This is a genomic window from Enorma massiliensis phI (genome assembly GCF_000311845.1).
Lineage (GTDB): Bacteria > Actinomycetota > Coriobacteriia > Coriobacteriales > Coriobacteriaceae > Enorma > Enorma massiliensis.
This window is the reverse complement of record NZ_HE978574.1, coordinates 1,194,261-1,309,603: the sequence shown is the minus strand read 5'-3', so window position 1 is coordinate 1,309,603 and position 115,343 is coordinate 1,194,261. Positions and strand designations below refer to the sequence as shown.

The 115,343-nt window shown below is 60.5% G+C and carries 109 protein-coding genes, 5 tRNA genes and 1 pseudogene (1 of these 115 only partly in view); 102 read left to right on the top strand and 13 right to left on the bottom strand.

The annotated features are described in order from the left end of the window. Window position 1 precedes the first annotated feature (1 nt). The 7 genes from HGEM_RS05550 to HGEM_RS05520 all read left to right on the top strand — a co-directional run bounded on the left by HGEM_RS05550 (window position 2) and on the right by HGEM_RS05520 (window position 7,455). Window positions 2-907: a TrmH family RNA methyltransferase gene (locus tag HGEM_RS05550; protein WP_019128427.1), complete on the top strand. Its 906-nt coding sequence runs from the start codon at window positions 2-4 to the stop codon at window positions 905-907. A gap of 240 nt (window positions 908-1,147) precedes the next feature. Continuing rightward, window positions 1,148-3,052 carry an ATP-dependent zinc metalloprotease FtsH gene (ftsH, locus tag HGEM_RS05545; RefSeq protein WP_195891237.1) on the top strand — a complete coding sequence of 635 codons (1,905 nt, stop codon included), beginning with the start codon at window positions 1,148-1,150 and terminating at the stop codon, window positions 3,050-3,052. 285 nt (window positions 3,053-3,337) lie between these two features. Continuing rightward, window positions 3,338-3,868 (top strand): RNA polymerase sigma factor, encoded by a 531-nt coding sequence (locus tag HGEM_RS05540; RefSeq protein ID WP_087186953.1) that lies wholly within the window; start codon window positions 3,338-3,340, stop codon window positions 3,866-3,868. Further along, window positions 3,865-4,740 (top strand): hypothetical protein, encoded by an 876-nt coding sequence (locus tag HGEM_RS05535; protein WP_035100723.1) that lies wholly within the window; start codon window positions 3,865-3,867, stop codon window positions 4,738-4,740. Before HGEM_RS05540 ends, HGEM_RS05535 begins: the two co-directional genes overlap by 4 nt. Before the next feature lie 170 nt (window positions 4,741-4,910). Continuing rightward, entirely contained in the window at window positions 4,911-5,924 is a 1,014-nt protein-coding gene (locus tag HGEM_RS05530) for an NYN domain-containing protein (protein ID WP_019128423.1), read from the top strand. A gap of 167 nt (window positions 5,925-6,091) precedes the next feature. Continuing rightward, window positions 6,092-6,607 (top strand): zinc-ribbon domain-containing protein, encoded by a 516-nt coding sequence (locus HGEM_RS05525; protein ID WP_019128422.1) that lies wholly within the window; start codon window positions 6,092-6,094, stop codon window positions 6,605-6,607. Between the two features lie 257 nt (window positions 6,608-6,864). Then, window positions 6,865-7,455 carry a 2-thiouracil desulfurase family protein gene (locus HGEM_RS05520; protein ID WP_338081888.1) on the top strand — a complete coding sequence of 197 codons (591 nt, stop codon included), beginning with the start codon at window positions 6,865-6,867 and terminating at the stop codon, window positions 7,453-7,455. 81 nt (window positions 7,456-7,536) lie between these two features. Here the strand turns inward: HGEM_RS05520 and HGEM_RS05515 are convergent, their stop codons facing one another. Next, on the bottom strand, window positions 7,537-8,091 hold the full coding sequence (locus tag HGEM_RS05515; protein ID WP_019128420.1) for an NADPH-dependent FMN reductase: 555 nt from the start codon (window positions 8,089-8,091) through the stop codon (window positions 7,537-7,539). A gap of 129 nt (window positions 8,092-8,220) precedes the next feature. After that, window positions 8,221-9,555, bottom strand: coding sequence for a hypothetical protein (locus HGEM_RS09730; RefSeq protein ID WP_019128418.1), 1,335 nt, complete (start codon window positions 9,553-9,555; stop codon window positions 8,221-8,223). A 376-nt stretch (window positions 9,556-9,931) separates the two neighbouring features. On the opposite strand from HGEM_RS09730, the gene HGEM_RS05505 reads away from it, so the two are divergent. The 31 genes from HGEM_RS05505 (at window position 9,932) to HGEM_RS05355 (ending at window position 42,592) form a co-directional block, all read left to right on the top strand. After that, on the top strand, window positions 9,932-10,765 hold the full coding sequence (locus HGEM_RS05505) for a Cna B-type domain-containing protein (protein WP_019128416.1): 834 nt from the start codon (window positions 9,932-9,934) through the stop codon (window positions 10,763-10,765). Window positions 10,766-11,238: 473 nt separating this feature from the next. Continuing rightward, complete coding sequence (ileS, locus tag HGEM_RS05500; protein WP_019128415.1) at window positions 11,239-14,076, top strand: isoleucine--tRNA ligase; 2,838 nt, start codon at window positions 11,239-11,241, stop codon at window positions 14,074-14,076. A 125-nt stretch (window positions 14,077-14,201) separates the two neighbouring features. Beyond that, entirely contained in the window at window positions 14,202-14,807 is a 606-nt protein-coding gene (gene lspA / locus HGEM_RS05495) for a signal peptidase II (RefSeq protein WP_019128414.1), read from the top strand. Between the two features lie 2 nt (window positions 14,808-14,809). After that, window positions 14,810-15,829 carry an RluA family pseudouridine synthase gene (locus HGEM_RS05490; protein WP_019128413.1) on the top strand — a complete coding sequence of 340 codons (1,020 nt, stop codon included), beginning with the start codon at window positions 14,810-14,812 and terminating at the stop codon, window positions 15,827-15,829. A 230-nt stretch (window positions 15,830-16,059) separates the two neighbouring features. After that, window positions 16,060-17,301 carry a glycosyltransferase family 2 protein gene (locus HGEM_RS05485; RefSeq protein WP_035101392.1) on the top strand — a complete coding sequence of 414 codons (1,242 nt, stop codon included), beginning with the start codon at window positions 16,060-16,062 and terminating at the stop codon, window positions 17,299-17,301. Between the two features lie 116 nt (window positions 17,302-17,417). Further along, a complete protein-coding gene (locus HGEM_RS05480) occupies window positions 17,418-18,815 on the top strand; it encodes a hypothetical protein (RefSeq protein WP_019128411.1) in 1,398 nt (465 codons plus the stop codon). Then, window positions 18,812-19,249 (top strand): prepilin peptidase, encoded by a 438-nt coding sequence (locus tag HGEM_RS05475; RefSeq protein WP_019128410.1) that lies wholly within the window; start codon window positions 18,812-18,814, stop codon window positions 19,247-19,249. Before HGEM_RS05480 ends, HGEM_RS05475 begins: the two co-directional genes overlap by 4 nt. Before the next feature lie 78 nt (window positions 19,250-19,327). Beyond that, window positions 19,328-20,599, top strand: a complete 1,272-nt coding sequence (locus HGEM_RS05470; protein ID WP_019128409.1) for a deoxyguanosinetriphosphate triphosphohydrolase family protein — start codon at window positions 19,328-19,330, stop codon at window positions 20,597-20,599. Between the two features lie 10 nt (window positions 20,600-20,609). Then, window positions 20,610-21,959, top strand: coding sequence for a replication-associated recombination protein A (locus tag HGEM_RS05465; RefSeq protein WP_081580851.1), 1,350 nt, complete (start codon window positions 20,610-20,612; stop codon window positions 21,957-21,959). A gap of 102 nt (window positions 21,960-22,061) precedes the next feature. Continuing rightward, window positions 22,062-22,682 (top strand): hypothetical protein, encoded by a 621-nt coding sequence (locus tag HGEM_RS05460; protein ID WP_019128407.1) that lies wholly within the window; start codon window positions 22,062-22,064, stop codon window positions 22,680-22,682. Beyond that, window positions 22,675-23,058: an ATP-binding protein gene (locus tag HGEM_RS05455; RefSeq protein ID WP_019128406.1), complete on the top strand. Its 384-nt coding sequence runs from the start codon at window positions 22,675-22,677 to the stop codon at window positions 23,056-23,058. Before HGEM_RS05460 ends, HGEM_RS05455 begins: the two co-directional genes overlap by 8 nt. Window position 23,059: 1 nt before the next feature. After that, entirely contained in the window at window positions 23,060-23,851 is a 792-nt protein-coding gene (locus tag HGEM_RS05450) for an RNA polymerase sigma factor SigF (RefSeq protein ID WP_035100720.1), read from the top strand. After that, complete coding sequence (locus HGEM_RS05445; RefSeq protein ID WP_019128404.1) at window positions 23,848-25,179, top strand: AI-2E family transporter; 1,332 nt, start codon at window positions 23,848-23,850, stop codon at window positions 25,177-25,179. The genes HGEM_RS05450 and HGEM_RS05445 overlap by 4 nt, the downstream gene beginning before the upstream one ends. 334 nt (window positions 25,180-25,513) lie before the next feature. Beyond that, the gene (gene alaS / locus HGEM_RS05440) at window positions 25,514-28,171 is read left to right on the top strand and encodes an alanine--tRNA ligase (protein ID WP_019128403.1); all 2,658 of its coding nucleotides are present in this window, start codon (window positions 25,514-25,516) and stop codon (window positions 28,169-28,171) included. 3 nt (window positions 28,172-28,174) lie between these two features. Next, window positions 28,175-28,588, top strand: coding sequence for a Holliday junction resolvase RuvX (gene ruvX / locus HGEM_RS05435; protein WP_019128402.1), 414 nt, complete (start codon window positions 28,175-28,177; stop codon window positions 28,586-28,588). A 530-nt stretch (window positions 28,589-29,118) separates the two neighbouring features. Beyond that, on the top strand, window positions 29,119-30,111 hold the full coding sequence (locus HGEM_RS05430; protein WP_019128401.1) for a PTS sugar transporter subunit IIB: 993 nt from the start codon (window positions 29,119-29,121) through the stop codon (window positions 30,109-30,111). Between the two features lie 13 nt (window positions 30,112-30,124). Next, window positions 30,125-30,940, top strand: coding sequence for a PTS mannose/fructose/sorbose transporter subunit IIC (locus HGEM_RS05425; protein ID WP_019128400.1), 816 nt, complete (start codon window positions 30,125-30,127; stop codon window positions 30,938-30,940). 18 nt (window positions 30,941-30,958) lie between these two features. Next, window positions 30,959-31,903, top strand: coding sequence for a PTS system mannose/fructose/sorbose family transporter subunit IID (locus HGEM_RS05420; RefSeq protein ID WP_019128399.1), 945 nt, complete (start codon window positions 30,959-30,961; stop codon window positions 31,901-31,903). A gap of 118 nt (window positions 31,904-32,021) precedes the next feature. Beyond that, entirely contained in the window at window positions 32,022-32,396 is a 375-nt protein-coding gene (locus tag HGEM_RS05415; protein ID WP_019128398.1) for a DUF956 family protein, read from the top strand. Between the two features lie 116 nt (window positions 32,397-32,512). Then, window positions 32,513-33,796: an endolytic transglycosylase MltG gene (gene mltG / locus HGEM_RS05410; RefSeq protein WP_230197223.1), complete on the top strand. Its 1,284-nt coding sequence runs from the start codon at window positions 32,513-32,515 to the stop codon at window positions 33,794-33,796. Next, the gene (locus tag HGEM_RS05405) at window positions 33,793-34,290 is read left to right on the top strand and encodes a YqeG family HAD IIIA-type phosphatase (RefSeq protein WP_019128396.1); all 498 of its coding nucleotides are present in this window, start codon (window positions 33,793-33,795) and stop codon (window positions 34,288-34,290) included. The genes mltG and HGEM_RS05405 overlap by 4 nt, the downstream gene beginning before the upstream one ends. A gap of 6 nt (window positions 34,291-34,296) precedes the next feature. Beyond that, on the top strand, window positions 34,297-34,851 hold the full coding sequence (locus HGEM_RS05400; protein WP_019128395.1) for a shikimate kinase: 555 nt from the start codon (window positions 34,297-34,299) through the stop codon (window positions 34,849-34,851). Then, the gene (locus HGEM_RS05395) at window positions 34,848-35,948 is read left to right on the top strand and encodes a hypothetical protein (protein WP_019128394.1); all 1,101 of its coding nucleotides are present in this window, start codon (window positions 34,848-34,850) and stop codon (window positions 35,946-35,948) included. The genes HGEM_RS05400 and HGEM_RS05395 overlap by 4 nt, the downstream gene beginning before the upstream one ends. A gap of 187 nt (window positions 35,949-36,135) precedes the next feature. After that, complete coding sequence (locus HGEM_RS05390; RefSeq protein ID WP_019128393.1) at window positions 36,136-37,266, top strand: M24 family metallopeptidase; 1,131 nt, start codon at window positions 36,136-36,138, stop codon at window positions 37,264-37,266. Window positions 37,267-37,473: 207 nt separating this feature from the next. Further along, a complete protein-coding gene (efp, locus tag HGEM_RS05385) occupies window positions 37,474-38,037 on the top strand; it encodes an elongation factor P (RefSeq protein WP_019128392.1) in 564 nt (187 codons plus the stop codon). 33 nt (window positions 38,038-38,070) lie between these two features. After that, window positions 38,071-38,430 (top strand): Asp23/Gls24 family envelope stress response protein, encoded by a 360-nt coding sequence (locus tag HGEM_RS05380; RefSeq protein WP_019128391.1) that lies wholly within the window; start codon window positions 38,071-38,073, stop codon window positions 38,428-38,430. 2 nt (window positions 38,431-38,432) lie between these two features. Continuing rightward, entirely contained in the window at window positions 38,433-38,996 is a 564-nt protein-coding gene (gene nusB / locus HGEM_RS05375) for a transcription antitermination factor NusB (protein WP_019128390.1), read from the top strand. A 2-nt stretch (window positions 38,997-38,998) separates the two neighbouring features. After that, the gene (locus HGEM_RS05370; protein ID WP_019128389.1) at window positions 38,999-39,295 is read left to right on the top strand and encodes an exodeoxyribonuclease VII small subunit; all 297 of its coding nucleotides are present in this window, start codon (window positions 38,999-39,001) and stop codon (window positions 39,293-39,295) included. A 12-nt stretch (window positions 39,296-39,307) separates the two neighbouring features. After that, entirely contained in the window at window positions 39,308-40,111 is an 804-nt protein-coding gene (locus HGEM_RS05365) for a TlyA family RNA methyltransferase (protein ID WP_019128388.1), read from the top strand. Then, the gene (locus HGEM_RS05360) at window positions 40,108-40,968 is read left to right on the top strand and encodes an NAD(+)/NADH kinase (protein WP_019128387.1); all 861 of its coding nucleotides are present in this window, start codon (window positions 40,108-40,110) and stop codon (window positions 40,966-40,968) included. The genes HGEM_RS05365 and HGEM_RS05360 overlap by 4 nt, the downstream gene beginning before the upstream one ends. Beyond that, entirely contained in the window at window positions 40,958-42,592 is a 1,635-nt protein-coding gene (locus HGEM_RS05355) for a DNA repair protein RecN (protein WP_019128386.1), read from the top strand. Before HGEM_RS05360 ends, HGEM_RS05355 begins: the two co-directional genes overlap by 11 nt. 25 nt (window positions 42,593-42,617) lie before the next feature. Here the strand turns inward: HGEM_RS05355 and aroQ are convergent, their stop codons facing one another. The 8 genes from aroQ to aroF form a co-directional block, all read right to left on the bottom strand. Then, window positions 42,618-43,052: a type II 3-dehydroquinate dehydratase gene (gene aroQ, locus HGEM_RS05350; protein ID WP_019128385.1), complete on the bottom strand. Its 435-nt coding sequence runs from the start codon at window positions 43,050-43,052 to the stop codon at window positions 42,618-42,620. Window positions 43,053-43,095: 43 nt separating this feature from the next. Continuing rightward, window positions 43,096-44,361 (bottom strand): shikimate kinase, encoded by a 1,266-nt coding sequence (locus HGEM_RS05345; RefSeq protein WP_019128384.1) that lies wholly within the window; start codon window positions 44,359-44,361, stop codon window positions 43,096-43,098. Continuing rightward, entirely contained in the window at window positions 44,361-45,506 is a 1,146-nt protein-coding gene (pheA, locus tag HGEM_RS05340; protein ID WP_019128383.1) for a prephenate dehydratase, read from the bottom strand. The genes HGEM_RS05345 and pheA overlap by 1 nt, the downstream gene beginning before the upstream one ends. A gap of 26 nt (window positions 45,507-45,532) precedes the next feature. Next, window positions 45,533-46,636 carry a chorismate synthase gene (gene aroC / locus HGEM_RS05335; RefSeq protein WP_019128382.1) on the bottom strand — a complete coding sequence of 368 codons (1,104 nt, stop codon included), beginning with the start codon at window positions 46,634-46,636 and terminating at the stop codon, window positions 45,533-45,535. Window positions 46,637-46,640: 4 nt separating this feature from the next. Next, on the bottom strand, window positions 46,641-47,957 hold the full coding sequence (gene aroA / locus HGEM_RS05330; protein ID WP_019128381.1) for a 3-phosphoshikimate 1-carboxyvinyltransferase: 1,317 nt from the start codon (window positions 47,955-47,957) through the stop codon (window positions 46,641-46,643). Next, window positions 47,954-49,108, bottom strand: coding sequence for a 3-dehydroquinate synthase (gene aroB, locus HGEM_RS05325; RefSeq protein ID WP_051008442.1), 1,155 nt, complete (start codon window positions 49,106-49,108; stop codon window positions 47,954-47,956). Before aroB ends, aroA begins: the two co-directional genes overlap by 4 nt. 88 nt (window positions 49,109-49,196) lie before the next feature. Then, window positions 49,197-50,156, bottom strand: coding sequence for a prephenate dehydrogenase/arogenate dehydrogenase family protein (locus HGEM_RS05320; protein WP_019128379.1), 960 nt, complete (start codon window positions 50,154-50,156; stop codon window positions 49,197-49,199). 3 nt (window positions 50,157-50,159) lie between these two features. Continuing rightward, a complete protein-coding gene (gene aroF, locus HGEM_RS05315) occupies window positions 50,160-51,182 on the bottom strand; it encodes a 3-deoxy-7-phosphoheptulonate synthase (RefSeq protein ID WP_019128378.1) in 1,023 nt (340 codons plus the stop codon). A 398-nt stretch (window positions 51,183-51,580) separates the two neighbouring features. Between aroF and HGEM_RS05310 the strand changes: the two genes are divergently transcribed. The 46 genes and pseudogenes from HGEM_RS05310 to ispG all read left to right on the top strand — a co-directional run bounded on the left by HGEM_RS05310 (window position 51,581) and on the right by ispG (window position 101,556). Next, a tRNA-Arg gene (locus tag HGEM_RS05310) sits at window positions 51,581-51,657 on the top strand. A 244-nt stretch (window positions 51,658-51,901) separates the two neighbouring features. Beyond that, the gene (locus tag HGEM_RS05305; protein ID WP_420834427.1) at window positions 51,902-54,778 is read left to right on the top strand and encodes an HAD-IC family P-type ATPase; all 2,877 of its coding nucleotides are present in this window, start codon (window positions 51,902-51,904) and stop codon (window positions 54,776-54,778) included. A 10-nt stretch (window positions 54,779-54,788) separates the two neighbouring features. Next, window positions 54,789-57,464, top strand: a complete 2,676-nt coding sequence (gene acnA, locus HGEM_RS05300; RefSeq protein WP_019128375.1) for an aconitate hydratase AcnA — start codon at window positions 54,789-54,791, stop codon at window positions 57,462-57,464. A 44-nt stretch (window positions 57,465-57,508) separates the two neighbouring features. Beyond that, on the top strand, window positions 57,509-58,621 hold the full coding sequence (locus HGEM_RS05295; RefSeq protein ID WP_019128374.1) for a zinc ribbon domain-containing protein: 1,113 nt from the start codon (window positions 57,509-57,511) through the stop codon (window positions 58,619-58,621). A 162-nt stretch (window positions 58,622-58,783) separates the two neighbouring features. Then, entirely contained in the window at window positions 58,784-59,335 is a 552-nt protein-coding gene (locus HGEM_RS05290; protein ID WP_019128373.1) for a peptidylprolyl isomerase, read from the top strand. A gap of 27 nt (window positions 59,336-59,362) precedes the next feature. Next, window positions 59,363-60,760, top strand: coding sequence for a tetratricopeptide repeat protein (locus HGEM_RS05285; RefSeq protein ID WP_019128372.1), 1,398 nt, complete (start codon window positions 59,363-59,365; stop codon window positions 60,758-60,760). Window positions 60,761-60,897: 137 nt separating this feature from the next. Next, window positions 60,898-61,929, top strand: a complete 1,032-nt coding sequence (mreB, locus tag HGEM_RS05280) for a rod shape-determining protein (protein ID WP_019128371.1) — start codon at window positions 60,898-60,900, stop codon at window positions 61,927-61,929. A 15-nt stretch (window positions 61,930-61,944) separates the two neighbouring features. Continuing rightward, entirely contained in the window at window positions 61,945-62,967 is a 1,023-nt protein-coding gene (mreC, locus tag HGEM_RS05275; RefSeq protein WP_338081887.1) for a rod shape-determining protein MreC, read from the top strand. A 9-nt stretch (window positions 62,968-62,976) separates the two neighbouring features. Beyond that, window positions 62,977-63,555, top strand: a complete 579-nt coding sequence (locus HGEM_RS05270; protein ID WP_035101369.1) for a hypothetical protein — start codon at window positions 62,977-62,979, stop codon at window positions 63,553-63,555. A 12-nt stretch (window positions 63,556-63,567) separates the two neighbouring features. Further along, complete coding sequence (mrdA, locus tag HGEM_RS05265) at window positions 63,568-65,622, top strand: penicillin-binding protein 2 (protein ID WP_019128368.1); 2,055 nt, start codon at window positions 63,568-63,570, stop codon at window positions 65,620-65,622. 12 nt (window positions 65,623-65,634) lie between these two features. Continuing rightward, window positions 65,635-66,846 (top strand): FtsW/RodA/SpoVE family cell cycle protein, encoded by a 1,212-nt coding sequence (locus HGEM_RS05260; RefSeq protein ID WP_019128367.1) that lies wholly within the window; start codon window positions 65,635-65,637, stop codon window positions 66,844-66,846. 27 nt (window positions 66,847-66,873) lie between these two features. Further along, window positions 66,874-67,800 (top strand): YcjF family protein, encoded by a 927-nt coding sequence (locus HGEM_RS05255; protein WP_035100717.1) that lies wholly within the window; start codon window positions 66,874-66,876, stop codon window positions 67,798-67,800. 75 nt (window positions 67,801-67,875) lie between these two features. Next, a complete protein-coding gene (locus tag HGEM_RS05250; protein WP_019128365.1) occupies window positions 67,876-69,753 on the top strand; it encodes a TIGR03960 family B12-binding radical SAM protein in 1,878 nt (625 codons plus the stop codon). Next, window positions 69,750-70,505: a TIGR03936 family radical SAM-associated protein gene (locus HGEM_RS05245; protein WP_019128364.1), complete on the top strand. Its 756-nt coding sequence runs from the start codon at window positions 69,750-69,752 to the stop codon at window positions 70,503-70,505. The genes HGEM_RS05250 and HGEM_RS05245 overlap by 4 nt, the downstream gene beginning before the upstream one ends. Window positions 70,506-70,786: 281 nt before the next feature. Then, window positions 70,787-71,161 (top strand): 50S ribosomal protein L21, encoded by a 375-nt coding sequence (gene rplU, locus HGEM_RS05240; RefSeq protein ID WP_019128363.1) that lies wholly within the window; start codon window positions 70,787-70,789, stop codon window positions 71,159-71,161. 28 nt (window positions 71,162-71,189) lie between these two features. Continuing rightward, the gene (rpmA, locus tag HGEM_RS05235; protein ID WP_019128362.1) at window positions 71,190-71,447 is read left to right on the top strand and encodes a 50S ribosomal protein L27; all 258 of its coding nucleotides are present in this window, start codon (window positions 71,190-71,192) and stop codon (window positions 71,445-71,447) included. Between the two features lie 78 nt (window positions 71,448-71,525). Next, window positions 71,526-72,926, top strand: a complete 1,401-nt coding sequence (obgE, locus tag HGEM_RS05230) for a GTPase ObgE (RefSeq protein WP_019128361.1) — start codon at window positions 71,526-71,528, stop codon at window positions 72,924-72,926. A gap of 6 nt (window positions 72,927-72,932) precedes the next feature. Beyond that, window positions 72,933-73,613 carry a nicotinate-nucleotide adenylyltransferase gene (gene nadD / locus HGEM_RS05225; protein ID WP_035101364.1) on the top strand — a complete coding sequence of 227 codons (681 nt, stop codon included), beginning with the start codon at window positions 72,933-72,935 and terminating at the stop codon, window positions 73,611-73,613. Between the two features lie 2 nt (window positions 73,614-73,615). After that, entirely contained in the window at window positions 73,616-74,245 is a 630-nt protein-coding gene (yqeK, locus tag HGEM_RS05220) for a bis(5'-nucleosyl)-tetraphosphatase (symmetrical) YqeK (RefSeq protein WP_019128359.1), read from the top strand. A gap of 132 nt (window positions 74,246-74,377) precedes the next feature. Then, a complete protein-coding gene (gene rsfS / locus HGEM_RS05215; RefSeq protein WP_230197240.1) occupies window positions 74,378-74,794 on the top strand; it encodes a ribosome silencing factor in 417 nt (138 codons plus the stop codon). Between the two features lie 33 nt (window positions 74,795-74,827). Further along, the gene (gene dinB / locus HGEM_RS05210) at window positions 74,828-76,120 is read left to right on the top strand and encodes a DNA polymerase IV (RefSeq protein ID WP_035101362.1); all 1,293 of its coding nucleotides are present in this window, start codon (window positions 74,828-74,830) and stop codon (window positions 76,118-76,120) included. A gap of 179 nt (window positions 76,121-76,299) precedes the next feature. Further along, the gene (gene rpsP / locus HGEM_RS05205) at window positions 76,300-76,638 is read left to right on the top strand and encodes a 30S ribosomal protein S16 (RefSeq protein ID WP_019128356.1); all 339 of its coding nucleotides are present in this window, start codon (window positions 76,300-76,302) and stop codon (window positions 76,636-76,638) included. 5 nt (window positions 76,639-76,643) lie between these two features. Then, window positions 76,644-76,928, top strand: coding sequence for a KH domain-containing protein (locus HGEM_RS05200; RefSeq protein WP_019128355.1), 285 nt, complete (start codon window positions 76,644-76,646; stop codon window positions 76,926-76,928). A gap of 6 nt (window positions 76,929-76,934) precedes the next feature. Continuing rightward, window positions 76,935-77,531 carry a ribosome maturation factor RimM gene (locus tag HGEM_RS05195; protein WP_081580813.1) on the top strand — a complete coding sequence of 199 codons (597 nt, stop codon included), beginning with the start codon at window positions 76,935-76,937 and terminating at the stop codon, window positions 77,529-77,531. Next, window positions 77,531-78,295, top strand: a complete 765-nt coding sequence (gene trmD, locus HGEM_RS05190) for a tRNA (guanosine(37)-N1)-methyltransferase TrmD (RefSeq protein ID WP_035101360.1) — start codon at window positions 77,531-77,533, stop codon at window positions 78,293-78,295. Before HGEM_RS05195 ends, trmD begins: the two co-directional genes overlap by 1 nt. A 10-nt stretch (window positions 78,296-78,305) precedes the next feature. Further along, entirely contained in the window at window positions 78,306-78,866 is a 561-nt protein-coding gene (lepB, locus tag HGEM_RS05185) for a signal peptidase I (protein WP_019128352.1), read from the top strand. Window positions 78,867-78,943: 77 nt separating this feature from the next. Continuing rightward, a complete protein-coding gene (locus tag HGEM_RS05180; RefSeq protein ID WP_019128351.1) occupies window positions 78,944-79,858 on the top strand; it encodes a glycine--tRNA ligase subunit alpha in 915 nt (304 codons plus the stop codon). Then, window positions 79,859-81,956, top strand: a pseudogene (gene glyS / locus HGEM_RS05175) (glycine--tRNA ligase subunit beta). A 110-nt stretch (window positions 81,957-82,066) separates the two neighbouring features. After that, a complete protein-coding gene (locus tag HGEM_RS05170) occupies window positions 82,067-82,900 on the top strand; it encodes a pyruvate, water dikinase regulatory protein (protein WP_019128350.1) in 834 nt (277 codons plus the stop codon). Between the two features lie 240 nt (window positions 82,901-83,140). After that, window positions 83,141-85,882, top strand: coding sequence for a pyruvate, phosphate dikinase (gene ppdK / locus HGEM_RS05165; RefSeq protein WP_019128349.1), 2,742 nt, complete (start codon window positions 83,141-83,143; stop codon window positions 85,880-85,882). A 137-nt stretch (window positions 85,883-86,019) separates the two neighbouring features. Then, the gene (rplS, locus tag HGEM_RS05160) at window positions 86,020-86,361 is read left to right on the top strand and encodes a 50S ribosomal protein L19 (protein WP_019128348.1); all 342 of its coding nucleotides are present in this window, start codon (window positions 86,020-86,022) and stop codon (window positions 86,359-86,361) included. 171 nt (window positions 86,362-86,532) lie between these two features. Beyond that, a complete protein-coding gene (locus HGEM_RS05155) occupies window positions 86,533-87,321 on the top strand; it encodes a ribonuclease HII (RefSeq protein ID WP_035100714.1) in 789 nt (262 codons plus the stop codon). 165 nt (window positions 87,322-87,486) lie between these two features. Continuing rightward, a complete protein-coding gene (locus tag HGEM_RS05150; protein ID WP_019128346.1) occupies window positions 87,487-87,942 on the top strand; it encodes a YraN family protein in 456 nt (151 codons plus the stop codon). Then, on the top strand, window positions 87,939-89,447 hold the full coding sequence (locus HGEM_RS05145) for a YifB family Mg chelatase-like AAA ATPase (RefSeq protein ID WP_019128345.1): 1,509 nt from the start codon (window positions 87,939-87,941) through the stop codon (window positions 89,445-89,447). The genes HGEM_RS05150 and HGEM_RS05145 overlap by 4 nt, the downstream gene beginning before the upstream one ends. After that, window positions 89,444-90,397 carry a DNA-processing protein DprA gene (locus HGEM_RS05140; protein WP_019128344.1) on the top strand — a complete coding sequence of 318 codons (954 nt, stop codon included), beginning with the start codon at window positions 89,444-89,446 and terminating at the stop codon, window positions 90,395-90,397. The genes HGEM_RS05145 and HGEM_RS05140 overlap by 4 nt, the downstream gene beginning before the upstream one ends. A gap of 10 nt (window positions 90,398-90,407) precedes the next feature. Further along, window positions 90,408-91,751 carry a methylenetetrahydrofolate--tRNA-(uracil(54)-C(5))-methyltransferase (FADH(2)-oxidizing) TrmFO gene (gene trmFO / locus HGEM_RS05135; RefSeq protein ID WP_019128343.1) on the top strand — a complete coding sequence of 448 codons (1,344 nt, stop codon included), beginning with the start codon at window positions 90,408-90,410 and terminating at the stop codon, window positions 91,749-91,751. Then, a complete protein-coding gene (locus tag HGEM_RS05130) occupies window positions 91,748-92,719 on the top strand; it encodes a tyrosine recombinase XerC (RefSeq protein ID WP_019128342.1) in 972 nt (323 codons plus the stop codon). Before trmFO ends, HGEM_RS05130 begins: the two co-directional genes overlap by 4 nt. A 296-nt stretch (window positions 92,720-93,015) precedes the next feature. Next, window positions 93,016-93,804 carry a 30S ribosomal protein S2 gene (gene rpsB / locus HGEM_RS05125; protein ID WP_019128341.1) on the top strand — a complete coding sequence of 263 codons (789 nt, stop codon included), beginning with the start codon at window positions 93,016-93,018 and terminating at the stop codon, window positions 93,802-93,804. A gap of 96 nt (window positions 93,805-93,900) precedes the next feature. Beyond that, a complete protein-coding gene (gene tsf, locus HGEM_RS05120; protein ID WP_019128340.1) occupies window positions 93,901-94,773 on the top strand; it encodes a translation elongation factor Ts in 873 nt (290 codons plus the stop codon). 215 nt (window positions 94,774-94,988) lie between these two features. Next, the gene (pyrH, locus tag HGEM_RS05115) at window positions 94,989-95,711 is read left to right on the top strand and encodes a UMP kinase (protein WP_019128339.1); all 723 of its coding nucleotides are present in this window, start codon (window positions 94,989-94,991) and stop codon (window positions 95,709-95,711) included. A gap of 2 nt (window positions 95,712-95,713) precedes the next feature. Next, window positions 95,714-96,247, top strand: coding sequence for a ribosome recycling factor (gene frr, locus HGEM_RS05110; RefSeq protein ID WP_019128338.1), 534 nt, complete (start codon window positions 95,714-95,716; stop codon window positions 96,245-96,247). A 10-nt stretch (window positions 96,248-96,257) separates the two neighbouring features. Next, window positions 96,258-97,049 (top strand): isoprenyl transferase, encoded by a 792-nt coding sequence (locus tag HGEM_RS05105; protein WP_195891250.1) that lies wholly within the window; start codon window positions 96,258-96,260, stop codon window positions 97,047-97,049. 1 nt (window position 97,050) lies between these two features. Beyond that, window positions 97,051-97,917 (top strand): phosphatidate cytidylyltransferase, encoded by an 867-nt coding sequence (locus tag HGEM_RS05100; RefSeq protein ID WP_019128336.1) that lies wholly within the window; start codon window positions 97,051-97,053, stop codon window positions 97,915-97,917. Further along, window positions 97,917-99,095 (top strand): 1-deoxy-D-xylulose-5-phosphate reductoisomerase, encoded by a 1,179-nt coding sequence (dxr, locus tag HGEM_RS05095; RefSeq protein ID WP_019128335.1) that lies wholly within the window; start codon window positions 97,917-97,919, stop codon window positions 99,093-99,095. Before HGEM_RS05100 ends, dxr begins: the two co-directional genes overlap by 1 nt. Window positions 99,096-99,107: 12 nt before the next feature. After that, a complete protein-coding gene (locus HGEM_RS05090) occupies window positions 99,108-100,475 on the top strand; it encodes a M50 family metallopeptidase (RefSeq protein WP_019128334.1) in 1,368 nt (455 codons plus the stop codon). Between the two features lie 16 nt (window positions 100,476-100,491). Beyond that, window positions 100,492-101,556, top strand: a complete 1,065-nt coding sequence (gene ispG / locus HGEM_RS05085) for a flavodoxin-dependent (E)-4-hydroxy-3-methylbut-2-enyl-diphosphate synthase (protein ID WP_019128333.1) — start codon at window positions 100,492-100,494, stop codon at window positions 101,554-101,556. Window positions 101,557-101,642: 86 nt separating this feature from the next. On the opposite strand, the gene HGEM_RS09995 is transcribed toward ispG, so the two are convergent. Then, the gene (locus HGEM_RS09995) at window positions 101,643-101,843 is read right to left on the bottom strand and encodes a hypothetical protein (protein ID WP_476728938.1); all 201 of its coding nucleotides are present in this window, start codon (window positions 101,841-101,843) and stop codon (window positions 101,643-101,645) included. A gap of 397 nt (window positions 101,844-102,240) precedes the next feature. Between HGEM_RS09995 and HGEM_RS09990 the strand changes: the two genes are divergently transcribed. The 7 genes from HGEM_RS09990 to HGEM_RS05070 all read left to right on the top strand — a co-directional run bounded on the left by HGEM_RS09990 (window position 102,241) and on the right by HGEM_RS05070 (window position 106,447). Further along, window positions 102,241-102,426 (top strand): cysteine-rich KTR domain-containing protein, encoded by a 186-nt coding sequence (locus tag HGEM_RS09990; protein ID WP_003431289.1) that lies wholly within the window; start codon window positions 102,241-102,243, stop codon window positions 102,424-102,426. 16 nt (window positions 102,427-102,442) lie between these two features. Continuing rightward, a complete protein-coding gene (locus HGEM_RS10725) occupies window positions 102,443-102,604 on the top strand; it encodes a hypothetical protein (protein WP_431521713.1) in 162 nt (53 codons plus the stop codon). Beyond that, entirely contained in the window at window positions 102,595-103,017 is a 423-nt protein-coding gene (locus HGEM_RS10720; RefSeq protein ID WP_476728937.1) for a radical SAM protein, read from the top strand. Before HGEM_RS10725 ends, HGEM_RS10720 begins: the two co-directional genes overlap by 10 nt. Beyond that, window positions 102,987-103,427 (top strand): hypothetical protein, encoded by a 441-nt coding sequence (locus tag HGEM_RS10715; protein ID WP_438503341.1) that lies wholly within the window; start codon window positions 102,987-102,989, stop codon window positions 103,425-103,427. The genes HGEM_RS10720 and HGEM_RS10715 overlap by 31 nt, the downstream gene beginning before the upstream one ends. A gap of 469 nt (window positions 103,428-103,896) precedes the next feature. Beyond that, a complete protein-coding gene (locus HGEM_RS05080) occupies window positions 103,897-104,229 on the top strand; it encodes a hypothetical protein (RefSeq protein ID WP_019128331.1) in 333 nt (110 codons plus the stop codon). Between the two features lie 243 nt (window positions 104,230-104,472). Beyond that, entirely contained in the window at window positions 104,473-106,194 is a 1,722-nt protein-coding gene (locus HGEM_RS05075; RefSeq protein ID WP_019128330.1) for a proline--tRNA ligase, read from the top strand. A 177-nt stretch (window positions 106,195-106,371) separates the two neighbouring features. Next, a tRNA-Ala gene (locus HGEM_RS05070) sits at window positions 106,372-106,447 on the top strand. A 386-nt stretch (window positions 106,448-106,833) separates the two neighbouring features. Here HGEM_RS05070 and HGEM_RS05065 read toward each other — a convergent pair. Both HGEM_RS05065 and HGEM_RS05060 read right to left on the bottom strand, forming a co-directional pair. Further along, window positions 106,834-106,909 (bottom strand) — tRNA-Ile (locus tag HGEM_RS05065). 46 nt (window positions 106,910-106,955) lie between these two features. Continuing rightward, window positions 106,956-107,031, bottom strand: a tRNA-Ala gene (locus HGEM_RS05060). A gap of 172 nt (window positions 107,032-107,203) precedes the next feature. Here HGEM_RS05060 and HGEM_RS05055 point away from each other — a divergent pair. The 11 genes from HGEM_RS05055 to HGEM_RS05005 form a co-directional block, all read left to right on the top strand. Further along, window positions 107,204-107,278 (top strand) — tRNA-Val (locus tag HGEM_RS05055). A gap of 167 nt (window positions 107,279-107,445) precedes the next feature. After that, window positions 107,446-109,482, top strand: a complete 2,037-nt coding sequence (locus HGEM_RS05050; RefSeq protein WP_019128329.1) for an ABC-F family ATP-binding cassette domain-containing protein — start codon at window positions 107,446-107,448, stop codon at window positions 109,480-109,482. After that, window positions 109,469-109,765, top strand: a complete 297-nt coding sequence (locus tag HGEM_RS05045) for a hypothetical protein (RefSeq protein WP_019128328.1) — start codon at window positions 109,469-109,471, stop codon at window positions 109,763-109,765. Before HGEM_RS05050 ends, HGEM_RS05045 begins: the two co-directional genes overlap by 14 nt. 9 nt (window positions 109,766-109,774) lie before the next feature. After that, complete coding sequence (locus HGEM_RS05040; protein WP_019128327.1) at window positions 109,775-110,449, top strand: site-2 protease family protein; 675 nt, start codon at window positions 109,775-109,777, stop codon at window positions 110,447-110,449. Window positions 110,450-110,508: 59 nt separating this feature from the next. Beyond that, window positions 110,509-111,330: a segregation and condensation protein A gene (locus tag HGEM_RS05035; RefSeq protein ID WP_019128326.1), complete on the top strand. Its 822-nt coding sequence runs from the start codon at window positions 110,509-110,511 to the stop codon at window positions 111,328-111,330. 9 nt (window positions 111,331-111,339) lie between these two features. After that, window positions 111,340-112,050, top strand: a complete 711-nt coding sequence (gene scpB / locus HGEM_RS05030; RefSeq protein WP_019128325.1) for an SMC-Scp complex subunit ScpB — start codon at window positions 111,340-111,342, stop codon at window positions 112,048-112,050. Next, window positions 112,043-112,837, top strand: a complete 795-nt coding sequence (locus HGEM_RS05025; RefSeq protein ID WP_019128324.1) for a pseudouridine synthase — start codon at window positions 112,043-112,045, stop codon at window positions 112,835-112,837. Before scpB ends, HGEM_RS05025 begins: the two co-directional genes overlap by 8 nt. Window positions 112,838-112,867: 30 nt before the next feature. Then, a complete protein-coding gene (gene cmk, locus HGEM_RS05020; RefSeq protein WP_019128323.1) occupies window positions 112,868-113,551 on the top strand; it encodes a (d)CMP kinase in 684 nt (227 codons plus the stop codon). Continuing rightward, window positions 113,552-114,274, top strand: a complete 723-nt coding sequence (locus HGEM_RS05015) for a lysophospholipid acyltransferase family protein (protein ID WP_019128322.1) — start codon at window positions 113,552-113,554, stop codon at window positions 114,272-114,274. A 1-nt stretch (window position 114,275) separates the two neighbouring features. Then, window positions 114,276-115,127, top strand: a complete 852-nt coding sequence (locus tag HGEM_RS05010; RefSeq protein ID WP_019128321.1) for a 4-hydroxy-3-methylbut-2-enyl diphosphate reductase — start codon at window positions 114,276-114,278, stop codon at window positions 115,125-115,127. A gap of 11 nt (window positions 115,128-115,138) precedes the next feature. Next, on the top strand, window positions 115,139-115,343 hold the 5' portion of the coding sequence (locus tag HGEM_RS05005; protein ID WP_019128320.1) for a DUF512 domain-containing protein. It continues 1,223 nt past the right edge of the window; 205 of the gene's 1,428 nt are visible here — the first part of the coding sequence; the start codon lies at window positions 115,139-115,141; its stop codon lies off the right edge, out of view.

Genomic DNA, 115,343 nt, shown 5'->3' with positions numbered 1-115,343 from the left:
CATGGTCGAGGTTATCCGTATCGATACCCTTGCCGATCAGCGGCTCAATGCCTATACGCGCCTGACCGAGCGTCAGCTGAGGAGCGTGCTCGAGCCGGAGAAGGGGATCTTCATCGCAGAGAGCGCCAAGGTGATCGAGCGGGCGCTCGCAGCCGGACTGGAGCCGGTGAGCTTCCTCATGGGGGAGCGCTGGCTCGATCAGTTCGTCCCGCTCTTCGACGATCTTACTGCCGCGCGCCCGGAGCTCGATGTCCCTGCGTTCATCTCGCCGATGGACCTCATGGAGGAGCTCACCGGTTTCAACGTGACGCGCGGTGCCCTTGCGGCGTTCCGGCGCCCGCCCATGCTCGAAGCGGGGGCGTTCCTCGACCGCATCGTCAACCATGCGGAGGGCCGCCCGGTGCGCGTGTGCGTACTCGAGGGGATCGTGGACCATACAAACGTCGGGGCGATCTTCCGCAGTGCCGCGGCGCTCAACGTCGATGGCATCCTCGTGAGCCCGACCTGCTGCGATCCACTGTACCGGCGCGCTGTGCGCGTCTCCATGGGGACGGTCTTCCAGGTTCCGTGGACGAGGCTCGGGTCTGTGGCGCGCGCGTGGCCTGAGGACGGCCTCGCCACGCTCCATGATGCGGGCTTCGCCTGCGCCGCCATGGCGCTCTCCGACGACTCTCGCTCGCTCGATGACCCCTCTCTTGGCGAGATCGAGCGCTTGGCGCTCTTCATGGGTACCGAGGGCGACGGTCTCTCTGCCCGCACGATCGCTGGCGCCGACCTCACCGTTCGCATTCCCATGGCCCGTGGGGTGGATTCGCTCAACGTTGCCGCCGCCTCGGCCGTCGCCTTCTGGCAGCTCTGCCCCCATGCATCGAATAGCTATCACTACCAGCACGGTATATACGGCTGAGCTCGTCGGCGCGACGCGGTGCGGGCCAAGCGTTCTGTTTGGTATTCAGGCAAGGAATCGAAGAAAAGCGGGGCGCTAAATTGCCAATTCTGAGATTTCTTGCCTGAAAAACTCGGTGTCCGATATTTACCCGAAGGCATCCGCCGACTAGATTTCACCGAGCATCAAGCTCGTCCGTTTAGGGGTCCTCTGCAGGGGGTATCATGCACAGCATATGCCCCAAAGAAACGGAGTAGCCCTATGGAGATGGACGACCATAAGCGTAGACGGAATATGATCCTTTACGTGCTTATAGCCCTCGTCGTGTACCTTGTGCTCAACACCCTGCTGTTCCCTAACATGGCGAAGCAGGTTCAGATCAACGATGTGAGCTATAGCCAATTCATCGATGACCTCGAGGAAAAGAAGGTCGAATCGGTCCAATACACCGATGGCGATTACTCGGCGCTCTACACGCTCAAGGGCGGCGAGGACAACGTTGCCTATCAGTGTACCGTCATGCCGAACGACTCGGGCCTCACCGACCGTATCGTTGATGCTGGTGCAACGCTTGAAGTCATCATTCCCAATAACGACTCGAGCATCTGGACCTACTACCTCATGACGCTCGTGCTGCCGTTGCTCATCTTTGCCTTCATTGGCTGGTGGCTTAACCGCCGCATGAAGAAGGCCATGGGCGACGACGGCCCGTCGATGAACTTCGGTTCCGGCGGCTTCGGCGGCGGCATGGGCGGCGGCCTCGGCAAGAGCGGCGCGCGCATCGTGGCTTCGAAGGACGTGGGCGTCACGTTCAAGGACGTCGCGGGCCAGGAGGAGGCCAAGGAGTCGCTCAAGGAGGTCGTCGACTTCCTTGAGAACCCCAAGCGCTACGAGGACATCGGTGCGCGCCTGCCGCGCGGCGCCCTGCTCGTAGGCCCTCCAGGTACCGGTAAGACGCTCCTCGCCAAGGCAGTTGCCGGCGAGGCGGGCGTTCCGTTCTTCAGCATCTCGGGCTCCGAGTTCGTCGAGATGTTCGTTGGCCGCGGCGCCGCCAAGGTGCGCGACCTCTTCAAGCAGGCGAACGAGAAGGCGCCCTGCATCGTCTTCATCGACGAGATCGATGCCGTGGGTAAGCGGCGCGACCAGGGCCTCTCGACCAACGACGAGCGCGAGCAGACCTTGAACCAGCTCCTCACCGAGATGGACGGCTTCGATAACCACAAGGGCATCGTGGTGCTCGCCGCCACGAACCGCCCCGACTCGCTCGACCCGGCGCTTCTGCGCCCCGGCCGCTTTGACCGGCGCATCCCCGTCGAGCTTCCCGATCTGGCCGGCCGTAAGTCCATCCTCGAGCTCCATGCCAAGGATGTGAAGGTCCAGCCGCCGATCGACCTCTCGGCCATCGCGCGCGCCACGCCCGGTGCCTCGGGCGCAGACCTCGCCAACATCATCAACGAGGGTGCGCTTCGCGCCGTGCGCCAGGGGCGCAACCGCGCCACGCAGGAGGACTTCGAGGAATCGGTCGAGGTTGTCATCGCGGGCCAGCAGCGCAAGTCCACCGTGCTTTCGGACCACGAGAAGCAGGTCGTCTCGTACCACGAGATCGGTCACGCTATCGTTGCGGCCAACATGAAGGAGGGCGCGCCGGTCACCAAGATCACCATCGTGCCGCGCACTTCGGGCGCGCTCGGCTACACTATGCAGGTGGAGGAGGACGAGAAGTTCCTCACCACGCGTCAGGAGGCGCTCGACAAGCTTGCCGTGTATTGCGGTGGTCGCGCGGCCGAGGAGCTTATCTTTGGCGAGATGACCACCGGTGCCGCTAACGACATCGAGCAGGCTACGAAGCTCGCGCGCAACATGATCACGCGCTTCGGTATGTCCGAGGAGTTCGGCATGATGGCGCTCGGCACCGTCCAGAACGCGTATCTCAACCAGGATACTTCGCTCACCTGCGCGCCGGGCACCGCCGAGCGCGTGGACGAGGACGTGCGCAAGCTCATCGAGGCCGCGCACACGCGCGCCATGCAGATCTTGAAGGAGAACAAGTTCAAGCTGCACGAGCTCGCTCGCTACCTCTATAAGAAGGAGACCATTACCGGCGACGAGTTCATGACGCTCCTGAAGCGCGAGAACCCGCTCATGCCGCCGAAACCCACGGCATAAGCATTCACATATCGCTTCTTTGCTACGGCCCGCACCGGATTGTTCTGGTGCGGGCCGTTGCATGTCGAGGCATCATGCCATGCGCTTTCGTGAGGCATGCCCTCGCACTAGGTGCTGAGAAATTGTCGTAGGTATTATCGAAAAACAAGACGCAAAACCTACAATTATTACGACAATTTTTCAATTCGTACCATGCGGTAACAAACCCATGCCCTCATACGTGTATAGGGTAGGGAGGTGATTGATGTGCGGGAATCAAATAACGAGCTCCGAAGCGAGGAGTTCATGGACGAGGCAATTGCAGCACATCAAGGAGCCGTGTACCGGCTGGCGCTGAGCCAAACGCGGAGCACGGCGGATGCGCAGGATGTTATGCAGGATGTGTTCATCAAGCTTATGCGCTCGCAGGTGCCGTTTCGCGATAGCGATCACCTGCGCGCCTGGCTACTTCGCGTAACCATCAACCAGTGCCGCGATCTTGCAAGGCAGGCGTGGCATCGACGTGTCGAGGTCGTGGACGAGCCCGATATGGGCTCAACTGTTACGCAAGACGAAGCGGTTGAATTGCTGATGGAGCACCCTGTATGGCGCGCAATGGATGCGCTCAAGGAATCGGATCGCTCTGTGCTGCATCTTCGATACGTCGAGGAGCTTTCAATCCCAGAGATTGCCGAGGCGCTTTCGTGCACGCAAGTTGCGGTGCGCGTGCGGTTACGGCGGGCGCGGACGCGGCTCAGGCAGATGATGGTTGCGCAGTGTGAGCAGCAAAGCGCGGATGTTCCGTCCTTTTCTCAGCAGACAGGAGTAATACGATGAAGCAACAGGGGTTTGCCTCGTATATTACGCAGATGAAACAAGTGGGCCCAACATCGATGGGGCAAGAGCGACTGCAGGAAGCATTGCAGCGCGAGCGCTCGGCGGCGCGTGTTAGCGCGAGCGAGCATGTGGTGATGCATCGCCACGGGGTGCTTCCCTCTGCAGGTGTTGTGGCGCGGCGCGCCGTGCTCGCAGCTGCGGCAGTTGCGGCGGTCGTGCTGGTTGCGGGTGTCGTTAGCGGCAACATGGTGGGGAGCGGGCGCACGGGCGGTGCCGCTGCGATTGATGGCCCGGTGCTCGCAGCCTATGCACAGGGTGTCGAGCAAGCCGACGGTTCGGTGCTTCTGCCGGCATCATTTGGAACATCGGTAGATTGGGATCAGGGTGACGACCGCAGCTATTCGGTGCACCTGAATATGGATCTGTCCCTCGTCGATGCTGAGTTTCGCGATATAACGTATTCCATCGTTGAGGGCGATGCGACGTTTAGGTTCCTGCAGAGTCGCGGGAGCGTTTCTACCAACGGCGAGCTCACGGAATTCCAAGACGTCAAGACGTTCACCCTGAGCGATTCCTCTATCGAGGGTACGTACAGCCTTGATGTAGTGATTCCGGAAGACGAAGTCGATGCCGCAACGGACGACCCCTTACGCGACCTCTACGTGATTAACGCGCTTGCCGCGCAAAAGATCGCCGGTACGCGTATCGAGATCGAGGCAACCGACGCGGAGGGCAACACCAGCTCGCACACGTATGAGATCCAACCGGTTGAGAACATCGCGGAACGCTACCAAGAGCTCCAGGCACAGGCGGAGTCGGATGAAGAGCAGCAGCTCGGGGAGCCGCTCTTTACCATGCGCGAAGTTGCATAGCGCTACACGAAGGTCTAGGCGGTTTCATGCGTGCGTCGACTCATCGCGTGCATGATGCATACCGTGTACTCCGGCGGCTGTCGTGCGCACTGGCCCGCGGCAGCCGCTTTGCAGCGGAGTGCGCACTTTTGGGTATCATGAGGGCATACGTTGCGAGTAGAAAGGCCCGTATGCCAGCTCAGACCAGCTCCGAGCCCAGGTTCGCCATCCTCATCGACGCGGACAACATCTCGGAGAAGTACATCAAAATCATCCTCGACGAGGTTTCGAACGCAGGCGTTGCCACGTACAAGCGCATCTACGGCGATTGGACGAGTCAGCGCCTCGTTTCGTGGAAGAACTGCCTGCTCGAGAATTCGATCATTCCCATCCAACAGTACAGCTATACCTACGGCAAGAGCGCGACCGATTCCGCGATGATCATCGACGCGATGGACATCCTCTACAGCGGCAACGTGGACGGATTCGCCATCGTGAGTTCCGACTCGGACTTCACGCGACTCGCCGCGCGCCTGCGCGAAAGCGGCATGCAGGTGATCGGCATGGGCGAGCAGAAGACGCCCGAGCCGTTCATCAGCGCATGCAACCAGTTCAAGTACCTCGACCTGCTCTATGCCGCGCAGCGTGCGGAGGCGAAGGAGGAGGCCGAGGCGGAGCGCGAAGCGGAAACTGCGGCCGAGGCGCCCGCCAAGAAAAAGGCCGGCAAGGGGACGGCCAAGAAGACCGTCAAGGACGAGGGCACTGCGGCACAGAAGAAGCCTAAGGCAAAGTCCTCCGGTGTCGAGAAGTTAGCGGATAAGCAGGCCGCACCTGAAAAGGCGGCCGTGCGCCCCAAGCGCTCCCCGGGCGATATGGGCGGCGATGCGTCGCTGGTAGCCGACTCCGAGGCCGACTTGGGCGATGTAGAGTTCAGCGAGCTTAGCCGCGCCGCGCGCCGGCGGCATATGAAGCGCATTCGCACGGCGGTCGATTCGGTCATCGACCAGTTCTCCGACGAGGAGGGATGGGTCTTCCTCGGCACTATCGGTAGCGAGCTGCCCAAGCGCCTGCCCGATTTCGACGTGCGTAACTACGGGTACCGCAAGCTTAGTCCGTTCCTGAAGTCGATGGGCGTCTACGAGTTCGATGAGCGCGCGAACGCTTCGGGTGCCAAGGCTATGTATCTGCGCATCAAGGAATCGTAAGCTGCGTGTTCGCGCACGTGGTTCGCGGTGTTAATTGGCCGCGCCACCACCGCACTGTTTGAGTGCCGTGGTATAGTGGCCGTGGATGCGTGGCACCGTGCCTTGCAACCCGATCGGTATCTCTCATTGGTGCCTTTCAATGGGTGCTTGAGTTAGAAGGTGGAATCATGGGATTTCTTGACGATGTTCAAGCTTCGCTTAACCGTGGCGTTGCCGGCGCCAACCGCGGTGTTGAATCGATGAAGCTCAAGAGCCAGCTGAACGATGCGAACAAGCGCCGTTCCCAGCTGGCTGCGCAGCTGGGTGCAAGCCTGTATGAGGCAACGAAGGATGACGAATCCTTCCGTGCAGGCCGCGAGCAGCTGTACGATGGCATCGCTCAGATCGACCAGGAGCGTTCGAATATCCAGGCGCAGCTCGATGAGATCGAGCGCCAGGCTGCTGAGTCCGCTCAGGCTGCAGCGCAGATCGAGTGCCCATTCTGCCATTCGCGCATGAGCGCGACCGACCTGTTCTGTGCGGGGTGCGGCAAGCCCATGGCTGAGGTACAGGCTGCTTTGGCTCCTGCAGCCCCGGCTCCCGCTCCTGCGCCGGCTCCTGCCGAGGGCCCCACGTGCCCTGGATGCGGCGCGCCCGTCAACGAGGGCGACGCGTTCTGCATGTCGTGCGGCGCGAAGCTCTAGGAAATCGCTGAACACATAGGTCCCGAACGATCTTGATCGAACGTGCGCTCAAGTTTTGGGCACTTCCGGTCGCTCATCTAGAGTAGCCCTTTCATTTCGCGAAAGGGACGTGCTGTCTGAGCTGCTCTTTCTTTGAAGGCTTTTTTGTCTGTACTTTGACGTTCTGTCCGGAAGTGCCCAAAACTTGAATCTTGGAGTGGACAGGCTGCGGCTTTGGGCTTCAAAGTGCCCAAAACCTGCATCCTTGGGTACTCCAGATGCTTTTTGGGCACTTTCACGCATTGTCTTTCTTGCGCAGGCGTTATGCACTGGCGCCAACGGCGTTCGCCTGCATGTCAAAAGTGCTGGGTGCGCGCTTAAGTAAGTTTGTGCGTCTTGAGCACAGGTTGGGAGGTACGAGCATTGTGCGTATTGCGGTAAGCGCGTGCCTGTTGGGCGAGAATTGCAAGTATAGCGGGGGCAACAACCTATGCCCCGAGCTTGTCGATGCGCTATCGGGCCATGAGGTGATTCCGGTTTGCCCCGAGGTGCTCGGTGGCCTTCCTATTCCGCGACCTCCGGCCGAGATTGTGCACGGTGAGGTTCGCACTCAGGCGGGGGAAAGCGTGGATGCCGCGTTTCGCCTTGGTGCCAAGCGAGCGCTTGATCACATTGAAGCTGCTGGCGGTTGCGACCTTGCGGTCCTGCAGCCGCGCAGCCCTTCCTGTGGCGCCTCGGAAGTCTATGACGGTACGTTCTCAGGCCGGCTCGTTCCTGGCAGCGGAGTGTTCGTTCGGCTTCTGCGGCAGCATGGTTTGTGCGTCATGCAACCGGATGAGTTCCTAGCTGAATTCGCAAGACTTGGATGAGTGGCGGCGCGTCGACCGTGTCGTTGGTGTGCCGATATGCGAGCACAAACGATGATATAAGCGGCATTCGCCGCCTTGCGGCTAGCGGCTAGCGACAAACTTCAAGAAGGCTTGGGCCTGCCGTTCAAGATAGGGGAGCGAGTCTCCCAGGTCGAGTACCCCATCGTTCATCTTTGAGAAGCCGAACGGAATCGTGAGGCGCGGTTTGTTCATAACGTCCATGTTGAGGAACGAGATGAGCGCAACCAGATGATCCTGGGCAATGGCGGTTCCTGAACCTCCTGCAGAAATGCCGCTAATTGCCGCTGGCTTGCCGTCGAGAACCTGGCCTTGCGCCGCGCTCACAGGGCGTGAAAGCCAATCGAGCAGATTCTTGAGTGGGCCAGGGAAGAAATGGTTGTATTCGGGTGTGAAGAACCAGATGCCGTCGGCATCGAGAATTTGCTCGCGCACCCGCGCGACGGCTGGCGGTGCGGGCCGCTCGATGTCCTCGTTGAACAAGGGCACATCGGCCCAATCGAGCAGGGTGAACTGGACGGCCGGGTCGAGCTCGTATACGATGCGGCCTGCGGACTCGGCGAGCTGGCGGTTCATACTTCCCTGGCGAAGGGAACCTGCGATGGCGACGATATGCATTTCGATTCCTTTCGGTTAGATGCTCTTGGCATGCGGCATGGTATTGCTACATACCGTATGCCCCATATCGACGCAGAATGACGCGTCCGCCCACGTATCTTTGAAAAGCATCGACGGACGGACCTTCGTTCAGCTTCGATAGTAGTTTTGCATGAGCTCGGCCAGCGTGGCCTCGGCCCAGCTATAGTTCTTCAGATAGCTGCCTCTAAAGGCGGCTTTCCTGTTTGGAACGGGAGAAAGAAAATCAAAGAGGTCGCAGGCGACCGCCTCCGGCACGATGCGGCGCTTCCCCCGTACCGACTCCATGATATGCGCCGCCCCGTTTGCTTCGAGCGTTCGGTTGAGCCGAAGGGCCACTTTCCGGCAGCGAGTACGCGTCTGGGCGGTTATCGGCTCATCTTCCCAAAGCGCCGTGATGATGTCGGCTGAAGTTACATAACCGCCCCTTCGGTCAACAAGCAGGGCGAGCAGCTCCTTGGCCTTCTCGCTTCGAAATGCGATAGGCCGACCATCGACAAACACGTCGAAGTAGCCGAACGTACGGATCTCGATGCGGGGCATCGTATCGACGATTTCCCGGTTCAATCCCGAAGTCTGCTGGCTTTCTGCCGGTAAGGTTTTGCCGGGAACGGCCGTGTTCGGGGCGGCGTTCATGGCTCCAATAAAGCGCGAACACAGGAAGAATGCCCCGCCGTCTGCATCGACAAGGATAGCTTCACGGTAATCTGCTGCCTTGCCGGTCGGCTCACTTCGTCCGGCGAATACCATTCGTTGCGGGACGGCGGCAAACGGCTTGCTGCATCGATATGCATGGCACGCTGCCTCGATGAACGCCTTGAGAGTGGTTTGATCTTGCGCGGCGGGCAGATGCTCGATGAGTTGGTCGACTGCATCGGATAGGCTTACTCGCAGGGTGCCCAAGCTCGCGAGGCGTTCATCTTGAGCGAACTTGAGGCAACGGGCGCGCTGCTCATTCGGTTCAACGAGAAGAACGGTGTCGTAGATGAGCGCGAGCTCCTGGGCGCGGCGAGCGCGGCTCTTCGCGCGCGATGCGTCGCGCTTTTGCGTGACATCCACGATGACAAGCTGATAGATGCCCCCTTGTTCATCAAGGTTGGGAAGGCGTGAGAGCCAGCATGCGATTTCGATGGGGGTTCCGTCTGCACGCCTGATGCGCGTATCGAATTCGGTTGGTGGCTGGGCGGCGCCCGCCTCCTCGAGCAGCGTTCGAAACGGCCCCTGGTCCGCTAAGGGTACGAGGCGATCTATGCTTTCGCTTACCGCAGCACGAAGGCCTGCATCGCTTGAGTCGATACCCACGATGCGCCATGCCTGTTCGTTGCAGCCGACAATGCTGAAATCGCGTGCTCTAAAGTGGACGATTCCGACGGGCGATGCCTCGCAGTATTCCATCGGGGCAGAGGCAGCGTTACCGATGGAGTGTGATAAAAGCTGGGTTTGCATGATGGCTTCCATTCGCTTGCTGGACGGTGTGTTCTCGCGATGTATTGCGAGCTGGATATCTATGGTGGGCTCGAGCCTATGACGCGCGAGTACGAGATTCGTTCCTAAGTCGTTCCACCTGGGTGCGCCCGAGGTTCGAATTGTTACAAGGCTAGGGCTACATGTTCCCGAGCGGCCCAGCTGCGAACGTACCCTCTAACAGATTTGTTAGCGAAACCATCGTTCCTGCACATGACGGGTGCCGCGCGTGACGGTTCGAGGAACGCCCGTGGGGCGATTCCTCGGTAAAGTCCACCTCGATGCTTGGGTTGCATCCGGCACGGCAAGGATGTTCGCGCTGGGTCATTCACCTGCATGCGATTGACGCAAGAAAGGGATGGGCTTCATGAAGAAAACGATAATGCGGGGGCTGCTTGCTATCGCGACGCTCGCGCTCGCGGCGGCCACGTATCCGGTAGCGTTTCCAACAACTGCCCGTGCAAAGGAGGAGTCGGGTTCATCGTACATTACGGTAGAAAAGATATGGGAGGATTCTGATAATAAGGACGGAGCGCGGCCTGATTCGGTGAGGGTGCGTGTGAAGATCGACGCCGTGGAGGCTCGTAGCGATGAGCCTATCGATTACTTCTCCCTCGTCTCGCATAACGGCGGAAGCAGCGATGATAAGCTGTCGGCTGAGGGGCCGGACGGGATTCTGGGAACTGACGACGACTGGACCCTGGTGCTCTCAGAGGAAAATGGTTGGGAAGTGCAGATAGAGACGATTACCGGTGGTTCGCGCATACGAGGCATCGAGGCTGAAGAGCTCGATGTTCCCTCCGGGTATACCTCCTCTATAGAGAAAGGCTTTAGTGGGGATATGCTATCTGGGTACATCGACGTGACCAACACGAAGGCGGTCGAGGAGCCGGGCGACCCCAAGGACCCAGGTCCTGTGAGTCCAGAAGACCCGGTCGGTCCGGTTCAACCCGAAACGCCTTCCAATCCAGAAGATCCGGTTGCACCGACGGAGCCTGGCAATTCGACGCCGGATGCTCCCGACGCCACTTCCAGCGCTGAGGCGCCTGTAGCCGGCGGCAATCGCGAAAAGGTATCTTCGGAAGCACCGGAGCTCCCGCAAACCGGCGATTCGTCCGTCTATCTTTTGGCTGCGGGCGCGGGCTCCATCATCCTTCTGGCAGGAATGGGGCTTGCGAAGAAGCAGTCATAGACGTGAAGAGTCCTCGCTCACCCATCACAGCCATGCAAACGTGCTACAATACCGCGCAATGGCTGTGATGGGGAGGAGTAGCCGGCCTCCGCACTGTTAAGAGAGCGAGCGGTAGCTGAGAAGCTCGCCGGTGCGACCGAGCGAAAATCACCCCGGAGCTGCGGCCCGAACGAATGAGCCCGATTTGGCGGAGTGTGCAAAACAACCCCGTCCCGTTTTGATTCATTTCAGTAGGCGTCGCCGGGATGGTCGCCGTGATGGACCAGCCGAGTAAAGGGTGCGGGCTGTCGCCAGGCAGCAGGGGCACCTAAGCTGGGTGGTAGAGCGAGGAGCTTTAAGCTTGTGGCCGCACATGCTGCGGCAGCGAGATTCTGGAAGCGCTTCGTCCCAGCTTTAAGGGACGGGCGCTTTTTCTTAGGCGCCCACGACGGCGGGGCGCCGCGCCAGTGTTCCGCCTGTAGCGAGGAGGGCACATGGCGAAGGAGAAAAGTAAGTACAACGACACGATGCAGTTGCCCAAGACGGGCTTCCCCATGCGTGGCGGGCTTCCTAAGAACGAGCCCAAGCGCCTGGCAGCTTGGTACGAGAACCATGTATACGAGCAGCTGCAGAAGAAAAACGAAGGGCACAAGAAATTCGTCCTTCACGATGGCCCTCCGTATGCGAACGGTCCGATTCACATCGGCCATGCCATGAACAAGATCTCCAAAGACATCATCATGCGGTATCACGCCATGCAGGGCGAGCAGACGCCGTATGTGCCCGGTTGGGACTGCCATGGCCAGCCCATCGAGCATAAGGTCGAGGAGATGCTCGGCACCAAGAAGTTCAACGCCACGCCCACGGCAAAGATTCGCGAGCTCTGCAACAAGTTTGCTGTTGAGAACATCGACCTGCAGCGCGAGGGATTCAAGCGCCTTGGCGTGCTCGGCGACTGGGATAACCCGTATCTCACGCTCTATCATGAACACGATGCCGCGGATATCGAGGTCTTCAAGGCCATGTTCGATAAGGGCATGATCTATCGCGGCCGCAAGCCGGTCCATTGGTGCAAGCACTGCCATACCGCTCTCGCCGAGGCCGAGATCGAGTATTCCGATGAGGTCTCGCCGTCTGTCTTCGTTCGCTTTGAACTCATCGACGTGCCCGAGGCACTGCGTGCGGCGGGTGTGCCGGTCGATGTGGTGATTTGGACCACGACCCCTTGGACGCTTCCCGCGAACGCCGGCGTGGCGTTGCTCGCCGACGCCGACTACATCGCCGTCGAGGCAGAGGGCCGCTTGGGCATCATGGCCAAGGCGCTCTGGGAGAAGGTCTTCCATGGGGTGGCCGGCATCGAGGATGCTTGCCTGTACGTGCCCGAGGGTGCCGCCGAACCGTGGAGCGTCCACGGCGAAGAGCTCGTCGACATCACCTATACGCACCCGATCTTCTCGGATGTGCAGGGCAGGATCGTCACGGCCGATTACGTTACGCTTGAAGATGGTACCGGGTGCGTTCATACCGCCCCTGGCCATGGTGTGGACGACTATTACACGGGCATGCGCTGCAACCTGCCGATCATCATGCCGGTTGATGACGATGGCCACTTCTACGCAGGTGACGGCCTGGGAACGGGCGGTCCCTTCTCTGGCATGGACACCGATGAGGCTAACCCGCACATCATCGAGTTTTTGCGCGAGCGCGGTACGCTCGTTGCCGAGAAGAAGATCAACCACAGCTATCCGCATTGCTGGCGCTGCAAGAACCCGGTCATCTTCCGTGCAACCGACCAGTGGTTCGTTTCTATGGACGAGACCAATCTACGCGGCGAGGCGCTCGATCAGGTGCTCAACCATGTGACGTGGTACCCCGATCACGCCAAGAACCGCATTGGGTCCATGGTGGAGGGCCGCCCCGACTGGTGCATCAGCCGCCAGCGCAACTGGGGCGTGCCGATTCCGAGCTATACCTGCGCCGACTGCGGTGAAAAGGTCATGAACGACGCGACGCTCGACGCCGTGATCGCCCTCTTCAAGGAGAAGGGCTCCGATGCCTGGTTTACTGACGCGCCTGAGGAGTACCTGGGCGAGGCCTGCGTGTGCCCCAAGTGCGGTGGGCACCATCTCAAGGCGGACCGCGATATCCTCGACGTCTGGTGGGATTCCGGCGTCTCCTGGAAGGCCGTCTGCGAGAACCGCGAGGAGCTCGAGTATCCGGCGGACATGTATCTCGAGGGCTCCGATCAGCATCGCGGGTGGTTCCAGAGCTCTCTCCTCACGAGCGTGGGCGCAAATGGCGTGGCTCCGTACAAGGCCGTGGTGAGCCAGGGCTTCACGCTCGACGGCCAGGGCCGCAAGATGTCGAAGAGCCTGGGCAACGTGATCGATCCCAACAAGGTCTGCGACGAGATGGGTGCCGATATCATCCGACTTTGGGTTGCGAGCGTCGATACCTCGACCGACGTCGCCATCGACCATGAGATTCTTGCCCGCACCTCCGATGCATACCGCCGCTTCCGCAACACCTTCCGCTTCCTGCTGGGTGAGCTTGAGGGGCAGTTCGAGCCTGAGACCGACGGCGTTCCTTTCTCCGACCTCACCGCTCTCGACCAGCTCATGGTCGCGCGCTTGACGCAGGTGCAGGCCGAGGTCGACGCAGCCTATGCGGGCTATGAGTTCAACCGCGCCTATCGCGTGCTCTACGACTTCGTGGTCACGGAGCTCTCGAATGTCTACCTCGACGCGCTGAAGGACCGGCTCTACTGCGAGAAGCCCGGTTCGCTCGCGCGCCGCAGCGCTCAGACGGTGCTCTCCGAGCTGCTGAGCATGCTCCTGCGTGATCTCCAGCCCATCCTTGCCTTCACCTGCGACGAGGTCATGGCCTATGCGCCCGCTGGTTGCCGCGGCGGTGAAACCTACGCGGCCATGCTCGATTGGTACCAGGCCCCCATCTCGGTCGAAGAGGCCAATGATTATTCCGAGGTCCTAACCGCTGCCCTCACCCTTCGTGGCGCGGTGACCAAGGCGCTCGAGGATGCGCGCACGGCCGGCACCTTCACCAAGAGCCAGGAAGTTCGCATCTCCGCTACGGTTCCGTCTTCGGACTTTGCGCTCCTTACCGGTGAGCGCGGCATCGACCTTGCCGAGTTCTTCATCGTCTCCGAGGTTGCGCTTATGGAGAACGAAGATGCTGAGGACGACGGCATCACCGTCACCGTCGATGCCGCCCGTGGCGAGCGTTGCGATCGCTGCTGGAACTATCGCGAGGACACCGGCGTGCATGGCGAGCACGAGCACATCTGCTCCCGCTGCGCCGCCGCGCTCGAATAGGACAATCGCGGGGCAGGGTGCTGGTCGCCTTGCCCCGCATGAGACAATTGTGCCAGGCACAAGTGTCTCATGTTGAACGAGGCGGATGGTGCCTGGACACTTGGTTCAAGTTGGAAGGTTTGGTTGTGGCAAAGAAGCGTGTGGACGTCAAAGAGTTCAAGCCGCCGCTCCTGTGGAGGCTCGGCGTGCTTTTGGTGGTCGGTGTCACGGTTGCGTGCTTCGACCAGATCTCCAAGGCGGTCGTGCGCGTTGCGCTATCTCCTGCGGGCACAGTGGGTGTCCAGGTAATCCCCGGGATTCTCAATTTCGAGCTCGTCTATAACGAAGGCGCCGCGTTCGGGCTGGGGGAGGGCTGCACCCTCGTTTTCGTCACACTCGCTGTGATCATGGTCATGGCGTCGCTTATCTACCTCTTGCGGGCCCCGCTCGTCTCGTCTTGGGAGGTCGTTGGCCTGGCGCTTGTGTGCGGCGGAGCGGTGGGTAACGCCATCGACCGCGTCGTCCATGGCGTTGTGACCGATTTTATCGCTACAGCTTTCATCGATTTTCCCGTTTTCAACATTGCCGATATCGGCATCACCGTGGGCGTCGCCGTCGCGCTGATCGGTTTCATTTTCCTCTCTCCCGCAAACCTCGCTGCGCGGGAGCGCGCCGAAGCCGAGCGAACCGCCCATGCCGATAGCGCTATACGGCGGCGCGCCTCACGCAAGAGCGGGCGGAAGGGGCGTTAACCATGCCAGGCGACCTCCATATTCTTGTAGCTGAGCCCGATGCGGGAACAAGGCTCGATGCTTATCTAGGGGCTCAGGATTCGTGTCCTTCGCGCTCCGCGTGCGCGCGTCTTGTGGAGGCTGGCGCCGTCGCCGTGAACGGTGAGGTGTGCCTTTCGAAGAAGTATGCCGTTGCGGCGGGCGACCGCATCTCGGTCGAGCTTCCCGAGGAGGAGGCGCTTTCCGGTGCGGTGATCCCACAGCCCATTCCGCTCGATATTCGCTTCGAAGACGAGTACCTCATCGTCTTGTCCAAGCAGCGTGGTCTGGTGTGCCATCCGGCGCACGGCCATGCGGACGGCACGCTCGCGAACGCGCTCGTGTACCATTGCGGTCTCGAGCATCTGGGGACATTGCAAGGGGAGGACCGCCCCGGCATCGTGCATCGCCTTGACCGCGATACCTCCGGGCTCATGCTTGCCGCGAAGGACGATGAGACCCAGCGCGCGCTTCAGGACCTCATCCGCCTGCGCACCCTCGACCGGCGCTATATCGCGCTCGTTCACGGCTATATCGCGCACGATGAGGGCACCATCAGCACGGGGATTGCCCGTTCGACGCGCGACCGGGTGAAGATGGCGGTCTCGGACGATCCATTCGCTCGCCAGGCGATCACCACGTTCAAGGTTCTTGAACGCTTCGAAGCTAGCCGTACCGATGACGGCTACACGCTCGTCGAATGCCATCTCTATACCGGCCGCACGCATCAGATCCGCGTCCATATGCGGCATATCAACCATCCGCTCGTTGGAGACCCTCTCTATGGCAAGGGGAAGGGGACTGAGCGCGCCGACCGCGGTCTCGCAAGGCAGTTCCTTCACTCTTGGCGCGTTGCGTTCACGCACCCGGTAACAGGGGAGGCCATTGAGTGCCGCGACACGCTTCCCTGGGACCTCGCTGCGGTGCTCGAGGATATTGAGTCGCTTTCGATCGGTCGAACACCGGCGGGCGACAAGATCATCCCGCAGCTTCTGGAGTGGTGACGCTCCGTGAATCGCCAACACCCGGTGTCTGCGATTCATTTTGGGAGGGGCGCTCGTTGGCATGTCTGTGTAGATGCCTTGAGATGGGCTTACCAGTGGTGGGCGCTCGACTAGACTAACAACACGTATGCATTGCGACCATGGAGAATGCCGTGCTTCAATTCCTCCTTAACGATCCCGTCGGCGCGTTTCTTAGCGCTACGCCCATCGTGAAGTTCAACCTGATCGTCATGGTGCTGTTCGGGGTCATCTTTTTCTACCAGATCGTCTTCTTCTTCATCGGCATCGTGAAGGGCGAATATCGCTATCCCAAGGCCAAGACACTCCATCACTATGCGTACTTCATCGCCGCCCATAACGAGGAGGCGGTCATCGCCAACCTCGTTCGCTCCATCAAGCAGCAAGACTACCCGCAGGTGCTCATCGATGTCTTCGTGGTGGCCGATGCCTGCACAGACGAAACCGCCCGTGCGGCCCGCGAGGCCGGCGCCATCGTTTACGAGCGCAACGACCTTGCGCGCAAGGGCAAGAGCTGGGTTATGGATTACGGGTTCGAGCGAATTCTGCGTGAATACCCGGGCGTGCACGAAGGGTTCTTCATCTTCGATGCAGACAACCTGATTAGCCCTGAATACACCCGCATCATGAATGATGCCTTTGACCAGGGTTATATGGCGGTGACGAGCTATCGCAACTCTAAGAACTTCGGCAGCTCCTGGATCTCGGCGGCGTATGCTACCGCGTTTTTGCGCGAGGCGCGCTTCCTCAACAACGCGCGCATGATCTGCGGGACCTCCTGTGCGGTTTCGGGGTCCGGATACCTTATCTCTGCCAAGATCGTCGAGGGCATGCGCGGTTGGCAGTTCCATTCGCTTACCGAAGACATCCAGTTTTCCACGTTCTGCGCCGTCCATGGGGTGCGCATCGCCTATGCACCCGCTGAGTTCTTTGACGAGCAGCCGGTTACCTTCGCGGCATCGTGGAGGCAGCGCATGCGCTGGACCAAGGGGTTCTACCAGGTGTTCTTCACCTATGGTGGACGATTGGTAAAGACGCTTTTCACCAGGCGCCATTTTGCCGCATACGATATGCTCATGACGGTTGCGCCCGGCAACCTCATAACGCTCATCTCGATTCTTGCAAACGGCGCGTTTCTCGTCGTAGGGCTGCTGAGCCATGGGTTCCTTGCCACCGACGCTGAGCTCGAAAACTGTTTCGAGTCGATCATCATGACGCTTTTCACCCTGTACCAGACGTATTTCGTGCTGGGGCTGCTCACCACCGTCTTTGAGTACAAGCATATCCATTGCCCGCAGCGTTGGCGCATCGTCTTGAACCTCTTTACGTTCCCCATCTTCATGTTCACCTACATCCCGCTCATCGTGGCCGCGCTCTTCCTTAAGGTCGACTGGGTGCCCACCCCTCATAGCCTCGCACTCACCCTTGACGATGTGGTAGGCGAGGCGAGCTAAGCCGCTTATGACCTGGCTGGGCCCGCGCGCCAAAGCTTTTGCAGGGGCGCGGTGTTTTGAGCGTCTTGCGAACCCGAGCCATCGCGTGCTTGATGTGGCAATCGAAAGGAGCACCTATGGAGCAGCAAAACCTTATCCACGGTCGCACGGCAACGCCCATTGCTCCCGCATGCGACCATCCGGCACCTTTGGGCAGCTGCTCGCTCCAGGCCGAATACATCGATATCGCCCGCGAGCTCGAAGGTGATGCCTCGTCTCACGTGGCGGGTGATGCCCACCTGCTCACTACCAATGCGCTCTATCACGGCGGCCCCGTGCAATGGAGTTTTGTTCCCAAGGTGTTCTCTCGCCGCGACCTAGGCTATCTTGCGTGGATTGCTGAGACCATGGGGCGCATCATGGACAAGGTGACGCTTCGCTTCGTAGAGGACGAGGGCTTTCGCGCCGCGTTCGAGCTCGATCCGCGCATTGAACGTCTCGCCTGCATGCCCAATGCCTTCGGGACGCAGATTCCCATTGCCCGCGTCGACATCTTTCTGGACGAGGAAACGGGCTCGTTCAAGTTCTGCGAGCTCAACACCGATGGTTCTTCGGGCATGCTCGTGACCGAGGAGGTCACGAAGACGAATCTGCTTACCAAGACGGGGAAGACGTTTGCATCGCGCCACGCGGTCTCAACGTTCGACATTTACGGTGCATGCGCTTCCGCCGTGCTTGACTGCTATCGCGAAACGGGCGGGAAAGCCGCCGTGCCCGAGGTGGCCGCCGTCGATTATGCCGAGAGCATCGCCCGCGAGGAGATCGATGAATTCGCTCGCGTGTTCTCCGAGCACGGTGCGCGGCTGCGCTTTGCGGACATCCGCGACCTTCGTTATGAGGACGGTGCGCTCACCGATGCCGTGGGTCCTATCGACTGCGTATGGAGGCGCGTCGTTATCTCCGAGATGCTGGAGAAACCCTGTCCGGGCGCCGATGCGTTCATGGCATGTGCCGCCGATGGCGTCGTGCCCATCGTAGGTGGATTTCGGACGTGGCCCTGTGCGACCAAGACGGTATTCGCCGTGCTCCATAGCCCGGCGGCGCGACAGGTGCTCGACGAGGAGGAGCTTGCCTTCGTTCGCGAGCACGTGCCTGCTACCTATATGCTCGATAGCCAGAGCGACCTTACGCGATTTGCGGACCGCACGCGTTGGATCGCCAAGCCCCGCGACGGCTACAACAGCCTTGGTGTGCGTGCCGGCCAAGATTGCACCGACGAGGAATGGGCCGAGGTTCTCGCCCAGATGGCGCAGACCCGTGGCACGGTTCAAGAGTATGTGACGCCGTACGCGACCTTAAACGTTGAGGGCGGGGCAGCCGGTATCGGCCGGCCGTTCGAGCCCTATATGAACATGGAGGGGCTCTTTCTCTTCCGGAACCGATTTGCCGGCGTGTTCACGCGATGCGGCCAGTCTGCGGTGATCGGGGAGTTCGCTGGACGTCTGAACATGGGATGTCTGGTGGTAGATAGGTGATCAACCGATCGGCTGCCTTCGCGGTGTTGAATGCGCTCTTGCTGCTTGCAGGGACAATCGATGCTCGCAAACGCCGGCTTCCGAACGTTCTCGCCATATTGCTCGCTGCTGCCTCCGCCATCGCAGCGCTTGCATCGGGAGGCGTGGAGGCGCTTGCCCTCAATGCGCTTGCTGCCTTTGTCATATGCGGCATGCTCCTGGCCTTTGAATTGTTTTGGAGAACCCGTCGCGGGGCACCAGGACAGGGGATTGGCGATATCAAGGCGTTGTTCTCCCTTGTGCTCGCTGCTCCGGTTCGAGGCGTGATATCTTACGCGCTCGCCCTGATCGGTCTTGCGATTACCGGTATCGCGGTGCATCGCCCGGCTCTTCCGCTCCTGCCGTTTCTTGCCGTCGCGTTCATCTGCCTTGGCCTTCTCCCCTCATTTGGTTAGCGAACCCTTGTTCGTGTCCTGTCGATGTGCGATGATACGATAGTGGATGACCAACTCATGCTGGTAAGGAGGACGGTCATGCAGGAACCGTTGACGCGCGATCAGGTTCGCGCCCGCATGGATGCCATTCCCGATGTGCTCTCCGATGAACTCATCGAGCGCATGTCCGATGACCGCGCTCGGGGATGGAAAAACCCCTATCGCACCTCCGACGAGGATGCAGTCCGCCGCGAGGAGCGCCCCGCCGACCGTTCGAGCATCTGGCGGCCCGCTTTCGTTCGCGATGTCGAGAAGATTCTCCATATGCCCGCCTACAACCGCTATGCGGGCAAGACGCAGGTATTCAGCTTTAGAAGCAACGACGACCTTTCACGCCGCGGGCTTCATGTGCAGCTCGTGGCGCGCATCGCACGCGATATTGGCTATGCGCTGGGTTTGAACTGCGACCTTATTGAGGCGATCGGCCTCGGGCACGATCTGGGGCACACCCCGTTCGGGCACGCGGGCGAGCGCTGCTTAAATGACGTCTTCCATGAGCGCACAGGTCGCTGGTTCTTCCATAACGTGCACTCTGTCCGCGTGCTCGACAAGCTCTATGGGCGCAACATCTCGCTTCAGACGCTCGACGGCGCGCTCTGCCATAACGGCGAGTACGAGCAGCGCGTATTTGAGCTCTCGGGCCTTTCCTCGTTCGGCGAGTTCGACCGCGTGGTGGATGAATGCGTTTCGGGCGGCGGCGCGGTCATCGGACATCTGAGGCCGATGACGCTCGAGGGCTGCGTGGTGCGCATCTCGGACATCATCGCCTACGTTGGTCGCGACCGCCAAGATGCCATAGAGGCGGGCCTGCTTACCGGCGACGCGTTCGAAGATGGCTTGGGCGGTGCGTACAACTCGTGGATCTTGACGCATGCATCGGCCGATATCATCGAGCACAGCTACGGCAAGGACCGTATCGAGATGAGCGAGGAGCTCTTTGCGGAGATTCGCCGCGCCAAAGCGGAAAACTATGCCAAGATCTATCGATCCAGCGGGATCGAAGGGGAGCGTGCGGAGGTTCTCGCACGTGCATTCGAGCTCATGTACGAGCGCTGCCTCGACGACCTCCATAAGCGCGACGAATCGAGTTTTATCTTCCGCCACCATATTACGCGCATCGAGGAGCAGCTTGCGCATTACGGCCGTACCTACGATTGGCAAAGCGACCCCGAGCAGACGGTGGTCGATTACATCGCGAGCATGACCGACGGCTATTTTGCCGAGCTTGCGAGCAAGTTCTTCCCCCAGATTCACTTCCCCAAACGCACCTATATCAACGAGCCCATAGGTCAGCACGAGCCCAAGGCATAGATTGGATACCATGGAAACCCTCTTCAAGCAGGTCGAGAAGGAGAAGAAGCTCAAGAACGCCCCGCTTGCCGTGCGCATGCGCCCGAGCACGCTCGATGAATATGTGGGCCAGCGAAAGGCGGTGGGGCCCGGTTCATGGCTTCGTTCCGCCATTGAGCATGATGTGCTTTCCAGCGTGATTCTCTACGGGCCTGCCGGCACGGGCAAGACCACGCTCGCGCATATCATCGCATCGCATACGCGCAGCGAGTTCGTCGAGGTTTCTGCGGTCACTGGTTCGGTCAAGGATCTTCGCCGCGAGATCGATGAGGCCGAGCGCAGGCTCATGGCGTTCGACCGCCGCACCATCCTGTTCATCGACGAGATTCACCGCTTCAGCCGTTCCCAGCAAGATGCGCTGCTCCATGCAGTTGAAAACCGCACCGTCGTACTCATTGGAGCTACGACCGAAAACCCGTACTTCGAGGTAAACGCCGCCTTGCTTTCGCGCTCTCGCGTCGTTGAGCTTGAGCACCTTACAGACGACGACATAACTGTGCTCGTGCGTCGGGCGCTCACTGCCCCCGAGGGGCTCGATCGCCGCTTCGAGGCATCGGATGAGGTCGTTTCTGCAATATGCACGCTCGCCGCGGGCGATGCCCGCTCTGCGCTCACAACCCTTGAGCTTGCGAGCGAGATTGCCGTAACGCGGCCAGATACCGAGGGCACGTCGGAGCCTGGCGAGGGGGAGGCGTACGTCATCACGATTGAAGATGTTCAGATGGCGAACCCTCGCCGCGGGCTCTCATACGATAAGAACGGCGATATGCACTACGACATCATCTCCGCGTTCATCAAGTCGATGCGCGGCAGCGACCCGGATGCCGCGGTGTATTGGCTTGCCCGCATGATCGATGCCGGCGAAGACCCGAAGTTTATCGCCCGGCGTATCATGATCGCCGCTTCAGAGGATATCGGGAACGCCGATCCCCAGGCGCTCCTTGTTGCCGAAGCCGCGTTCAAGGCCGCGGAGGTGATCGGATACCCCGAGTGCCGCATTAATCTTGCGCAGGCTGCCATCTATAACGCGCTTGCACCCAAGTCGAATGCTGCAGAGGCGGCGATCGACGCGGCGCTTGCAGACGTTCGGACGAGTGGGCAGCGCGAGGTGCCGAGCTATCTGCGCGACAGGCATCGGCCCGGTTCAGATGAATACGGAGAGTACCTTTATCCGCATAACTATCCTGAGGGCTGGGTGGAGCAGCGCTATCTTCCCGACGGTTTGGAGCGTGGCTGCTTCTGGAGCCCCGATGGGCGTGGCTGGGAGCAGTACCGGTTCGAGCAGGGGCCCTGTTCGAGGGGTGGCGGCGGGCAGGCGTAGTTCTCCGCGCGCGTTTGTGACAACAACGCGTAGGGGGTAAGAACGTCATGCGATGGGGTAGAATCATCACATATGTGTTTCTGGCCAGCTCAAGGAGGCTCAATGGATCCCCTCCATATCCTACTCGTTCTACTCGTCATCGCTGGAATATGGGCGGTGATCGAGCTCGCTCTCACCATCCGCCGCGCGCGGACTACGGTCGACTCGCTCGACAAGACCATGGGCGAGGTGAACGACATGCTTGCCGAGACCCGTCCGGTCGTTGCCAAGCTCGATGGCGCCATCGACGAGCTGCAGCCTGCGCTCACGCAGGTCGAGCCGCTGCTCAAGTCTGCGAACGTTGCGGTCGACGCGTTGACGTCGAACCTTATCGAAGTTGAGGCCGTCGTGCGCGATGTCTCTACGGTAACGGGCGCCGCGGCGAATGCCGGCAATGCTGTCTCGGGCGTCGCCGACTCGGCATCGGAGGCGGTCCAGAAGTTGCTCGGGAAGTTCAAACCCGGCTCGCCCGATCCCGAGCGCGCGCTCAACGAGGGGTCGGATTCCTCTCGCGAGGCTGTTTCGACGAGCGCCCCTGAGGATGCTCCCGCTGAGGCACCCGCGCCCGCGCCCGCGCCGCGCTATTACACCTACGACTCCGAGCCGTCTTCCGCTTCTTCAGAAGCAGAGACCGCTGCTGCCGATTCCGTCCCTTCGAACCAGGGAGATTCCACCAATGACTAAGACCCAGGCACTCGATCCCATCGTTCTTACGGTCGCTGCCGACCCGCGGTTGGCGCGGCTCGTTCGTATGACGGCTGCCAACGTGGCTGCCCTTTCGTCGATGTCGGTCGACCGCGTGGAAGATCTGCGCATGGCCGCCGAGGAAGCGTTCATCTTTGCTTGCTCGGTCGATGCAGGGGAGTGCGTCTCGCTCATCTTCACCGTCGACGACGAGCATGTTGCTCTCGACGTCGATCTTGGCGAGGGTGCCGTCGCCGATCCTGAACCCGATAGCCCCGCGGCCTATGCGGGCCTTATCCTCACGGCGGTTTGCGACGCATACGAGAAGACCGACGCCCCCGCACGACTCCATCTCGAACTCAAGGCGGATGTCTGATATGACAGAAAAGACCTCGTCGAGTAAATCGGCTTGGGACAAGCAGAAGACGCGCGAGCTCTTCCGTCGCTACAAGGAAGATGGCGACATGGAAGCTCGTGAGCAACTGGTTATGTCCCATCTCAACCTCGTGCGCTTCCTCGCGAACAAATTTAAGAACCGCGGCGAACCCTTGGACGACCTGGTTCAGGTTGGCTATCTTGGCCTTCTTAAGGCGATAGACCGATTCGATCCCGACCGCGGGCTCGAGTTCACCACCTATGCGACCCCTACCATCTTGGGCGAGATCAAACGCCACTTCCGCGACAAGGGCTGGAGCGTGCGCATTCCGCGCCGCCTGCAGGAGCTCTCCGCCAAGGTCAACCAGGCTACCGATACCTTGACCACCCAGCTCCAGCGTTCGCCTACCATCCAGGAGATCGCCGATTACCTTGATGCGTCGGTAGACGAGGTGCTCGAGGCCATGGAGTCTTCGAGTGCGTACAGCTCCGTTCCGCTCGAGGGTACGGGCAGCTCTGAGAACGACGACGCCCCATCGGTGATCGATCGCTATGGCAGCGAAGACAATGAGCTCGCTTTCACCGATGATCGCCTGGTCATCGAGGAGGCGCTCAAGGGGTTCTCGCCACGCGAGCGCGAGGTTATCGAGCTGCGGTTCCTGAAGGGCATGACGCAGATCGAGATCGCCGAGCAGCTCGGTATCTCCCAGGTGCAGGTTTCTCGCCTGCTGCGTCGCACCCTTAAGAAGATCCAGGATAAGATCGACCCAGACGGCGTGATGGCACGGCAATGATGACAAATAAGGCTAACAGGCACGAGGCGGCGGAGGCGAAGCTTCCCGGCGCCCGCCTCATCGCGCTCCGCGTGTGGTCAGTGGTCGGCGCCATCATCGTCGGTGTCGCGATTCTGAACGTGATGGGCGTCCTCGCCCCGGTGATCGAGTTCCTTGCGGTGGGCTCGCTCATCGCGTTCATCGAATCGCCGATCGTGAACGCCCTTGAGCACAAGGGTGTTCCGCGCTCGGTGGGCGCGCTCATAGGTCTTGTCGCTGTCGTTGCAGTCATTCTCTGCGTTCTCATGGTGATTGGGCCGGTGTTCGCCGAGCAGATCATGGAAGTGCTCTCCCGGCTTCCGCAGCAACTGCGCGGTCTTGGAGATTGGGCGATCCAGGTATCTCGTGATTTCGAGGCGCTCTCGCAGTCGTCGTGGGCAAGCCAGTTCGATGAGGCGCTTCGCTCGATCGCAGATGTGGCCTCTACCTATATAACTCAGCTGGCGAGTGGCCTTGGCGCGGGCATTTTCCCCTTCATATCGTCTTTTACCTCACAGCTCTTCATAGTCTTTCTTGGGATCGTTCTCGCGTACTGGCTTGCGCTCGATTATCCGCGCATCCACCGCGAGATCGGCATCATCGTGGGAGGGGAGCGCGAGACCAGCTACCGGTTTATGGTCGCGATCCTCTCGCGTTCCGTCGGCGGCTATATGCGCAGCATGGTGATCACGTCGTTTGTGAACGGCGTGCTCGCCTTCGTCGGCCTTGCGATCGTGGGGCATCCGTATGCGGCGCTCATGGGCGTTCTCACCGGCGTCATGCATCTCGTTCCCGTGCTCGGCTCCTGGATCTCTTCGTTTGCAGCAACGCTTCTCGCGGTCTTCTATGGTCCGGTGCTTGCCATCTGGACCCTCGTGATCACCATGGTTGCTCAAAACGTTACCGACAACGTCATCAGCCCGAAGGTTATGCAGAGCTCGGTCAAGATTCATCCTGCCATGAACCTTGCTGCGCTCGTGGTCGGCTCCACGCTCATGGGGCCGCTCGGCATGGTCATCGCCATTCCGCTGTGCGCCGCGCTCAAGGGGCTTTTCGTGTTCTACTTCGAGAAGGAGACGGGTCGAGCGCTCGTTTCTTACGATGGCGCCATCTTCCAGGGAACGCCGTACCGCGACGCGGACGGTGCCCCGGTTCCTGCGTTCGATGCGCTCGGCGACGACAGTTTCGTTGCAGAGTCGGAGCTCATCAGCGACGATGTTGCACCCACGGGCGAGGCTGTTCCGCGCCCTGCTGAGCTTGAGAACCCATGGAGCAAGCTCGCCTTCCTTCATCGTCCTAGCGATAAGTGATGCAATCCCGCCGTTAACTTTTCTTGCTTCTTAGGGCGATTGCATGAGTCGAGTTAGGGCGACATTTGCCAAGTCGCGTAACGTTCAGGGCTCGAATCGGAAGGTTTTTGTCGACCCGCTGAGTAGTCAGCCCAAATGCATTCACAAAACCGCAGGTCGTGTGATTTTGAGGGGTGCGACTGCTCTACGGATCTCAAAAACCTTCCGATTCGAGCCTCGAGTGTGTTCGGTGACCTGATTTTGCAGCGCAGACGAGCTGCGCGCACCCGCTCGCCGCTTGTTTCATATATACTTTGTGCGTTTGAGATTCGTTGACTCCCAAGGAGATACCGCCATGGCAGCAGATGTTCCCTCGATGACCACCGCTGAGATTCGCTCTGCGTTCCTCACCTTCTTCGAGGAGCGCGGGTGCAAGCTCTTCCCGTCCTCCTCGCTCATCCCCGACGACCCCTCGCTGCTTCTCGCGAATGCGGGCATGAACCAGTTCAAGCAGTACTATCAGGGCAAGAAGACCATGCGCGAGATCGGCGCGACCTCGTGCCAGAAGTGCGTGCGCACGAACGATATCGACATCATCGGTTCCGATGGGCGCCACGCTTCGTTCTTCGAGATGCTCGGCAACTTCTCGTTTGGCGGCGTTTCGAAGGAGCAGGCATGCGCATGGGCGCTCGAGCTCTCGACCGAGGTGTTCCATCTGCCGATCGAGCGCCTCTACTTCACGGTGTTCACCGATGACGACGAGACCTTCGAGATCTGGAAGAAGCTCGGGGTGGAGGAGAGTCACATCAGCCGTCTCGGCGAGGACGATAACTTCTGGGCGGCCGGCCCCACCGGCCCGTGCGGCCCCTGCTCCGAGATCTATTACGACATGGGCGAGGATGTGGGATGCGGGCGTCCTGATTGCGCGCCCGGGTGCGACTGCGACCGCTTCCTCGAGTACTGGAACCTCGTGTTCACGCAGTTCGACCGCCAAGAGGACGGCTCCATGCCCGAGCTGCCCCATCGCAACCTCGATACGGGCATGGGCCTCGAGCGCATGAGCGCCATCATGCAGGGAAAGTCGTCCTTCTTCGACAGCGATGTCATGCAGGGGCTCATCGGGCTTGGCGAGGAGATTTCGGGCGTCTCGTACGTGAGCGACGATTACGAGGGGCAGAGCAGGTCGCTCCGCATCATCGCCGATCATGCCCGTTCGGTCGACTTCCTGATCTCCGATGGCGTGCTGCCCGGCAACGAGGGCCGCGGCTACGTGCTGCGCCGCCTGCTGCGCCGCGCGGTCTTCCACGGACGCCTGATCGGCATCGAGGGGGCGTTCCTTGGCCGGTTCATCGATAAGGTAAACGAGCTCATGGGTGACGCCTACCCTGAGCTTCTCAAGAACGTCGCCCTGGTCAAGGGTATCGTCGATGCGGAGGAGGAGCGCTTCTCGGGCACGCTCGACACCGGCCGCGTCTGCCTCGACGAGGCGCTCGGCGGCCTTGCAGACGGCGCCGTGCTCGATGGCGCCACCGCCTTCAAGCTGCACGATACCTTCGGCTTCCCGATCGACCTCACCGTCGAGATCGCCGAGGGCGCGGGCCATGCCGTTGACATCGACGGCTTCAACCGCGAGATGGAGGCGCAGCGCGAGCGCGCCCGTGCGAACGTGAAGGGCGATGCCTGGGGTTCGTTCAACGATGTTTGGACGGAGCTCTCGGATTCCGTTTCCGCAACCGAGTTCGCTGGATACGAGGATGAAGAGCTTGAGGGTGCTAAGGTGCTTGCGCTTGTCGTTGACGGCGAGCGCGTAGCTCATGCCGGCGCTGGCCAGAAGGTCGAGGTCGTGCTCGATCGCACCCCGTTCTATGCCGAGATGGGCGGACAGATGGGCGATGCGGGCACGCTGTCGGCCGAGGGAGTGCGCCTTACCGTGGGTGACACCAAGGCTCACAACGGCATGTATGCGCACAGCGCGGTCGTCGAGGAGGGAGAGCTTGCGGAAGGCGCTATCGTGAACGCGGCGGTCGACCATCATCGCCGCGCGCTCCTGCGCCGCAACCACACCGCGACGCACCTGCTTGACGCTGCCCTTAAGAACGTGCTCGGCGACCATGTGAACCAGGCTGGATCGCTCGTTGCCCCCGAGCACCTGCGCTTTGACTTCACGCACTTCGAGGCGCTGTCTTCCGAGCAGCTTGCACAGATCGAGCGCCTCGTGAACGACCAGATCTTCGCTGCCAAGCCCGTTGTGACCCGTGTGATGGCTATCGACGAGGCCAAGGCCGCCGGCGCTGTGGCGCTTTTCGGCGAGAAGTACGGCGACGTTGTCCGCGTGGTTTCGGTCGGCGCCGAGGAGCACCCGTTCTCGCGCGAGCTCTGCGGTGGTACCCATGCTGCAAACACGGCAGAGATCGGTCTTTTCAAGATCGTTTCCGAGTCTTCGACGGGCTCAAATGTCCGCCGCATCGAAGCGGTAACGAGCGAGGGCGCCATCGCGTATCTTGAGGAGCGCGCACGCATGCTCGATGCCGCCGCATCCGAGCTCAAGTGCCGTCCTGATGAGGTGGCAGGCCGTATCACCGGGCTCCAGAAGGAGCTTCGCGAGACCTCTCAGAAGCTCAAGAACGCGCTTACCGGCGGCGGCTCCAACGCCATCGACGATGCCATCGCCCATGCAGAGGATCTTGGTGCCTATAAGCTCGTTGTCGCACAGCTTGAGGGCCTTGAGGCTGCAGACCTCCGCAACGTGTGGGACACCATTCGCCGGAAGCTTCATGAGCCGGTTGCGTGCGTACTTGCTACGGTGACGAGCAAGGGCCAGCCGGCGCTTCTTGCCGGTGCCACCGACGAGGCGGTCGCGGCTGGCTTCAAGTCTGGCGATATCATCAAGCAGATCGCTCCGCTCGTGGGCGGTGGCGGTGGCGGGCGTCCGCAGATGGCGCAGGCTGGCGGTAAGGACGCGAGCGGCATCCCCGCTGCGCTCGAAGCCGCGCGCGCCGCACTTTCTGCATAGGCCATGATCGCGCTCGCACTTGACATCGGGGAAGCGCGCGTTGGCATTGCCGTGTCTGATGCTACGGGGACCCTTGCCATGCCGGTGAAGGTCCTGCCTGCGCAGGAGGTCCTAGGCAACGCGCGCTCATTCCGCTATATCATCGAAGATTATGAGCCTGAGGTGCTCGTTTGCGGCCGTCCTGAGACCCTGGCAGGGGAGGACGGCCCGCAAGCCCAGCGTGTTATAGATGCGGCGGAGAAGATCGCGCTCGCAACCGGTCTTCCCCTTGAGTTCATAGACGAACGCCTCTCCTCACGCGAAGCGAAGCGGATTCTGCGAGAACAGGGGCTTTCGGAGCGCGAAATGCGCGGCAAGGTAGATAGCGTTGCCGCAAGTCTTTTCCTTCAGACTTGGCTTGATGTGCGAAATAAGTGATTCGGGCTCAGTTTGAGCTTCACTCTCGCGTTCTGTTTTGGGCGACATTCGGACGTTCTCTCTGTGTTCTGGCACAATCAGCGCGCATCCTCGTTCTCGGGCGATAATTGGACACTCATTTCGTTTTCGGGCGACTTTGGTACGTTTTTCGACTGCTTAGTGTCCAAAAGTCGCCCGAGAAGCCCGCGGTTGTCCGAATGTCGCCCGAGAAGCCCGCGGTTGTCCGAATGTCGCCCGAAGACAGTGGCAGCGTCCAGAAGACGCCTGAGAGGCCCGGGCCGTCCGGAATGCGCCCAAGAGCGCCTTGCGGCACCGGCGTGACGCCCTTGCGTTGCCCGTGCGTTCCGCTCGTGTTCTCAGGAAATTAAAATCAGCTTCTACCTCGAGGTATTCGCAATGCGTATACCTTAATGCAAGATTTCATCACGGTTCCTCTACCATCCCATCACATTTTGTCTATAATTTCCACTGTGTGCGTAAGAAGGTCAGTGCACACACGTAGGTAACCTCTCAATAGTAAGGAGGTAGGTATGGTAGGAATTGTCCTCGCAAGTCATGGCGACCTCGCGCAGGGCATCAAGCAGACGGCGTCCATGGTCTTCGGCGACCAGCCGGACGTGGTTTCCGTCAGCTTGCAACCTAGCATGGGTCCGGATGACCTTAGGGCGGAGATCGAGAAGGAGGTGGCAACGCTTTCCGATCAGGAGCAGGTGCTCTTCCTCGTCGACCTGTGGGGCGGCACGCCGTTCAACCAGATCAACGGTTTGCTCGACGGGCATCCCACGTGGGCTGCCGTCACGGGTATGAACCTCCCCATGGTCATCACGGCGTACACGCTGCGCATGAACCCCGAGGCCACGGCACACGAGATTGCGACTGGGCTCATCCAGGAGTCCCGTGATGGCGTGCGCGTGAAGCCCGAGAGCCTCGAGCCCGAGGCCCCGAAGGCCGTTGAGGCTGCTCCGGCCCACCCGACGGGCTCCATCCCCGAGGGAACGGTTCTGGGCGATGGCCACATCAAGTTCGTGCTCTGCCGCGTGGACACCCGCCTGCTTCACGGCCAGGTGGCAACCACTTGGACCAAGCAGACCGGTCCCGACCGCATCATCGTGGTTTCCGACGCCGTCTCTCATGACGAGCTGCGCAAGACCATGATCCAGCAGGCGGCCCCTCCGGGAGTCAAGGCTCACGTCGTCCCCATCCAGAAGATGATTGACGTCGCCAAGGATCCCCGTTTCGGTGCGACCAAGGCGATGCTCCTCTTCGAGACGCCGCAGGATCTGCTCAAGTGCATCGAGGGTGGCGTGGACATCAAGAAGGTGAACCTCGGTTCTATGGCTCACTCTGTGGGCAAGGTCGTCGTCACCAACGCGATCGCTATGGATCAGGCCGATGTGGAGTGCCTCGAGACCCTCGCGGCCAAGGGCGTCGAGTTCGACGTGCGCAAGGTTCCCGCGGACTCCCCGGAGAACTTCGACTCCATGATGAAGAAGGCCAAGTCCGAGCTGGCCGCGCAAGCGTAAGAAGGAGGGAAACATGTCGGCATTCACAATCATCCTGATTGTCATCGTTGCCTTCCTTGCCGGCATGGAAGGCGTTCTGGACCAGTGGCAGTTCCACCAGCCGCTGGTCGCATGCACGCTCATCGGCTTGGTGAGCGGTCAGCTTGAGGCTGGCATCATCCTGGGCGGTACGCTCCAGATGATGGCCCTTGGCTGGGCTAACGTTGGTGCTGCCGTCGCCCCCGACGCCGCACTCGCGTCGGTCGCATCGGCAATTCTCATGGTCATCGCCGTTGGTAACGGCGCCGACCAGAGCACCGCTATCTCCACGGCCATCGCCGTGGCCGTGCCGCTGTCCGTGGCTGGCCTCTTCCTTACCATGATCGTGCGTACGCTCGCCATTCCGGTGGTCCACATCATGGACGGCGCTGCCGCTAAGGGCAACTTCGCCGCCATCGACTTCTGGTCGATCGTCGCGATCTGCATGCAGGGCATCCGTATCGCCATTCCGGCAGCTGCCCTCTGCTTCATCCCGTCCGACGCCGTCATGGGCGCCCTGAACATGATGCCCGCCTGGCTCTCCGATGGCATGGCCATCGGCGGCGGCATGGTTGCTGCCGTTGGTTACGCCATGGTCATCAACATGATGGCGACCAAGGAGGTCTGGCCGTTCTTCGCGCTCGGCTTCTGCCTTGCTGCCATCTCCGAGCTCACCCTTATCGCCCTTGGTGTCATCGGCATCTCCCTTGCCCTCATTTATCTGGGCCTCAAGGAGCTTGCCAAGCAGGGCGGCGGCATGGGTGGCGGCTCGGGCGACCCGCTCGGCGACATCCTGGACGACTACGAGTAGGAAGGGAGGAGAGAGACTATGGCAGAGAACAAGATCACCCTTTCCAAGAGCGATCGTCTCAAGGTTTGGTTCCGTCATCAGTACCTGCAGGGCTCCTGGAACTACGAGCGTATGCAGAACGGCGGCTGGTGCTTCTCGATGGTTCCGGCCATCAAGAAGCTCTACCCCAACAAGGATGACCAGATTGCGGCGCTCAAGCGTCACATGGAGTTCTACAACACCCATCCGTACGTTTCTTCGCCCGTTATCGGCGTAACCCTCGCTCTTGAGGAGGACCGTGCCAACGGCACCCCCGTCGAGGACGCCGCCATCCAGGGCGTGAAGGTCGGTATGATGGGCCCGCTCGCCGGTGTTGGCGACCCCGTCTTCTGGTTCACCCTTCGCCCGATTCTCGGTGCCCTGGGCGCCTCGCTCGCTATGAGCGGCAACATCATGGGCCCGCTTCTCTTCTTCGTTGCCTGGAACGTGATTCGTCTTGCGTTCGAGTGGTACACGCAGGAGTTCGGCTACCAGCTGGGCACCTCCATCACGAAGGACCTTTCCGGCGGCCTCATGGGCAAGATCACCGAGGGCGCCTCGATTCTCGGTATGTTCGTGATCGGCTCGCTCGTTGAGCGCTGGGTCTCCATCTCGTTTGCTCCGACCGTTTCCACGGTCACGCAGTCTGAGGGTGCCTACATTGACTGGAATGCCATTGCTGATACCGCGAGCAATGGTGGCCAGGGTGTGGCAGACGCTATTCATAGCGCACTTTCCCAGTACTCGTCGCTCGGCGCCACGGGCCTCGAGGTCAATAAGGTCACGACCCTTCAGGCGAATCTCGATTCGCTCATCCCCGGCCTCGCCGCCGTGGGCGTGACGCTTCTGTGCTGCTGGCTGCTTAAGAAGAAGGTTTCCCCGATCGCCATCATCGTCGGCATGTTCATTGTCGGTATCGCTGGTCATTATATCGGCCTGCTCTAAAGCAGTTTTGCGCCGGTAATGGCGCTTTGTGTGCGGGGTCGCGGACTGTGCTCGGTTTTCGAGCCGGTAGCGCGGCCCCGCGCTCTGTACGGGCATTACTTACGAGGAAGGTGACGCTATGGCGCAGTCTCTGAACACGAAACTGGACCTCACGACGCGGGGCACCATGTTCATGGGGCTGTCTAAATACGGCGACGTCATGATTGGGGATCGCGCTTTCGAGTTCTACAACGAGCGAAACCCAGAGGATTACATTCAGATTCCCTGGGCCGAGGTCGACCATATCGCGGCGTCGGTTATGTTCGGCGGCCGGCTCATTCCGCGATTCGCTATCTTCACCAAGCAAAACGGTACCTTTTCGTTCTCCACGAGGAGAAATAAGCAGACCCTTCGCGCGATCCGCGAATACATCCCTGCCGACCGCCTGCTTCGTTCTCCCACGTTCTTCGGCGTCATAAAGCGCGGCATTCTGCATCTGATTCATCGCGGTTAAACAATAGGTGTCAAACCTTCAAGGTTCGATGAAAACTTTAAGGTTTGGGCGCTCCTGCGGTACACTATCGGGGATCGACAGTTTTACCCCTCGATATGATTCCGGAGGACGATGCCGTGGCAGAACTTAGGGATGATGGGGCGCATCGCTCCGCTCGCCGGGCACATGCCCGCAACGTTTCCGCTGCGGGGCAGGGCCGTCCGCAGGGTACGAGGTTCAGGACCGCTCCTCAGGCAGCTCCTTCGCGTACCGTAGGCGCACCTGCGAGGCGCATGCCCGCCCCGGCGCATGGTCGCCCGCAGGGCCGCCATGGCGTCCAGCCTGCTTACCAGCGCCGCTCGACCACTCAAGCTCGCCGTAAGCCCATCGTTCCCATCATTATCGTCTGCGCTGTTGCAGTAGCGCTTATTGCCGCGATCGTTCTGTTCGTCGTTCCGGCTGTTGGCCGGCTCATTTCCGGCTCGAACGAACCGGCGGTCGAGGCTGGCATCGAGGTCCAGATCAACATTCCCCAGGGCGCTTCTGGCGACCAGATCGCCTCCATTCTTTCGCAGAACCATATCATCGAGGATCCCAAGGAGTATTACGCCACGGTCAGCAGCATGCAGGCCGATGCTCTGCTAAAGCCCGGTGACTACCTCTTCACCACGCTGCAAGACCCAGAAGAAGTGGTGCAGCAGCTTATCGATGGCCCGAACGTCGAGGGCGTGACGTTGACGATTCCCGAGGGCCTTACGGTCCAACAGACCGCCGAGCGCGTGCAGGAGACGTATGGCATCTCTGCCGACGACTTCCTCGCTCAGGCGAAGGCTTCGAACTATGTTTCGGATTATCCCTTCCTCGAAGGCGCTTATAACGATTCGCTCGAGGGCTATCTCTATCCCAAGACCTATTCGTTCCAGGATGATCCCACGGCAGACGAGGTTATTCGCGCGATGCTCGATCAATTCGAGACGGAGACCGCAGGCCTCAACCTGACCGATGGTGCCAATGGGCTCACGGCGCAGCAGATCGTGACTATGGCTTCGCTCATCGAGCGCGAGAGCTCGGTGGAAAGCGAGCGCTCGACCATCGCGAGCGTCATTTATAACCGCCTCGACGAGGGCATGCCGCTCCAGATCGATGCCGCGATCGTCTATGCGCGCGGTGGCGGGTCCGGCATGGTAACCTATGATGACCTCGAGATTGATTCGCCGTACAACGTCTACCAGAACACCGGCCTCACGCCCGGGCCCATTTGCTCTCCGAGTGTTTCGTCCATTCAGGCCGCTCTCAACCCCGATGACACCAATTACCTGTATTATGTGCTTTCGAGTGCGGGCGATGGTTCGCACAAGTTCAGTGAAACCTACGACGAGTTCCAAGCGAACGTGCAGGAGTATCGGGATTCCCAATCATGAGCCTCTTTTCACCCACGCGTTATGTAGCATCTGTCGACCGTATCGACCTTGAAGAGCTTTTCGCTCAGGGCAAGCGCGCTATCTTGCTTGACCGTGATAACACACTCGTGCCGCGCGATCGCGCGACCGCACCAGACGAGGTAGCCGCGTGGCTCGATCGAGCGAAGGCCTTGGGGTTTAGGCTCTGCATGGTTTCGAATAACTGGCATAGAGACCAAGTTATGCGCTCGGCGGGCGAGCTCGGTCTCGAGGCGATAAGCCACGCCATGAAGCCCGCTCCCTTCGCGCTCAATGCCGGGCTCAAACGAACCGGCGTCTCGAAGGATGAGGCAGTCATGGTGGGAGACCAGCTCTATACGGATGTGTGGGCAGGTAACCTTGCCGGCATCGATACGATTCTCGTGAAGCCGCAGGCAACAGCCGACCTCTGGTATACGCAGATCTTCCGCATCTTCGAGCGGCGCGCGCTTCGCAACCTTACGTGCGAGGAGTAACGGCGCATGGGGGGATCCGAAGGCGGTCGCGTCCTTGCTTCGAAGCACGGGTGCGACCATATCTTCTTCATTGGTTTTCTGGGTGCGGGCAAGTCAACGCTCGCAAGGAACCTCGGCCGAATGTTCAAGCGCCGCTATCTCGATACCGATCGTCTCGTTGAGCGCAGGGCGGGGCATTCGATCTCGTACCTTTTCCGCAACGAGGGTGAAGCTTCGTTTCGAGAGCTTGAAACCAAGGCGCTTGAATCGCTTGCGAGCGAACGCAGCCTCTTGGTCTCGTGCGGGGGCGGTATCGTGGAGACACCGCGTAACATCGAGCTTATGCACGAGATGGGCGTGTGCGTATACCTAGACGGTGAATTCGATGATTCGCTTCGGCAGATTCGCTCGCTTGCGAGTCGTCCCGATTTCCGTTCGCGCGAGCACGCGCATCGCCTCTACCAGCATCGTCGCCCGCTATACCGTTCGGCGGCGGATTTGACGGTGGATATTCGCGGCCGCTCATTCGAAGACGTGTCCTATATCTGTGCCGATATGCTTTTGGAGCGTGGTTTGCTGTGACGATCAAGCGTCAACTCCTCAACATCAGTCAGAAGAGCATCGATGTCCGTTCGGGATCCGGTGCGCTCGAGGAGCTTCCTCGCATCGTGTCGGGAGCGGTCGGCATGCCTAAGCGCGCCCTACTCGTTTCAACTGACGATGCATATACGGCTTACGGCGATGCGGTGCGCAGGGCACTTATCGACGCCGGTTTCTCGACGGAGGAATGCGTGTTCCCTCGCGAGACGGATCCTGCCACGCTCTCGAGCGCTACCGAGGTGCTCGCTGGATGCGCTCGTGCCGCTCTTACCGCCGACGACCTCATGCTCGCTCTCGGCGATGCGAAACTTTGCTCTTCGGCGCTTCTCGCCGCGCAGCTTTGGTGCGGGGGCGTTCCGTGCACCCTGATTCCCACCACCCTCGACGCGATGGTCACGCTGCCCACCGAGATGCATCCGCTTGCTACTCCAGAGGCTCCTGATATGGTGTCGCTCAGGCCGATGCCTACTATGGTCGTTTGCGACTTCGATCTTATCGCCGACATGCCGCTCGAAGCACGTCTCGAGGGCAGGGCTCTTATGCTCGGCGCCGCCCTTGCAGAGGGGAAGCGCGTCTGGGAGCAGCTGGTCGAGAGCGCTCCTCTCATCGCTGCCGATGAGCCCGTTGCATTCAGTGAGGTCTTTGGACCGGTGCAGCAGGCGCGTCGCAACGTCGTTAAGGCCGCAAACCCCTCTGCCCGGCATGCGCTGTCCTATGGACGCGCGACGGCTCGTGCGCTCGCACGTTGTCTGGGGCCCGAAGCCCCTGGTTGGGCGCTTTTGTCAGAGGGCATGCGCTTCGAAGCCCGTCTTGCTGTGGAGGCGGCTGGCCTCGATGCCGATATCGTCTTTGATCAGGATGATCTGTTTGAAGACCTCGGCATCGAGGAATATGGATTCTCGCTCGATGCCGAGGGCTTCGTGCGCGCCCTCAAGGAGGAGCATGCGCGCCGGTCTAACCGTTTCCTCCTCCCGCTTCCCAAATCGGTGGGCACCATTCGGCTAACGGCCGTTCCCGACGATGTGCTCGTGCGCCATGCGCGTGCCTATGTTGCTTCGCGTGCGGAGCTCGTGGCATAGCGAACGATTGATTTCTCCTAACCGGTGCTCGCTCAGCGTACTTGCAGTATGCTTTACTGCGGATCCTGGATGTCAGATGACTCACAGACACCCGGTGTTGGCGATTCAAATGACTCACAGACACCCGGAAATGACTCACAGACACCCGGTGTCTGTGAGTCAAACGATTTAGAAAGAAGGGGTACTTATGTCCTCACATGCTTCTGGCCCGCTCGGTCGCATCGAGCGTGTTCGCGAGCTCATGGACGAGCGCGGCTACGATGCCGTCATTATTCGCGATGAGGCGAATCTTCGCTGGTTGACCGGCGCCGAAGGCGTGTTCGACTATACGGGCGAGTTGCCGCACGCTGCGTTCATCACCGCGTCGAATACGTTCCTGCACACCGATTCTCGCTACTACAACAGCTTCATCGAGCATCTTCCGGCAGATAGCCCTTGGGTCCTCGATATGGAGGTCATCGGTATTCCGCGTTGGGCTGCCGAGCGTGCTCGCGATGCCAAGTGTCGCGTCGTTGCCGTTGAGGACACCATGGAGCTCTCGTTCTATGACGGTTTGGTCCGTGGACTCGGGGATCTTTCCATCGGTGCCCTGCTTCCGCAGATGCATGGGGACCTTCGCCTCATGCGCGCGGTGAAGGACGAAGAGGAGATCGCCCTCATGAAGCGGGCCCAGGCAATCACCGACGCCGCGTTTGCGCACATGCTTGAGTTTATTCGTCCCGGTCTCACCGAGAAGCAGATAAAGCTCGAGCTCGAGAACTTCATGTTCGAAAACGGAGCCGACGGCCTTGCGTTCGGCTCTATCGTCGCTGCAGGCCCTAATGCGGCGAACCCGCACGCCATCCCGAGCGATCGCCCTGTGCAGAAGGGCGAGTTCGTTCTCATGGATTACGGCGCGCGCTACCACGACTACGATTCCGACATGACCCGCACGGTTGCCGTGGGCGAGCCCTCGGCGAAGATGCGCGAGATTTACGACCTCGTGCAGCGCACGCATGAGGAGTGCGCTAAGGCGGTCTATGCCGGCGTGGACGGTAACGAGATCCATGAGCTTTCGCGGAAGATTATCGGCGATGCCGGTTACGGCGAGTACTACGGCCACGGCCTTGGCCACGGCGTGGGCATCGACATCCATGAGCTCCCCAATTTTGGGCGCACGCACAATACGGTGGGGGAGGGCTCCGTCGTCACGATCGAGCCGGGCGTGTATCTGCCCGGTGAGTTCGGCGTTCGCCTTGAGGACTGCGGTCTCGTGACCGCCCAGGGCTTCGTCCCCTTCACCCAGAGCCCGCATGACCTTCAGGTCATCGACTGCTAGGAGATACAAGCTCCCTTTGGTTCAGCCTGGCTCGCACCCATCGCGTCGCTGCCAGGCTGCTTCGTCGAGAGGCGGGCGCTTCGACGCTCGCTCTGTGGATAGTTGCGCTTGCACCTGCGTAAAGGCGCGGGAAAGCGTATACTTTGTACGTTCATGCATCAATGCAGCGCAGGTCTCTGCGTGGCAGACAAGCAAGAAAGGTAGCACATGGCAACCATCACCACCGCCGATTTCAAGAACGGCATCGGATTGCGCATCAAGGACAAGGTCGTGACCATCGTCGAGTTCCAGCATGTCAAGCCGGGCAAGGGCGGCGCGTTCGTGCGCTATAAGACCAAGGACATCAAGACCGGCCGCGTGGTCGAGAACACCTGCAACGCCGGCACCAAGTTCGAAAGCGTCATGCTCTCCACCCGTGAGATGCAGTACCTCTACAACGACGGCAACGACTTCATCTTCATGGACAACGAGACCTATGAGCAGGTTCCCGTGCCCGAGGACTTCATCGGCGACAACGCTAAGTGGCTCAAGGAGAACGACGTCTGCCAGCTTCTCTACGCCGACGATGATCTTATGGGCGTGAACCCGCCGATGTTCATCGAGGTCCAGATCACCCAGACCGATCCGGGCTTCAAGGGCGACACCGTTCAGGGTTCCACCAAGCCTGCCACCATCGAGACCGGTGCAGTTGTCCAGGTGCCCATGTACCTCAACGAGGGCGAGATGATCAAGGTCGACACGCGCGACGGCAAGTTCGTTTCCCGCGTCTAGTTTCTGCTCCATCGTACGTATTTGGGGGACCCCATGTCTCAGGAGATCTACATTTCCGGTATCGGCATTGCGCCGGAGGTTCTCGCTGCGGTCGTTTCGCGCTCCGTCGAGGAGATCGAGGGCATCGCGTCGGTCGGCGTGAAGGACCTCGCCACCAACCTCGTCTCGATGCTCTCTGCGCGCAGCACCGCCGCCGCTCCTGCGGTCGAGACCGAGGTCGTAGATGACCAGCTTGCGATCACGGTGCACCTTGTCGTGTTCTTCGGCTATCCGTTCAAGAAGCTCGCCGAGGTCGTGCGCGAGGCGGTCGTCCACGCTATCGATGCCCAGGTGGGCGTTTCCGTGGCGCGCGTCGATGTGTGCATCGACGGGCTCGTCTTCCCCAAGGAGTAGTAGTGAGCCTCAAAGTAGAACGCGGGCGCACGCTTGCCCGCAGCCAGGCCCTTCAGCTCCTCTTCCAGGCCGAGATTCTCGGGCGCACCGTCGACGATGTGCTCGCAGGCGATTATCTTTTGGCGCGCGCCTCCGAGGAGGCAAGCCCGCTCGTTCCTTACGCTGCCGAGCTGGCGCGCGGTTGCTATGCGCATATCGGCGAGATCGACCGAGGCCTTGCCCGGGTTTCGGAGAACTGGGCTCTTGACCGCATGCCCGGCTCGGACCGCAATCTGCTGCGCCTTGCCGTCTACGAGCTGCGGTTCTCGCCAGAGCGCGTCGATGATGCCGTGGTGATCAACGAGGCCGTTGAGATTGCCAAGGCGTACGGCACCGATGAATCGGCAAGCTTTGTTAACGGCGTGCTTGGGCGCGTGGTGCGCGATTCCCGCATCTTCCCGCGCCCCGTTGATTCCACGCCTGCGGAGGACTCGGCTGCGCCCGCCTTGGGCGCACAGGCGACGGATGCCGTTGAGGCTGCTGAGCCGCCCGCTGCCGAAGCTCCCGTGTCGAGTGAGGGCTGCTAGGTATGGCTGAGATCGCCCCGAACAGCTTCGCCGATATTACGGAGCGCTTGGACGAAATCATCTCGGTCGTGCGCTCGAAGGACACGTCGCTCGAGCGCAGCCTCGACCTGTATGACGAGGCCATCGAGCTTGGGTCTCGTGCTGCAGAGCTCGTCGATAGCTTCGATCTGAGCCCTGAGGAGGCAGCACAGCTCGATCAGGCGGCTCGTGCCGACGACACCTCCCTCGATGCTGCGGCCCAGGATGGGTCCGATTCGGCTTCCGATGCGGGCGCCGATGCAGCGCCTCCAACTGAATAGGGCTTGCGTGCCATGAAGCGCGTACGCCTCGATGATGAACTCGTTGCTCAGGGCATCTGCGTTGATCGCGCGGATGCCCTGCGCACCTTGATGGCCGGTGATGTCTCTGCGCGGGGAGAACGTCTCACCTCACCCGGCATGATGGTCGACCCCGGCCTTCCTTTGCATGTCAAGGGGCGTCTTCCCTATGTTGGGAGGGGAGGTCTTAAGCTCGAGGGCGCGCTCGATGCCTTCGGCGTGGATCCTTCCGGCCTTGCGTGCGGAGATATCGGGTGCTCGACTGGCGGCTTTACCGATTGCCTTCTTAAGCGCGGTGCTGCCTCGGTTATTGCAGTCGATGTTGGTAGAGCGCAGTTCGCATGGTCGCTGAGAAACGATGAGCGCGTCACGCTCCTAGAGCGGACGAATGTGGTCGATCTGCCCTCGCTGGGCTATCGCGCCTGCTGCGATCTGGTCGTCTGCGACGTTTCCTTTACGAGCATTGCGCACATTATCGATGCCGTCATCGCCTTGCTCGTTCCTGGCGGCCGCTTTCTCACGCTCGTTAAACCCCAGTTCGAGGCACCTGCCTCTGAGGTCGGTGAAGGAGGGATCGTGCGCGATCCGAACGTACGTCGTCGCGTACTCGAGCAAGCGGTAGACCTGTTCTCCGGGCGCGGCCTCACGCCGGAGGGTGTGTGCACCTCGCCCATAACGGGTACGAAGGGTAACGTTGAGTTCTTTCTCCTTGGTCGTCTGGGCTCCGGCGGTGAAACTGAGGTTGCCGCGGCGCGCGAACGGGTTCTCTCATCCATCGAAGGGGTGGTGGGCGCATGAAGGTCTTTCTCGTGCCGAACTACTATAAAAACGAGGCGGTCGAGAGCGGCCTGGCGCTCGAGCTCTGGCTTTCGCGCCAGGGTTATGAGGTGGCATGGGCGGCAGATCAACGCTCTAAGATCGTCTCGACTCCCGATATTGAGGGCTCGGACCTTGTTATCTCCCTTGGCGGCGATGGCACGCTTCTGCGGGCTGCGCGCATCGTCGGCTATCAGGAGATTCCAATACTTGGATTGTCCTATGGGCATCTTGGGTTCCTCACGGCTGCAAGTCCCGATGATACCGACATCCTCTCCGTGGTGAGCGATGCCCTGGCGGGCGAGATGCACGTGAGTCGGCGCGCCACACTCGCCATCGATGTCTTCGCGCATACCGACGAAGGTGAAGAGCAGACCCTCGATACCTTTGCATTAAACGATCTCGCCCTCACGCGCGGTCCTCTTTCCGACATGGTTGAGTTCACCATCACGGTGTCGGGGCACCGCATCGATCGGCTGCGGGGCGACGGCGTGGTCGTGTCGACGGCGACGGGGTCTACCGGTTATGCGCTTTCGGCGGGCGGCCCTATCGTAAGTCCAGATTACACCGGCATGGTGTGCGTGCCCATTGCGCCGCATACCATTCAGGCCCGCGCGTTTTTGACCTCGCCTTCCGATGTGGTCGAGATCGAGATGTCGCGCGATCGCCCCTCTATCCCCGCTGTTGCCGTCGATGGCGTGTTTGTAGCGAAGGATGCCGTGGTCGACCGTGTGGTTGCTCGCCGCGGGCCGGGTGATATCCTGCTGCTCGATTACGGCCCTGAAAGCTTCTATACCTCGGTGTCTCGCGTGTTCTACGGAGTCCACCATGATCGATGAGATTCACGTTCTTGACCTCGCGCTCATCCATGAAGCGACCTTTTCTCCGGCGGCGGGCCTTACCGTGCTCACCGGCGAGACCGGTGCCGGTAAGACGGCGCTTCTCTCTGCTCTGAAGCTTCTGGTGGGTGAGCGCGCGGATGCGTCGCTCGTGCGCGAGGGTGCTGAGTGCGCCGTCGTCGAGGGGCGGGTTTTTCGCGATTCTCATGACGTTGAGGGCGTTTGCGCATCGCGCAGGGTTGGCGCCGACGGTCGGAGCCGGGTGCGCCTCGATGGGCATTTGGGAAGCGTGCGCGAGCTTACGCAGGCGATCGGCCCTACGATCGACCTCTGCGGCCAGCATGAGCATCAGCGATTGCTCGATGCCGCGGCGCATGTCGAGATGGTTGACGCTTGGGCGGGTGCTCCGGTAGCCGCAGCACTTGAGGGGTATCGTGAAGCGCTGAAGCGTGCTCGCGCGGCTAAAGATGAGCTTGACCGGGTCACGGCGGCGGCGCGCACGCAGGGCTCTCGTCTCGAGGAGGCGAGATTTGCGCTCGAGCGCATCGATGAGGTGGATCCCCAAGAGGGTGAGTTCGAGGAACTCGAAGAAACCTTGCCGCGTGCGGAGCACGCCGAGGCGCTCGCGGGCACCGCGCACGAGGCGGCCGAAGCTATTTCGGGCGAGGGCGGCGCGCTCGACGCACTGAATTCGGCGATTGCCGAGCTTGCGCGTATGGGATCGGTCGACGCCAAGCTTGCCCAGTTCGCCGACACCTTGACCGGTGCGGCCATCACGCTCGAAGACGCCTCGTCTGACCTCAGAAGATATCGCGATAACATCGACTTCGATCCTGCCGAGCTTGCGCAGCTTCAGGAGCGCTTTTCAGCGTTTAAGGGATTGCTCAGACAGTTCGGCCCCCGCATGGAAGACGTCTTTGCCCGCCGCGAGGATGCGCGTGAGCTGCTTGCCGTCGTAAGTGATGGTGAGGCGCGGATCAAGCGCGCGCAGGAGGCGGTCGATGTTGCAGAGGCGGCGCTCGCCAAAGCGGCCAAGATGCTTACCAAGCGCCGTAATGAGGCAGCGCCTCGCTTTTGCCGCGAGGCTGGCAAACAGATGGCGCGTTTGAAGATGGGGCATGCTGAGCTCGTTTGGGAGTCGAGGCCGCTGCCGCGTGAGCGCTGGAACGAGACTGGACCCACGACGTGCGAGCTTTTGTACCGCAGCGGTGCCGGCCTGACGCCGCGACCGCTTCGGCGCATCGCCTCTGGCGGCGAGCTCTCGCGCGTCATGCTTGCCTGCAAAGTCGTTTTGGGGGAGACCGACGGTGTGGATACCCTCGTCTTCGATGAGGTCGATGCCGGCGTGGGCGGTGCCGTGGCCCGCTCGCTTGCAGCGGTGTTGGCTGACCTTGCTCGTACGCATCAGGTCATCGTCGTGACCCACTTGGCACAGGTCGCCGTGATGGGGGAGCGCCACTACGTAGTGCGCAAGGACGACGCCGATGTGCCCGAAACGCAGCTTGCCGAGGTTTCGGGCGAAGCGCGCGTGCACGAGATCGCCCGCATGCTCTCCGGCGATGAATCCGAGGCGTCTCTCATCCATGCCCGCCAGATGCTTCAAGAATCCGGCACCTGGCAGTGAATCGTAGACACCCGGTGCTGGCGATTCATTTGAGATGATCGGCGAGGAGCTGGAGGGCGTGGCGGTAGCCGGCAAGGCCTTCGCCGGCTACGCGGGCAAAGCAGGCCATGCCAGCATACGAGACCTGCCGGAAGTCCTCGCGCTCATCCACGGCAGAGATGTGAACCTCGACGGCGGGGATGCTCACGGCTTTGAGTGCATCGAGAATGCCGATGCTTGTATGCGTAAACGCAGCCGGATTGATGACGATGCCGTCCACCGTGCCGTATGCATCCTGAATCCGGTCAATGATCGCGCCCTCGTGGTTCGACTGAAAGACCTCAACATCGTCGAATCCAAACTCGCTGCCAGCTTCCTTGCATATGCGAACAAGGTCGTCATAGGTTTCTCGACCATAGATGTTTGGCTCGCGTATGCCGACCATGTTGATATTCGGTCCATTGATGACAAGTGCGTTCACGAGGCCCCTTCCTACCTTGATAAAATGAACCGGGTTCGTTTTATCAAACCTGCTGAGATTCGCGTACAAGCTGTGTAATGGCGGCCCGCGCGGTGGCATCGGCCGACTCGCGCGAGGTCACAACGACATCAGCCCAGCTTCGATAGCGCGGCATGCGCTCTTCGGCGAGCTTCTGAACCCCGTCGCGCTGCGAGACCGGCCGTCCCTTGCTCGAAAGCTCCCCAAGGGGCCGGTCGAGCATCACGATCCGGCTGTTCTGGTGAAGGAGGGGATAGTTCTCAGCCCGCGTCACCACACCCCCGCCGCATGAGAGCACGATGCTGCCGCGTCTGGCAACCTTGCCCAAGAGGGCAGTTTCCTCGCGTCGGAATGCGGCCTCGCCGCGCTCGGTGATAAACGTGGAGCAGCTGCAGCCAAGGCGCTCTTCAAGGGCCCAATCAAGATCGATGTGCTCGCGCCCAAGCCTCTGGGCGATACGCTGGCCAACGCGGGTTTTACCTGCCCCCGGCATGCCGATGAGGGCGATGTTCTGCATCTCGTATCCAAGCTCGTTTGTCACGGCGGCAATGCGTTCGGCGGAGTAATCCTCGCCTGTGAAATCATGGAGCGAGCCCGCGGCTTGCGCCACGAGCATGAGGAGCCCACCAGCCACCGGGATGCCTCGGTGCTCAGCCTCCATCATAAGCCCGGTGCGCGCAGGGTTGTACACGATGTCAACGACGGCCTCCAGGTGGGGGAGCGCATCGAGCGTGCAGGGTGCCCCAGGGCAGGACGGGTACATTCCGGCAGGCGTAGCGTTCACGGCGAGTGCGGCGTCAGCAAAGCGCGGAAGATCCTCGTAGGTCACCTCTCCGGTGCGTCCCACGGCAATCGGCTCCATGCCTAAATCTGCAAGAACCGCCATGCAAGTCGTACCGGCGCCGCCGTGCCCGCCGAAAACGAGCGCGCGCTTGCCGGTAAGCTCGAGCCGGAGCGACTGCACCAACGTTTTGAAGCCGAAGTAATCGGTGTTGTCGCCGCGAAGGCGGCCGTCGGAAAGCCGGACGATGGTGTTCGCGTTGCCTAAACGCCGGGCAGATTCGGACAGTTCATCAAGATACGGCATGACCGTTCGCTTATAGGGAATCGTGACGTTGAGGCCTTGCCATGTGCCCTCACGCAAGAACTGCTCGACCTCGCCAGGCTCCCGCTCGAAGCGCTCGTAGCCCGTGATACCGGCAAGGAGCTCGTAGATGCGCGGGGAGTAGGTGTGCCCGAGGGTGCGGCCAAGCAGGCCGTAGCGAGGCGTATCCTCGCAACCATACGCCATCACAGCACCTCCGTGTAGCTGCCGAAGTATTTGACGCTTTCGCACACGTCATCGAGGCTGTCGAGGAGCGTGTCGAGGGGCTCGGTGCCCGCAGGGCTCTCGATATCGAAGTAGAACATGAACTCGAAATCGCGGCCGGGGATGGGCCGGCTTTCAAGTTTAACGAGGTTGATATCGAGGGCGTAGAAGCGCTCGAGCACGCGGTACAGAGATCCTGGCTCGTGTTTCATCGTGAGCATGAGCGAAGTGCGCGTGGCGCCAGGGAAGATCTGCGGCTCTGCCGAGACGACGATGAAGCGCGTGTAGTTGTTGTCGGAATCCTGCACGTTCGATTCGAGCACATCGAGGCCGTAGAGGGCGGCGCAATCGCGCGATGAGAGGGCCGCGATATCGTTTCGAGGGGAGCGAGAGACGAACTCGGCTGCCTGAGCGGTATTCTTGAGCTCATGGGCGGTAACACCGAGCTGTTCTAGATAGTCGCTGCATTGCGCGATAGCCTGTTCATGCGAGTAGACCTCGCGTATATTCTCCCGATGCACGCCGGGGCGCGCGAGCAGGTTGTGATCGATCTTGAGGCGAAGGCTCCTTACGATGGAAAACGAGTACTCGGCGAGAAGGTCGTAGACGGCATTCACCGAGCCTGCCGTGGAGTTCTCGATAGGAAGCACGCCAAAGTCGCAGAGGCCTTCGCGCACCGCGCGGAATACGCCTTCAAAGGTGCTGAAGAACGTGATGCCGGGCACGCGGAAGAGCTTGCACGCGGCGATCTGGCTATAGGCGCCCTCGACGCCCTGGCATGCTACGCTCGCTGTGGCTGGGAAGGGCTCGCTCACCGGCTTGAGGCTTGCGTGTGCGCGCGCGGATCGGCTTTCGCCGGTACCGCGTGCAATGATGCGCTGCTGCTCTGCCTTGTTCATGCTCATGAGGAGCGAGAAGAGCGCGACGGCTTGCGGTTGGAGGCGCTCGGGCGAGCGGCGCGCCACGTCCAGCAGCTTCTCTCGTTCCCGTGCGGGGTCGAAGACCGCTTTGCCTGAGCCGATCTTTGACTCGGCAACCTCGGCGGCGAGCTCCATCCTCTGGCAGAAGAGGTCCAGCAGCTTGTGGTCGACTTCGTCGATCCGGTTGCGCACGTCTGCTAAGTCCATGATCGTCCCTTCGGTCCAGAAAACGGCTAAAGAGCTCTGTGGCCCTGAGATTCGAGGATTAGGTCGAGGAGCGCGAGCGCGCAGACGGCTTCGGCTACGGGCACGGCTCTCGGTACGATGCAGGGGTCGTGTCGCCCTCGAACGACAAGGTCGGCATCGCACCCCGCATCGAGGTCGACGCTTTGCTGTCTCCTCCCGATGGACGGCGTGGGCTTCACGGCCATCTGCCAGACGATGGGCATACCGGTTGAGATGCCGCCCAAGATGCCCCCGGCGTTGTTGGTCTGCGGCGCCACGTTGCCGTGGTCCATACGGTAGGGGTCGTTGTTCTGGCTTCCACGTAAATAGGCAGCTGAGAAGCCGGCCCCGAAATCAACACCCTTGACTGCGGGTATGCCGAATGCGACGCGGGCGATTCGGTTCTCGATGCCATCGAACATTGGATCGCCGAGCCCTGCGGGCACGCCATACGCCACGCACTCGATAACGCCGCCGACGCTATCGAGATCGTTGCGCGCATCGAGGATGCATTCCCTCATGGCCTCCGCAGCCCCCTCATCGATGCAGGGAAAACCATGGGAACTCAGACGGGTGAGCTGGTCCTCATCAAGCTCCATATGATTGAGCGGGGTGTCGGGTATGCCTTGAGGGCCCAGGTTGGCGATGTGGGCCGCGATTCGGATTCCTCGCTGCGCGAGAGCCTGGAGCGCGATACCGCCGGCGATACAAAGCGGTGCGGTGAGCCTTCCTGAGAAATGGCCGCCTCCCGCCACATCGTTGAACCCGTTGTAGCGGATGCGCGCAGGGTAATCCGCATGCCCCGGCCTGGGCACGCGACGCAGCTCGTCGTAATCCTGCGAGCGCGTGTTCTCGTTCTCGATAATCGCCGCAATGGGGGCTCCGGTCGTATGGGCGTCGACGACGCCGCATAGAATGCGCGCCCGGTCCGCTTCCCGGCGCGTCGTGGCCGTGGCGTCGCGACCGGGGGCGCGGCGGTCCAGGAAGTTCTGGAGCTCGTCAAGATCGAGCGGAACGCCCGCAGGCATACCGTCAATCGAGCAACCGATGGCCGGTGCATGCGACTCCCCGAAAATGCTCACCCTGAGCGCGGTACCCAACATCGACGACATGCGATCACTCCTCGCTCAACGCTACCGAGCCGCCAAGAGCCCGATAATGCTCGAAGAACAGCGGATACGACTTGTTCACGGCCTCTGCTCCGTGGATCTCGACCGGCTCGCTCGAACGCGTCGCTGCGACGGCGGCCATCATGGCGATGCGATGGTCGTTATGGGCGCACACCACCCCGCCGGAAAGCTCATCGACACCTTCGATGACGAGGTCGTCGTCAACAATCCTGACCCGCGCCCCGAGGTTGCACAGCTCTTTCGTGGTCGTTTGAAGGCGATCGGATTCCTTGATGCGCAAACGCGAGCAATCGCGGATCACCGTCGTTCCCTTTGCTACCGAAGCTACGGCCGAAAGGACGGGTACCAGATCCGGCACATCGCGCGCGCTGAGCGTGAAACCATGGAGCGTGCCAGGTTGCACCGTCGCAGCGCCCGTCGAACGGCGGATGCGCGCGCCAAAGCACGAGAGGGCGGCCAGGACATTGCGGTCCCCTTGTGCCGAGGAAAGCGAGAGGCCGCTGACGGTGATGCATTCTGTGCCCATCGCACCGGCGCATAGCCAAAAAGCGGCATTGGACCAATCGCCCTCGACGGAAACGCTACCGGGGGTGCGGTAGGGGCTTCCGTCGAGCAGGTAGCGCGTGCGCGGTTGACCGTCGAGCGCCGCTCCCGTCTCAACGCGAACGGATACCCCGAAGGTTTCGAGCGCCTGAAGCGTGAGGGCGATGTAGGGCTTGCTCTCGATGGTCCCCGTGACCTCGATGACACTCGGCTGACCAAGAATCGGAAGCGCAAGAAGCAGGCCCGATATGTACTGGGAGCTTACATTGCCGGGAAGCTTGAACGTTCCCGCTCGCAGGCGCCCTTTCGTGGTGAGCGGAAGGCTGCCAAGGCCCTGAAGGTCGCATCCTGCGGCGATGAGCTCCTCGGCGAGAGGGGAGAGCGGTCGCTCTCCCAGCCTCCCGGCACCGGTGAAGGTTGCGTCTGCGCCAAGTGCGCAGGCTACGGGAAGCATGAAACGAAGCGTGGAACCAGATTCACCGCAATCGAGTGTAGCCCCAGCCAGTGCGCGCAGGATTCCGTGCTCTTGGCTCTTGGGTATGGGGTGGACGCGCAATCCCTGCTCCGCCCGCTCCACCTTTGCGCCAAACGCTTCAAGACAGCGAATCGTTGCCTCGATATCGGCGCAGGAGGTGTTGCAGGTCACGTCGGTCACGCCGTTGGCCAGCGCGGCGGCGATGATGAGGCGGTGTGCGACGGACTTCGAGGCAATGGCGGATACGGTGCCGGCAAGATGTGCCGGAGCGATGCGAGCGATCATCGAGAGGCTTCCTCTCCAATACGGTCGTTGTCTGCGGGTGCTTTATCTGGTACGGCGGGCGCGTTCGCTGCGGAAGAGAGCCCGTCATAGAGAAAGTCCCTGAACTCCTGCAAGTCCATCGTCTCGATCGAACACGAGCCGATCTCGTGGGGGAGGACGACATCGATGGAGTATCCTTGCCGTTTTTTATCGTGGAGAGCTTCGGCAAAGATCTGCTCTGCATCCCATCGGCACGAGGTGGCGAGCCCATGGCGACGAACGAGGTCCCCGATACGCTGAGGCACGGTCTCGTCACATACCCCTCGCGCAGCTGCTGCCCGCGCGATGATGCCCATGCCCAATGCGACGCAGTTCCCATGTCCCAGCTGATACGCTTCGAGCGCTTCGATAGCATGGCCCGCGCTATGGCCGAAGTTGAGGAGCTTCCTCAAGCCCGATTCGCGCTCATCCGCTACGACCACATCGCGCTTGATCTCGATGTTGCGTGCGATAATCGCGGCAACAAGGCCGAGATTCTGCGTAAGGAGCTCTTGGGTGAGCGGTGTCTGCTCCAGTTGGCTGAAGAGCGCGGCGTCGCAGATGACACCGTGCTTGACGATCTCCCCGCAGCCGTCGGAAAGCTGCTCTGCTGTGAGGGTGCCGAGGCAACCCACGTCGGCGATGACGATGCTCGGCTGCCAGAAGGCGCCTGCAAGGTTCTTGCCCGCTGCAAGGTCGATGGCGGTCTTTCCGCCCACTGAAGAATCGACCATGGCCAAAAGGCTCGTGGGAATCTGGGCGAACCGTATGCCGCGCATGTAGGTCGCTGCGGCGAAGCCGGCTACATCTCCGACCACGCCTCCACCAAGGGCCACGACCACATCCTTGCGACCGAGTTCGTTTTCGGCAATAAACTCAAGGATTTCGATAAGAGTGTCTGCCCGCTTGTGCTCTTCCCCCGCTTCGAACATGTGGACGCACGTAGTGTAGCCCGCCTCGGCGAGGCTCTTGGTCACGATGTGCGCGTAGAGCGGCCCCACGTTCGTATCGGTGATGACGGCGGCACGCGAGCCCCTGCATGCGTCGCGAATGAGCTCGCCGGACTGCTCGAGGAGCATCGTGCCGATATGCACGCGATACGGCGACGAGCAGTTGATATCGATCGTATACATAGGAAAGCTCCAATCGAGGTGGCCGATGGCTTCGGCGTGGGCCATGCCCGTGTACCCGGGGGCGGTGCCAGATAGATGCGCGTGTACGTTAGGCGCTTGACGCCTCGTCATCGAGCGCGCGCTTGATGCGGTCGCCTTCAGCGAGCAGCATGCGCAGCCGGTCGCGGTCACCTGCATCGAGGGCGAGGCGGTATGCGTCGAGAGCCTCGATGAGCGAAGCGATCTCTTGGGATAGGTTCTTCGCGTCGTCCATCATGAGTTCGGCCCACATGCCGGGGTTCAGGTGCGCCACGCGCGTGAGGTCGCGATAGCTTCCCGCGGAAAATCCGTGGTGCGCGCGTGCCGTGGGGCTTTTCACGTAGGCGTTTGAAACGACGTGCGCAAGCTGGCTCGTGAACGCGATGACGCGATCGTGCTCCTCGGGGCTCGTGACGCTAAAGCTACCGAACCCTACGGGGGCAAGGAGCGTGTGGACGCGGTCGAGCAAGGTGAGGCGGCGGGCATCATCGGTTTCGGGCGGAACGAGGACCATGGGCGCGCCGCGGAAAAGGTCCGCGCGCGCATGCGCGAAGCCGGAGAACTGCGTGCCGGCCATGGGGTGCGTGCCCACGAACGCGAAGCCGTTCACGCGGGCAAGCTCGAAAGCGCGTGCGCAGACGGCCTCCTTCACGCCAGCAGTATCGATAACGATAGGGCCGCGTGAGGTATCTGGGTCAGAGATGCGCCCGAGTATTTTGGCATGTTCCTCAAGCCATTCGATGCACGCTTGCGGATAGGCAGCGAGGATGATGAGGTCGCAGGAGGGGATGGACGCATCGTCGAGCGGTGCCTCAACCGTCTCGATCATGGAAGCGTCCATCGTGTCTCGGTCGGTGTCGAGGGCATAAACCGTGGCTCCGAGCGAGCGGTACGCACGGGCGAAGCTTCCGCCGATAAGGCCGAGGCCTACAATGCCTACGCACATGCTGCGGCAAGCCGCATTGCGGGGTGCATCCGCAGCGGTTATTCCCTGTTCCCGTTCCACCTGCTCCTCCTGCTGTTCTGCCATGGCCTATGCGCTCGCTTCCGGGGTGATCGCCTCACGGATGATCTGGATGCGGCGCATGACGTCGTCGAACATATCGGGCGTGAGGGCCTGCGCGCCGTCGGACCACGCGTGGCTCGGGTCGTCGTGGACCTCGATCTCGAGGCCGTCCGCGCCCGCGGCGGTGGCGGCGAGAGCCATGGGCTCCACGTAGCGGGTGTAGCCGGTCGCGTGGCTCGGGTCGGCAACGACGGGCAAGTGCGAGAGGTAGTGGAGCACGGGCACCGCGTTCAGGTCGAAGGTGTTTCGTGTGCGCGTCTCGAACGTGCGGATGCCGCGCTCGCAGAGGATCACGTTGTCGTTGCCCTCGCTCATGATGTACTCGGCTGCCATGAGGAGCTCGTCGATGGTGCCGGACATGCCGCGCTTCAAGAGGACCGGCGTCTGCGTCTTGCCAACCTCCTTGAGCAGCGGGAAGTTCTGGGCATTCCGTGCGCCGATCTGCATGACGTCGATCTTCTTGTCGAGGAAGAGCTGGACGTCACGTGGGTCCATGATTTCGGTGACGATAGGCATGTCGAGCTCGGCGCGCGCCTCGCAGAGGAGGTCGAGGCCTTCGGCTCCCATGCCTTGGTAGGCATACGGGCTCGTACGCGGCTTATAGGCTCCGCCTCGAAGCATCGTTGCCCCTGCGGCCTTCACGCGTCGGGCGATGCGGATGAGGTTCTCGCCCTCCACCGAGCAGGGGCCGGCGATTACCTGGAAGTTTCCACCGCCGATCTTTACGTCAAAGCCGCAGTCCACTACGGTGTCGGTGGGGTGGAACTTGCGGTTGGCTTTCTTGAAGGGCTCAGAGACGCGCTGCACGCGCTCCACGATGTCCATGCTCTCGAGCAAGAAGGGGTCGATCTTGGTGGTATCGCCCACGAGGCCGATGATCAGCTCATCGGTTCCTTGGCTCACATGAGCCTCCAAGCCCTTCTTTTCTATCCAACTGACGAGGTGGCAAACAGCGCTCTCGTCGGCATTCTTCTTGAGGATGGCAATCATGTCGTCTCCTGGCTTTGCCGTGGTTGCGCCAGCTTTGGCGCGGGATAAGTCGTCATATTGTATACCAAGGCGAACGTATGGGCGGGCAGGGTGCGGCGCGGCATCATCTCGTTACAGAAGGTGCTGGCGAGGTGCTCCTTTGGGTTTTGCAGGGCTTTCAACCCGTCCTTCGCGCAGGGCGGGGGCGGCCTTCTTGGTCGCAAAAGGTGTACACGAGCGTCAAAATTCTTACGTTTTTACCTGTTTTGTGACGCTCATGTACACCTTTTGCCGCGGTACGCCTTTGCTGCGGCGCGCCTTTCACGGCGCGCTCACCGTGCTCGCGTGTTCTATGGTTCCCCCTGCAGCCGATTCAAAGTTGCCCGCGCGCTGCGTTTGGGTATAATGCATGGTGCTTCGTCCCTTTAGCTCAGTGGATTAGAGCGTCTGCCTCCGGAGCAGAAGGCCGCAGGTTCGAATCCTGTAAGGGACACCAGATTGGTCAACCCGGGTTGCTTCACGCGGCCCGGGTTTTTCTTTACAAGAGCGTGGGGCGCCCTCACAGCGGTTCGCGGTAACCGGGTTTCTGAGGATTTCCGCCGTGGGGATGCGATGGTTGTGCCTGATGCTGTGTTTGTCCGTGCTTTGCACGGGGCATACAATGGCACGTTAGTATTAAGAGCTTATCGTGCCCGCGTATGGGCGCGGTTCATGTGCTGAACGTGTTGTGGGGAGACGCCATGGCTCAAGAAGCCGAAGAGAGAGCAGTTGGAGCCATGGGCTCGCCAGAGGATGGGCCCCTTTCCGGCCTTACCGCCTCCGAGGTGTCCGAACGCATCGAACAAGGCCGCGTTAACGTCAATATGGAGCTCAAGACCAAATCGGTTCGAGAGCTCATTGCCGACAACCTTTTCACGCTCTTCAATCTCATCAACCTCGTTCTCGCAATCCTTGTGATCATCGCAGGTTCGTTCAAAAACCTCACCTTCCTCGCCATCGTCTTTCTCAACACGGGCATCGGCGTCGTGCAGTCGCTGCGCTCTAAGCGCATGGTGGACAAACTCACGCTCCTTGCCACCAAGAAGGCGCGCGTCATTCGCGATGGCCGCGAGGTTGAGCTCGATCTCGACCAGATCGTGATCGACGACCTCGTCAAGCTTGGGCGCGGCGACCAGATTCCCGCCGACGCCATCGTGGTTGACGGTGAGGCGCAGGTGAACGAGAGCTTGCTCACCGGTGAGAGCGACCTCATCAAAAAGACAACGGGCGACGAGCTCATGAGCGGCAGCTTCCTTGATTCGGGCCTCGTGTACGCGCGGGTTATCCATGTGGGCGCCGAGAACTACGTGGCCAAGATCAATAATGAGGCCAAGTATGTCAAGAAGGTCAACTCCGAGATTCTGAATACCCTGAACGTTATCGTGCGGTTTGCGAGCGTCATCATGCTGCCGCTCGGCATCGCGCTTTTCATCTCGAGTCTTTCGGAAAGCTATGTGGAGGCCGGTGCGCCGGGAACGGGCCTGTGGGGCTGGTTCACCGGAGAGCTTGCGCAAGGGCACGTGCCCTCGGACGAGATCCTTTCCGTCACGGGCGCCCTTCTCGGCATGATCCCGCAAGGGCTCGTGCTTCTCACCTCGTCGGTGCTCGCCATCGCAACCATTCGCCTCGCCCGCAAGAACGTGCTTGCCCAGCAGCTCTACTGCATCGAAACGCTTGCCCGCGTGGACGTGCTCTGCCTCGACAAGACGGGAACCATTACCTCGGGGCGCATGACGGTCGAGGGCACGTATCCGTTGCCTGTTGAGGGGTCCGTTGCCCGGGACGCCGCGGAGCTCCTGCCGCGGGAGGTGTCGGTGCTCGATTTCGCCCTGGCGAACGTGGCGCGCGCGACCTCAGCCGATGCCAACGAGACCTGTAAGGCGCTGCTCGATTTCTATGCCGAGAGCCAGGTGCCCGTAAGGAAGCCCGAGCGCGTGGTTCCGTTCTCGTCGGCGAAGAAGTGGAGCGGAGCATCCTTCGCGGAGGGCGCGTTTGTTATGGGCGCGGCGCAGTTCGTGCTCGCGCCTGCGGAGTTCGCTGAAGTTGAGATGCGCGTCGCAGAGCTGGCGAGCACCTGCCGTGTGCTCGTGGTGGCGCATGTGGACGGCTTTACCGAAGACGGAGAGATGGTGGGCACCGCGCGCCCCGTGGGCTTTGTGACCATTCGGGATGAAATCCGTACTTCAGCAGCCGAGACCATCGGATACTTCTGCGAGCAGGGCGTCGAGCTCAATGTCATCTCGGGCGACGACCCGCGGACCGTCTCGAGTATCGCGCAGGTCGTTGGGGTTCCCGGTGCGGATGCCTATGTGGACGCCACCACACTCGATACCGCAGCCAAGATCGATGCCGCGGTAGATCGCTACCATGTGTTCGGCCGCGTGACGCCTCAGCAGAAGCGCGAGCTCGTACAGGCGCTCAAGCGGCGTGGCCACACCGTCGCCATGACGGGTGACGGCGTAAACGACGTGCTCGCTCTTAAGGAAGCCGACTGCTCTGTGGCGATGGCAGCGGGTTCCGATGCGGCCCGCAACGTCGCTGAGATCGTGCTCGTGGACAATGATTTCGCGAGCATGCCCGCCGTGGTCGCCGAGGGCCGCCGTGCAATCAACAACCTCCAGCGATCTGCTGCGCTCTTTCTCACCAAGACGCTCTTCTCCATGGGGCTCGCGGCGATCTGCATCGCGTTCCCCCCATACCCGTTCCAGCCAATCCAGATGACGCTCATCAACTTCTTCTGCATCGGCTATCCCGGCTTCGTGCTCGGTCTCGAGGCGAACAGGGCGCGCGTTGAAGGAAGCTTCCTCGTAAACGTTATCAAGCGCGCGCTTCCCGCATCGATTTCCGTTGTCGTGGCCGCCTGCCTGTGCATGATGGGAGCCGCCTTTGCCGGGCTCGATAACCGGACGCTTTCCACCATGTGCCTCGTCACGACGAGCGTCATAGGCTGCTGCCTCATCTTCCGCATCTCCCAGCCGTTTACGCTCCTCCGGCGTCTTCTCTTCGCGTCGATCGTTTCCGGTCTGGTGATCGGCGTGGTGGCGTTCCCCGACTTCTTCTCTATCGCCCGGCTCTCGCTTGGCCTCGTCGTCTATCTCGTGATCATTGCCTTGGCCTGCAGCCTCCTATTCATGAAGCTCGCTGGTGCTATGGACGCTCAGGCTCCTAAAACCACCAGGCTCGCGACGGGCTTTGGTCGCGGCGTCAGGGTCACGCGCCGGCGCAGGGGAGTGTCGCAGGTGACTTCGACCGGCTCCACCGCTCGCCGAGCGATCACGCGCGCCTATGCATCCATGACGCGCCGTCAAGAGCGCCGCGCGCTCGAACGGGCAGAATCGCATGCCGAGGAGGCGTTGGACGAATCGGCTTCGCCCCGCTCCGCCGCGCCGGAACCTTCAGAGTCACGCGAGATGCATCGTGCACCTGAACGCGCGCATGGAAGTGCTCGCGCGCGTGGTGTGAAGGGCGCGAGGAGCTCCTCGGGTGTTTCTGTAACAAAATCGGCTTCGGGCATTCGCGTGAAGATGCCCGCCCGCAGACGCGGTAGGATGGGAAACGGCCATACCCCTACCTCCTGATGGGAGCAGCATGACAAGCTCGCAAGAACCGCGCTTCGCGGAAAAGGCCCTCCTCGTCGACGGGACTGAGTACCGCTATTTCGATGTTTCCGAGGTACCGGGAAGCGAAGCGCTGCCCGTGAGCCTGAAGATCCTTCTCGAGAACGTCTTGCGCTGCGCGCGGACGCCCGATGAGGCGCGCGTGTTCGCCAGCCGCATCGTCGAAGCTGGCCGGGATGGCCGCTCGGGCGAGGAGATCGAATTCATGCCGGGGCGCGTGCTCTTCCAGGACTTCACCGGTGTGCCCGTTTTCGTCGACTTCGCCGCGATGCGCGATGCAGCCTCCGACCGCGGCGCGGACCCCACGCTCGTCAACCCCCAAATTCCTTGCGTTCTTGTCGTTGACCATTCGGTTACTGCCGATGTCGTGTCCTGCAGCGAGGCTGCGCGTGAGAACGCTCGCATCGAGGCGGAGCGCAACGCAGAGCGCTTCTCGTTCCTTAAGTGGAGTGCCGAGAGCTTTCAGAACGTCTCGATCGTGCCCCCGGGGCGCGGCATCTGCCACCAGCTCAACATCGAGCGTTTCTGCACGGTGGCCATGAGCGGTGCCGCTCCCGATGGTAGCTTGTGCGCTTATTTCGATACGCTCGTTGGCACGGACTCGCATACGCCCACGGCCAACGGCATGGGCGTACTCGGTTGGGGCGTGGGCGGCATCGAAGCCGAGGCCGCGGCGCTGGGCCAGCCCATCACCATGATGGTGCCCGCCGTCGTTGGGCTTCGCCTCACCGGTGAGCTACGGGCTGGCGTGAGCGCCATGGACGCTGCACTTTCGTTTGCCGAGCTGCTGCGCTCGCGTGGTGTGGTGGGCAAGATCGTGGAATGCTTCGGGCCCGGCGTTGCCTCACTCACCGCTACGCAGCGCGCGACGATCGCCAACATGACTCCCGAGTACGGCTGCACCGCCACCTTCTTCCCGCCTGATGCCGTTACGCTCTGCCAGCTCGACACCTTTGGCCGCACCAAGGCAGAGCGCTCGCTGGCCCGAGCATATCTGGAAGCCCAGAACCTGCTCGCCGACACAGCAACCCCGGTCTTTTCGGAGATCATCGACTTTGATCTTGGTTCGGTCGAACCGTCGCTCGCCGGGCCCTCCAGGCCCCACGATCGGCTCGGCGTGGGCGGACTTCAAGCCCGCTTCAGGGCGTCGCTGGCGGAGCACGGCCGGCATGTAGGCGATTGCTTCGATGTGTCATTCGGCGGGAAGACGCATGCCCTGGGCCATGGCGCCATCGGCATCGCTGCGGTCACCAGCTGCACAACGGCGACCGATCCCGACATGATGCTCGCCTGCGGCCTTGTTGCACGCCGCGCGGTAGAGCTTGGCTGCAAGCCGGTTCCCTGGGTGAAAAAGGTGCTCGCTCCGGGTTCGCATGCGACGACCGAGCTCTTGGCGCGCGCAGGCCTTCTTGAACCGTTGGCTGAGCTTGGGTTTACGACGTGCGGCTGGGGCTGCATGAGCTGCATCGGCAATTCTGGGCCCCTCTTCGACCCCATGCGTCGCATCGCGGGCGAGTGCGAGCTGGTGAGCGTGCTTTCCGGTAATAGGAACTTCGAGGGCCGCATCTCGCCGGACATCGTTCAGAACTATCTCTGCGCGCCCGCTCTCGTTGTCGCCCTTTCACTCGCGGGTACGGTAGACATCGACCTTGAGCGCGAGCCTCTGTGCACCGGAGCGCAGGGACCCGTCATGCTTGCCGATCTCATGCCTGACGCGGGCGAGGTCGAGCAACTTCGACGCTCGCTCGTGAGCCAAAGCTTGTTCAAAGGCTCCGATGACGATCTATTCCGCGGGGATGAGTCGTGGAGCGCGCTCGATGCGTCGCGTGGGGAGACCTTCTCGTGGGATGACGCCTCTACCTACGTTCGCCGGCCCACGTTTTTGGACGACGCGTTGCGCTCTGATTCGATTGCTATCGAGGACGCCCGTTGCCTAGCCCTTCTCGGCGATTTCATCACCACCGATCATATCTCTCCTGCGGGTGCCATCGATCCCTCGTCGTCTGCGGCGGCCTATCTCCGCGCGCACGGCGTTGAGGATGCCGACTTTAACACCTACGGCGCCCGCCGCGGCAACCATGAAGTCATGATGCGGGGCACCTTCGCGAACATTCGTCTCAAGAACAAGCTCGTGGAGCGTACAGGAGGTTGGACCGTCGACCCGGTGACGGGCGAAGAGGCGACGATTTTCGATGCCGCTGAGTCTGCGCGCCGTGCTCACCATCCGCTCGTCGTTATCGCGGGCAAGATGTACGGATCTGGTTCATCGCGCGACTGGGCTGCGAAGGGCCCGGCGCTTCTCGGCGTTCGCGCCATCATCGCCGAGAGCTTCGAGCGGATTCACCGGTCGAACCTTATCGGCATGGGCATCCTTCCACTCGAGTTCATGCCGGGCGAGGGGGCGGAGACGCTTGGGCTCACCGGTCTCGAGACCTTCTCCATCGGGGCCGTCTCGCTTGCGCAGGGGCTGCCCGAACCCTTGACCACAAGCGTGCGCGCCCGCGCCGAGGACGGTACCGTTACCGAGTTTTCCGTGCGCGTGCGCGTGGACACGCCCACCGAGGGCGCATATCTCGCAAGCGGTGGTATCCTACCGTATGTCCTCGACGGTCTCGTGTCTCGCCGCGCGACCGCCCATACATCCTAAATCGCACCCTGTAACGCACTACCCACAAGGAGGACGAATTCCCGGTGATTTGCCCGCACTGCCTCAAGACGATTGACGACGGCGCGACCGTTTGCCCCCATTGCCATGCTGAGGTGGCTTCCGACGCTGCCCGGCCGCGGCTCGTGTTCTGCGACGGGTGCGGCGCCAGGCTTTCTCCCCATGACCGCACGTGCCCTAAATGCGGTCGTCCGGCGCCGGGTATTCTCTCCACGGCTGCCTCGGCGTCCGATCTTGCAGCCGGAAAGACCGCAAGCTTTCCGCGCCTCACGCAGGCGGCGATCGAGGCTGAGCTTCCGCATGCTGAGCCGGTCACTGCGAGAAGCGTGCTCAATGATTCCCTCGATCCTTGTGCGACCAACGTGCTCGATCGAAACCAGCTTGACGCCCACCTCGGCGCCAAGGGCCGTTCGAACGATGCGGATCCCTACCACGAGCGCAAGCGTCCCATCAAGGCGATCGTGCTTTCACTCCTGTGCATCGCACTTGTAGGTGGTGGTGCCGCCTTCGTGGCGCTCGACCCCTTGGGTGTGATGCCATCGGTCTACGCGTGGGTTCAGCAGTCTGCGAGCGATATGTTTCCGAGCCGAGCGGGCATGGGCGGATCATCGACTACCGAAGACCAGCAAGCAGAAGATGCCGAAGGCGATTCCGCGGACGATGCGCAGGCGGAGCCGCTCCAGGACGAGGCCCTCTCCGATGCTGCTGCCTTTGAGCGCCTGAGTGCGGCCTATGATGCCATCGTTGCGATCAATGGGGGAGAGCGGTTTGCCGACGCCATCGATTCGTTCAACGCCTCGTACCTCTCGTCGAGCCTCTCTGCCCGCCAGCAGGCCTCGACCGGTGCCTACGATTTGCGGGAAGAGCTTCAAACCATCATGGACGACCTTGACAGCATGCAGCTTGCCGAAGGCTCTGCCTATGAGGAAGACCGCGATAACGTGCGTCAGCTCGCCGCATGGATGTATGAACGGATCGATGCCATCTGCGCCTCTTGGGACGTCTCACTCAGTTATCCAGATGGCGAGCGCATGTCCCAGCATCAAGACGAGATTTTGAGGCCCATGCGCGCAGCGGGAAACACGGCACGCGATAACTACTATGCCCATGTATCGGAGTGGGAGCCTGAGGAGAAGTAGCCTCGCGCGCGATCAAGGTTGGTGGGTTTCTCGGTTCCGGCCGCGGTTCAATGAGCTTTCAGAGCATTCAACCCGCTCCGGCGGCTACTTTGTCAAAAGGATGAAGTGCGCAGGTTCTTGCTAGAATATTCTCGATTATGACGATACTGCGGAAGGAACGAGATGTTTGGATTCGCTCAGCCTGAGCTGCATACTCCTGAATACGACGTTATGGGCGATGAAGTGGCCGTATTCGAGACGTCGAAGGGCACCGTCCGCGTCCGTCTCGACGGCGAAGGCGCTCCCATACACGTAGGCAACTTCTGCGAGCTCGCCACGATGGGGTTCTACGACGGGTTGAAGTTCCATCGTTACGTTCCGGGATTCGTTATCCAGGGCGGCGACCCCAACACGCGCGACATGTCCGGCGAGGATGTTGCGGCGGGAAAGCCCGGGCCCGACGGAATGCCTGGCACCGGCGGTCCCGGCTGGCGCATCAAGGCCGAATTTGCATCCAACCCCCGCAACAGCCATGTTGACGGTGCGCTCGCCATGGCGCGCTCCCAGCATCCTGATTCCGCTGGGTCGCAGTTCTACTTCTGCCTTGGCCCGCAGCATAATCTTGATTCCGGCTACACCGTGTTCGGCACCACGATCGAAGGGCTCGAGGTTATCGGCCAGCTGCGCGCGGGAGACGAGATCCGCCACATCGAGATCGTCCACGAAGCCGTCTAGTCCGCCGCATCATCGAAGGAGAATCCCGTGAACGCAGAATTGCTCGAGCGTGCCCGCGCCGCTTATCGCGCAGGCGATTTTTCCACTGCTGCACAGATGTTTTCCGCCTGCAAGGAGAACTCGGAGGTTGCTGGCGAGGTCGACCACCTTCGCGGTAACTCCCTTATGAAGCTCGGCTTGGCCCGCGAGGCGGCATCTGCCTATGCGCTCGCCCTGAACGACGCTGCTTATGGCAAGCGCGGCGCGCTTCTTACGAATGAGGGCAAGGCTCTTTCTGCCATTGGCGATAACGAGGGCGCCGTCCGGTGCTTCACCGAGGCGCTCCAGGACAGCACCTATGCCACCCCGTACAAAGCGCAGCTCGGCCTTGGCCGGGCGCTCCTTGCCCTGGACCGCGTTGCCGAGGCGGGCACGGCGTTTCGCCAAGCGGCGATCGACGGTGCAAACCCTGCGCCCGCGTCTGCCCTTGCCCAGCTTGGCGACTGCTTTGTGAAGCTCGGGCGTCCGGGAGACGCCATCGAATCGTTCCGCACGGCGCTCGATTTTGCCGGCCCTCGTGACGACGCGCGTTCGATCAACGCAGGCCTCGGATGTGCCTACGCCGCCTCTAACCGGCCCACCGAGGCGCTCGAGGCGTTCCGTCAGGCTACGGCCGATGGGCTCTATCAGCTCACGCCCGAGCAGGAGGAAGCGCGCGGCCGCGCTCAGGATGCGCTCGACGCTGCCTCTGCCCGCAATGCGATGGCGCCTGCAGGTGCTTCCGGGCTCGATAACACGATCGACCCGCTTGACCCCCTCGGTAAGTCCGGTGCGCTCATGCCCGATCCCTCCGACACCGGCTTCTTCAAGATGACCGAGGCCGAGATGATCCAAGAGGACAAGCGCCAGATGAAGATTCGCCGCAAGCACCGTCATACGGGGCTCAAGGTCTTCATCGTCTTCCTCGTGCTGCTCGTCCTCGCTGCTGGCGGCCTTGCCTTCGCCTATACGCGCGGGCTCGGATTCCCCTCGCAGCAGGATGCCCTGAACGGTCTTTTCGATGCTGCCGCTAACGAGGGCGATACGGACGCCTATCTCGCCTCAGGCCTCTCTGATGCGGCCAAGGCGTCGATCGTCTCCTCGATCCCCGATGGTGCGACTGCAACGATCACCAACATGGACCAGTCTATGACTGAGTCGACGGCTCTTGTTACAGTTGAGCTTCCTTTGGGCGGCACCCCTCAGTACGATGTGACCTTCGTGCGCAGCGACAACCATATCGGTTGGGTGGTGAGCTCCTTCGATCTCCATTACGACGAAGACACCGCTGCTTCCGATTCGGCCTCCTCGTCTGATACCACTGCCGAGACCGATGCCGCATCGAGCTCCACGGTAGATACCGCGCAGGGTTCGGCTTCCGATGGATCGAGCGCAGCTGCGGAGTAAGCATCGCGCTCTTGTGGTGTTTGACGAGATACGTCTGCCGCCATCATCGGTTGGTTGATGAGTGGGCTACACTTTGTCCAGATTCGCGCGTGCGCGCCGTTCGAGCAATGTGATAAGGGGAAACGTTGTTTTCTTTGATGGATATGCTGTTTGGCCAGTATGCAGGCGACCTCGCCATAGACCTGGGCACCGCCAACACGCTGGTCTCCGTTCGTGGGAAGGGCATCGTGATACGCGAGCCCTCCGTCGTTGCGATCGATAAGAATGATGACCGCATCCTTGCGGTCGGTATCGAGGCGAAGCGCATGCTCGGCCGCACGCCGGGCAATATCGTGGCAGTGCGCCCGCTCAAAGACGGCGTCATCGCAGACTTCGATGTCACCGAGGCCATGCTTCGCTACTTTATCGACAAGGCTTCCGATAAGCGCTACCCGTGGACTCCGCGTCCGCGCGTGGTGGTGTGCGTGCCGTCGGGCGTTACCTCGGTCGAGAAGCGCGCGGTCTTCGAGGCTACCATGTCGGCCGGCGCCCGCCAGGCCTATCTCATCGAGGAGCCGATGGCCGCGGCCATCGGTGCCGACCTTCCTGTTGAGGAGCCTACGGGCTCGATGGTCATCGATATCGGTGGCGGCACGACCGAGGTCGCTGTCATCGCTATGGGCGGCATCGTCGTCTCGCAATCTATTCGCGTTGCCGGCGATGAGTTCGATCAAGCGATTCTCTCTCACGTGCGCGATGCCTACAACCTCGCGATCGGTGAGCGCACCGCTGAGGACATCAAGATCAAGGTCGGTTCCGCCGTGCCGCTCAAAGACGAGCTCGACGTTGAGGTCAACGGCCGCGATGTGATCACCGGCCTGCCCAAGACGGTTCGCATCGAGAGCGAGGAGATTCGCCGCGCGCTGCAGAAGCCGCTCGAGGAGATGGTCAAGGCCGTGAAAGACGCGCTCGACGCCACCCCGCCCGACCTCGCCTCGGACCTCATGTACTATGGCATCCTGCTCACGGGTGGCGGCGCGCTCCTGCGCGGCCTCGATGTGCTTCTCCGCGATGAGACGGGTGTCTCGGTCAACGTGAGCCCTACGGCGCTCGATAACGTGGTCAACGGCTGCGCGCGCGTCCTCGAAGCCAATGCCTTCGATGGCGGGTTCGTCCAGAGCAACGCCTAAGGGGGAACATCGTTCGTGCCGCGCTCGCAGGGGTTTTCCACCAGCCTGAACAATCGCAGACAATCGACGGGGCTGCGCCCCGTCATTGTTCTGTGCGTCATATCGATTCTGCTCCTCACGTTTTACATCCGTGAAGGGGAGTCCGGCCCCATCCATGGGGTGCGCTCCGTGGTGACCACGATCACCAGCCCGGTGCGCTACGCCGGCTCGGTTGTTGCTTCCCCCTTCAACGCACTCGGCAACGTCTTCTCGAACCTCACTGCCTCCCAGGAGACGCTCTCCGATCTCAAAGCGCAAAACGAGGAACTCACTGCTCAGGTTGCCGAACTTTCGGAGGCCCAGGAGACCGCCTCGCGGCTTGAGAGCCTCCTTGGGCTGCAGTCAACGTACAATCTCGAATCCACGGCTGCTCGCATCATCGGCGAATCGAGCGATGCATGGTCGCGTACAGTGACCATCGATAAGGGTTCCTCCGATAGTTTTGCCATCAATATGCCCGTCTGCAATTCTGCAGGCGTTATCGGCCAGATTATCGAGGTTTCCGCCAATACCTCTACCGTTCGTCTTATCACCGACGAGAATTCCGGCGTCTCGGCCATGGTTCAGAGCACGCGGGCGCAGGGCATCTTGCAGGGCCAGCCCGACGGCACCCTCCGCTTGGAATACGTTACCACCGATGCTGATGTGCAAGAGGGCGACATTATCGTCACTTCGGGCATCGGCGGGGTCTATCCCAAGGGGCTCCCGCTCGGTACCGTCTCTACGGTGGTTCGCGAGGAGAATGCTACCTACTACACCATCACCGTCACGCCCGCTTCATCGGATACGGAGAACAACGAAGAGGTTCTCGTGATCACCTCGCTCAACTCTGGTCAGCAGGCGAGCGATGAAGAGGTGGCGCAGGCCAACGATGCGCCGCAGGGTACGTCGCGCACATCCGGCTCAGGCTCCTCTGGATCTTCTGGAACCACAGGCAACTCCGGCTCCAGCAGTGGCGGCGACGGAGACGGTTCCGGCTCCTCTTCGGATGGGGAGTAGGTGAGCGCCATGGATTTCCGTGATTCGGGTCCGAGCCAGCGCTCGCTCGTCATGCTTGCGGTCGTCGCCTGCGTGATTCAGGTAGCGCTCTCACCTCAGATTTCCATCTTTGGCGGGCGCTTCAATGCCATGCTGGTGCTTGCCGGCACCCTTGCGCTCACGGGAAACGCCCCCCGTGCGGTGTACGTCGGGTTCTTCGCGGGACTGTTCTACGACCTTACCGCATCGGTGCCCGTAGGCCTCATGACGCTCTTGCTCACCATCGGGTCGTTTGCGCTCTCCCATGTCTCCAATGCAGGCACCACGGGTTTCTCGGGCACGTCGATTCGTCTCTTCTTTGTGTTCTCGATCGTCGTGTGCCTCGCCAACGGCATCGGTCTTCTGCTCTTGGGGTACGAGGGAGATATTCTCATCTCGCTCGGTGCCCACGGACTCATGTCCGCGTTGCTGAGCTGCGCGCTCGCCGTACCCTTCCTCATGGTTGCTGGAAGTGCCAACCAAGGGCGCGGGGGCTTCACCGCTAAGGGGAAGGGCGGAACGCGCTTTAAATCGTCTTCTTCTGGCAAGCGATTGCGAAACCTGCGCTAGGGGGTGTGAGGAATGGATGCCCAGCTTGTCGTCATCATAGCCGGCGCCGTCCTCGTCGCCGCCATCATCGGGTCGCTCCTTATCATGAGGGGCTACTCGGGTAAATTCACGTTCGATACCAAGAACGGCACCAAGCCGAAGGCCTCCGAGGGCGAGGGCAATACGCAGGGGCTTGCCTATAAGGGAAGGTTTACCCTGCTTGCCGTAGGCGTTGGCGCGATGTTCGCAACACTCATCTCCAAGCTCTGGAGCATGCAGATGGTGAGCTCGGATTATTATGACGAGCTTGCTGTAAGCAATCGCACGAGAACCGTGACCACATCCGCCCCTCGCGGTCGCATCCTCGACCGCAACGGGGTTGAGCTCGTGCGCAATCGCGCCTCGCTCGCGGTGACCGCGTATCGCGATCTTGCCGACGACCCCGTTCTCGTTCGCCACTTGGCAAATGTCTTGGGCATGCCCTATGTGGCCGTTCGCCGTAACATCCAGGACAATACCGAGGGTGCGCAGGCCCAGCATACGATCGCGACCGATGTGCGCCGCTCGACCGTTGCCTACATCCAAGAGCACGCTGGCGAGTTCACGGGTGTCTACGTTGCCGATCGCACGGAGCGTGAGTACCCTTACGGCACCCTCGCTTGCCATGTACTCGGATACACCGGCACCATCACCTCCGAGCAACTCCAGGAGCAGGAGGAGGCCGAGCAGACCGAGGGCAGCATCGAATACCGATCCGGCGACGTGGTGGGCCAGGCAGGCGTCGAGAGCCGCTACGAGCGCTTGCTCCAAGGCATTCGCGGTGAGCAGACGGTGACGATCGATGCTTCCGGCAACGTTACCGGACAGGTTGGGGAGGTACCTGCACGCGCAGGCTCCGATATCCGCCTCACCATCGACGTGAATATTCAGAAGGCTTGCGAAGACGGTCTGGCGTACGCCATCGAGGTTGCGCATCGGGCTGGCTACGGCAACGCGCAATGCGGTGCCTGCGTGTGCCTTGACTGCACGAACGGCGAGATCCTCGGCATGGCGAGCGCGCCCACCTTCGATCCATCTGTTTTCGTTGGCGGCGTCTCGTCTGACATCTGGTCGCAGCTCAATAGCGAAGAGTCGCAAAACCCACTGCTCAACCGTGCGGTTGGCGGTCAGTACATGTCCGCCTCGACCATCAAGGCGTTCTCCGCGCTCGCCGGGCTTGAGTATGGCATCTATTCGTCTTCCCGAACGACCAACTGCACTGGTTGGTGGACGGGCAACGGCGAAGCGTACGGCAAGTACTGCTGGAACCACAGCGGCCATGGCCCGTTGAACCTTAGAAACGGCATCGTGTACTCATGCGACCCGGTCTTCTACGACATCGGCCACGATTTCTACTACGACGAGGAGAATCCCGAGGGCCTGCAGGAGATGTTCCGTCGCTGGGGCCTTGGTTCCAAAACCGGTGTTGACCTGCCGAGCGAGGCCTCTGGTCGCGTGCCCGATGCTGAATGGAAGAACGAGTACTTCTCAAGTTATTCGGATGAGGACCGTGCTTGGAACCCGGGAGACATGACGAACATCGTTATCGGTCAGGGCGATATCTTGGTCACCCCGCTGCAGATGGCTACGGGGTACGGCGGCATCGCCATGAACGGCTTGGAATACACGCCGCATGTCTTCCTCTCTGCCGTCGCACGCGACGGCGAGGGCGATGCCTATCTCTACAACGAGTCTGGTACGAAGGAGCGTCTGACCGCCGAGGTGAACGATCAGAGCGAGCTCGATCTCGTGCACGACGCACTTGAAGGCGTCATCTATGAGGAGACCCCGAGCACGACGGCGCACTTCACCAATCTGCCGGTACGCGTTGCTGGCAAGACCGGAACGGGCGAGAAGTCGGGTGAGGATCCCTACTCTTGGTTCATCGTGTACGCCCCGGCCGATGACCCGAAATACGTTGTAGCAAGCTTGGTCGAACAGGGCGGGTACGGCGCCACGACCTCGCTGCACGCCGTGCGCCACGTTCTAGGCGTGATCTACGACTCGCCCGACGACGCTGCCGTCTCGTTCAGCGATACGACCCGCTAGGAAGGAGGAACCATGCCTGCTGGATTTCATGCAGCACCTCGCGGCAAAGACAGCCTGTCGCGCGTGAACAAGACGTTGAGCTCGGCAAGGAGCTCCTTCCGCTCCCAGGTCCATCTTGGTGTCCTCATCGCGTGGGTCGGCCTTCTGCTCTTTGGCACCGTCGTCATCTGGACGGCCTCGCTCTCGATTGCGGACGCATCTTTTTCGCGCCACCTGCTCGGCATCGGCATCGGCGTTGTTCTCGCGTTTCTCACCTGGCGTTTCGTCGACTTCTCCAATCTTCAAAACCTCTCGACCGTGCTTTTGGTCATCAATATCGTCTTGGTGTTCCTGCCCAACGTACCGGGCCTTCAGTACAGCGCCATGGGCATGACGGGTTGGATACGCATCCCGTTAATCAACCTCACCTTCCAGCCCGTCGAGCTCGTGAAAGTCGTGACGATCTTTTTCATGTCGGCCCTTGGGGCGCAGTACCATGGCAAGATCGACACGCTGCGGGATTACGTCAAGCTGTGCGGCATGCTCGCGATACCCTTCGCATGCGTCATCATTCAGGGCGACCTGGGAAGCGGCCTCGTCGTGTTCGTTTCGGGCGCCATCGTGATCATGATGAGCGGAGCGCGCAAGGAATGGGTTCTTATGACCCTCGCGCTCATCATCGGTCTCGTCTCGCTCATGCTCGCGACCGATTCCATCATCGACGGCGTTCTGGGGGATAGCCGCTCATTTATCAAGAACTACCAGATGAACCGCTTGCTCGTGTTCCTCGATCCCGAGGCCGATACCTCCGGCGCGGGGTACAACCTGCAGCAGTCCCTCATCGCCGTAGGCTCAGGCGGGTTTTTCGGCAAAGGGATAGGCAATGCGACGCAATCCACCTCGGGCTTCCTGCCCGAGGCGCATACTGACTTCGTGTTCGCCCTGCTCTGTGAGACGTTCGGTTTTGCCGGCGCCTTCGTGCTCCTCGCTCTCTTCGCTCTGCTCATGTTCTCAACCATTCGCATCGCCATCAAATGCGAATCGCTCTTCTATCGCCTCGTGTGCGTTGGGTTCGTTGGCATGTGGCTGTTCCAGATTTTTGAGAACATCGGTATGTGCATCGGGCTTATGCCCATCACGGGTATTCCGCTGCCATTCATCAGCTTCGGATCTTCGTCTATGATTGTCCAGTGCTTGATTATCGGCATCATCCAATCGATTTGGCGTCGCAGGGGCGCCCGATAAGCGGTTTGGGAAGGTATGGAACGTGCGATGAGGCTACCGATCGATGCGCTTGCCCAGGCGCTTAAGCTGGGTGCATCGGCAAAGAAGGATTCCGATACGCCGGTGCGCGTGGCGGTCTATGTTGACAGCTCCGCATCGCCGTTCGTCATCGAGACGGTGCGCGACGCGCTCGTTCCGCAGACGACGTCTGCTCTCGTACGCGTGGAGCGCTTGGGTGAGGCGCCGATCGAGGTTCGCGCCGACACCGACGTCGTACTTGTGCTTTCGTGCGGGTCCGAGCGTCTTCAGCCCGCTGTGCAGGAGATGCTCGTGGCAGGTGCCCCGGTCGCCGTGGTTGCCGAATCGAGCATCGAGGTGCCGTTCATTACCGCCGATACCCCCATGCTCGGACTTATCGCGGCAACTGATGAGAGCTACCTGCTGGAGACGCTTGCTCGTTGGATCTTGGACCGCACCGAGAAGGACGTCGCCTTTGCAGCTAATTTCCCGTTCATGCGCATCGCTGCTGCGAACCGCATCATCACCTCCTGCGCGCTCACGAACATGGCTACCGGCGCGCTCTTCTTCATTCCGGGTGCGGATTTTCCGGTGATGACGATCGCTGAGGTCGGCATGGTGCTCAAGCTTTCGGCTATTTTTGGCTATAAGCTTGAGCCTGAACGCGGTTACGAGGTCGCCGCTGTTGTGGGCTCAGGCCTTCTGCTTCGCTTGGCTGCTAAGGGCCTTTGCCGCCTTACCCCCAGGCTTTCCTTCGTCGTCAAGGCGCTTGTGGCTGCTGGAGGAACCTATGCCATGGGGCGGGCACTCGCAAGCGCGTATGAACGCGGGATCGACTACGCCCCCGTGAACGCCCGCGTATCTCGTGTGGTCTCGTTCGCCCGCAACGTGACGGCATCGGGTTCCGCAGGCCCCGCGGGAGTGCAGGAGGCGGCGGATAACCGCAGCGCTCGCTAACCTTTGCCTCCAGTCTTCCTTCATCCGTGGCCTTGTGTGGTCCACGCCTCTATTAATCGGTATGAGAGGAGTGCCGTGCGCACCGCTTATCGCGATTGCTTCGATCAGCTTCAACCTTTGCTTGCTCGCGTTGAGAAACCGAGCCGCTATATCGACCACGAATGGGGCACCCGGTCCTCGAAGGAAGCCGATTACCGCGCGTGCCTGATCTATCCGGATGTCTACGAGGTCGGTCTTCCTAATCAGGGAATTGCCATCCTGTACGCTGCGCTCAACCGCGAAGATGGTATTTCATGCGAGCGTTCGTACGTTCCCTGGATCGACATGGCAGATGAGATGCGCGCCGCAGGGGTTCCGTTGCTTTCCCTAGAGGGCGCGGCGCCGGTAGCGTCCTTCGACGTGGTGGGGCTTCATGTCCCGCACGAGATGGCCGCAACCAACTATCTCGAGGCGCTCGATTTGGCCGGCATCCCGCTTCTTGCCCGTGAGCGCGGAGAAGACGACCCGCTTGTCATTGCCGGAGGACCCTCCGTCTATAACCCTGAACCGATTGCCGAGATCTTCGACTGCATCCTCATCGGCGAGGGTGAGGAGCATATCGTTGAGCTCTGCCGCGAGCACCGCCGCCTCCGTGATGCGGGTGCCTCGCGTACGGAGATGCTGCGCGCCCTTGCTTGCGTGCCGGGGACCTACGTGCCCTCGCTTTACGAGGTGTCTCACGAGGGAGCTTGCACAGTGCATGGCTATACCGTTCCTCGTGAGGGAGAGCATGTGCCCGACGTTGTGTACAAGCGCGTCGTTGCCGATTTCGGGGCAACCGATCCGGTGAGCCAATCCGTTGTGCCCTATACGGAGCTTGTGCATGACCGCCTCTCAATCGAGGTATTGCGCGGGTGCGCGCGCGGGTGCCGCTTCTGCCAGGCGGGAATCACCTACCGCCCCGTTCGAGAGCGCACGCCCGATCAAATCGTTGCCGCTGTTTCGCGGGGTCTTAAGGAGACCGGTTACGATGAGGTCTCGCTCACCTCGCTTTCGACTACCGACCATTCCTGCTGTTCGCAGATTCTCGAGCGCTTGAATCGCAACCTGCAAGACACGGGGATTTCGGTCTCCATTCCTTCGCAGAGGCTGGATTCCTTTGGCGTTGACATGGCCCTTCAAGTCGCGGGCGAGAAGAAGGGTGGGCTTACCTTTGCTCCCGAGGCCGGCAGCCAGCGCATGCGCGACATCATCAACAAGAACGTTACCGAGGAAGACTTGGAGCGCGCTACGCGTGCCGCCTTCGAAGCTGGATGGCGTCGCTGTAAGCTTTACTTCATGATGGGGCTCCCCGGCGAGCGCGATGAAGATATCATCGCCATCGGTGAGCTTGCTGAGCGTGTGCTCCAGATCGGCCGTGAAGTCGTTCCCAAAGGCCAGCGCGGCGGGCTTTCGGTTTCCATCTCAGTTTCGGTCTTCATCCCCAAAGCGCACACACCGTTCCAATGGTGCGGCCAGCTCGATGACGACGAGGTCCGTAGGCGCCAGAAGCTCCTGCTCGACAGCGTCCACGACCGGGCGATTCGCGTCCATTACCATGATGCGGCCACCTCGCTCATCGAAGCTGCTCTCTCGAGAGGCGGACGGGACATGCTTCCCGTTATCATGGGCGCGTGGAAGCGTGGGGCGCGCTTCGATGCGTGGACGGAGCAGTTCTCGCTTGACCGTTGGCTCGAGGCGGCGCACGATGCAGGCGTCGACTTGCGCGCGGTCGCACGGAATTCGTTTGAGCTCGACGCTCGGCTTCCGTGGGAGCATGTGAGTCCTGGCGAGTCGCGCGGCTTTTTGGAGCGTGAGTGGCGCCGTGCCCTCGCTGGCATCACGACGGCGGATTGCACGCGCTCATCCTGCACCGGGTGCGGCATCTGCCCCACGCTCGGAGTGAGTAACGTTTTGGTAGGTGATCGTTCGTGAGCGAGCAGACCCTCTTTCGCCTGCGGGTTCGCTATGTCAAGCAGGGGCGCCTTCGCTACCTCGGACATCTCGAGGTGCTCCATACCATTGAGCGCATCATCAGGCGCGCTCAGCTTCCCTATGCCGTCACCCAGGGCTTTTCACCCCATATGCGGGCTGGTTTCTCCTCGGCGTTGCCGGTGGGGACTGCCTCGAATTGCGAATGGTACGACGTGTTCCTAACCGAGCTCGTTCCCCCGAGCGAAGCTTTCGAGCGTCTTAAGGCTGCGTCTCCCGTTGACCTTGCTCCTGTCAAGGTGGGGTACGTTGACGTGCGCGCTGCCGCCTTGACGGCCTTCATCACCTGCGCTGAGTATGCAGTCAACCTGTGGACTGGTGACGCATCGGCTACCGAGAGCATGGTGCATGAGGCATTGGAAGCCATCCGAGTCCAGGGCACCATAGCGTATCTGCGCGGCAAGAAGGAGAAGAGCCTGGACCTCACGCGAACCCTTGCGGGCTATGCGCTGGCGCAGGCGGGGGAGGGCCATTTCCTGCTCACGCTCGATACCCGCATGGATAACGATGGGGCACTCCGTCCCGAAGTACTCGTTGGAGCGCTCAACAACTACCTCGACGGAACACCGGACGCGCCCATTCACTCCACGGGCATTCAGCACCTTACCCAGATCCCTCGCTATGAGGTGACCCGTACCGCCCAATACGCGCTTTCCAGCGAGGGCACCCACCTCGACCCGCTTTACGTGCGCTGAGCACGCCTTTCCGCTTCTTGATGAGTTTGAGATAGTCGTGAAGCCGAACTTGCTGTTTGCCGTTGGCGGAGTCCTGTTTTGGTCGCTTTTACCTATGGTCCGCAGCGAGTTTCGCAGCCCTGTAGGCTTTGCCTACAGGGCGAGGACTGTTTGATGCTGCGGACCATATGTAAAAGCGGCCACCTTGAGTTGCGGAGACTCTGCGAATATCCGTTGACGCACGAATACGCAGCTGCTATTATGTTCGACCGTTGCACTACCAGATGCATGAAGGGCTAAAGATGTACGCAATCGTTTCAACAGGCGGCAAGCAGTACAAGGTCGCTCAGGACGATGTCATCACCGTCGAGAAGATTGACGCCGAGGTCGGCTCCAAGGTCGAGCTCCCCGTCCTCTTCCTGAACGACGGCAAGAAGATCGTCACCGATCCCGCTAAGCTTGCCAAGGCCAAGGTCACGGCCGAGATCGTCGATCAGTTCAAGGGCGAGAAGCAGCTTGTCTTCAAGTTCAAGAAGCGCAAGCGCTATCATCGTCTCAAGGGCCATCGCCAGCAGCTCACCAAGGTCAAGATCACCAAGGTCCAGGCTACCTCGCGCGCTGCCCGTAAGACCACCAAGGATGCCGAGGCTGCGGCCGAGGCTCCCGCCGCCGAGTAGCTCGCGGCTTCGAGAGAGTAGGTAGGACATGGCACACAAAAAAGGACTCGGTTCCTCCCGTAATGGCCGCGATTCCCGCGGTCAGCGTCTTGGCTGCAAGCGCTTCGGTGGCCAGACCGTCACTGCGGGCACGATTCTCGTCCGTCAGCGTGGCACGCACATCCACCCCGGTGAGAATGTGGGCCGCGGCAAGGACGATACCCTCTTCGCGCTCGTTGACGGTACCGTTGAGTACAAGCGCGGTGTGAAGCATCGCGTGAGCGTTCATCCGGCTGCCACTGCGTAACAGCCCCTTCATACGCATGCATATTCGGGAGGCCCACTGGATAACCAGGGGTCTCCCGTTTTTTGAAAGCGAGGCACGATGCCCCAGTTTACCGATATAAGTCGCATCAACGTCAAAGGCGGCGACGGCGGCGCCGGCTGCATGTCGTTCAGACGCGAGGCCCATGTGCCCAAGGGCGGGCCAGACGGCGGCGACGGAGGCCGTGGCGGTGACGTCATCATTCAGGCCGACGCCCAGCTCTCTTCGCTCATCGACTATCGCTACAAGCACCATTTTCGTGCGGAGCGTGGCACTCACGGCAAGGGCGCTCGCAAAGACGGTAAGGCGGGGGAGGATCTCGTCCTGCGCGTGCCCGTGGGCACCGTCGTGCGCGAGCTCGATCCCGATACGCAGGAGCCTGTTTTCGAGATCGCCGACCTTACCCATGACGGTGAGCGCGTGATTGTTGCCCCGGGCGGTGCCGGCGGTCTTGGAAACACGCATTTCGTCACCTCGGTCCGCCGCGCGCCTGCTTTCGCCCAGCTTGGTGAGCCGGCGCAGGAGCATTGGATCGAGCTCGAGATGAAGCTCATGGCCGATGCCGCGCTCGTTGGCCTGCCATCGGTGGGGAAGAGCTCGCTTATCGCGCATATGAGTGCCGCGCGGCCCAAAATCGCCGACTACCCCTTTACCACGATCGTTCCCAACCTCGGTGTCGTGCGCGCAGGTGAGTATTCCTATGTCGTTGCCGATGTTCCCGGCCTTATCGAGGGCGCGAGCGAGGGTAAGGGGCTGGGCCACCAGTTCCTCCGCCACATTGAACGCACCGCGCTCATCATGCACGTCGTAGATATCACCGGCGGCTTCGAAGGACGTGACCCCGTAGAGGATTACCGCGTTATCAACGAGGAGCTTCGCCGCTATGCAGTCGAGCTTTCCGAGCGGCCTCAGGTCGTCGTGGCGAACAAATGCGATGTTTCCGGCATGACCGACCGCGTGGCCGAGCTCAAGCAGGCAGCTCTTGCCGATGGCCATATGTTCTTTGCGGTTTCTGCCGTCACCGGTGCCGGCATGAACACGCTCATGCTCTCTGTTGGCGAGCTCGTGGCACGGCTTCGCTCCGAGCTGTCGAGCACGGAAGATCCCGTCGTCTACGATGAGCGCTGGGAGCGTCGTCGCCGTGAGCGCGAGAAGCGGTTCCAGGTGTTCCAAGAGGAGCCGGGCGCATTTCGCGTCACGGGCACCCAGGTTGAGCGCTTGGTGGTGCAGACCGACTGGGAAAACGAAGAAGCCATCATTTACCTGCAGCGTCGGTTCTCGCGCATGGGTGTGGATGACGCCCTCGAGGCCGCGGGCTGTCGCGCTGGCGATGAGGTCCGCATCGTAGGACGAGCTTTCAGCTTCGAGGGGGCCGAAGAGTTCCCTGAAGAAGATGACGGGGATGCTATCCTTGTTGAGGAGGACGAGGCCCTGGGGGCCGCGGTCGACGAGAAGGGCTAGATGCTCATGGATGGGCGAAAGAAGCTTGCGCTTCCCGAGATCGGGAGCGATCCGAATCGAACGTACCGGCTAGGCATCATGGGCGGAACGTTCGACCCCATCCATTACGGGCACTTGGTCACCGCCGAGCAAGCTCGCGAGGCGCTCGGTCTCGACCTCGTGCTCTTCATGCCCGCAGGCTCGCCGGCTTTCAAGCTCGATCAGGAGGTTTCGAGTCCCGAGGACCGGTATGCGATGACGGTGCTCGCGACAGCTGCGAACGAAGCCTTCTACACGAGCAGGCTCGAGATCGATCGCGAAGGCGTGACCTATACCGTCGATACGCTCACCTATCTGCGCGAGCAATATCCGAGCAACGTCCATCTCTACTTCATCACCGGCGCTGACGCGATTCTCGATATCGTCTCATGGCGTGATGCGGGGCAAATCGCCGAGCTTGCGACCCTTATCGCAGCCACCAGGCCTGGATACGATATCACCCAAGCGCGTGAGCGCATCGAGGCCTCAGGGTTTCCGTTCGATGTTCGCTACATCGAGATTCCCGCCCTTGCGATCAGCTCGACGAATATCCGACAGCGCGTGGCGCTCGGGAAGAGCGCTCGATACCTCACTTCGGAATCGGTGATTGGGTATATTCGCAAGAACCATCTCTACCGCAAGAGCGATAGCCGCCGAAAGGATGCGTGACCATGTCCCGCGAACAGGGATCAGTTTCCTCTACCTTGGGGTTTGCCGAAAATGAGCTGCTCGAGCTTGAACGCATTGAAGGACTGCTTGATGTGCGCATGAAGGAGGCGCGCAAGCGCCATGCGCACTCGCTCGGTGTTGCACGCACGGCCGATAGGCTCGCCCGATGCTATGGTGTCAATCGCTTCGAAGCGGTTGCGGCCGGCCTGCTTCACGACTGGGATAAGGTGCTTTCTAGCGATGAGGTGGTTGCACGCGCCATTCGCTACGGCGTGGATGTTGCAGGTTCTCCCGAGCTTGCGGCTCCGCTCCTACATGGTCCTGTTGCCGCGCACGAGCTGCCCGAGCTCTTTCCGGAGCTTCCGGAGGGCGTCTTTCAGGCCATCGATCGGCACACGGTGGGGGCGTGCGACATGACACCGCTTGATATGGTGGTCTTCGTGGCCGATGCCATCGAGCCCGGCCGCCATGGTAGCTACGCAGACGAGCTCAGGTCGATGGTGGGGGTCTCATCGCTGTCCGAGCTCTTTTTCGCGTGCTTCTCCCAAGGTCTCGTCTATGTGATTCAATCTGGGAGATATCTCTATCCTACGGCCCTCGACATCTACAACCACTACGTACTGTCAAAATAGGTGAGTCAAAACGGGACTGTCCCATTTTGACCACTATGACATGATTGACCAGAACGAAAGGACGCTATGAACCAGGAAAACGCAACCGACGCCACCGATGCCCTCATCGAGCCCATCGACCGCTCTGACGCCATGCCCGATCGCGATGACTCCGTAGCCTCGGTTGACCGCTCTGCGGCCTCGCTTTCTTCTTCGGGTGTTGCCGCCGAAGAGGTCGCTCGCGCCGCTGCGCAGGCTGCATTCGATAAGAAGGCTGAGGACGTCGTCGTGCTCGACCTCACCGAGCTTTCCGATGTATGTGACTTCTTCATGATTGCGACCGGATTCAACAACCGCCAGGTCGATACGATCGTCGATGAAATCGAGGAGCAGGTGGCCAAGGCATGCGGAGAGCATCCGTTCTCCATCGAGGGCCGCGATCAGCGGACGTGGATTCTCATGGACTACGGCTCGGTAGTCGTGCATGTGTTTACTCCTGAGGCGCGCGAGTACTATCGGCTCGAGAAGCTCTGGGGAGATGCTCCGCAGCTTTCGCTCGACTTGGTCTAAGAGCGCTTTGGGCACCCATGTGTGCCCGTGATCATGGGGGAGCGGTGCGCGGTGGAAGACATCTTCGAGCTCTTCGGTAATTGGCGAGGTCCAGCCATCGGGCTTATGGACCTCGATGCCTTCTTTGCGAGCGTGGAGCAGCTCGATCACCCTGAATGGCGCGGTAAGCCCGTTATCGTAGGAGGATCCCCCGAGGGGCGCGGCGTCGTTTCCACCGCATCATACGAAGCGCGACCCTACGGTGTCCACTCGGCCATGCCTTCCGCCCAGGCTAAGCGCTTGTGCCCCCATGCCATTTGGACGAGCGGACATTTCGATCGCTACCGCGAGATGAGCGCAAAAGTCATGGAGATCTTGGCCGATGAAACGCCCTTCGTCGATCAAGTGTCTATCGATGAGGCGTTCTTCGACATCACGCCGGGCCGCTTCTCGCGCGAGAACCCTATCGAGATTGCGAGCCGCATATCGCGCCGCGTGAGCGAGCTCGGCATCACGTGCTCCATTGGCCTGGGAACCAGTAAGACGGTCGCTAAAATCGCGAGCGATCGCGATAAACCGCACGGGCTCACGATTGTTCCGCCCGGCACCGAGGAAAACTTCCTAGAGCCGTTGCCGGTGCGCGCCATGAGCGGCATCGGTACATCGGCGGAGGCATCGCTCAAGAGGATGGGCATCTACACCTTGGGCCAGCTCGCTGCCGCCCCCGTGGCGCGCCTCGTCACGGTGTTCGGCTCGAACGCACAGCTTATGCATGATCGCGCCGCGGGTCTCGAGATGAGCAGCGTTGCCCCCATCGATGCTCCTGAAGAGACGAAGTCCGTAAGCAACGAGCGCACCTTTGCCCAGGATCTTACCGAACGCGATGATATCGATGCGGCCCTTGCCCTGCTCGGCGAATCGGTCGGGCGCCGGTTGCGCAGGCGCGGGCTGGCGGGTCGAACGGTTACAGTGAAGGTCAAGTATTCCTACGGCAGTGGCCGCACGATCCAGCGTCGTCTGCCGCATGCCACCGACGACGAGAACATCTTCGTCTCCGTCGCGCGCTCGCTTATGGACGAGATCTGGACGGAAGGAACGCATATTAGGTTGCTCGGTATCGGCATGAGCGATTTCAGGTGCGATGGCGACGTTCAGACGGATTTGTTCTGCGAGGTCGACGAGCGTGGAGCCGTAGCGAGCAGCAAGCGAGAGCTTTCGGTTGCCGTCGACAAGGTGCGCGAGCGCTTTGGCAGCGGCGCGGTGAATTTCGGCCGAGCGGCGCGCTTCGGCGACGACCTAGTGAGGCCCGACAAGTTCCTCAACCAAAATAAACCGAGTGACGCATAGGATCGCAATACCGCACGGGCTTGCATTCTTTGATTTCATGCGTAAGATATGGAGGAGCCTGCGGAAATACCGAAGAAGTTGCCTGCTCGCACTTCACCTGCCCGCTCCGTTGGCGTATTATTACAACCTGTTTGTCTGTAGTCGCAGCCTTTTTGGCTGCATGGTTGGAGGAGTTTTCATTGGCAGTCAAGATTCGCCTTGCTCGTCACGGCTCTAAGAAGCGTCCGTACTATCGCGTCGTCGTGGCCGATTCCCGTTCCCCGCGTGATGGCCGCTTCATCGAGGAGGTGGGCCGCTACAATCCGCTGACCTCTCCCAAGACGATCAGCCTTGATATCGAGAAGATCAACGACTGGCAGAGCAAGGGCGCCCAGCTCACCGATGCCGTCGCAGCGCTCATGAAGGCTGCCGAGGAGGGTCCGAAGACCGAGACCGTGGCCAAGAAGTCCAAGAAGCAGCTTGCCAAGGAGGCCGAGGCCGCGAAAGCTGCCGAGGCTGAGGCTGCCACCGAGGAGTAGGCATCGTGGCCGAGGAGCAGGCGGTGGCTGCCGCAACCGAGGCCGAGCTCTCCGATCGCATCGCCGATCTCGTCGAGTACCTCGTGCTCAGCATCGTTGATGATGCTGATGCTGTGAGCCTCGAGGTTATCGATGGCGATAACGCCTCGGTCATCGAGATCACGGTTTCCGAGCCCGATGTCGCCAAGGTCATCGGCCGCCATGGCCGCACCATCAAGGCGATTCGCACGCTTGCGCGTGCACTTGCAGCTCGTCTTGGCACATCCGTCGAGGTCGAGGTCTTGGGTTAGGTCATCGTGTCGAGCGCCTATCGCAACATAGCCCGTGTGGTTCGTCCGCATGGGAAACGCGGGGAGGTCATCGTACGTGCGGTACGTGGCCTTCCCTTTGTTCTGGAGCCCGGGATGGAGGTTGCGCTCACGCCACCGGCACTCGAGCGCGATCGCTTCTGCACCGTGCGTTCGGTTACGGATACCGGCCAGGATTGGCTCGTTGCTTTCAGTGGTATCGAGGGCATCGATGGAGCAGAGTCCATCAAGGGCTGCTATGTGCTCGCGCACGCTGAAGATGTCGTCCTCGATGGTTTCGAGGCTGCATGGGAAGATCTTGTCGGGCGCTACGTCGTCGATGCCCGATTTGGTGAACTCGGCTGCATTACCGGCGTTATTGAGACTCCGGCCAACGATGTGCTCGAGATCGAAGGCCCCTTTGGCGAGGTGCTCGTTCCCATCATCGAAGAAGCGATGGACGAGATTCCGCCTACGGGACCACTCAGCACCCATATCATGGATGGCCTGATCGACTCTAACAAGATTCAGCAGGTCATGGGCGAACGTGCCGTTTCGAAGGCGCGCCAAGGAAACGACCGAACGGGGGAAGTGGACCAAGCATGATGCTCATCGAGACGCTTTCCGTCTTTCCCGAGATGTTCGAGCCCGTTATGTCGACATCCATCCTTGGACGCGCCCGGCAGGCGGGCATCTTCGATTTCAGAGCCTATGATCTGAGGGACTGGACCCACGACCGGCATCGTACAGTCGATGACGAGCCTTATGGCGGCGGTCAGGGCATGCTTATGAAGGCTCCTCCCATCTATGAGGCGGTCCGTTCCATTGCAAGCTCGGGCCCGCGTCCGCACGTCGTGTTCTTCACACCGTGCGGTGCGCCCTTTACCCAAGCTGCAGCTGAGCGGCTTGCAATGCAAGAGCGCTTGCTGTTTGTGTGCGGTCGCTATGAGGGCATCGACGAGCGCGCCTACGACCTTGCCGATGAGCGGATCTCAATCGGGGACTACGTTCTTACCGGTGGGGAGCTTGCCGCTATGGTGGTAACCGATGCCGTGGTGCGCTTATTGCCCGGTGCGCTCGGCGACGCGATGAGCAGCGTGGATGAATCGTTTGCCACAGGCGATTCTGGTGGCCTGCTGGAATACGCCCAGTACACGCGCCCCGCCGAATTCGAGGGGGCCGCCGTTCCGGATGTTCTCCTTTCTGGAGACCATGCCAGGGTCGTTGCCTGGCGTCGCGAGAGCGCAATCGATCGCACCTGCCGCTGGCGTCCAGACCTGATTTCTTCCGCACGCCTCACGGACTCAGAGCGCGCCCTCGCAGAGCAGCTCATCGCGCGCTATCATGGGCTCAGTCAACAGAACGCTTAGGAGTGCAACCGTGGTACCGCAGCAGCATTCATTTGTGAGGAGCCTCCTCGAGTGGGTCGTCATCTTCGCGCTCGTCTTCGTGTTCTTCATCTTCATCCGGTGGTTCGTCGTGGAACCCTACCGAGTCCCCACGGGTTCGATGGAGCCCACGATTGAGGTGGGCGACCAGGTGCTGGCTCAAAAGGTCACCATCAACCTTGGGATGGGAGTGAATCAAGGCGACATCGTCGTCTTCCGTAACCCCGACGGCGGCTCGGACCACGATATCCTTGTGAAGCGCGTCATCGCGACCGCGGGCCAGACCGTCGACCTTCAGGGCGGCGTGGTGTACGTAGACGGCGAACCGCTTTCTGAGGCCTATGCGCAAGGCGACAGCTATCCGCTTGCGGCGCAGGCGGAAGGGGTCTCAGTTGGGTTCCCCTATACGGTGCCAGAGGGTTGCGTGTGGGTTATGGGCGATAACCGCGAGAACTCTGCCGATTCACGTTATTTCGGCGCGGTTCCCGAAGACGACCTCATTGCCGTGGTGTTCTTCCGGTACTGGCCTTTTGACCGGTTGGGCGGGGTGTAAGCCAGCTCCGGCGCAGCACCTTTCTTCAACGCGATCTTAGCTTTCTATTCATCAGAAACCAGAAGGGTAGGCAAGGCATGGACACGAGCGTTCGTACCTTCCAAGACATCATCCTTTCGCTCCAGCGCTATTGGGGCGAGCAGGGATGCGTCATCATGCAGCCGTACGACTCCGAGGTGGGTGCCGGTACATTCCATACTGCGACGACCCTGCGCAGCTTGGGTCCTAAGCCTTGGCGCACCTGCTACGCGCAGCCCTGCCGCCGTCCCGCCGACGGTCGCTACGGCGAGAACCCTAACCGCATGCAGCACTACTACCAGTTCCAGGTTCTCATCAAACCCTCGCCGGTGAACAGTCAGGAGCTCTATCTCGACTCGCTCAAAGCAATCGGCATCGATCCGGCTGAGCACGATGTTCGCTTCGTCGAGGACGACTGGGAGAGCCCCACGCTTGGTGCCTGGGGCCTTGGCTGGGAGGTCTGGCTGAACGGCATGGAGGTCACGCAGTTCACCTACTTCCAGCAGGTGGGCGGCATCGAGGTCGACCCCGTTCCCGTCGAGATTACCTATGGCCTTGAGCGCCTGGCCATGTACGTGCAAGGCGTGAACTCCGTCTATGACTTGGTGTGGAGCTACCTGCCCGATGGCACGCCCATGACCTACGGCGAGGTCTTCTTGGAGAACGAGCGCGAGTTCAGCGCGTACAACTTCGAGGTCGCCGACGTGCCCATGATGCGCCAGAAGTTCGACGACTACGAGCGCGAGTGCCATTCCTGCCTGGATGCCAAGCTGCCGCTGCCGGCGTACGACTGCGTTATGAAGTGCAGCCACGCCTTCAACATCCTTGACGCGCGTGGCGCGCTTTCCGCTGTGGAGCGCGCGAACTACATCCTGCGCGTGCGCACCGTGGCCAAGGCCTGCTGCGAGGCCTACCTTGCCGAGGTCGCTGGTGCAGATGCAAACGACGACGCCCGGGAAGGGGAGGTGGCATAAATGGCCGAGACCAAGGACCTGCTATTCGAGATCGGCACCGAGGAGATGCCGTCCGCGCCGCTCATGAACGCTGTGAAGCAGCTTAGCCCGCTCATGGAGCGCGGCCTCAACGAGGCCGGCCTGGCCCATGGCCCTGTGCGCGTCGTGTCTTCGCCGCGACGCCTGGCCGTGCTGGTTGACGCTGTTGCCACGGCGACGGATGAAGTGCACGAGGTCAAGCGCGGCCCTGCGGCCAACATCGCCTTCGATGCCGACGGCAATCCCACCAAGGCTGCCGAGGGCTTCGCCCGCAAGTGCGGCATGACCGCCGCTGAGCTTGTGCAGCGCGAGGATACCGATGGCCGCACCTATGTGTTCGCCGAGCGCAACATTCCTTCCGCTCCCGCGATGCCGTTGCTTTCCGCCCTGTGCGAGCGGATTATCGCTGGGCTTGAGTGGCCCAACTACCGAAGCCAGCGCTGGGGCTCGACGCACGAGACCTTCGTGCGCCCCATCCGTTGGATCTGCGCACTGCTGGGCACCGAGATCATTCCCGTTCGCTATGCCGATGTAACGAGCGGAAACACCACGCGCGGCCATCGCGTGCTCGGGCCGGGTGAGCATGAGGTAGCAGAGCCCGCCGTCTACGAGAAGGTACTTGAGGCCGCCGGCGTTCTTTCTGAGGAGCGCCGCCGCGAGGTCATCGCTGCCGGCATCGCTCAGGTCGAGGCCGAGCGCGGCGGGGCCCATGTGGACACGCCCAAGAAGGTGCTCGACGAGGTCGTGAACCTCTGCGAGTGGCCGACGGTGGTCGTGGGAACTTTCGACGAAGAGTTCCTGCAGGTCCCGCACGAGATCATTTGCGAGTCCATGCTCTCCAACCAGCGTTATTTCCCCATCTACGACGCCGAAGGCCAGCTGACCCGCGAGTTCGTGGTCGTGGCTAACGGTCGTCCCGAGTGCGCCGACACCATCATCGATGGCAACGAGCGCGTGGTCCGCGCCCGCCTGTACGATGCGAAGTTCTTCTACGACGAGGATCTCAAGGTCTCGCTCGAGGAGTTCCGTGAGCGCCTGGCGAGCGTCATTTTCCAGGAGAAGCTCGGCACCGTGCTGCAGAAGAGCGAGCGCATCGAGGCCCTTGCCGGCGAAGTTGCCCGCGCCGCCGGCTGTGACGCCGTGGTGACCGCCGACGCGGTTCGTGCCGCGCACCTCTGCAAGGCGGACCTCGTCTCCAGCGCCGTGGTCGAGTTCACGAGCCAGCAGGGCGTCATGGGCGGTTACTATGCACAGGCCGCTGGCGAGACCGACGCCGTCGCCGCTGCGATTCGCGACCACTACCGCCCTCGCTTCTCCGGCGATGAGCTTCCTGAGGGCATTGCCGGATGCATCGTTGCCGTGTCCGACAAGCTTGATACCATCGCAGGCATGTTCGCGATCGGTGAGCCCCCCGACCGGTTCCAAGGACCCCTTCGCGCTTCGCCGCTCCGCTATCGGCCTGCTCAACATCCTGCGCAGCCGTCTGGGATGCGGCTACGAGGAACTCGTCGCGCATGCGCTTGCCTCCTACGCCACCCAGGGCATCCAGTTCGATGCCACTGAGGTGCAGGCTGCCGTCTGCGCCTTCATCAAGGGCCGCATGGAGCAGATGACGCGCGACGAGGCTGTCTCCGCGGACGTCGTTGCTGCCGTTTCCGCTGGCTCCGTGCGCGTCCCGGCGAGCTACCTTGCACTCGCTCATGCGCTCGAGGACGCTCGAGCCAATGATGCCGCGACCTTCGAGAACCTGGCAACCGCCTACGCTCGTGCGAGCCACCTTGCCGACGCATCGCTTGGTGTCGAGGTTGACTCCGCGCTTCTGGGTGAGGCAGAAGCGAACTTGCTTACCTCGACCGACCAGGCCCAGCAGCGGGTTTCCGATGCGCTTGCCGCTGGAGACTTTACCGCGGTGATCGGCGCGCTCGCATCGCTTCGCGAGCCCATCGACCGCTTCTTCGATGAGGTGCTCGTCATGGACGAGGACGAGGCGCTGCGCCAGAACCGTCTGCGCCTGCTCAACCGCTTCGCCGCCGTCTTCGCCGACGTAGCCAACATCGGCGAGCTTGCGAAGAAGAAATAGCTAGCGTCCCGTTCATCATCGAACCCTGCGCCCCGCTGTGTCGTTGCACCGTGGGGCGCTTTATCATCTTCGGCCAATCACGCATAGCTTCATTCGGAGACAGGGGCACCATGGATAAGCTCGCGACGGTACTTGTGATATCCGACGCTTTGGGCGAGACCGCTGCTTCGGTGGCGCTCGCGGCGGCAGGTCAGTTTGATGAAGGCGCCGTGGCTATCGAACGATTGTCTCGCGTTCAAGATGCGCGGCAGGTGAAACGCTATTTGGAATCCTCGGCGGGTGCAGCCAAGAAGATCGCCGCATTCCATACCATTGTCCAAGACGAGCTTCGCAGTGAGGTTGCGGGCCTGCTTGTCGAACAAGGAATTGCCGCGGTCGACCTTCTCGGCCCAGCCATCGGCACCATCGCAGCCCTCACCGGGCTTGCGCCCAAAGGCATTCCCGGTATCATCCATCGTACCGATGAGCACTACTTCAAACGCATCGCCTGCATGGAATACGCCGTCGAGCATGACGACGGTAGGGGAGCGGACGACCTCTCCACCGCAGACATCGTGCTCATCGGTGTGTCGCGAACGTCTAAGACGCCGCTTTCTATGTACCTGGCGCTACAGGGATATCGCGTGGCGAATATCCCGCTTGCACCCCAGATGGAGCCCCCGCAGGCACTGTTTGAGGTCGATCCCGCTCGTATCTTCGGACTCGTAACGACGGTGGAAGCCATAGCCCCCATCCGGGCCCAGCGCCTTGGCAACGCGCAGGCGCAATCGGCCGCCGGCTCCTATGCAGATCCCGATGCTATCGAGTTGGAATTCGCATATGCTCGCACCCTCATGAAGCGCCTCGGATGCTTTGTAGTCCATACAGATGGCAAGGCGATCGAGGAGTCGGCAACCGAGATTATCGAGCGACTTAATCGCATACTTTTGTCAAGAAATGCATAAGCCGTATGAAACACGCCTTCAATCATCGCTTCATATACCCTTCATAAGCTGGGATGACATTAACTGGTATCTTCATACCATATCCACTTAAGCGACCACTTACCGCATAATCGCGGCCGACTACCGGAGTCCGCGCGGTCTGCACAGCTCCCCGGTCTGCGCATCCGATACTAAGCCTGAGCCGTATGTGCTCAGTCGTACCACGATACGCAGCCATGCGCTGCCGAAAGGGGGAGCATCGTGAACGATGTGAAGCGCGTCTACCGGTTTGGCGCAGATGCCGCCGGAAACGACGTGACGGAGGGCCGTTCGAGCATGAACTACGTGCTCGGAGGCAAGGGCGCGAACCTTGCTGAGATGTGCCGGATCGGTCTGCCTGTGCCGGGGGGATTTACCATCACGTGCCAGACCTGCACGGACTACACCAGTGCCGGCGACACGTGGCCCGAAGGCGCCCTGGACGAGATCGCTGATGCGGTGCAGGACCTTGAAGCTCGCATGGGAAAGCGCTTGGGAGATCCAACCGATCCACTGTTAGTTTCCGTACGCTCAGGTGCGCCATTTTCCATGCCGGGCATGATGGACACGGTGCTCAACCTTGGCCTTACCGACGCATCGGCACAGGGTCTCATTACACAGACGGCCGACGAGCACTTCGTCTGGGATTCCTACCGACGCTTCATCCAGATGTTCTCAAACGTGGTGATGGGAATCGACGCGGATCTGTTCGAGAACGCGCTGACCGAAAAGCGCCTCATGGCGGGAGTCCGCACCGATTCGGAGCTGAGCGCATCTACGCTCCATGAGCTCGTCGAGGAGTTCAAGCAGATCTTTTACTCGCACGTTGACCCCAAGGCTCATCCTGAACTCGTGCAAGAGGGCCGCGTCGTCTTCCCACAAGATCCGAAGGTTCAGCTCAAGCTTGCCATCGAGGCGGTCTTCGGAAGCTGGATGAACGAGCGCGCCTCGATCTATCGTAAGCAGCATGGCATCTCCGATAGCCTTGGCACGGCCGTGAACGTACAGGCCATGGCCTACGGCAACAAGGGCGAGAGCTCGGCTACGGGCGTCGCCTTCACGCGCAACCCCGCAACAGGCGAGCGCGAGCGCTATGGCGACTTCCTCGTGAACGCGCAGGGCGAGGACGTCGTCGCAGGCATTCGCAACACCGAGCCCATCCAAGATATGGCAACGTATCCAGCGCTCGCGCAGGCGGCCGAGGATCTGGAGCGCATCTTTGTGATCCTAGAGAACCACTACCATGACATGTGCGACATTGAGTTCACCATTGAGCAAGGCAAACTCTGGATGCTGCAGACCCGCTCTGGCAAGCGCACCGCCCGAGCGGCGCTCCGCATCGCTATCGAGATGGTTGAAGAGGGCCTCATCGACCGCGAAACGGCAGTAAAGCGCATCGACCCCAGCCAGCTCGATCAGCTCCTCCATCCGCAGCTCGATACCACGGCATCGTTTGAGGTGCTGGCGCGCGGATTGAACGCGAGCCCTGGCGCTGCGGTGGGCGAGATCGTGTTCAGCTCCGATGACGCCGTCAAGCGTTCGAACGAGGGCCATCCGGTCATTCTCGTGCGCTGGGAAACGAATCCGGATGACCTCAAGGGTATGGTTGCCGCTGAGGGCATCCTGACCAGCCATGGCGGTAAAACGAGCCACGCCGCCGTGATCGCGCGCGGCATGGGCACGCCCTGCGTCTGCGGCGTCGAGGCCTTCCATATCGATGCCAAGGCCAAGGAGGTCCGCATCGACGGCTCGGACGTGGTGCTGCACGAGGGAGACCTCATCTCCATAGACGGTGGCGATGGGATCGTGGTTCTCGGCGCCATGCCTCTTACGCGCGCAGAGCTGACCGGCGACCTGGAGACGGTCCTCGGATGGGCTGACGAGATTCGCTTGCAAGAGGGTGGCTCGCATCCGTACCACGTACGGGTCAACGCGGATAATCCGGATGACGCCGCCCTCGCGCTTGACTTCGGGGCTGAGGCTATCGGTCTTTGCCGCACGGAGCATATGTTCCTCGGTGAGCGTAAGAACATCATCCAAACGTATATCCTGAGCGAGGAGGCGCAAGAGCGGAGCAGGGCCTTGGAAGAGCTGCTTCGGGTGCAAACGAGCGACTTTGTCGAGATGTTCCGCACCATGGATAGACGCGACGTCGTGGTGCGCCTCATCGACCCGCCGCTTCACGAGTTCCTGGACGATCCTCGAGAGCTTGCCGTAGCTCTCGCGCGCCGCGAAGCGGAAGGTGCCCCGCAAGACGAGCTCAGCTTGCTTCGAGCGCGGCTCCGCCGAATCGATGCCATGGCGGAATCCAACCCGATGCTGGGACTGCGAGGCGTACGCCTGTCCTTCGCGTTCCCCGACCTACCGCTCATGCAGGTCCGCGCCATCGCGACCGCCGCGGCGACGCTCATGCGCGACGAGGGGCTCAGCCCACGCCCCGAGATCATGGTTCCGCTCGTATCGATTGCGTCCGAACACATCCAGATGCGGTCGATTGCCGAACGCGTCATCCATGAAGTGGAGTCTGCGTTTGGCGTTTCGCTGGACATACCCATCGGAACCATGCTTGAGCTCCCGCGCGCATGCCTTACCGCCGATGAGATTGCACCGCATGCCGACTTCTTCTGCTTCGGCACGAACGACCTCACGCAGACGACGTTCGGATTCTCGCGTGACGACGCGGAAGCGAAATTCATCCCCACATACCTCCATCAAAAGCTTCTGGCCGCTAATCCGTTTGAAACCATCGATAGCGCCGTTCTCGAGTTCGTGCGCATGGCGGTTTCGAAAGCGCGCTCAGCGCACCCTGGCATGACATTCGGTGTCTGTGGCGAACATGGAGGCGACCCTGCATCGATTTCGCAGCTCTTCAATATCGCAGGCGTTGACTACGTGAGCTGCTCGCCCTACCGTGTTCCGATCGCACGGCTTGCCGCCGCCCATGCGAAGCTTGTGAGCCGGTAGGCGAAAGGGGTGCGTAGACGTTTCTTGAAGGAAAAAAGGGGCTTGCGACCTGCTGCACATTGCGTATAATTAAGCCCGTTTGCCAACCTACGTGCCGGCGTACGCGTGCGGCACCTCTAGAAGAGTAAGGAATTGAAATGGACTACATCCGCGCAATCGAGCGCCAGCAGATCCGCGAGGACATCCCGCAGGTCCGCGTCGGCGACAACGTCAAGGTTCACTATCGCATCAAGGAAGGCGACCGTGAGCGCGTCCAGGTCTTCCAGGGTGACGTTATCCGCATGAGCGGTGGCTCCTCCCGTGAGACCTTCACCGTCCGCAAGATCTCCTTCGGCGTGGGCGTCGAGCGCACCTTCCCGCTTCACAGCCCCAAGATCGCCAAGCTCGAGGTCGTCCGTCACGGCCGCGTGCGTCGCGCCAAGCTTTACTATCTGCGCGACAAGGTGGGCAAGGCTGCTCGCATTCCCGAGAAGCGCTAATTCTCAGCACAGATGCACCTCAAGGGCCGTCTCATTGCAGGCGGCCCTTTTCGTCTACGACCAGTGTTTCCCATCTGAGAGCCGTAGCGAAAACCATAAGCGCACGAATTCGCCCGTCAGACGGCGCAACGTATCCAGCAGCGGCGCGCAGTCGTTCCAAGGGAGTAAATGATGGCCAATCAAGTGAGCTCGCGATCCGCCTCCGAGGTCGCCGCAGTGCTGGGAAGCGCAGCGCTTGAGGAGCTTCCCGCCCTGATTGAACGGTATCGTGACGACCCGCGCAAGCAAGTCCAGACTGCGCTCGCTCGCGCGGAGCGGCGCTTGGATCGCGAGCGCGCCGAGCGCGAGCGTGTCGACGCGATGTATGCAGAGATGGCAGAGCTCGGTGGCCCGGGCGTCGTCGTTGGCGTGGACGAGGTGGGGCGTGGATCGGTGGCAGGTCCGCTTACGGTCTGCGCCGTCTGTTTGCCGGAGCGCCCGCGCATCTGGGGGCTCAACGATTCGAAGAAGCTCACCCCAGCGCGTAGGGAGCGTTTGGCAGAAGAGATAGCACAGGTTGCAGTCGCTATAGGGTTCTGCCACATTCCGGCCGCTGAAATCGATCGCATCGGCATGGCGTCGGCGCTGCGCCGTGCCGTTGCAGGCGCCGTCGCCGATACCGGGCTTACGCCCGACTGCGTGCTGATGGATGGAAACCCACTGGGGGCGGTAGACCATGAACGCGATATTGTTCATGGCGATGCTCGCGTTGCCTGCATCGCCGCCGCCTCGATTGTTGCCAAGGTGACGCGCGACGCGCATATGGTCGAGCTCGATGCCCTGTATCCCGAATATCACCTCGCCGAGTCGAAGGGCTATGCATCTCCTGAGCATATTGCCGCGATCAAGGCCCATGGCCTGACCGAAGAGCATCGCGTGAGCTTCTGTGGGAACTTTTTGGAAACTGAGAGCCTCTTCTAGCCAGCGCTATAAACGGTTGCGCATGCCGCGTTGCCCATATCCTGCATCGATGAGGCACCTGTTTAGATTCTGTTCAGATTCTGTTCCGTGATATGTCAGCTTCAAAAGAATTATTGACCTGTTCCATGGGAGACGATGCTTCTACCACAAGGGGAAGGAGCAACCATGGGTGCAGAAGAGGGGACCCTCCGTTCGGCATACGATCTTACCGACATGGCCGAAGGTGAACATGTTGACGAGTTTACTGCCAAACAGCTTGGCAATCTGGGCGAGCTCATTGCCGCGAGCTACCTTGACCATCGCGGTTACGAGGTTCTTGAACAGGGGTATCGGTGTCCTGAGGGTGAAGCGGACCTCATAGCCTACGATCCCGACGAAGAAGTCATCGTATTGGTGGAGGTTAAAACACGACGCGTGCACGAACTCTGCTCTGCGGAACCTGAGTCCGCCGTGGATCGAAGGAAGCGAGAGAGGTATCGACGCATTGCGTCTTGCTATCTCATGGATCGATTTCCCGTTCTGTCCTTGCGGTTCGATGTGATCAGCATATCGGTGACATCCGAGACCGAAGCCATCATCGAACATTACTTCGATGTGTTCGCATGGGAAGCAGACCGATGAGTGCCCCGGTGTATGCGGTGCACGCGGCGTGCATCCGAGGTGTCGAGGCGGTGCCTGTCACCGTCGAGGTCTCCATGGGCGGCGGCCTCCCGAGCATTTCGATTGTGGGCATGGCCGATTCAACGGTGCTCGAGGCGCGAAGCCGTATGCGGTGCGCGTTGAGAAGTGTTGGATTCGAGGTCCCGAAAAAGAGCATAACGATCAACCTCGCTCCGAGCGACATGCGAAAGTCTGGAACGGGCCTCGACCTCCCCATCGCGGTCGCCGTGCTTGCCCTCTCTGGCCAAATACCCGTAAACGACCTCGACAGCTGTCTCTTCGTTGGGGAACTCGCACTTGATGGCTCGGTATGCCCCGTAAAGGGTGAGATTGCCTACCAGGTGCTTGCTCGCGACACGCACCTTACGCTCATCGAAGGCCCGTCCTCTCCCCATCAGGGGCTCTTTGAGGCGGCCCGGTTTGAGCTCGACAACATCGCGCGTCTTAGGATGGGCGTTCGCGACGCGATTCATCGCTGCGACCTGGAACCCGATCGGCCACCTTTGGAAACGAAGCTCGACTATGCCGATGTGGTAGGTCAAGAGGTTGCGAAAAGGGGGCTTGCAATCGCCGCCGCAGGCGACCTCGGCTTGCTCATGATCGGCGCTCCGGGCTCAGGAAAGACCATGCTCGCACGACGCATGACAACGATTCTCCCAAAGCTCACGCAGGCAGATCAACAGGAGGCGCTCTGCATTCACTCGGTAGCAGGGGAGGAAATCTCAGGCCTTTTGGCAGGCGACCGGCCTTTCCGCAGCCCGCATCACAGCATATCTGCCGCCGGGCTCGTTGGGGGAGGGCGACCCGTGCGCCCGGGCGAGATCAGCTTGGCACACGGTGGATGCCTCTTTCTAGATGAGCTTGCGGAATTCCCTTCCGGCGTTCTGCAGATGCTCCGTCAGCCACTCGAGGAAGGGGTGGTTCGCATCGTTCGAGCCGACGGTATGTACATCTTTCCCAGCCGATTCCAACTGATAGCGGCAAGCAACCCATGCCCCTGTGGTTACCTCGGCGATCGCGAAGTGGCATGCACGTGCTCGGCCACCGCCATCGAACGCTACCGATCTAAACTCGCTGGACCCCTTATCGACCGTATCGACATCGTGCTCGATGTTTGCAGGCCCGATCCATCGCTCATCATCGAGGGCGCCGAGGGTATGGATTCAGAGGGGCTTTCCGCCATGGTCGCGACCGGGAGGGCGTTCGCGCTGGAACGGAGAAACGATACCGAGCCTGCTTCCACATCGTCTCGAACATCGCTCGATAAGGCCATTGCTGCCTTCCATCTGGATCGCGATGCAGAGGATGCGCTCGTGGGGCTATCTCAATGCAACAAGCTTACTGGCCGCGGTATCAAGCGCCTTTGCCGGATAGCTCGAACGGTCGCGGATATCGATGAATCGGCATGCGTCCGGCGCCCTCACGTTCTCGAGGCATCTATGTTTCAGGGGAGGAGGAACGCATGATGGAGCCAACCGTGAAAGCTTCTCGCATGACCATCGAGCGTGGTTCCGATGGCTATCCACCTGGAGTTCTCGACCTAGCCAACGCCCCAAAACGACTGTATATGCTAGGAAACCCTGAAGCCCTGCAGGGCCCAGCTATCGCAATCGTCGGTACGAGGAGACCGACGCCATATGGCATCGCACTCACTGAGCTCGCCGCCGAGCTTGCGGTGGAAGCCGGCATCACGGTTGTATCCGGGGGCGCCATAGGGTGCGACCAGGCTGCGGGTATGAAGGCGCTTGCTTGCGGGGGCGTCCATGTGGTCGTGCTGGGATGCGGTGCTGACGTTATCTATCCCTCATCCAGCAGAGATCTTATCGACAAAACCTTAGAAGCCGGGGGCGCGGTTGTTTCGATTGCGTCTTGGGGAACGAAGCCTCAGCGCTTCCTCTTTCCGCAGCGGAATCGTGTTATCGCAGCGCTTTCGGAGGCGGTGTTCATTGGAGAGGCCGGCATGCCTTCCGGTACCTTCAGCACCGCAGAGGCGGCTATGGAGCTTGGCAGGGAAGTGCTTGTTGCGCCCGGGTCGGTTTTCTCTCCCGAATCTCGCGGCGCGAATTATCTTATCGGCGTCGGCGCGTGCTGCATTACCGATGAAGAGTCGCTCGAAATCGCGCTGTCACGCATTTACGGTGTGCTCCGGCATCCGCATGGGCCTCTCCGCGAAGTGGAGTCTGCCGACCCGCGCGAACAACGCGTCCTGCGTGGTTTGGCCGCAAGCCCGATGCGCTCAGAGGATATAGCGCGGCTTGCTGGGCTCGATGCACGCGGGTGCCTTGAATTCCTCAGCGACCTCATGATATCGGGGCGCGTTGAGCAGCTCATTGATGGACGGTATGCGCTCACCAAGGAAGTCCTTCACGCAATGACGGCAATCGGTCAAAATGATGGGTCAAGCAACCAACGATAAGGAGCCATCTATGCCTTTTGATCCCGTCATCGTAGTAGGCGGAGGTCTCGCGGGATGCGAGTGCGCGCTGCAACTTGCAAAGCGCGGCGTGCCCGTGAAGCTCTTTGAGATGCGGCCCCACACGAATTCCCCCGCACATCGAACCGATGGCCTCGCTGAGCTCGTGTGCTCGAACTCGCTGAAGGCCACCCGAATCGACAGCGCCGCGGGGCTCTTGAAGGAAGAGCTTGCGCGCATGGGCTCAGAGCTTCTGCAGTGCGCCAACGCAGCGTCCGTGCCGGCCGGCGGCGCGCTTGCAGTAGACCGCGAGACGTTTTCCTCCCTAGTTGAGGAGAAGGTGGGAAACGAAGAGCTCATCGAGCTGGTGCGCGAAGAAGTGACGGCGATGCCCACAGGCAGGGCCGTCATAGCAGCCGGCCCTCTCTGCTCACCCGCTCTGAGCGAGGCCGTGCTCGAGCTCGTCGGCGGGTCGTCGCTCTCGTTCTTCGATGCGGCGGCGCCCATCGTGGACGCCGAATCGCTCGATCGCTCCGTGTTGTTCCGTCAATCCCGCTATGGGGAAGCGGAAGTTGGCGACTACCTGAATGCCCCCTTCACGAAGGAAGAGTACGAGGCATTTATCGAAGCCCTCGTTACGGCAGACCGCGTGGTGCTCAAGGATTTTGAACACGGCGGGCTGTTCCAAGCCTGTCAGCCTGCGGAGGAAGTTGCGCGAACCGGTCGAGATGCCCTTCGCTTCGGCGCGATGAAGCCTGTTGGCCTAACCGATCCGCGCACGGGACGCCGTCCTTGGGCCGCCCTTCAGCTTCGTGCGGAGAATCGCGAGGGCACCGCCTATAACCTCGTAGGCTTCCAGACGAACCTCACCTTCGGAGAGCAGAAGCGCGTGTTCCACATGGTTCCGGGCCTCCAAAACGCCGAGTTCTTCCGTTATGGCGTCATGCACCGCAACACGTTTGTCGATGCGCCCCATGTGCTCGATTCCACCTTCGCCGTTCCAGGGACACAGGTGCGATTGGCTGGGCAGATAACCGGCACCGAAGGGTATACCGAGGCCATCGCCTCTGGTCTTTTGGCAGCCCTCAACACCTATGCCGATCTTATCGGCGCAGCTCCGGTAGCGCTTCCCAAAACGGGCGCCCTGGGCGCGCTCGTTGCCTATGCGACCGACCCCGCAACTGAGGACTACCAGCCCATGCATGTGAACTTCGGGCTTGTTCCGCCACTTGAAGATGGGGTGCGGCGTGGCAAGCGGGATCGATATCGCGCCTATGCGGACCGAGCGCTCGCCGATTTCGATGCCTATCTTGCCACGAGAGACGAGCTGTTTCCCATGAAGGGCGCGTCTCGATGACCGTGCTCGCAACCGAGGCCACACACGACGGGGCCATGGAGCCTTCTCGCGACTTCCTCGACGCGCTCGATGCGTTCATCGCCTTCATCGCGCGCGTTGAGGGGTTTTCGCCCGAAACGGTTCGCGCGTACGAGGGCCATCTTGAAGCTTACGGGCGATGGTGCGCGCGGGAGAGCGTCAACGCGCTCGAACCGGATATCCACGACCTTCGAGGATATCTTGCCTATCTCAACCGTGCCTCGTATGCGACGCGCACCATCGCGGCGCATCTATCTGCCGTGCGGTCGTTTTTTCGATGGGCCCATGCAGAAGGCATCGTAGATACCGATGCCGCATCGCTCGTGCAGATGCCAAAGATGCCGCGTTCTCTCCCCAAAACGGTTTCCTCCACCGAGATGCAGCGGCTTTTGGCCGCTCCCGACACATCAACCCCCTCTGGCATGCGCGATGCCGCGATGCTCGAGCTGTTCTACGCAACGGGCGCGCGTATCTCAGAGCTGTCGCACATCGATATCGCGGACTTCGATTGGACGACCAAGACGGTTCGCCTCTTCGGAAAGGGCTCGAAGGAGCGCATCGTTCCCGTCTATCGCCGTGCCCTCGATGCGACCCGCACCTATATCGATGACGCTCGGCCCCTTCTGATGCGAGCCTCAAGCGATTCAGCGGCAATAAAGCGTGTTGATGGGCCGCTCTTTCTATCCACGCGAGGAAACCGCATGGATGCAAATGCCCTGAGGTACCGGTTTCATAAGCTGTGCCGCGAGGCCGGCTTGCCTTCCGATATCACGCCGCATGTGATGCGCCACACCTTCGCTACCGACCTTCTCGCTGGTGGGGCAGATCTGAGGAGCGTCCAGGAGCTTCTGGGCCATGTAAGCCTTTCTACCACGACGCTCTACACCCACCTCACACCCGATCGCCTGAAATCGGCCGTCATGCAAGCCCACCCGCGCGCCGATGCATAACCGCTCGTTGCGTCAGGTGGATAGACTGTCTCAAGATTCGGTGCATGTCGACTCCCGTCGAACGAAACCCGCTCGCCTGCGTTTTCACGTACGGGCAGATGGAATCAGGTGGAGTTTAGATTTGTGGTTGGAAACGCAGCGCGCACCTGCTATCATGCTGAACGTTGCCGATTCGGCAGCAGTACTATCACACACGCGCGGCTACTTTCCCGCCGTGGTGCCCGGGTGCCGGTAGCACAAACCCGGGTGGCAGGGAAGGGCTGACCCCGCGCGGAGGCAAACCACAGGAGGTTAACATGGCTACCAAGATTACGATTCGTACCCTGCTCGAGGCTGGCTGCCACTTTGGTCACCAGACCCATCGTTGGAACCCGAAGATGAAGCCCTACATCTTCGGCGAGCGCAACGGTATGTACATCCTCGACCTCAAGCAGACCATCATCAACGCCGACCAGGCCTACACCTTCCTGCGCAACACCGCGAAGTCTGGCAAGATCCTCTTCGTGGGCACCAAGAAGCAGGCTCAGGAGGCTGTGAAGAACGCTGCCGAGCGTTGCGGTATGCCCTACATCAACCAGCGTTGGCTCGGCGGCATGCTCACCAACTTCGTGACCATCCGCTCCCGCATCAACCGCATGGAGGAGCTCGAGGGCATGGTTGCCGACGGCAGCATGGCTCTTCGTGGCAAGAAGGAGCAGTCGGTGCTCGGCAAGGAGCTCGCTAAGCTCCAGGCCAACCTCGGTGGCGCCCGCGACCTCAAGGGTCTGCCCGCCGCGCTCTTCGTCATCGACACCAAGCGCGAGGAGAACGCCATCAAGGAGGCTCGTCGCCTCAACATCCCCGTCATCGCTCTGCTCGACACCAACTCCGATCCCGACGAGGTCACCGAGCTGGGCATCGGCATCCCCTGCAACGATGATGCCATTTCTTCCGTCACCCTCATGTGCGAGCTCATGGCCGACGCCTGCATCGCCGGCAGCAACAAGCCTGAGGTGACCGAGGCCGAGATGGCTGCTTCCGAGCTTCCCGCCGAGGAGGCCCCCGTTGCCGAGGCCGAGACCGTCGAGGCCGCTCCCGCCGAGTAGGCACCCCCGGAATCGATCGGGGGCGTACGTCATACAAGCGCCCCCGATGTTTGCAATCCTTAGTAAACAAGGGCATTTCTAGAGAAAGGGGCCATGATGGCCAACATTACCGCCGCCCAGGTCAAGCAGCTCCGCGAGATGACCGATTCCCCCATGATGGAGTGCAAGAAGGCGCTCGTCGAGGCTGACGGCGACATGGATGCCGCTGTCGACATCCTCCGCAAGAACGGCCTTGCCGCTGCCGCCAAGAAGGCCGGCCGCGAGACCAACGAGGGTGCCGTAGGCGCGTTCGTTTCCGACGATGCTACCGCCGGCGCTCTCTGCGAGGTTGCCTGCGAGACCGACTTCGTGGGCTCCAACCCCAAGTTCACCGGTTTTGCCGCCGCCGTTGCCCAGGTCGTCTCCGAGACGAACCCCGCTGATGTCGACGCGCTCCTCAAGGAGTCCCTGGAGGGTGAGACCGTTGAGTCTGCACTCACCGAGCTCATCCACACCATGGGTGAGAACATGAAGATCACCCGCTTCGCTGCCCGCAAGGCCGCAAACGGTGCCGTTTCCAGCTACGTGCACATGGGCGGCAAGATCGGCGTCCTCGTTGAGTTCGCCTTCAACAACGCCGAGACCGCGCAGAACGAGGCCTTCAAGACCTTCGCTCACGACGTGTGCCTTCAGGTTGCCGCTGTCGCTCCGATCTGCGCCGTTCGCGAGGACGTTCCTGCCGAGACCATCGAGCACGAGATGAGCATCTACAAGGCCCAGGCCGCTGAGTCCGGCAAGCCCGAGGCCATCCAGGAGAAGATCGCCACCGGCCGCCTTGAGAAGTTCTACAAGGAGCAGGTGCTCACCGAGCAGGCTTTCGTCAAGGATGCCGACATGACGATCGCGCAGTACGCCGCCAAGGTTTCCAAGGAGACCGGCGACGAGATCCGCATCGTCGGCTTCGACCGCATCTCCCGCGCCGACGCGTAAGCACAGACGCCTGTTTTGCTTTCTATCGAGCCCGGTCTCTTAGCGAGCCGGGCTCGATTTTTGTAATTCGGATCAGTGAAGGTTGCGAGAACCATTCAGAATGACCACTCGAGGCATTTCCCCATCTGTTGCATTCTGGAAGCGTGCTCTCCTTGCACATTACCGTAGCCCACTTTGTTAGAATGTCGTAAGGTACGACTCAAAGGAGGATCCTCTTGTCCGGCTATCGTTACAAGCGCGTACTGCTTAAATTATCCGGCGAAGCACTCATGGGTGAGGGCGTCTACGGCATCGACCCTGCGGTGACCGACCGCCTCGCGCACCAGGTTGCCGATCTTCGCAACGACGGCATCGAAGTTGGCGTCGTTGTGGGTGGCGGTAATATCTTCCGAGGCATGGCCGGTGCTGCCAAGGGCATGGACCGTGCGCAGGCCGATTACATGGGTATGCTCGCCACCGTCATGAACGCTCTTGCGCTGCAGGACGCCTTCGAGCGCGCCGGGTGCGAGTGCCGTGTGATGAGCGCCATCCAGATGAACGAGGTTTGCGAACCGTATATCCGCCGCCGTGCCATGCATCACCTTGAGAAGGGCGATGTGGTCATCTTCGCCGCGGGATCGGGTAACCCGTACTTCACCACCGACACCGCCGCCGCATTGCGCGCCTGCGAGATCGATGCCGACTGCCTTATCAAGGCAACGAAGGTCAACGGAATCTACGATAAGGATCCCGTCAAGAATGACGATGCCGTCCGCTTCGATACCATTTCATACCACGAGGTGCTTGTCCGCGGCTTGCAGGTTATGGACACCACCGCCACCGCACTTTGCCAGGATAATAACATGCCCATCATCGTCCTCAACATCGAGGGCGAAGACACCATCAAGCGCGCACTTGCGGGCGAGCCCATCGGCACCGTCGTCGTTGAGGAGGACTAACAATGGCACAGATCACCGACCGCATGGACAAGAGCCTCGAGAGCCTGTCCCATGAGTTCGCCAAGGTCCGCACGGGCCGCGCGAACGCAAACATCCTTTCCGATATCACCATCGATTATTACGGCGTGGCCACGCCCATCACGCAGGTCGCCGCGGTCAAGGTCCCCGAAGCGCACATGCTCATGGTCGAGCCTTGGGACAAGTCCGTCTTGAATGCCATCGTTCACGCCATCAATGCTTCCGACCTTGGCATCACGCCCTCGACCGACGGCACCGTCGTGCGTCTCCCGTTCCCGGCGCCTACGGAGGAGCGCCGTCGTGAGCTCGTGAAGGAGTGCCGTGAGCTCGCCGAGCAGGCGCGCGTTTCTATCCGTAACATCCGCCGCGACGAGAACGGCAAGATCGAGCGGAACGAAGAGCTTTCCGAGGATGACATCCGTCGCGAGCAGGCTAAGGTGCAGAAGCACACCGATGCCTATATCAAGAAGATCGATGAGATGCTGAAGGCTAAAGAAGCCGAGGTCATGGAGATTTAGCGTGCAGAACGTGGATTACGACGACTCAACGTTTGAGACTTTCTTCGCGAACCCGCCGGCGGGGCTTGAGCTCGACGCGCTCGATCGCACGCGCATTCCCCGCCACATCTCCTGCATCATGGACGGCAACGGCCGCTGGGCCACCTCGCGTGGCCTTGGCCGCGGCGAAGGCCACAAGGCCGGCATCGTCTCGCTGCGCGAGATCATCACGGCTTGCGTGCGCTTGGGCGTTGAGGTGCTCTCCGCCTATGCGTTCTCCGCGGAGAACTGGAAGCGCCCCAAGCAAGAAGTGAACCTGCTCATGCACCTGTTCGCGCAGACGTTCGTTGATGAATTGCCGTTACTCAAACGCGAAAACGTTCGCGTGGTCTTCCTGGGCGATATCTCCGCCCTCCCCAAGCGCACCCGCGAGGTTTTCGAATACGGCCTTAAGGAGACGTCCAAGCACACCGGCATGGTCCTCGCGCTCGCGGTGAACTATGGCGCGCGTGCCGAGCTCGCGCGGGCGGCCCGGCTCCTCGCTGAGGATGTTGCCGCCGGACGCCTCGACCCGAGCCGGATCGACGAAGCCGCTGTTGCGGGCAAGCTCTATACCGCCGGGCTTCCCGATCCAGAACTCATCATCCGCACGTCAGGAGAACTGCGCCTCTCGAACTACCTCCTTTGGCAGGCCGCCTATTCCGAGTTCTACATCACGCGCACGTATTGGCCCGACTTCAACCGATGGGAGCTGCTCGATGCTGTCCTATCCTTCCAGGGCCGCGACCGCAGGTTCGGCGGCATCCATGAGAAGGAGGCGTAGCGTGAGCAACCGTCCTTCCTCCTCCGCTCCTGCTGAGCAGGAGGGTGCGCAAGCATCTCCCGCGTTCACCGGCCTTGTGACGCGCGTTATCTCCGGCTTGGTATACGTCGGCCTGTTTATCGGCAGCATCCTCTTTGGATCCATATCAACTGCTGTCTTTGTTGCGCTCATCAGCGTTCTTTCAAGTCATGAGTTCTTCCAGATGGTTAAACGCGACGGCAAGGTCCCCAATGAGCTTTTGGGCGATGTCGCGGCATTCCTGTTTCCTATAGCCGCGCTCGGTGAGTCCACGTATCTGTCGGCGTTGATCTTCTTGCTCATCTTGGCCGTGGGGCTCTGGTACGTCTATTCCCCTCGCACCCGCATAGCCGATGTCTCGGCGACGCTCATGGGGCCGCTGTATACCGGTTTCATGCTATCTGCCATCGTGTTGCTCCGTGACGCCGTTCCGGGCTTTCCGGGCGCGCTCCTCACGGTCGGGGTCTGTGCGTCGCTCTGGGTTTCAGACTCCTTTGCCTACCTTGTCGGCCGCGCATTCGGGCGTCATAAGATGGCTCCGCGCATTAGCCCCAACAAAACCTGGGAGGGTTTCGTCGGCGGTATTGCAGGGTCTATCATCGTATGGCTCATCTTATTCGCCACGGGCTTCTACCGCCTCAATATCTTCTTCGCGCTTGGATGCGGCATCGCCGTTGCCATCCTTGGCGTGTTCGGCGACCTCATAGAATCCCGCCTCAAGCGCGGTGTGGGAGTCAAAGACTCCGGCAACCTAATCCCCGGTCACGGCGGCATGCTCGACCGCTGCGATTCCCTCATCTTTGGCTGCATAACGGCAGAACTGATCCTCGTTATCGGAGGTGTGCTGTAATGCCTCAACCCGACGATTCCAAGCTTCGGGTAGCGATTCTTGGATGCACTGGTTCAATCGGTCGCCAGGCTCTCGATGTTTGCGCGCAACACTCAGATCTTCTTGAGGTCGTCGCCCTCTCAGCGCATGGCAAGACGGAAGAGCTCGTAGACGCTGCTCGTACACATCATGTGGCTTGTGTTGCTGTGACCGATTCCTCACATGCAACGGATCCCATCTTGGCTGAACTTCCGAAGGGAACCGAGCTTCTGTTCGGCGCGGATGCCCTTGCTCGCATCGTTGTTCGCGACGATGTGGATTGCGTGCTCAATGCCGTTGTCGGCGCTGCTGGCCTTACGGCGAGCTATGAGACGCTACGCTCCGGAAAGCGTCTCGCACTTGCCAACAAGGAATCGCTCGTGGTGGGCGGCGACGTGCTCATGCCGCTTGCGCGGCCAGGCCAGATGCTTCCCGTTGACTCTGAGCATAGTGCGATTTTCCAATGCTTGGTGGGGGAGGAGCGCAACCCCATCCACGCCATTTGGCTCACCTGCTCGGGTGGACCGTTCTACGGTCGCACGCACGACGAGCTCGCAGGTATAACGGCCGCCGACGCGCTTCGTCATCCGACCTGGTCGATGGGCCCGAAGATTACCATCGACTCTGCCACGCTGATGAACAAGGGCCTTGAGCGCATCGAGGCGATGCACCTCTTTGGCGTACCCATGGAACAGATCACCGTGCTTATACAGCGCGAATCGAAGATCCACTCGATGGTGGAATACGAGGATGGTTCGGTTATCGCCCAACTCGGCGCGTCCGACATGCGAATTCCCATTCAGTATGCCTTTTCGTACCCCAATCGCTGGGATGCGCCATGCAGCCGAGTCGACTTCCGCGAGATCGCCTCCCTCTCCTTCGGCGCACCGGATATGGAGACCTTCCGATGCCTCGCCCTCGCCGAGCGCGCCGGCATCGAAGGGGGTACGTATCCATGCGTGCTCAACGCTGCAAACGAAGTTGCCGTGCATGCGTTCCTTAACGATGAGTGCTCGTTTACCGACATCGCCTGCCTTGTTGAGCGCGCGCTCGACGCGCATGTGCGCGAAGAAGCCGAGTCGATTGAGCAGCTTCGTGATGTGGATGCATGGGCGCGCTCCTTTACTGCCCATGCGCTCAAAGCGCTTGCCCGCTCATAGGAAAGCGAGGACATGGATACACTCGTTCAGGTGGTAACCACCGCGTTCTGGGGCCTTTTGCTGCTCTCTGCACTCGTATTTCTTCACGAGGGCGGGCATTTTCTTGCCGCCCGAGCATGCGGAGTCCGCGTCACGGAATACTTCTTAGGCCTGCCGTGCCGTTTTAATTTGAGCCACACCTCGAAGCGAATAGGCACGAAGTTCGGCATCACGCCGATCCTGCTCGGAGGCTACGCGATGATCTGCGGCATGGACCCTACGTCCAGCCCTATGGCTCCTGCCGTGCTTACGTTTGTGCATCGTCGTGGTACTGCGACGCTTGGCGACATAGCCAGGGAACTCGATTGCTCCGAAGACGAGGCGCTCGAGGCATGCATGCAGCTCATGGAATGGGGTTCTATCGCGCCTGCTCGCGACACCGCATCGGAAGACTCGAAACTCGATGACTCGTACCCCTCGGCCTTCGCCGCAGCTTCACGCGACGCAGCCGGTGCGACGATTTTTGATGGACGGCGCTTCGACCGCGCTCATGCCACGCACGAGGGAGAGCCCTGGCAACCTCCGATGGACGAGAACGCCTTCTTTGAGCTCGAAAAATCACGCACTTACATAGGGAAAGGTTTCTGGCCGCGAGCCTTCATGCTCGTCGCCGGCATCCTCGTGAACCTTATCACCGGGCTTCTGCTGCTCATGAGCATCTATTCGCTCGTGGGCGTCGAGGTCACCGTCAATGAGAATATCGTCGGATCCGTTGAGGCTGACTCCGCCGCAGAGGCTGCCGGCCTTATGCCCGGCGACGAAATCATATCTATCGACGGCGTCGAGACGCAGACCTGGACCGATGTCTACAACGCAATTCAGGGCGCTGCGGGCGCCGGCTCCTTTGAGATAACCTTCATTCAAAGCGATACCCAGCATTCTGCTACGGTCGAGCTCGAAGCGGGGGAGATGCTTGGCATCGGCATCCCCACCCAGGTCGTACGGCTCAATCCGGTTGATTCCGCGCGCCTCTCGATTAGCTACGTGTTGGAAACTGCACGCTCCATCCTCGACCTCTTTAACCCGCAGCACACGATGGAGATGCTTGAAAACACAACCTCGATCGTTGGCATATCCGTCATGTCGGCCCAAGCCGCAGCGCAAGGCCCCACGACATTCCTCATGCTCGCCGCCCTGATATCGTTCTCACTCGGCTTGATGAATCTCTTGCCCATTCCACCGCTCGATGGCGGCAAGCTCATCATCGAGATCATCCAGGCGGTCACGAGGCGCGAGGTTCCTTTGAACGTGCAGTCCGCGATCTCTTATGTGGGCGTCGCTTTGTTCCTCGCGCTCTTCGTCTTCGTCCTTCGCAACGACATCATTCGGTTCATTCTGTAGCAGGGAGGCTTCGAGTATGCCTACGTCGCTTCCGCGTGAGCTTACGCGCCCGGTCATGGTCGGATCGGTGCAGATCGGTGGGGGAGCGCCTGTGGTCGTCCAGTCGATGACCTGTACGCCTACCTCAGATACCGAGGCCACACTCGACCAGATTCGCGCACTCGCCGACGGAGGCTGCGACGTCGTTCGCGTCACGCTTCCCAACCGCGCCGCCATCGACAGCTTCAAAGCGATATGCGACGCCTCTCCGGTTCCCATCATCGCCGACATCCATTTCGACTATCGCCTTGCCATCGCCGCGGTTGACGCCGGCGCGGCGAAGCTGAGAATCAACCCCGGCAATATCGGTTCCTGGGAAAAGGTTGATGCTGTCATCGATGCCGCAGGTGCGGCCGGGGCAGCCATTCGCATCGGCGTGAACGCCGGATCGCTAGAAGAGGACCTTGCATCTCGCGACGACCTCACGCAGCCCGAGAAACTCGTTGCCTCGTCGCTCCGCTTTGTCGAGCATTTCGAGGCGCGCGGCTTCAAAGACATCGTGCTCTCTGCTAAGGCCCATAGCGTGCCAACGACGATTGAGACCTATCGGGCGCTCTCTCGTGAGCTTCCTCATATTCCGCTTCACATCGGAGTCACTGAGGCGGGAACCGTTCAGCAGGGCACCATAAAGAGCGCCGTGGGGCTCGGCGTGCTTCTTGCTGAAGGCATCGGCGACACCCTTCGCGTCTCGCTGACAGCCGATCCAACCGAGGAGCCGCCGGTAGCCTGGGGCATCCTGCAGTGCCTCGGCATTCGTCGACGCGGGCCTGAGCTCGTTTCCTGCCCAACCTGCGGCAGAACCCAGGTTGACCTCATCCCCATTGCCCAAGAGGTTGAGAAGCGCCTCCGCACGTGCGAGAAGCCCATTTCAGTCGCTGTGATGGGCTGCGTGGTGAACGGTCCCGGTGAGGCGTCCGATGCGGATGTCGGCGTAGCATGTGGAAAGGGGAGCGCCCTGCTCTTCAAGCACGGCCAACCAGTGCGCAAGATTCCCGAGAGCCAGATTGCTGATGCACTCATGGAGGAAATCGAGAAGCTGTAAGGAACGTTGCTACCCGGGCGGCCTCGGGATGTTTCTTCTTCGCTGGTCCTCGGATTTCAGCTTTCGCTGAAATCCTGCGGAAGCACTCAGAAGAAACATCCCGAGGCCGCCCCACCTTCTCTACTCACCTTCCCCCTCACCCTCTCTATAGAATTCGCAAGGTAGCGCGGGGAAATATATAACTCGTCGCTTACCTTTTTGCGGCTCTCGCCGTATTCATTTCTCGCGGCTTTTATAGCTGCCCCGAAAGCCTTAAAGTCGTACAATGGTACGGGTCTTTTTGCCATTTTCATTCACCCTGTTACATTTTACAGTTCACCTTTCTTTTTGGATATGTCCACACAATTCATATCATTAGGTTAAATACTTCCTGTTGTGTATTGACAGTAGACTGATTTTCTGATAAAATAAAATTTATGTAAAAGGAGGCGGCGTTTATGTTGCATAGCATGCGTATTAGATAAGCATTGAAAAAAGGATTTTCCCATTTTCAACATGGGCTTTTTTGTCATGCTTATTTTGCGGATGCTATACAAAAAACTAACGACGTATAGATATAGTATAGACATAGTGCAAGCTATGCCTTAGTTTTGTTGTACTGCTCTGTGCATTATAAATGCAGGTCAATGCTCATGTTGAGGATTGACCTGCATTTTTTTGTGTAAAAAGGACGAGTGAAATATAATGCTTAAAAAATATTGGATAAAATGTCCGATTTGTAACGGAAAGACGAGAGTTCAAGTATTTCATAATACTGTATTAAAAGATTTTCCTCTTTTCTGCCCTAAATGCAAATTGACGCATATCATTGATGTAGAAAAATTAGAGATTGTAATCAAAAATACAGAAAAACAAACTTTTATTATTTAGAAGAAAGGATATAAAAATGAAACGTTTACCTAAATATACGCCTGCGGAAGTACGGAATGATCCATACGGATTTACTTACAAAGAAATGTCGGAAGTTATTGGCGAGAATGAAGCAAAAGCCTTATATGAAGAATTATATAAGCAATTACCACGCAAAAAAATCTATCAATGTTGGTAAAAAATATTTGCAAAAGCAGTGATACTGAAAAGTATGTTTACGAACTGAAAGACAACAAATACATTGAAACGGTTTTTATCAAGCGGCGAGATGGTGGAACTGTTTGCGTGAGCACACAAGTCGGTTGTCCTGTTGGTTGTATTTTTTGTGAGTCCGGGCGAAATGGCTTTGTTCGTAATCTAACATCGTCAGAAATCGTACAACAGATTATATTGTTGCGTCGAAAAGTAAACCGTATCGTTTTTATGGGTATGGGAGAGCCTTTATTCAATTATGACAACTTGATAAAAGCAATCCATATTCTCCGAGATAGATATGGGCTCAACTTTCCAACCGACGGCATTACCATATCAACAGTTGGTCCGGTCGATCAATTAAAAAATTGCGCGAGGAACATCTTAAAATTCAGTTGACAATATCTTTACACGCAGCAACACAATCTGCAAGAAATCGTATTATTCCTCACATGCGCATATATGCTATTGAAGATGTTGTTAAGCAAGCCTTATCCTATTCTGAAAGGCATAATCGCAAAATTGTCTTTGCGTATTTGCTTTTACCGGGTATAAATGACCGGCCCTCAGATGTAAGACAACTTGCAAAATGGTTTCGGGGCAAAAAAGTTATGATTAACGTGTTACAATACAACCCAACAAGCAATTCAAGAATTAAAGCACCACAGAAACGGGAAATAGTTGCATTCAAACATCAATTAGAGCAAGCAGGACTTGAAGTTACTATGAGAGTTTCTCATGGCAGAGAGATTAACGCGGCTTGTGGACAGTTAGCTAACACATATAATAAATTCAAAAAAAATGATTAAAAGTGCCAGACGCATAGACGCAGAGCCGATAACGCATTAGGTCAAAAAACCTATGTGTTATCGGCTTTTTTATTTAATATTGCGCAAAAGCCGCTGTTCCCTATTATAGAATGGATTGCGGGTAGTGTATTAAAGTCGCCCTTTTTTAAGGATACGGCGGTATCGGGGAGGTATCGCCGTGTCCATTTTTATTTACTGTAACCCGCCTAATGCTTTGCGGTCAAAAAAAGCTATGCTCCGCAAGCGGGATATTCCGGCTATGAATGTGAACTGTCAATACATTTAGCTACTGCTTACATTTCCTTTGCGCCCGTCCGCGTCTTGCGGACGGGCGCATTTTGCTTTTTTCAACTTTTTTCTGAAAAGCGCACTCAAGAGCCATCTCCCGAACGGGTACGGAGCGAAAGGGGCAGAGAGGACAAGCCCTTAACTCCCGTCCTCTACTCCACGCGGGAAGGAGGTGAACTCTATGGAGCTATCTTCTTCCGACAAGGAAAGAATACAACATCAGTACGACGCATTAGCAAAGAAAACTTTGGTCGGCGAAGCGAAAAGCCACCGCCGCACTCTTGCGAAACGCGCAGCACGCGAAGTTACTTTTTCGGATTTGAGCGAAAGCGAACTCGCGCAGCTTTTCACAACGGACGAATACGAAAGCGATTATTTCCGTTTTCAAGTGTCCGGCTTTGATGTACTCGTCAAAAATGAACTGCTTGCCGAAGCCCTTAACGCTTTGCCCGAAAGGAAACGCGACATTATCCTTTTGTCCTACTTCTTGGATATATGTAATCTACCTATATGAAGCACGTAGCGGCTATGCGCTTTCTACCTACGCGAGAACAGCGCGCATTGAGGGCTATGAGATTGAGTTGTTGCCTATCTCCGTCTTAGGGCGGGATTATCTCTGAGCGATTCCGCAGCAGCTCAGCGACAGCTGAGCTGCGAGGACCAGCGAAGAGATAATCCCGCCCTAAGACGGACCCATGTAGCAGCAACTCCGTGGTATCATCAACCGGTCAACAACTTGCTCGTAGAAGGAGATGGCATGTCACGCACCCGTGTCGCTAAGATGTCAAAGCTCTATGCCCCCACGCTCAAGGAGGATCCTGCCGAGGCCGAGCTTGCGAGCCATAAGCTCATGCTCCGCGCGGGCATGATTCGCAAGGTCGCTTCGGGTCTTTATAGCTATCTGCCGCTCGCATGGCGCTCGATCCACAAGATCGAGGATATCTGCCGTGACGAGATGGACGCCATCGGTGCCCAGGAGATGCTTGTCCCCATTCTTACCCCAGCGGAGCTCTGGGAGGAATCCGGCCGCATCGGTGCATACGGCCCCGAGCTCATGCGTCTCGAAGACCGCCACGATCGCACGTTCTGCCTTGGTCCCACCCATGAGGAGACGTTTACCGATTTGGTGCGCAACGAGCTCAAGAGCTATAAGCAACTTCCCGTGACCCTTTATCAGATTCAGGACAAGTTCCGCGACGAGCTGCGTCCGCGCTTCGGCCTCATGCGCGGGCGCGAGTTCATCATGAAAGATGCCTACAGCTTCTCCGCCACGCAGGAATCGCTTCAGGAGGTCTATGAGGATATGAAGGGAGCCTACGCCCGTTACTGCGAGCGCTGCGGGCTCAAGGCGCTGCCTGTAGCGGCAGATTCCGGAGAAATCGGCGGAGACTCCTCCATCGAGTACATGGCGCTTGCCGACGCCGGCGAGGCCTCGCTCGTCTGGTGTGACTGTGGCTTCGCGGCCGACGACGAGGCGGCTTCGACAACGGTTGCGGTGAGCGAGGGCCCTGGCGAGGGCGTGCTTCAAAAGGTCGAGACCCCGGGGCTGGGAACCATCGAAGCGGTCTCGAAGTTCTTCGGATTCCCGGAAAACGGAACGCGCAAGTCCCTCGCGCTCATCGACGGCGAGGGCAAGCCCGTCGTCGCCATCGTGCCGGGCGACCACGAGCTCAACGAGATCAAGGCCGGCAAGCTATACGGCGACTACCACCTCATGACCGACGAAGAGCTCGATGAGTTCGGCCTGCACAAGGGTTTCATCGGGCCGGTGAATCTCCCGGATGGCATCCGTTTAGTCTGCGATGCATCGCTTAAGGCCTCTAAGAGCTGGACGTGCGGCGCAAACGAGGTTGATTACCACTACACGGGTGCCTGCCCAGATCGCGACTTCACGGTGGACGCATGGGAGGACCTCGTAACGGTAAAACCCGGAGATCCTTGTCCTCACTGCGGCGAACCCCTGAATGGTGGCCGAGGCATCGAATGCGGTCAGGTATTCCAGATCGGTACGGAGAAGTACGCAGCGAAAATGGGTGCTACGTTTGCCGACGAGAACGGACGCGAGCAGCCGTTTTACATGGGATGCTATGGCATCGGCATCTCGCGCACCCTTGCCGCGATCGTCGAGCAGCATCACGACGAGCATGGTATCGTTTGGCCGGTTTCTGTCGCACCGTACGAAGTTTCGGTCATCGCGCTCGACAAGAAGGGCGAGGCGTTCGAAGAAGCTGCCCGCATTGCAGAAGAGCTGGCTTCTGAAGGCATCGATGTCGTGTTCGACGACCGTAACGAGCGCCCTGGTGTTAAGTTTGCCGACAACGATCTCATGGGCTTCCCATACCAGGTCATCGTTGGCAAGCGCGGGCTTGCAAACGGCACCGTCGAGGTAAAGGACCGCGCTACCGGCGATCGCGAGGATATCGCCCGCGAGAGTCTCATGAGCACCATCGCGCAGCGCGTGCGGGCTGCGCGAGCGTAAGCTGGAGGCTTCGGGCCGGTGCGCCAGAACGTGGCATAGCGTCTCGTCAACGATTTCGCCATCCGAAAATCTAGCGTTCAAGACGGAATATGGAATTACCGATAGGGGAGTGCGACAATTTCTCAAAAAAGTTCTTGCACCAACGCCTAAAGTTCCGTAAACTATCTTCCGTTGCTTGGGGGCGTAGCTCAGCTGGGAGAGCGCTTGACTGGCAGTCAAGAGGTCAGGGGTTCGATCCCCCTCGTCTCCACCATTGCATTCTTAGACCTCGCTTTTGCGGGGTCTTTTTTTTCCGATGACTGCACGCTGAAACCCGGTCGGATACGAAGCGGACAAACGCGCTGGATGCTGGGCGCTAGGTGAACAAGATGGCATGGCTATCGCTGCATGTCGAGAACGACATCACGCTTGCACGGGACCACCATGCAAAGACATGCGATTAAGACCGTAAACCGTACTCTGGAAAACTTACATGCCGAATTACGCAATAAGAGTCCGAAATAGCTTCCTTATTGCGTAATTTGGCATGCAAGTTCACTGGCCCATAGAAATACGCTGGATTCAGAGAGTTGAAAGAGCGAAGCTGAAACAACTGAGACGCAAAAGGCCCGAAGGAACCTCCTCCGGGCCAGATATGCATGGTGGGCCCAGCAGGATTCGAACCTGCAACCCAGGGATTATGAGTCCCCTGCGCTAACCGTTGCGCCATGAGCCCGTGATAGCAAAACGGCCCCCGAATTCGAAGGCCGTACGAAGTACTGTGGTGGAGACGAGGGGGATCGAACCCCTGACCTCTTGACTGCCAGTCAAGCGCTCTCCCAGCTGAGCTACGCCCCCAAGCAACGGGGAATACTATAGGGAAATACGAATCGCTTTGCAAGCCTTCTCTCAAAATAGTCATCACGTTCTCCAGATGTGCGTGAAATGAACGTCGAACGAGTTTTTTCGAAAAAAGAGGGTTGGCGAGCTTGGGCAGCCATGCTATAGTAGCTATCGCTGAAAAGCACATGGGCGTTTGGCTCAGGGGTAGAGCACTTCCTTCACACGGAAGGGGTCACAAGTTCAAATCTTGTAACGCCCACCATGACATGAACGGGGCCGGGGAGCAATCCTCGGCCCTTTTGTTCATACAGGTCATGCGTGTTACCATCCACCCTGCTGGGTACTATCGTCGGTAGGCTTCTGCTCAGCAGGATTCTATGGGCAGCTTAGGTGTACGGGGCGTTAACGATTCCCCCGAGGTAGGATGACATGATTTTATCGGTAGATAAGATTGAGAAGAGCTTCGGCGCGCGCACCCTGTTCAGTGGTGCGTCATTTCAAGTCAACCCAGGCAATCGCTTCGCCTTGGTTGGCCCCAACGGAGCTGGCAAAACCACCCTGTTGAAAATCATCATGGGGCTCGATACGCCTGATGCGGGGACAATCACCTTCGCCAAAGAGGTGAACGTCGGCTATTTGGAACAGGAGACCAAGCTCGCGTCCGACGTACCCGTCATCGACGAGGTGATGAACGCCGCGCACGAGATTCGCGAACTCGGCGAGCGCGCTGAGGAACTACAGCTCGCTATCGCCGAGGCGGGGGAGAAGGGCGGAGTACCCGAACAGCTCCTCAATGAATACGGACGTGTTCAAGACCGCTTCGAGGGCCTTGGCGGCTATGAGCTCGAGAGCAACGCTCGCCAAATCCTTGCCGGCCTTGGCTTCCCGGTCGAGGATTTCAACAAGCCCTGCCGTGAATTCTCTGGCGGCTGGCAGATGCGCATCGCGCTTGCCAAGCTCTTTCTTCGTCACCCGGACCTCTTGCTTCTCGACGAGCCCACAAACCATCTCGACTTGGAAAGCGTTCAATGGCTCCGGTCATTCATTGCCGCTTACGAGGGCGCTGTTCTCATCGTCTCTCACGACCGTGCGTTCATGGATGCCTGCGTGGACCACGTAGCCGCACTTGAAAACCGACGCATCACCGTCTACACCGGCAACTACTCGTCTTATCTCAAGCAACGCGAGGATAACCTCGAGCAAATGAGGGCCAAGCGCGCCGCACAGGAACGCGAGATCGCCCACATGCAGGTCTTCGTAGATAAGTTTCGCTACAAGCCCACGAAGGCCGCACAGGCTCAGGAACGCATGAGGCGCATCGAGCAAATCAAGAGCGAGCTCGTCATCCTTCCCGAAGGGCATAAGCACGTCGATTTCAAGTTCCCCGATCCGCCGCGTTCGGGCGATATGGTCGTGAAGCTGGAAGACGTCTCAAAGGCGTATGGCGACCACACCATTTATTCCAATATCGATCTCACCTTGTACCGCGGCGATCACGTGGCGCTCGTGGGTCCGAACGGCGCCGGCAAGTCGACGCTGCTCAAAATGCTCACGGGCATCGAGGCTCCCACATCGGGCACGCGCGATCTTGGCGTGAACGTTGGCGTGGCCTACTACGCACAGCATCAGCTCGAGGGTCTCAACGAATCGAATACCGTGCTTCAGGAAATAGATTCTGTTGCCCCTGGCTGGACGGTCCCCCAAGAGCGCAGCCTCTTGGGCGCGTTCCTGTTTTCTGGCGACGATGTGGAGAAGCGCGTCGGCGTGCTCTCGGGCGGAGAGCGGGCGCGCCTTGCCCTCGCAAAGATGCTGGTAGCGCCCGAGGCACTGCTCTGCCTTGACGAGCCTACCAACCATCTTGATATCGACTCGGTGGATATGCTCGAGAACGCGCTTAAACGCTTCCCGGGCACCATCGTGCTCATCAGCCATGATGAGCACCTCGTGCGCTCCGTCGCGAACCGCGTCATCGACATCCGCGATGGGAAGATGACGGTCATCGATGGCGATTATGATTACTACCTCTTCAAGCGCGATGATCTTGCAGCTCGTGAAGCCCGTGCCGCTGAGGAGGAAAAGGCTGCACCAGACAATCCGCATGCAGCAGCCGATGCGCCCCGTGCTGCCCGAACCCACAAGACGATGGATGGCACCGTTGCTCGAGAGGGGAAGAAAACCCGCGAGCAGCGCCGCGCGGAAGCTGAGGCGAGGGCAGCCCTCAACAAACGGCTCAAAAAGACGCGCGACCGCCTGAATAAGGTCGATCGCGATCTTGAGAAGAAGCGCGCCCGGTACCAAGAGCTTATGGAGCTCATGGCTTCCGAGGAGCTCTATGCCGATCAAGAGCGTTTCAACGCAGCGCTTGCAGAGTACAACGAGCTCAAAAAGGCCATTCCCGCCCTTGAAGACGAATGGCTCGAGCTTTCGACCACCATCGAAGAGGAGACCGCCCGTGGATGCGCGTAAAGCACTCGCCGTTGCCTTGAACATCCTTGCCTACATCTTGCGAATCTGCGCCATCGTCCTGTGCGTGCTCGTGATTATCCTGTGCTTCTCGGGCATGGCGTCGCGCCTCGGTCTCGTGAACTTCATCATCGACCTTTCGCGCGCGCTGCCCCAGGTCATTGCCGGATGGGGCGTCATAGCCTCGCCCTTCGGGGGTATCTTCCGGCTCGATTTCACGATCGTCGCGGCCGTCTGCTTCCTTCTCGATTTCATCTGCGTGCGCATCTCGCGCTCACTTCGCTAGGAGCCCTGTATGGATACCATCGTCTCGCTGCTCATCTCGGCATGTGCGGTCATCGTGGGCATCGTCGTCCATGAGAGCGCTCACGCCCTGGCCGCCTATGCGCTCGGCGATGCCACGGCCAGGTCGCGCGGGCGCGTCTCGCTCAACCCGCTCAACCACATCGACCCGTTCGGAACCGTTCTTTTGCCTCTGCTCATGATCCTGGCCGGTGGACCGGTTTTCGCGTACGCCAAACCCGTTCCCGTGTACCTGGGCAACCTCAAGCACCCGAAACGCGATGAGCTCATCGTCTCGCTTGCCGGCCCGCTTTCGAACATCCTGCTGGCTGGAGTCTTCGCTCTTCTCCTCGGCTTCGTTTGGCCCGCGCTTGCACGCAGCGGCGCCACAGCAAGCGTCGTCTATCTCGTTGCGAACGCCATCATGAGCTGCATGCTCGTGAATCTCTCGCTCGCGTTTTTCAACCTCATCCCTCTGCCGCCCTTGGACGGCTCTTCGATCCTCGTTCTCTTCCTCAAAGGGGAGGCGCTCCAAACCTACTATCGCATACAGCAGTACGCGATGCCCATCCTCATCATCGTTCTGTACCTCCTGCCCACCGTCCTCCATATCGATATCATTGGCGCCTATTTCGATCTCACCGTGTATCCCCTTTGGAGGTGGATGCTCGGCCTCGCGCTTGGATGAATCTACGGTAAACTGTATAGGTTGGACGTTTCGATTCGACCAGGGGAAGAGGTGGGCAGATGTCCTACCGCGTCTCGACGCAGGCGTACACGGGACCGTTCGACCTTCTGCTCCAGCTCGTATCGAGGCAAAAGGTCGACATCGGCGCCATTTCCATCTCGGAAGTCGCAGAGCAGTACCTTGCCGAGGTTGAGCGCATCGAGGCGCTTGACCTCGACGTTGCAAGCGATTTCCTGCTCGTTGCAGCTACCCTGCTTGATATCAAAGCCGCGGCCCTCGTACCCACCGAGACGTCCGCACCTTCTGGCGATGCCGACGACCTTGACGATGAATACGCCGGCCTTGACGCTGATTCTCTCCGAGAGGTGCTCATTCAGCGACTCATCGCCTATAAGCAGTTCAAGGGAGCGGCTGCCGCCCTGGGAGCCCGCATGGAGGCCGAGAGCCGCATGCACCCGCGCGTAGCCGGCCCCGATCCGGAGTTTCTCAACCTCATGCCCGACTACCTCGCAGGCATCACGCTCCGCGGGCTCGCGGTGATCTGCGCCGACCTCGATGGCCGGCGCGAAACGTTTCTGCTTGAAGCCGAGCATGTCGCACCGAAGCGCGTGCCCCTGGAGCTTACCGTGGCGTCGGTCGATCGCTTCACCATGGCAAACGAGCATACGACCTTCCGAGAGCTCCTCGAAGCGAATCCCTCAACCGAGCAGCTCGTTGTAACGTTTCTCGCCATTCTTGAGCTCGCGAAGCGCGGCTCCGTCACCCTTGAGCAAGATGACCTGTTCGGCGAGATCAAGATCGACCGCGTTGCGGGCGCGCCCGAATACCACCCCGAAGCCGAGCCGGCACCAGACGGCGCAGGCGAGGACACCACGTACTAAGGGGAACCCATGCAAGACCTAGAACCCTTGAGCACCACCTCTCCCAAAGGCGCCCTTGAGGCGCTCCTGCTTGTTTCGAGCGACCCCGTGAGCGCAAGCGCTCTCGCCCAGGCGCTCGGTATCGCCCCGGGAGAGGCAGCTTCGCTCCTTGCCGAGCTCAAGGTTGAGTACGAGGAAGCTAATCGCGGCTTTCAGCTACGCGAAGTCGCCGGCGGATGGCGGCTCTTCACCCATCCTGCCTACCACGACCAGGTGGAGGCATTCGTGCTTTCCTGGGACACGCAGAAGCTATCCCAGGCAGCGCTCGAAACCCTCGCCGTGATCGCCTACCACCAACCGGTGACGCGCGAAACCGTCAAGGGCATTCGCGGCGTCAACTCCGACGGTGTCATCTCATCGCTGGTCGATAAGGGCCTTGTTCGAGAGATGGGCCGCGACCCGCAGCGAGGACAGGCGATCCTCTACGGTACGACCAACGCCTTCCTCGAAAAGTTCGGGCTTCGCTCGACGAAGGACCTCCCTGATCTTGAGCAGTTCGCCCCGGACGAGCAGGCACGGCAGTTCATCCGCGAGCGCCTCTCGGGCCGTTCTATCCAGTCGACGCTCGAGGAGGCTGATGAGGATCTTGAGGAAGAGCGCGATTTGATGGGCGATGACTACGGCGATCCCGACGACGAGCTCATCATCGTGGGTAACGCAACGGACGACTACGATGACTGATCAACATCAGATCGCAGCCGAGCATGGCGAGCACCCCCATACGATGCGCCTCCAGCGGTTCCTTGCGCGCGCCGGCGTGGCGAGCCGTCGCGGCTCCGAAAACCTTATGACCGCTGGCCGTGTTACGGTAAACGGCAAGGTGGCAAGCGAGCTTGGCACTAAAGTGGATGTCGATTGCGATGTAATCGCCGTCGACGGGCACGTGGTCAAGCTGGCCGAGCGCCCCGTCTACCTCATGCTCCATAAACCCGCAGGCTATCTCACCACCATGAGCGACCCGAAGGGGCGGCCCTGTGTGGCCGAGCTCGTTCCAACTGATCTTCATCCCGGGCTCTTTCCCGTGGGGAGGCTCGACCTCGACACAACGGGGCTCTTGCTCTTCACCACTGATGGCGACCTCGCCCATGAGCTGCTTCACCCCTCGCGCCATGTTGAGAAGACCTATATCGCTCACGTTGACGGTCGCGTGACCGGACGCGACCTCATGCCCCTTTGCCAGGGCATCGTGCTCGACGATGGCCCCTGTCAGCCTGCGCGGTGCCGCATTCTCAAGCCTGCTCAAGCACGTGCCGTCTGCCCCCGGGGCATCGACCCAGGAACTTCGGTCGTCGAGGTCATCATCCATGAAGGCCGAAAGAACCAGGTGAAACGCATGCTCTCAGCGGTAGGGCACCCCGTCATCGCCCTGCATCGACCTCGATTTGGCCCGCTGGAGCTCGGAGACCTCGCGCCGGGCACCTGGCGCTACCTTACCGAACACGAGACCGAGCAGATTCGCACGAGGTGACGCACCTCCGATAGGAAGGATCGATTCAACATGATTATCGCCATCGATGGGCCGGCAGGATCTGGCAAATCAACGATAGCGCGGGAGCTATCACGCCGCCTTGGCTTTGAAAAGCTCGACACGGGTGCCATGTACCGCGCCGTCGCCTTCACTGCGCTCGACCGCGGCATCGACCTTGACGACGAAGCTGCGGTCTGTGCCCTGGCAAGCGCCATCACCATTCGCTTCACGCCAGGGGAGTCCGGCGGCAGCATCACGGTCGACGACCGAGATGTGAGTCGCGAGATTCGCACCCCGCTCGTGGATGCGAATGTATCGAAGGTCTCTGCGTATCCTGGTGTTCGCACCGCCATGCTCGAACCGCAGCGCGCCGTCGCCCAGAATCACGACGTGGTGGCTGAGGGACGTGATATCGGAACCGTCGTGTTCCCTGATGCCGAGGTCAAGGTGTTCCTCACTGCCGACCCGCGCGTGCGCGCCCAGCGGCGCGTCCTGCAACGCCATGGTGGAGATGTTGCCGACGCCCGCGCGCTCGAAAGCGAGGTCGCAGAAACGCTCGCCTCGATCGAGCGACGCGACGCGCTCGATGCCTCTCGCGATGTTGCCCCCCTCGTCGCGGCACCGGATGCCGTGCAGATTGATTCCACGGCGTTTACCATCGACGAGGTCACCGACCAGATTGCCGACCTCGTCGCTCAGAAGAGAGGCGCGTAAATGAAACTCTTCCAAACCGAAGATCATTACTATGACCACGGGATGCGCGACTACGCGCCTCAGATTCGCCTTCTTTACTACGTCATCATCGGCATCTTGCTCGCCTTCTCAAAAGTGATGTGGCGATGGAAGGTCGAGAATCCCGGAGAGCTCGAGCCCGTGGGAGAAACCGGCTCCATCATCATCTCGAATCACACGTCGATGGCCGAGGTTGTCGCCACCGTCACCCATATCGTCGCCAGCGGGCGGCGCGTGCGCCCCATCATGAAGTCCGAGTTCAACAAGAACCCGATCGTGCGCTGGTTCTTCGCACGCGTGGGCGGCATCCCCGTAGATCGCGGGACCGCAGACATGAAATCGCTTCGACGCGCACAGCATGCCCTCCAACGCGGCGAAGACGTTCTCATCTACCCCGAGGGTACCCGCATTCGCACCGACGACCAGCCCGTAGAGGTCCATGGTGGCTTCGCGCTCATCGCAAGCATGGCAAAGGCTGATATCGTGCCCATCGCCGTCTGCGGCTTTCGCGACATCACGCCTCAGGGTCATCATCTCATGAGGCCCATGAAGACCTGGATCCGCTGCGGTGAGAGGCTGAGGCTTGCAAGCGCTCCCGAAGGATTGAAGCGCAAAGAACGTATCCAGTGGTTTGAGGATGAAGCGATTCGTCGCATGTATGAGGTGCGCGACCAGCTGCGCGATGAGCATCCAGGGAGGCGCTGAGATGTCCGCCACCATTCGCGTTGCCGAGCATGCGGGGGCCTGCTACGGCGTTAACCGCGCGCTCGAGCTCGCTCGGCGGTGCGCGCTGGAGCACGAAGAACCGGTTCACACCTTGGGCCCGCTCATCCATAACCCCATCGTGGTCGAGGAGCTCGCCGAGCAAGGAGTCGGGTTATCCCAGTCCCTCGACGAGATCGATCGCGGGTCGGTCATTATTCGCTCACACGGCGTGGTCCCGCAGGTCATTGAAGATGCTCAGGCGCGCGGGCTCAGTGTGGTCGATGCAACGTGCCCGTACGTCAAAAAAGTTCATAAGGCCGCATCGAACCTTGTTCACGAAGGCTACGACCTCATCATCGTAGGGGAGAGCGGCCACCCAGAAGTTGAAGGCATCGTGGGCCATGCCGAGGGCAAGGCGCATGTTGTAGCAAGCCCGCAAGATCTAGACGGCCTTACACTTGGCAAGCGCGTGGGCGTTGTCGTGCAGACGACCCAGACTGCCGCGAATCTCTCGGCTGTGGTGGCAGCCCTCGCACCCCTGGTAAGCGAGCTTCGCGTCGTGAACACCATCTGCGCCGCAACGAGCGAGCGGCAGCGTGCGGCCGCATCCCTCGCGAGCGAGGCGGATATCATGATCGTAGTGGGGGGTAAGAACTCTGGGAACACGCGGCGACTTGCGCAGATCTGCCATTCCGCCTGCCCGAAAACGCATCATATCGAAGATGCTGCGGAACTCGATCGATCCTGGTTCGACGGTGCTCGCCTCATCGGGATCACTGCCGGCGCATCGACCCCGCAAGCCCATATCGAGCGCGTCGTATCGGCCATCGAGCGCATGACGGCCCAATCATGAGCGGAACTCCCTTGAAACCAAACGATCCTGCGGCGCGCGCCGATTACGGGCGTTCGAGCGACCCTGATGCAGCGGGCGCGCTCGTAACGTTCGTGCGACCCGACTCTCCCGCATTCGACGCGGGCATCGAGTGCGGCATGCGCGTGCTCACCGTCAACGGCCGTCCGCTCACCGACATGATCGAATGGCTTTGGCAGGGGAGCGAGGAGGTCGTGG

What these genes read in the sequence shown, in the direction of transcription:
- HGEM_RS05550 (WP_019128427.1), top strand. Translation starts at nt 2, where the DNA reads ATGGTCGAGGTTATCCGTATCGATACCCTTGCCGATCAGCGGCTCAAT.
- ftsH (WP_195891237.1), top strand. Translation starts at nt 1,148, where the DNA reads ATGGAGATGGACGACCATAAGCGTAGACGGAATATGATCCTTTACGTG.
- HGEM_RS05540 (WP_087186953.1), top strand. Translation starts at nt 3,338, where the DNA reads ATGGACGAGGCAATTGCAGCACATCAAGGAGCCGTGTACCGGCTGGCG.
- HGEM_RS05535 (WP_035100723.1), top strand. Translation starts at nt 3,865, where the DNA reads ATGAAGCAACAGGGGTTTGCCTCGTATATTACGCAGATGAAACAAGTG.
- HGEM_RS05530 (WP_019128423.1), top strand. Translation starts at nt 4,911, where the DNA reads ATGCCAGCTCAGACCAGCTCCGAGCCCAGGTTCGCCATCCTCATCGAC.
- HGEM_RS05525 (WP_019128422.1), top strand. Translation starts at nt 6,092, where the DNA reads ATGGGATTTCTTGACGATGTTCAAGCTTCGCTTAACCGTGGCGTTGCC.
- HGEM_RS05520 (WP_338081888.1), top strand. Translation starts at nt 6,865, where the DNA reads ATGCTTTTTGGGCACTTTCACGCATTGTCTTTCTTGCGCAGGCGTTAT.
- HGEM_RS05515 (WP_019128420.1), bottom strand. Translation starts at nt 8,091, where the DNA reads ATGCATATCGTCGCCATCGCAGGTTCCCTTCGCCAGGGAAGTATGAAC.
- HGEM_RS09730 (WP_019128418.1), bottom strand. Translation starts at nt 9,555, where the DNA reads ATGCAAACCCAGCTTTTATCACACTCCATCGGTAACGCTGCCTCTGCC.
- HGEM_RS05505 (WP_019128416.1), top strand. Translation starts at nt 9,932, where the DNA reads ATGGGCTTCATGAAGAAAACGATAATGCGGGGGCTGCTTGCTATCGCG.
- ileS (WP_019128415.1), top strand. Translation starts at nt 11,239, where the DNA reads ATGGCGAAGGAGAAAAGTAAGTACAACGACACGATGCAGTTGCCCAAG.
- HGEM_RS05490 (WP_019128413.1), top strand. Translation starts at nt 14,810, where the DNA reads ATGCCAGGCGACCTCCATATTCTTGTAGCTGAGCCCGATGCGGGAACA.
- HGEM_RS05485 (WP_035101392.1), top strand. Translation starts at nt 16,060, where the DNA reads ATGGTGCTGTTCGGGGTCATCTTTTTCTACCAGATCGTCTTCTTCTTC.
- HGEM_RS05480 (WP_019128411.1), top strand. Translation starts at nt 17,418, where the DNA reads ATGGAGCAGCAAAACCTTATCCACGGTCGCACGGCAACGCCCATTGCT.
- HGEM_RS05470 (WP_019128409.1), top strand. Translation starts at nt 19,328, where the DNA reads ATGCAGGAACCGTTGACGCGCGATCAGGTTCGCGCCCGCATGGATGCC.
- HGEM_RS05465 (WP_081580851.1), top strand. Translation starts at nt 20,610, where the DNA reads ATGGAAACCCTCTTCAAGCAGGTCGAGAAGGAGAAGAAGCTCAAGAAC.
- HGEM_RS05460 (WP_019128407.1), top strand. Translation starts at nt 22,062, where the DNA reads ATGGATCCCCTCCATATCCTACTCGTTCTACTCGTCATCGCTGGAATA.
- HGEM_RS05455 (WP_019128406.1), top strand. Translation starts at nt 22,675, where the DNA reads ATGACTAAGACCCAGGCACTCGATCCCATCGTTCTTACGGTCGCTGCC.
- HGEM_RS05450 (WP_035100720.1), top strand. Translation starts at nt 23,060, where the DNA reads ATGACAGAAAAGACCTCGTCGAGTAAATCGGCTTGGGACAAGCAGAAG.
- HGEM_RS05445 (WP_019128404.1), top strand. Translation starts at nt 23,848, where the DNA reads ATGATGACAAATAAGGCTAACAGGCACGAGGCGGCGGAGGCGAAGCTT.
- alaS (WP_019128403.1), top strand. Translation starts at nt 25,514, where the DNA reads ATGGCAGCAGATGTTCCCTCGATGACCACCGCTGAGATTCGCTCTGCG.
- ruvX (WP_019128402.1), top strand. Translation starts at nt 28,175, where the DNA reads ATGATCGCGCTCGCACTTGACATCGGGGAAGCGCGCGTTGGCATTGCC.
- HGEM_RS05430 (WP_019128401.1), top strand. Translation starts at nt 29,119, where the DNA reads ATGGTAGGAATTGTCCTCGCAAGTCATGGCGACCTCGCGCAGGGCATC.
- HGEM_RS05425 (WP_019128400.1), top strand. Translation starts at nt 30,125, where the DNA reads ATGTCGGCATTCACAATCATCCTGATTGTCATCGTTGCCTTCCTTGCC.
- HGEM_RS05420 (WP_019128399.1), top strand. Translation starts at nt 30,959, where the DNA reads ATGGCAGAGAACAAGATCACCCTTTCCAAGAGCGATCGTCTCAAGGTT.
- HGEM_RS05415 (WP_019128398.1), top strand. Translation starts at nt 32,022, where the DNA reads ATGGCGCAGTCTCTGAACACGAAACTGGACCTCACGACGCGGGGCACC.
- HGEM_RS05405 (WP_019128396.1), top strand. Translation starts at nt 33,793, where the DNA reads ATGAGCCTCTTTTCACCCACGCGTTATGTAGCATCTGTCGACCGTATC.
- HGEM_RS05400 (WP_019128395.1), top strand. Translation starts at nt 34,297, where the DNA reads ATGGGGGGATCCGAAGGCGGTCGCGTCCTTGCTTCGAAGCACGGGTGC.
- HGEM_RS05390 (WP_019128393.1), top strand. Translation starts at nt 36,136, where the DNA reads ATGTCCTCACATGCTTCTGGCCCGCTCGGTCGCATCGAGCGTGTTCGC.
- efp (WP_019128392.1), top strand. Translation starts at nt 37,474, where the DNA reads ATGGCAACCATCACCACCGCCGATTTCAAGAACGGCATCGGATTGCGC.
- HGEM_RS05380 (WP_019128391.1), top strand. Translation starts at nt 38,071, where the DNA reads ATGTCTCAGGAGATCTACATTTCCGGTATCGGCATTGCGCCGGAGGTT.
- HGEM_RS05370 (WP_019128389.1), top strand. Translation starts at nt 38,999, where the DNA reads ATGGCTGAGATCGCCCCGAACAGCTTCGCCGATATTACGGAGCGCTTG.
- HGEM_RS05365 (WP_019128388.1), top strand. Translation starts at nt 39,308, where the DNA reads ATGAAGCGCGTACGCCTCGATGATGAACTCGTTGCTCAGGGCATCTGC.
- HGEM_RS05360 (WP_019128387.1), top strand. Translation starts at nt 40,108, where the DNA reads ATGAAGGTCTTTCTCGTGCCGAACTACTATAAAAACGAGGCGGTCGAG.
- HGEM_RS05355 (WP_019128386.1), top strand. Translation starts at nt 40,958, where the DNA reads ATGATCGATGAGATTCACGTTCTTGACCTCGCGCTCATCCATGAAGCG.
- HGEM_RS05345 (WP_019128384.1), bottom strand. Translation starts at nt 44,361, where the DNA reads ATGGCGTATGGTTGCGAGGATACGCCTCGCTACGGCCTGCTTGGCCGC.
- pheA (WP_019128383.1), bottom strand. Translation starts at nt 45,506, where the DNA reads ATGGACTTAGCAGACGTGCGCAACCGGATCGACGAAGTCGACCACAAG.
- aroC (WP_019128382.1), bottom strand. Translation starts at nt 46,636, where the DNA reads ATGTCGTCGATGTTGGGTACCGCGCTCAGGGTGAGCATTTTCGGGGAG.
- aroA (WP_019128381.1), bottom strand. Translation starts at nt 47,957, where the DNA reads ATGATCGCTCGCATCGCTCCGGCACATCTTGCCGGCACCGTATCCGCC.
- aroB (WP_051008442.1), bottom strand. Translation starts at nt 49,108, where the DNA reads ATGTATACGATCGATATCAACTGCTCGTCGCCGTATCGCGTGCATATC.
- HGEM_RS05320 (WP_019128379.1), bottom strand. Translation starts at nt 50,156, where the DNA reads ATGGCAGAACAGCAGGAGGAGCAGGTGGAACGGGAACAGGGAATAACC.
- aroF (WP_019128378.1), bottom strand. Translation starts at nt 51,182, where the DNA reads ATGATTGCCATCCTCAAGAAGAATGCCGACGAGAGCGCTGTTTGCCAC.
- HGEM_RS05305 (WP_420834427.1), top strand. Translation starts at nt 51,902, where the DNA reads ATGGCTCAAGAAGCCGAAGAGAGAGCAGTTGGAGCCATGGGCTCGCCA.
- acnA (WP_019128375.1), top strand. Translation starts at nt 54,789, where the DNA reads ATGACAAGCTCGCAAGAACCGCGCTTCGCGGAAAAGGCCCTCCTCGTC.
- HGEM_RS05290 (WP_019128373.1), top strand. Translation starts at nt 58,784, where the DNA reads ATGTTTGGATTCGCTCAGCCTGAGCTGCATACTCCTGAATACGACGTT.
- mreB (WP_019128371.1), top strand. Translation starts at nt 60,898, where the DNA reads ATGGATATGCTGTTTGGCCAGTATGCAGGCGACCTCGCCATAGACCTG.
- HGEM_RS05270 (WP_035101369.1), top strand. Translation starts at nt 62,977, where the DNA reads ATGGATTTCCGTGATTCGGGTCCGAGCCAGCGCTCGCTCGTCATGCTT.
- mrdA (WP_019128368.1), top strand. Translation starts at nt 63,568, where the DNA reads ATGGATGCCCAGCTTGTCGTCATCATAGCCGGCGCCGTCCTCGTCGCC.
- HGEM_RS05260 (WP_019128367.1), top strand. Translation starts at nt 65,635, where the DNA reads ATGCCTGCTGGATTTCATGCAGCACCTCGCGGCAAAGACAGCCTGTCG.
- HGEM_RS05255 (WP_035100717.1), top strand. Translation starts at nt 66,874, where the DNA reads ATGAGGCTACCGATCGATGCGCTTGCCCAGGCGCTTAAGCTGGGTGCA.
- rplU (WP_019128363.1), top strand. Translation starts at nt 70,787, where the DNA reads ATGTACGCAATCGTTTCAACAGGCGGCAAGCAGTACAAGGTCGCTCAG.
- rpmA (WP_019128362.1), top strand. Translation starts at nt 71,190, where the DNA reads ATGGCACACAAAAAAGGACTCGGTTCCTCCCGTAATGGCCGCGATTCC.
- obgE (WP_019128361.1), top strand. Translation starts at nt 71,526, where the DNA reads ATGCCCCAGTTTACCGATATAAGTCGCATCAACGTCAAAGGCGGCGAC.
- nadD (WP_035101364.1), top strand. Translation starts at nt 72,933, where the DNA reads ATGGATGGGCGAAAGAAGCTTGCGCTTCCCGAGATCGGGAGCGATCCG.
- yqeK (WP_019128359.1), top strand. Translation starts at nt 73,616, where the DNA reads ATGTCCCGCGAACAGGGATCAGTTTCCTCTACCTTGGGGTTTGCCGAA.
- rsfS (WP_230197240.1), top strand. Translation starts at nt 74,378, where the DNA reads ATGCCCGATCGCGATGACTCCGTAGCCTCGGTTGACCGCTCTGCGGCC.
- dinB (WP_035101362.1), top strand. Translation starts at nt 74,828, where the DNA reads ATGGGGGAGCGGTGCGCGGTGGAAGACATCTTCGAGCTCTTCGGTAAT.
- trmD (WP_035101360.1), top strand. Translation starts at nt 77,531, where the DNA reads ATGCTCATCGAGACGCTTTCCGTCTTTCCCGAGATGTTCGAGCCCGTT.
- HGEM_RS05180 (WP_019128351.1), top strand. Translation starts at nt 78,944, where the DNA reads ATGGACACGAGCGTTCGTACCTTCCAAGACATCATCCTTTCGCTCCAG.
- HGEM_RS05170 (WP_019128350.1), top strand. Translation starts at nt 82,067, where the DNA reads ATGGATAAGCTCGCGACGGTACTTGTGATATCCGACGCTTTGGGCGAG.
- rplS (WP_019128348.1), top strand. Translation starts at nt 86,020, where the DNA reads ATGGACTACATCCGCGCAATCGAGCGCCAGCAGATCCGCGAGGACATC.
- HGEM_RS05155 (WP_035100714.1), top strand. Translation starts at nt 86,533, where the DNA reads ATGGCCAATCAAGTGAGCTCGCGATCCGCCTCCGAGGTCGCCGCAGTG.
- HGEM_RS05150 (WP_019128346.1), top strand. Translation starts at nt 87,487, where the DNA reads ATGGGTGCAGAAGAGGGGACCCTCCGTTCGGCATACGATCTTACCGAC.
- HGEM_RS05145 (WP_019128345.1), top strand. Translation starts at nt 87,939, where the DNA reads ATGAGTGCCCCGGTGTATGCGGTGCACGCGGCGTGCATCCGAGGTGTC.
- HGEM_RS05140 (WP_019128344.1), top strand. Translation starts at nt 89,444, where the DNA reads ATGATGGAGCCAACCGTGAAAGCTTCTCGCATGACCATCGAGCGTGGT.
- trmFO (WP_019128343.1), top strand. Translation starts at nt 90,408, where the DNA reads ATGCCTTTTGATCCCGTCATCGTAGTAGGCGGAGGTCTCGCGGGATGC.
- HGEM_RS05130 (WP_019128342.1), top strand. Translation starts at nt 91,748, where the DNA reads ATGACCGTGCTCGCAACCGAGGCCACACACGACGGGGCCATGGAGCCT.
- rpsB (WP_019128341.1), top strand. Translation starts at nt 93,016, where the DNA reads ATGGCTACCAAGATTACGATTCGTACCCTGCTCGAGGCTGGCTGCCAC.
- tsf (WP_019128340.1), top strand. Translation starts at nt 93,901, where the DNA reads ATGGCCAACATTACCGCCGCCCAGGTCAAGCAGCTCCGCGAGATGACC.
- frr (WP_019128338.1), top strand. Translation starts at nt 95,714, where the DNA reads ATGGCACAGATCACCGACCGCATGGACAAGAGCCTCGAGAGCCTGTCC.
- dxr (WP_019128335.1), top strand. Translation starts at nt 97,917, where the DNA reads ATGCCTCAACCCGACGATTCCAAGCTTCGGGTAGCGATTCTTGGATGC.
- HGEM_RS05090 (WP_019128334.1), top strand. Translation starts at nt 99,108, where the DNA reads ATGGATACACTCGTTCAGGTGGTAACCACCGCGTTCTGGGGCCTTTTG.
- ispG (WP_019128333.1), top strand. Translation starts at nt 100,492, where the DNA reads ATGCCTACGTCGCTTCCGCGTGAGCTTACGCGCCCGGTCATGGTCGGA.
- HGEM_RS09995 (WP_476728938.1), bottom strand. Translation starts at nt 101,843, where the DNA reads ATGGCAAAAAGACCCGTACCATTGTACGACTTTAAGGCTTTCGGGGCA.
- HGEM_RS09990 (WP_003431289.1), top strand. Translation starts at nt 102,241, where the DNA reads ATGCTTAAAAAATATTGGATAAAATGTCCGATTTGTAACGGAAAGACG.
- HGEM_RS10725 (WP_431521713.1), top strand. Translation starts at nt 102,443, where the DNA reads ATGAAACGTTTACCTAAATATACGCCTGCGGAAGTACGGAATGATCCA.
- HGEM_RS10720 (WP_476728937.1), top strand. Translation starts at nt 102,595, where the DNA reads ATGTTGGTAAAAAATATTTGCAAAAGCAGTGATACTGAAAAGTATGTT.
- HGEM_RS05080 (WP_019128331.1), top strand. Translation starts at nt 103,897, where the DNA reads ATGGAGCTATCTTCTTCCGACAAGGAAAGAATACAACATCAGTACGAC.
- HGEM_RS05075 (WP_019128330.1), top strand. Translation starts at nt 104,473, where the DNA reads ATGTCACGCACCCGTGTCGCTAAGATGTCAAAGCTCTATGCCCCCACG.
- HGEM_RS05050 (WP_019128329.1), top strand. Translation starts at nt 107,446, where the DNA reads ATGATTTTATCGGTAGATAAGATTGAGAAGAGCTTCGGCGCGCGCACC.
- HGEM_RS05040 (WP_019128327.1), top strand. Translation starts at nt 109,775, where the DNA reads ATGGATACCATCGTCTCGCTGCTCATCTCGGCATGTGCGGTCATCGTG.
- HGEM_RS05035 (WP_019128326.1), top strand. Translation starts at nt 110,509, where the DNA reads ATGTCCTACCGCGTCTCGACGCAGGCGTACACGGGACCGTTCGACCTT.
- scpB (WP_019128325.1), top strand. Translation starts at nt 111,340, where the DNA reads ATGCAAGACCTAGAACCCTTGAGCACCACCTCTCCCAAAGGCGCCCTT.
- HGEM_RS05025 (WP_019128324.1), top strand. Translation starts at nt 112,043, where the DNA reads ATGACTGATCAACATCAGATCGCAGCCGAGCATGGCGAGCACCCCCAT.
- cmk (WP_019128323.1), top strand. Translation starts at nt 112,868, where the DNA reads ATGATTATCGCCATCGATGGGCCGGCAGGATCTGGCAAATCAACGATA.
- HGEM_RS05015 (WP_019128322.1), top strand. Translation starts at nt 113,552, where the DNA reads ATGAAACTCTTCCAAACCGAAGATCATTACTATGACCACGGGATGCGC.
- HGEM_RS05010 (WP_019128321.1), top strand. Translation starts at nt 114,276, where the DNA reads ATGTCCGCCACCATTCGCGTTGCCGAGCATGCGGGGGCCTGCTACGGC.